Genomic DNA, 111,531 nt, shown 5'->3' with positions numbered 1-111,531 from the left:
GTGGACCCCGGCACAAGGCCGGGGTGACGGTTTGGGGGCGATGGTTGGAGACATGGCGACGGTTTGGGAGGGTGGTTTGAGTGGAGCCGCGTGCCGATTGCCGATCCTCCGAACCGCGGGTAGAGCGGCGGGGATGGAGCGAACGGGCAAGGGCATCGATCGGCGTACGCTGCTGATCGGCGGCGGTGCGGGGATTGGGCTGGTGCTCGCCTGGGCCGTGTGGCCGCGCGCCTATCTTCCCAATTTGTCGGTGCGCGACAAGGAGACCGCGTTCGGCGCGTGGCTCAAGATCGCCGAGAACGGTCAGGTCACCGTCGCGATTCCGCAATGCGAATATGGGCAGGGCGTGTTCACGACCCTGCCGCAGCTGGTGGCCGACGAACTCGGCGCCGACTGGCGGCTGGTGGGGGTGGAGCAGGCGCCGCTCAACCCGCTCTATGCCAATGCACTGGGGTTCGCCACGCTGTTCCCCGGCCTGCTGCCCGAGCGGCTCGAGCGGCTGTGGACCGAGCGCAATGCGGCAATGCTGACCGCGGGATCGACGTCGATGCGCAGCTTCGAAGCGCCGTTGCGCGCGGCGGGTGCCGGGGCACGCGCGCTGTTGTGCAAGGCGGCGGCGCGGCGCTGGGGTGTCGACTGGCAGGAATGCGATACCGCCAACGGCCATGTCGTGCACGACCAGAAGAGGCTGCGCTTCGGCGAACTGGCGTCCGAAGCGGCGGGCGAAGAGCTGCCGGGCGACCTCCCGATGCGCGAGGGCGAGACCGGGCGGCTGACGGGTGCGCCTGCGCCGCGGCTCGACGCGCCGGGCAAGGTCGATGGCAGCGCGAACTTTGCGGGCGATATCCGCCTGCCGGGCATGGTGTTCGCGGCGCTGCGGCAGGGGCCGATCGGGACGGTGAGGCTCGCCGCCATCGACGAAGCGGCGGCGAAGCAGGTGCCGGGCACGCTGCAGATCGTGAAGAACGAGATGTGGGTCGCGACGGTCGCCAACAACTGGTGGGCGGCGAGTCAGGCGCTCGATGCGATCAACCCGCGCTTCGAGGTGGCGGGGCGGATCGAGAACGAGACGATCCAGTCGGCGCTCGACGCCGCGCTGGACGGCGATGGCGAGCGGATGGTCTCCGCCGGCGATCTCGCGCCGATATTCAAGGGCGCGCGTGTTGTAGCTGCCGAATATCGCGTCGGGCTGGCGCTGCACGCTGCGATCGAGCCGATCTGCGCGACGGCGGTGTGGGAGGAGGACCGCGTGCGGCTGTGGCTGCCGACGCAGGCGCCGGGCTTTGCGCGCGACGCGGTGGCGGAGGTGCTGGGCATCGGTGCGTCGGATGTGGTGATCCATCCGATGCTGGCGGGCGGGTCGTTCGGGCAGAATCTGGAGCATCAGGTTGCGGCGCAGGCCGCGCTGATCGCGCGCGAGGTCAAGAAGCCGGTGCAGTTGATGTGGTCGCGCGGCGAGACGTGTGCGCACGACCGGTTCCGTCCGCCCGCGGCAGGGCGGATGACCGCGCGGCTGGGATCGAACGGGAGCGTTTCGGGCTGGCTGGCGAAGATTGCGGCACCCAATACCGGGCACGAACTGGCGCAGCGGCTGACCGGCGGGGGCGGGACGATCGGCGCGGCGCTGGCGACGACGGGGATTGGCGATCGCTCTGCGGTGGCGGGTGCGCGGCCGCCCTATCGCATCCCGGCGCTGGCGATCGATCATCATCCGGCGGAGATCGGCGTGCCGACCGGATACTGGCGGTCGGGCGCGCATAGCTACACCGCCTTCTTCACCGAGAGCTTCGTCGACGAGCTGGCGCATGTCGCGGACATCGAGGCCTTTTCGTTCCGCATCGCGATGCTGGGCGGGGAGCCGCGGCTGGCGCGATGCCTGTCGACCGTCACCTCGCTGGGCGGGTGGCAGGGCGGGCTGCCGGGAAGTGGGCAGGGGCTGGCGTGCCATGCGTTCGGCGGCAGCTATATCGCGGTGATGGCCGAGGCATCGGTCGGCGGCGATCAGCGGGTGCAGGTCGACCGGCTGATCGCGGCGGTCGATTGCGGGCGCGTGGTCAATCCGGGCGTGGTCGAGCAGCAGATCGAGGGCGGGCTGATCTTCGGCATGGCCGCGGCACTGGGCGCGACCACGGGGATCACCGCGAACCGGCCGGACGCGCGGACGTTTCGCGATCTCGAGCTGCCGCGGCTGGCCGATTGTCCGCAGATCATGGTCGAGCTGATCGCGAGCGACGCCGATCCGGGCGGGGTGAGCGAGCTGGCGGTACCGCCGGTCGCGCCGGCGATCGCCAACGCGCTCTATGCCGCGACCGGGGTGCGGCTGCGCCAGCTTCCGCTGATTCCGGGCGGGGAATGAGCATGGACGGGCATGTTGCGATCCCCGAGCGCAAAATCGGGGTGCTGCTGGTCAACCTCGGCACGCCCGATGCGCCGACCCCGGCGGCGGTGCGGCGCTATCTCGCCGAATTCCTGTCGGATCCCCGCGTGGTCGAGATCCCGCAGATCGTGTGGCAGCCGATCCTGCGCGGGGTGATCCTGCGCACGCGGCCGAAAAAGTCGGCGCACGCTTATTCGCTGGTGTGGACCGACGAAGGGTCACCACTCGCTGCGATCACCGCGCGGCAGGCGGGGGCGCTGCAGGCCGCGTGGCCGGAGCTGCAGGTCGACTGGGCGATGCGCTATGGCAATCCGGCGATCGGCGACAAGCTCAAGGCGATGAAGGATGCGGGGTGCGAGCGCATCCTGATCGCGCCGCTCTATCCGCAATATTGCGCGGCGACGACCGCGACCGCCAACGATGCGGCGTTCACGGCGCTGGCGACGATGCGGTGGCAGCCGGCGGTGCGGACGCTGCCGCCCTATCATGACGATGCTGCGTATATTGCTGCGCTCAAGGCGTCGGTCGAGACGCAGCTCGCCGCGCTCGATTTCGAGCCCGAGGCGATCGTCGCGAGCTTTCACGGGATGCCGCAGCGCACGCTCGAGCTGGGCGATCCCTATCACTGCCACTGCGTGAAGACCGCGCGATTGCTGGGCGAGGCGCTGGGGAAGGACCTGACGATTGCGTTCCAGTCGCGCTTCGGGCGGGCGAAGTGGCTTGAGCCGGCAACCGATACGATGCTGGCGGGACTGCCTGCAAAGGGCGTGAAGAAGGTCGCGGTGGTCGCGCCGGGATTCTCCGCCGACTGCCTCGAGACGCTCGAGGAACTCGCGATCCGCGGGCGCGCGACCTTCGAGGCGGCGGGGGGCGAGCGCTTCGCGTATCTCGATTGCCTCAACGACAGCGAGGCCGGGCTACTCATGTTGCGCAGCATTGTTGCAAGGGAGCTTGCGGGCTGGGCGGAGCTTGCCTAGCCTTTGTCTCACCATTTCTGGGAGAGATTCATGGCACGGGTAGCGATCGTAACGGGCGGCACACGCGGCATCGGCGAGGCGATCAGCGTCGCGCTCAAGGATCTGGGGGTGACGGTCGCCGCCAACTATGCCGGCAACGACCAGCGCGCGGCCGAATTCACCGAGCGGACAGGGATCAAGGCGTTCAAATGGGACGTCGCCGACTATGATGCGTGCCAGCAGGGCGTCGCCGATGTGGCGGCGGCGCTGGGGCCGGTCGATATCGTCGTCAACAATGCCGGCATCACCCGCGACGGCACGATCCTGAAGATGACCTACCAGATGTGGAAGGAGGTCATGGACACCAACCTTGGCGGTTGCTTCAACATGGCCAAGGCGACCTTCCCCGGCATGCGCGAGCGCAAATGGGGCCGCATCGTCAACATCGGGTCGATCAACGGGCAGGCCGGGCAATATGGTCAGGTCAATTATGCTGCGGCGAAGAGCGGTATCCACGGCTTCACCAAGGCGCTGGCGCAGGAAGGCGCACGCGCCGGGGTGACGGTGAACGCGATCGCGCCGGGCTATATCGACACCGACATGGTCGCCGCAGTACCGGCGGAAGTGCTCGAGAAGATCGTCGCCAAGATCCCGGTCGGGCGGTTGGGGCAAGCGAACGAGATTGCGCGCGGTGTGGCCTTCCTGTGCTCGGAAGAGGGTGGCTTCGTCACCGGATCGACGCTGTCGATCAATGGCGGGCAGCATATGTATTGATCGTGCGGGTGCGGGGTGCAGCCGCATCCCGCACGGGCCCGGCAATCCGCTTAAAGCGCAAGCTGCGGGGTGTTCGGGCGGGCTGCGCGCACTAGATGGGTGCGATGGCTGAACCCTCCATCCACCAACGCATGAACGCCGGCGACTGGGCGATCCTCGCAACATTGTCGGTGTTGTGGGGATGTTCGTTCTTCTTTCTGGCGATCGGCTTGCGCGAATTGCCGCCGTTCACGCTGGTGCTGACGCGCGTCGCATTCTCAGCGCTATTGTTGCTCGGCTGGGCCGCGATTGCAGGAATTCGGCTGCCGCCACGGAGCGCATGGGGCGCGTTCGTGGTGCTCGCCCTGCTCAACAACATCATCCCGTTCGCGCTCTATGCCTTTGCGCAGCAGCAGATTTCGAGCGGACTCACCTCGATCCTCAACGCCACGACACCCTTATGGGGCGTCATCGTCGCGCATCTGTTCACGGTGGACGAGCGCGCCAATGCCGGGAAGATCGCGGGCGTGCTGCTGGGCTTCGCGGGCGTCGCGACGATGGTCGGCGGCGATGCGCTGGCGGGGCTGGGCGCGAATGTCTTCGCGCAGGCCGCCTGTCTTGTCGCGACACTGAGCTACGCGCTTGCCGGCGTCTGGGCGCGGCGGTTCAAGGCGCAGGGCGTGACGCCGATGGGCGTGGCGACCGGACAACTGGTCGCGGCGACGGTGGTCATCCTGCCGATCGCGGGAATCGTCGACCGGCCATGGGAGCTGGCGATGCCGGGCGGGGTCGTGATCGCGTCGATCGCCGGCATGGTGCTGGTATCGACCGTGTTCGCCTACACGCTGTATTTCCGTCTGGTCGAGCGCGCTGGGGCGAGCAACGCGCTGCTCGTCACCTTCACCATCCCGATCGTTGCGATCCTGCTGGGCGTGCTGGTGCTGGGCGAGACGTTGCTGGCCAAGCATGTTGCAGGAATGGCGCTGATCGCGCTCGGCCTCGCGGCGATCGACGGACGGCTATGGGCGCGACTGACGCGATCGTCCTAGGGCGTCGCGCCTTCAGGATTCGAGCATGAAAAAGGCCGGCCTCCTTTCGGAAGCCGGCCTTTCGTGTCTCATGCCGCGATGGTGCTGTCCGAACGCGGCATCAGCACATCAGAAGCGCACGCCAAGGCCGGCGACAGCCTGGTGGCGCGTAACGTCGCCTTCGTAGTTCGAGTAGCGATACTCGACCTTGCCGAAGAGGTTCTTGCCGAACTTGTGCTCGACGCCGCCGCCGAGACGGACGCCGTCGCCGTTCTCGTTGCCGACGGTGCTCTCAACGCGAGCGTTGGTGTAGCCGACCTTGCCGTAGACTGCGGTGTTGCCGAAGACGTAGCCGAGACGGCCACCGGCATAGAGGTCACGACCCGCCGAAGCGACGACGGTGTTGCCAGCCTTGAGCTCGGCCGACGATTCGGTGATTTCACCTTCGATGCCGAACAGCACGTTGCCGCTCTGCACGTCGTAGCCGAGGTTCACGCCATAGGTGACGCCATCGGGGTTCTTGACGCCGGCGGTGTTGAGGTCGAGCTTGTCATAACCGACAACGGCCGAAACATGCGCGCCGTTGAAGGGGGCTGCTTCGTCCTGCGCGAAAGCCGGGGTTGCGGCGGCGGTCAGGGCGACGAGCGCCAGAGCAATCTTCTTCATGGTAATTTACATTCCTTGTTACAGCCCTGGGCGCGTGTTCTCCGTGCCTCGGGGAGGGCGCATCTGGGTGTCGAATGTGGCAGAAACAAGCGCCAGGCCGGGCGAAATCCGGGATTGGTCAAAGAGTGTTGCCTAAGTGATACACTTCGCTTGAGAATGCCCCTGACGGCGCATTGCGGCACCGGCCCGCTCCCCCACCCGGCCACCCATCAAGATACACTGAAGTGGGTGGCCGGGTGGGGGAGCGGGCCGGTGCCGCCTCGAAATGCGCTGGTCCGCGCATTTCAACAGACTCTATCCGATGCAAGTAAGGCCGACCTCTTTTCAGAAGTCGGCCCTCTTGTTTCAAGCCACCAATGGCTTAGCGGCGGCAATAGCCGGGACGGTCCGACCGGTCGATTTCGCGGCCGGCGATCGCGCCGACGGCGCCACCCAGGATCGTGCCGAGCGTACGGTCGCCGCGGCCGGCGAGGGCGTTGCCGGCGAGGCCGCCAGCGATCGCGCCGACGATCGTGCCGCCGTCGCCGTCGTTGCACTTATCGCGCGCCCGGTTGCGATAATAGCGGCGGTCGTCACGGTCATAGCGACGATAGTCGCGATAGCCGCGGTCGCGACCGTAGCCGCGGTCGTCACGGCGATAGTCGCGGTCATAGCCACGATAGTCGCGGTCGCCATAATAGCCGTAGCTCTGCGCAGCAGCAGGCGCGGCGGGGATCAGCGCGGTACCGGTCATCGCCAGCGCGGCGCCGATCAGGGAAAGCTTCTTGAACATCGGTTTTCTCCTTGTTCTGCCGTTTCGTGCGATGCGGCCCTGTGCCGCCATCGTTGAACAAGGGATTCGCACAACCGGGTTGAGTGTTATCTGAATGTGCCGGTTATCTGGCGTTCAGCGAAGGCTGGGGCTGTGGCGGCTTCCCGGCATGGGAATGGGGAAATGGCCGGTGCGGTAGAGGAACCCGAGGGGGGTAAGCGCCCGTCCCCGGTACGCAACACGGGGAAACTCGGGCAGGGTGCCATCAACGCGCACCGGCTGTTCGGCGGGGGCGCCGCACGCGGCGCGTCCCCGTTGAGGTTGCCTCTAGATGAACGGGCTTGAGCGCTGTCTGAACGTGGCTGTTATCTGAGGTTCAGCTTTGCCCCGCGAATCGGGCCGCTATGAGGGCGCGATGCGTATCCTGATTTCGGTCCTGCTGATCCTGTTATTCGTGCCCAGCTGGTCGGGAGATCAGCGGCTGGCGCTGTTGCCCGCGCGCGCGGAGATGGCGGCGCACCGCGTGCACCTCGATCCGCGCGATCCCGGCCGGGTGAAGCTGGGCGGGCTGACCTTTCTGGGCGGGGTCTATCTGACCGGGCCGGGGCCGGCGTTTGGCGGCTTTTCGGCGATGATCGTCGAGGGTGACCAGTTCACCCTGCTGAGCGATGGCGGCAACATCGTCCGCTTTCGCATGGGCGCGGACTGGCAGGTGCGCGAACCGCGTTTTTCCGAACTGCCGGATGGGCCGGGCACCGGGTGGAAGAAGGAGGACCGCGACAGCGAATCGCTGACGCGCGATCCTGCGACCGGGCAGCTCTGGATCGGATTCGAACGCGCGAACGAAATCTGGCGCTTTTCTCCGGGCCTGGCGCGGGCGGAGGCGCGTGCTGCACCGCGTGCGATGGCCGACTGGCCAATGAATGGCGGACCCGAATCGCTGGTGCGGCTGCGCGACGGCGGTTTCATTGTGCTGGCCGAGGATCAGGATGCGAAGCGCAGCGGCGTGGAGCAGCCCGACATCAAGGTCGGGCTTTGGTTCGCGGGCGATCCGACGCGGCCGAAGCAGCGCAGCTTCGCGTTCGGCTATCGTCCGCCCAGGGGGTTCCTGCCCACAGACATTGCCGAGCTGCCCGACGGGCGACTGGTGGTGCTCAACCGCAAGGCGTCGCTGCGCGAAGGCTTCACTGCGGTGGTGACGATGGTCGATCGCGACGCGATTCGGCCGGGACGAATCGCAACGGGGCGTGAAGTCGCGCGATTCGCGGCGCCGGTGGTGCACGACAATTTCGAGGCGCTGGCGGTGACGCGTGAGGGTGATTCGACGATCCTGTGGATCGCGTCGGACGACAATCAGCTGTTCCTGCAGCGCTCGCTGCTGCTCAAGTTCCGGCTGGACGTTTGAGGCCTAGTGGCCTCACACTCCCATATCATATTGCCGTTGGGTGGCCGGGTGGGAGAGCGGGCTGGCGCCGAAGCTGTAGAAACGCCGAACGGCCCGCGTCCCTTGCGGGAGCGGGCCGGTCAGAACGGCGAAACCCTTACGGGGTTCAGGCCGCGGCGGGGACCGCCTTCTTGGCGACTTCGCGCTTCAGGCGGCGTGCCTTGAGCGAGAGCTTCTCGTCGCTGGTCTTGAGCAGCCAGTTGTCGAGGCCGCCATTGTGCTCGACCGAGCGCAGGCCGTGCGTCGAGACGCGCAGGCGAACCGAGCGCTCCAGCGAATCGGACATCAGCGTCACGTTCTGCAGGTTGGGCAGAAACGTCCGCTTGGTCTTGTTGTTGGCGTGGGAAACATTGTGACCCACCTGCCGGCCCTTGCCGGTCAGCTCGCAAATGCGCGACATCGCTTGATCCTAGGTTATGCCTGTTCCGGGAGGCCCGGGAAGTGGCGCGCAGTACCGGGGGAGAGGCTTTTCGTCAACCTCGTTCCCGACCGCCGATGCAACTTCGATGATCGATGGCGCGTTATTTCGCAAACGATTCGATTGAGGAGACCGGAACGATGCGTGCAATTCTGGCGATACTGGGTCTGGCCGCGGTGGTGATCGTGGCGATGATTTCACTCGGCATGCTCAGCTTCAACATGCAATCGGGTTCGTTGCCAAGCCTGAAGCTGGAGGGCGGACAGGCGCCGGCGGTGAAGGCCGATGTCGGCGAAGTCGGTATGGGCTACACCAACAAGACGATTCAGGTGCCGACCGTGGTGATGGAGAATAAGGTGATCCAGGTGCCTACGGTCGAGGTCGAGAAGGCGCAGCCGGCCCAGCCCGCCGCCAAGGCGCAGTGATTCGCGCGGCATAGCCAAGCCTCTTCCGCGCGGGCATAGCGAGGCGATGTTCCCGCTGCCCGAACCGATGCGCGCCGCGCTTGATGCCGCCCGCGGCGCGGCGGAAGCAGGCGAAGTGCCGGTCGGTGCCGTGGTGATGCAAGGCGACACGGTCGTGGCGGTCGCTGCCAATGCGCCGCGCACGCTGCACGATCCCACTGCGCACGCCGAGATGCTGGCGATTCGCGCGGCGGCGAAGAAGCTTGGCCGTGATCGGCTCGAGGATTGCGATCTGTGGGTGACGCTGGAGCCGTGCGCGATGTGCGCAGGGGCGATCAGCCATGCCCGGATCGCACGCGTCTATTATGGCGCGAGCGACGCCAAGGGCGGGGCGGTCGAGCATGGGCCGCGCTTCTTCGCCCAGCCGACCTGCCATCACCGGCCCGAAGTCTATTCGGGGATCGGTGAGGGCGAGGCGGGGGCGCTGCTCAGGGATTTCTTCGCGGCGCGGAGATAGGTTGAGAGCGGCCGGCGCCGCTCTCACACCCTAGCGCATGTCGCTGTCGCGGACGGGGACGACCTTGATCTCGACGCGGCGGTTCTGGCCGCGGCCCTCGACGGTGTCGTTCGAGGCGATCGGCTGGGTTTCACCATAGCCAAGCGCTTCGAGCCGGGCCGATTCGACCCCGCGCGAGACCAGATAGCTGGCCACCGCATCGGCGCGGCGTTCGGACAGCGCCTGATTATAGGCGTCGCTGCCAGTCGAATCGGTGTGACCGTACACATCGACATAGGTCTGGTTGTAGCGGTCGAGCACGTCGGCGACCTTGTCGAGCGTCGGGCGGAAGTGCGGCTGGATCGACGAGCTGTCTGTGTCGAAGGTGATTCCCGAGGGCATCGACAGGATGAGATCGTCACCCTTGCGGATCACCTCGACATCGGTGCCCGCGGTGCGCTCGCGAATCTCGCGCTCCTGCTTGTCCATGTAGCTGCCGATCGCAGCGCCGCCGATCGCGCCGATGCCCGCGCCGAGGATCTTTTCTGTACGGTCGTGGCGGCCGCCGACGATGTCGCCGAGCAGATAGCCGCCCAGCGCGCCGCCGATCGCGCCGATGCCGGTCTTGGACATGCGCTGCTCGCCGGTCACGGGATCGGTGACGCAGGCGCTGGTCAGCGCCATCGCGGCGATTGCGGGGATAAGGGGCCAGTTACGCATGGGGTCCTCCAGGTCTGTTCTACGCCAACAAAATCATCCGAAAGCGGTGTTGTTCCGCCTTCGCATCGAGCCGCCAATGCGCGCGCCATTGTGAAACCCACCTGAATATGGCTATGAGGCCGCAGGCCAATGGACCCACTTCCCCCATTTCCCTGGATCGACGTCGCGATCATCCTGGCGCTGGTCGCGCTGAACGGTGTGTTCGCCATGTCCGAACTCGCCATCGTCTCCGCGCGCAAGGCGCGGCTCGAGGCGATGGTGCGTGCGGGCAAGCGCGGCGCGCGCACCGCGATCGACCTCGCCGCTGACCCCGGCAAGTTCCTGTCGACCGTCCAGATCGGCATCACGCTGATCGGCATCATCGCCGGTGCCTATTCGGGCGCCAGCCTCGGTACGCCCACCGGCGCGCGAATCGAGGCGTGGGGCGTCGATCATGAGACCGCCGAGACGATCGGTTTCGCGATCGTCATCGCCCTCACCACCTATGCTTCGCTGATCGTCGGCGAGCTGGTGCCCAAGCAGTTCGCATTGCGATCGCCTGAGCCGATCGCGGTGCTGGTGGCGACTCCGATGCTGTGGCTGTCGCGGATCACCGCGCCGGTGGTGTGGGTGCTCGACCAAAGCAGTGCCCTCGTCTTCCGCCTGCTGGGCATGAACCGCGAATCGGAGAATCGCGTCACCGCCGAGGAGCTGCACATGCTGGTCGCCGAGGCGACGCATTCGGGCGTGATCGAGGAGCATGAGCGCTCGATCATCTCGGGCGTGGTGCGGCTGGCGGACCGGCCGGTGCGCGAGGTGATGACGCCGCGGACCGAAGTCGACTGGATCGACGCCAATCTGGACGAGACCGCGATCCGCAAGCTGCTGGCCGAGACGCCGCATACAAGGCTGCCGGTCGCCGAGGGATCGGTCGATGCGGTGGTTGGCGTGGTGCAGGCGCGTGACGTCGTGACGGCGCTGATCCTTGGCCAGCCGCTCGACCTGCGCGCGCTGATGCATACGGCGCCGGTGCTGCCCGATCAGGTCGATGCGATGGACGCGCTCAGCGCGCTGCGGCGCGCCGCGGTGCCGATGGGCTTCGTCCATGATGAATATGGGCATTTCGAGGGGATTGTGACCCCGGCTGACCTGCTTGCGGCGATCGCGGGCGAGTTCGTGTCCGATACCGATGCGGGCGACAGCCCGTCGATCGTGGTGCGCGACGACGGGTCGCTGCTCGTCTCGGGCCAGCTTGCCGCCGATGCGCTGGCGGAGCGGATCGGGATCGATCTGCCCGAGGACCGTGACTATGCGACGGTCGCGGGACTTGCGCTCGCGGTGCTCAAGCGTCTGCCCAAGGAAGGCGAGAGCTTTCTCGAGCAGGGCTGGCGATTCGAGATCGTCGATATGGACGGACACAAGATCGACAAATTGCTGCTGAGCGAAGCGCCGCGCGACTAAGGCTCCGAGGGCGTTTCGCCCTCGACGTTCTCGTTATTCTCCTCGATCTCCCGCTCGGCTTCGAGCCGTTTGCGGCGCAGATGACGGCCCCAGATCAGGATCGTGACGGCGCCGACCGCGAACAGCGCGATCAGGACGAGATGCGTGGTCGTCACCCAGTCCAGCCCGGTATCGGTCAGGGAGAGGGACAGAGATTGCTCGTTGCTGTCCATCGGATAGGCCTCGACGCAGAAAGCCGAAGCCTATCCGATGGTTAAGCAAGGTGGAAGCAGCTTTGCGCCGACCTAGTCCTTCGTTGCGACCTGCGGGCCGGTCTGGACCGCGGCGAGTTGGGTGAGTTTCGCGAACTCGTTGCGCCAATAGCCCTGCGGGGTGCCCGCCAGTCTGCGGATGTCGGCGAAGCTGTAGCTGCCGAGATATTTGTCTCCGCGCAGCTTCTGTCCGAACGCGGCGACCGCGCAGGCAAAGGCCATGTCGCCGGTGGGGGCGGTGGCGGTGCGGAGGAGCGACGCGGGGATCGGCTTCTCGATCAGCTTCGAGATGGTCTCGCCCGGCAGCTTATAGCGCAGCCGGACATGGGCGAGCTCGCTGCCCTTGCCGGCGGCCGGGACGGCGGGGCGGTTGGCGTCGTAGCGGCGCTCGGGCAGCCAGCCCTTCGTGCCGGTGGGCACCACTTCATAGATCGCGGTCACCTGATGCCCGGCGCCGATATCCCCGGCATCGACCGCGTCGTTGGCGAAATCCTCTTCGGCCAGCGCGCGGTTCTCATAGCCGATCAGGCGGTACTCGCTGACCTGCGCCGGGTTGAACTCGACCTGGATCTTCACATCCTTCGCAATGGTGAAGAGGGTGGCCGACAGCTCGTCGTCGAGCACCTTCTGCGCCTCCATCGCGCTGTCGATATAGGCGTAGTTGCCGTTGCCGAGATCGGCGGCGCGCTCCATCAGCGCCTCGTTGTAATTGCCCTCGCCAAAGCCGAGCGTGGTGAGGGTGATGCCGGTGTCGCGCTGCTTGCGGATCAGTGCTTCCAACTGCTTGTTGTCGCTGACCCCGACGTTGAAATCGCCGTCGGTGGCAAGGATCACGCGGTTGATCCCGCCCTTCACGAAATTGGCGGCGGCGACGTTGTAGGCGAGCTGGATGCCGTCGGCGCCGGCGGTCGAGCCGCCCGCTTCGAGACAGTCGAGCGCGGCCTTGACGTGACGGGCGCTGGAGGTGGGTTCGAGCACCACGCCCGCAGCGCCGGCATAGACCACGATCGAAACCCGGTCGCGCGGGGTGAGCCGGTCGGCGAGCATGGTGAGCGCGCGCTTGACCAGCGGGAGCTTGTCGTCGCTGTTCATCGATCCTGAGACATCGACCAGGAAGACGAGATTGGCGGCTGGGCGACCCTGCGCGGTCACGTCATAGCCGCGCAGCCCAACGCGGACGAGGCGCGTGTCGGAGTTCCACGGGCTGGCGGCGACGTCGGTGGTGACGCTGAACGGCTGGTTGCGGTCATGCGGGAGCGGATAATCGTAGCGGAAATAGTTGATCATCTCCTCGGTGCGGACGGCTTCGGCGGGAGGCGCTTCGCCCTTCTGGAGGAAGCGGCGGACGTTGGAGTAGGCGCCGGTATCGACATCGACCGAGAAGGTGGAGACTGGCGCGGCGGCGACCGACTGGATCGCGGCGACATCCTTGCCCTCATAGCGTTCGGTATTGCCGGGCGCGCCATAGGGGGCGGAGGGGTGTGCGGCGATTCGGTTCTGTCGCATCGCATCGGCAGGGGCGACCATGGCGAGCGCGGGAGGCGATACCAGCATCTGCGGCGACGCCAGTACCGGCGGTGGCGGCGGCGCCATTGGACCCCGACTGCCGCCGAACCGCAGTGCGCGCTGGCTGCGCATTTCGTGCTGCCGGGCGCCGACCTTGCAGCGGACGGGCGAATCATTGTCCGCGCGCGGCGGGAGCGGGCGGCGCGCTTGCGGCGGTGGCGCAGCGGCGCCGAGCAGCAGCGAGAGCGAGACGAGAGCGGCGGTGCGTTTCATGGCAGAACCCCTTTGACGCCATTGGATGCGACAGGAAGTGCGCCCGGGCGGATGAGCGGAAGGTGAACGGGATATAACATAACATTGCGCGGGCGCGGGTGACGAAGTCGGCAGCGAGTGATATAGTGTGGCAACACGCTGGAGGATGTTCGCCATGCTGGAACGGATCGCCGCGGGCCGCACCGACCTGATCTTCGACTGGATTGCCGAGGGCGGCGATCCGGGCGCGAGCGTCGAGGGCGCCGACCTGATCGGCTGGTGCGCCTATTATGGCGATGTCAGCGCGATCCGGCGGCTGATCGAGGTGGGTGTGCCACTGGCACGACTGGGGCGTAATCTGGGCCTGGGAGGCGCGGCGTTTCACGGCCATTGGCAGCTATGTGCCTGGCTGATCGAGCAGGGCGCTGACCCGAACGATGCCGATCCGGAAAGTGGCGAAACCGCGCTCCACAATGCGGTGAGCCGACGCGACAGTCCGGCGATGGAAGCGGTGGTCACAGTGTTGCTGGCGGCGGGTGCCGACCCCAACCGGAAGACGGTCGCGGGAAGCGAGACCGGCGCTTTCATGCGCGACGTGCGCAACCGGGGCGAGGGTGTGCTCCATCGCGCGGCGGCCTATGCGCCGCAGGGGGTGATCGAGCGGCTGATCGCGGCCGGCGCGACGATCGACCAGCGCGACGCGCAGGGGGATTCGCCGCTGAGCTGGGCGAGCTGGGCATTGCGCGAGACGGCGGTGCTATGCCTGTTGACCTTCCCGCCACACCGGGTGAACCCCAAGCGGACGTCGATGGCGGCCTATCTGATCGGCGATGCCGACCGGACGATCGGGGACTAGTGCAATCAGGATGACCCGGGCGCGGGCTATGCGCCGAATTTCCAGACGAAGGGGAAGACGAGATGGACCTGACGTTGCTTGCCGGAATCGCCAGCCTGTTCATGAGCGCGTCGGCACCGCCCGTAGCGCAATCGGGCAATGCCTGCCTGATTGAGGGCACGATCATGTCGGAGATCGTCAAGGATTGCTCGCAGACCAGCCTGCCGGTTCCCGCAGCCGCCTATGCGGCGCAATGCCGCGAGAATGAAGGCGCGGGCCTGAAGGCGACGCCGATGAAAGCGTGCCCGGCGCAAGCGCAGGCATCGTGCGTCAACCCGTTCGGGCAGAAGGTGACCACCTTCTATTATGCGCGCAGCCCGCAGCAGCTGGCGACGACCAGGCAGAGCTGCATCGCGCAGCGTGGGCGCTGGGTCGAGAGGCCCTGATCGGGGTGCGGTGACGGCTGAAGATCAGCCGTTTTCGCGCGCGACCTCGCGCCAGCCGATGTCGCGGCGGGCGAAACCGGTGGGGAAGTCGATCGCGTCGACCGCGCGATAGGCGGCGGTCTGCGCTTCGGTCACCGTAGCGCCGGTGGCGGTGACGGTGAGCACGCGGCCGCCCGCAGCGACGAGCTGGCCGCCGTCCATCTTCGTGCCCGCCTGAAACACCTGCGCGCCGGTTTCTTCGGCGGCGTCGATACCGCGGATCGCGCCGCCGGTCTGCGGCGTGCCGGGATAGCCCTTTGCCGCCATGACGACGGTGAGCGCGGTCTCGGCGCCGAAACGCGGCGCGTCGCGGTTCGCCAGCTCCCCGGCTTCGGTCGCGAGCATCAGGTCGAGCAGGTCGTCCTCGAGCCGGAGCATCAGCACCTGGCATTCCGGGTCGCCGAAACGGGCATTGTACTCGATCAGCTTGGGGCCGGCGCGGGTGAGCATCAGGCCGGCATAGAGCACGCCCGAATAGGGGGTGCCTGCCCTGGCCATGCCGGCAATCGTCGGCTTGATGATCGTTTCGATCGCCTCGGCCTCGAGCGCCGGAGTCAGCACCGGGGCGGGGCTATAGGCGCCCATGCCGCCGGTATTGGGGCCGGTGTCGCCGTCGCCGACGCGCTTGTGATCCTGCGCGGAGCCGAAGGTCACGAAGTCCGTGCCGTCGGTGAGGACGAAGAAGCTGGCTTCCTCGCCCTCGAGAAACTCCTCGATCACCGCTTCGCCGCCGGGCTTTTCGAAGATCGCGGCGATGGCGGCGTCGGCCTCCTCATCGGTGAAGGCGACGGTGACGCCCTTGCCCGCAGCGAGACCGTCGGCCTTGATCACCACCGGCCGGGGGAAGTCGCGGGCCAGCGCAAGGCGTGCGGTTTCGAGGTCGGCGACGCGGACATAGCCCGCAGTCGGGATATTCTCGAGCGCGCAGAGGTCTTTGGTGAAGCCCTTCGACCCTTCAAGCTGGGCCGCGGCCTGGCTGGGACCGAATACGCCATAGCCGGCGGCGCGCAGGCTGTCGGAGAGACCGTCGACCAGCGGCGCTTCCGGGCCGACGACGATGAAGCCGATCGACTGCCTGACGCAGAAGTCGATCACCGCGGCATGATCGGTCAGCGTGACGTCATGGCAGGTCGCGTATTTGGCAATTCCGGGGTTGCCGGGGATGGCATGGAGGCTATCGAGCCGGGGCGATTGCGCGAGCTTCCAGGCGAGCGCATGTTCGCGGCCACCGGACCCAAGCAACAGGACGTTCATGTCAGATCCCTTCGACGATAGCATTCCGCCGCGGCTCGTAGCCGAGGGGCGGGAAGGGGACAACGCTGCTCCGCTATCGGTCGGTGAATTGTCGCTGAAGCTGAAGCGGATGGTGGAAGGCGAGTTCGGCCATGTCCGGCTGCGCGGCGAGATTTCGGGGTTCAAGCGCGCGGCGTCAGGGCATGTTTATCTGGCACTCAAGGATGCCGATGCGGTGATCGACGCGGTGATGTGGCGCGGTCAGGCCGATCGCGTGCCGTTCCGCCCGCAGGACGGGATCGAGGTGGTCGCGACCGGCAAGCTCACCACCTATCCCGGCCGATCCAAATACCAGATCGTGATCGAGCGGATGGAACTGGCGGGCGAAGGCGCGCTGATGGCGCTGCTCGAGAAATTGAAGGCGCAGCTGGCCGGGGAAGGGCTGTTCGACCCGGCGAGCAAGAAGCAATTGCCGTTCGCACCGCAAACGATCGGCGTCGTGACGTCGCCGACCGGGGCGGTGATCCGCGACATCCTGCATCGGCTGGAGGATCGGTTTCCGACGCATGTGCTGGTCTGGCCGGTCAAGGTTCAAGGTCAGGGCGCGGCGGAGGAAGTGGCGGCGGCGGTGCGCGGCTTCGACGCCATGCCGGCGGATGGGCCGGTGCGGCGGCCCGATCTGGTGATCGTCGCGCGCGGCGGCGGGTCGATCGAGGATCTGTGGGCGTTCAACGAGGAAGTGGTGGTGCGCGCGGTCGCGGCCTGTTCGATCCCGATCATCTCGGCAGTGGGGCATGAGACCGACACGACGTTATGCGACTATGCCGCCGACGTCCGTGCGCCGACACCGACTGCTGCGGCGGAGATCGCGGTGCCGGTGCGCGCCGAACTCGCCAATGCCGTCGCGACGATGGGGCTGCGCGCAGAACGCTATGCGCGCCGCTATCACGAACGTGCCGGCGAGCGGCTGGCGGCGCTGGTGCGGGTGCTGCCGCGGCGCGACGCGTTGCTCGGACCACAGCGGCAAAAGGCCGACGATTTGGGTGCAAAGCTCGACCGCGCGCTGGAGCGGCGGGTGACGGTGGCGCGCGGGGTACTCGACCGCGCGGCGGGCGCGTTGCGGCCGGCAGTGCTCGAGCGCAAGCTCGATACGCTGCGGCATCGGCTGGAAGGCGCGGGGAAGCTGCTCGACGCGGTCAATCCCGACAATCTGCTCCAGCGCGGCTATGTCCGCGTCGGCGCCAAGGCGAGCGGCAAGGTGGTGGCAAGCGCCGCCGACGCGCGTGCCGCGGGCGCAGTGACGCTGCATTTCCGTGATGGCGTCGTCGATGCGCGGGTTGAGCGGGCGGGCGGCAAACCTTATGCTGGGGACAAGCCCGAACAGCCTGACCTGTTCTGATCCTCAAGCCGAAGCGAGTGCCGCAATGCTGATGTCGTCCAACACCGCCCGCCCGGCGCGGCTCCACTATATGGCGAACGGCTTTCGCGTGCTGGTGCCGGGCGATCATGTCGTCTGCGCGGTGAGCGGCGAGAAGGTCCCGCTCGAGGCGTTGCGCTACTGGAGCGTCGAGCGCCAGGAAGCCTATGCCTCCGCCGAAATCGCGACGCGCGCGATGATGACGCCATGAAGGCGGCGGGGGGGCTCGTCATTGCAGTTGCTCTGATCGGCGCTGGCGTGGACATGCCGGTTCCGCCGGCAAACAGTCAGACGCGTCCGGCGCCAGCGCGCAACGACTTTATGTTCGACGGCGCGATGATTCAGGGCGGGACGGTGCTTGGAACTGCGCCCGCGCTGACCAGCCGGATCAGCTTTCAGGGACAGGATGTCCCGGTCGCGGCGGACGGCCGCTTCCTGATCGCGTTCGACCGTGACGCCGGGGCCAGCGCGGTGATCGTCGCGACCCGCGTCGATGGCAGCGTGGTTCGCCGAACGCTCACGGTGCAGCCGCGCGCATGGCGGATCGAGCGGCTCAACACCCTTCCGCGCATCTCGCAGCCGAGCGCGGAGTTCGAACGCCGTCGTCCCGGCGAGGTCGCGCAGATCACCGCAGCGCGCGCGCAGTCGAATGACATCCATGGCTGGCGGCAGCGTTTCATGTGGCCGGTGACAGGGCGCATCTCAGGCCTGTTCGGCTCGCAACGCGTCTATCGTGGCGAGCCGGGATCGTATCATTCGGGGGTCGATGTCGCGCGGCCGACCGGGACGGCCGTGCTTGCGCCTGCTGACGGCGTGGTGATCCTCGCCGCGCCCGCGTCCTTCACGCTCGAAGGCAGGCTGCTGATGCTGGACCACGGCATGGGCCTGAACAGCGCGTTCCTGCATCTGTCGCGGATCGATGTGAAGGTGGGCGATGTGGTGCGGCGTGGCCAGACGATCGGCGCGGTGGGCGCGACCGGGCGCGCCACCGGTCCGCACCTTCACTGGGGAATGCGCTGGCGTAACGCGAAGATCGATCCGCTGCTGATTGCCGGGACGATGCCGGTGACGGTGGACTGAAGGACCGGGCCGGCGGGTTAGTTGACCCGCTTGACCTTGCTCGAACGGCCGCCCTTGATCTTCGCCATATAGCTTCCGAGCGAGCCGGCGGTGATCGTGATCTCGTCACCGGATCGCGGGCTGAAGCCCATACGGGCCTCAGTCGATTGCCAGTGCGTGCCGTCCTTGAGCGCGAACGTCGTCATTCCGCCTGCACCGGCGCGGGCGGTGGTGACGACGCTGTCGATCTGTTTGACGTCGGTCTCCGAATCGCCGTCGCCGTCGCCGAACAGCTTGATCTTGGGAAGCGAGAAGCCGAACAGGCCGCGCTTGGCCGCGCGCACGCCCTCACGGTCCATCACAACGATATCCTTGCGCTGCTTCGCCTCGGCGAGCGCCTTCACATGCTGATCGAAACAGGTGAGCCGCGCTGCGGTGTCGGCAATCTCGCGACAGGCGACGACCGCGTCGACGGCGTCGCCGCCCTGCTTCTGCGCACCGCCGGCGGGCGCAATCGAGGCTGCGGATAACGCAAACAGAAGGGCCGGCATTCCAAGCATCTATTCCTCCGCAGGGCAGCACGAGACGCGGTGACCCTAGCCCAGCCTTGGGCACCCGCAAAGTCACTGAAAATTATAGAAATTACATAAACTTGGTTCCAAGTGTGACGATTTTATCACGATGGCTGGCAAAGTGTTTTGCACATGCACAACACCATTGTGGGCAACGGTGTGGGCGAATTAAGGGTGTGGCATGTTGCGTCGGGTCCCTCCCGCGCAGCGCCACGAAGGCGGAAAACCGCTGACACAAGGGGTGCTATTTGATGAAAACCAATTTTCGTGCGCGTCTTCTGTGCTCGACGTTGCTGATCGGTGCGGCTGCGCTGCCGACCGCAGCGTATGCACAGACGACTGCTGAGCCGGCTGCCGAGGAAGCGACCGAAGTCGTCGTTACCGGCACGCTGATTACCAATCCGAACCTGATTTCGTCGAGCCCGGTCAGCGTGATCGGCGAGAGCGAAATCCAGCTTCGCAACATGGGCAACGCTGAAGAACTGGTACGCGACCTTCCGGGCGCGGTTCCGGGTCTGGGCACCGCCACCAACAACGGCAACGGCGGCTTCGCCACCGTCGATCTTCGCGGCCTTGGCTCGCAGCGCAACCTCGTGCTGCTCGACGGCAACCGCCTGGTCGTCGCCAACCAGCTTGGCACGGTCGACCTCAACAACATCCCGGTCGCGCTGGTCCAGCGCACCGAAGTCCTCACCGGCGGCGCTTCGACGACCTATGGCGCGGACGCGGTTTCGGGCGTCGTCAACTTCATCACCCGCAAGGATTTCGCGGGTATGGAGCTTAGCGTCGGCAACTCGATCACCGAGCGCGGCGACGGCCACACCTTCCGTGCCGACCTGACCTTGGGCGTCAACTTCGACGACGGCCGCGGCAATGCGGTGCTGAGCCTGGGCTATCAGGAAGCCGACCCGGTCTATATGGGCCAGCGCGACATCTCGGTGTTCGAGATCAGCGGCACGGCCGGCCGCGCTGCCGGTTCGTCGGCGACCTCGGTTCCGACCACCATCTCGATCCGTCCGAATCCGGCTGGCACTGCCTCGCGCAACCAGCTGAACGCGGGCAGCACGCTGCTGGTCCCGGAATATGCGGGCTTCAACTTCAACCCGTACAACATCTTCTACACGCCGTATAAGCGCCACAACATCTATGCGGCGGCGAACTACGAAGTCTCGGATACGATCGAAGTCTATGCCCGCGGCATGTTCTCGCGGAACGCGGTTTCGACCATCATCGCACCGTCGGGCATCTTCGGCGAAGCGCTGACCATCCCGGGCAACAACCCGTTCCTGCCGGCTGGCGTTCGCGACCAGCTCTGCAACTCGGCGGGCATCGCGCTCGGCGCGACCTGCAACACGCACGCCGCCATCCCGATGCTTGAAGTGTATCGCCGCACGACCGAACTCGGTCCGCGCATTTCCGACTACACCACCACGATGTTCGACTATCGTGCGGGTGCGAAGGTCAAGTTCAGCGAGAACATCGGACTCGACGTTTCGGCCGGCTATGGTGAGAGCGATCTCGTCCAGATCCAGTCGGGCTATGTGCTTCGTTCGCGCGTGCAGCAGGCGCTCAACGCGTCGAGCACCACGGCTTGCACCGTCACCACCAACAACTGCGTGCCGCTGAACCTGTTCGGCCCGCAGGGCAGCATCACGCCTGAGCAGGCGGCGTTCCTGGCCGGATCGAGCACGATCACGATCAAGAACAAGCTGTCGCAGGCTCGCGCCGTGCTGTCCGGCGACTTCGGTACCAACCTCTGGGCCGATGAAGCGATCGGCTTCGCGATCGGTGCCGAGTACCGCAAGTATGAATATGCCCGTCTGCCTGACAATTTCGCGGCGGTTCCGGGTGAACTCGGCGGCGCCGGCGGCGCAGTGACTCCGTTCACGGGCGGCTACAACGTCAAGGAAGTCTATGGCGAGCTCATCGCGCCGATCGTGGCGGACAAGCCGTTCTTCCACAGCCTGACGGCGGAAGCGGGTGTCCGTTACTCGTCGTACAAGATCGAAGCAGCGGGCGACCCGTCGTTCAACACGACCACCTGGAAGGCCGGTCTGACCTGGGAGCCGGTTGAATCGATCAAGCTGCGCGGCAACTATCAGCGCGCAGTCCGCGCGCCGAACGTTGACGAGCTGTTCCGTCCGGTCTCGACCGCACTGACCAACCTGACGGTTGATCCCTGCCAGCTCGCGCTGCCGGTCGGCAACGCGAACCTGACCCAGGCTTGCCTCAATCAGGGTGCGACGTCGGTGGGCGGTATCCCGGTCCCGACTTCGGGCCAGATCAACTTCACGGGCGGCGGCAACACGAACATCAAGCCGGAAACCGCGGACACGTTCACGGTTGGTGCGATCTTCCGTCCGACCTTCGTGCCGGGCTTCACGCTGTCGGTCGATTACTACAACATCAAGATCAACGACGCGATTGCCCGTATGACCCCGGGTGACGCCCTGAACGCCTGCTTCGGCACGACCCCGGCGAACATCACGGCGGCACAGGCGGGTTCGGCGGCTTGCCGTGCGATCCGCCGTAATCCGGCCACCGGCAGCCTCTCGGGTTCGCCGGCGACCACGCCGGGTCTGGCGCTGCCGCTGACCAACGATGGTCGTCTGGCAACCGACGGTATCGACCTGACGCTGAACTATCAGCGTAAGTTCGGCGATGTCGGCCTGAACCTGAACTTCGTCGGCAACTGGACCAACCACCTGTACTTCCAGGCGTCGCCGTCCTCGATCAACCGCGAGTGCGTTGGCTATTTCAGCGCGAACTGCGGCCCGTCGAACGGCCAGATCCAGCCGAAGTTCTCGTTCCAGCAGCGCACCACGCTGTCGTTCGGCCCGGCGGATATCTCGCTCCTGTGGCGCTACATCCACTCGGTCGAGTACGAGAAGGGTCTGCCTCCGATCTTCTCGGGCACGATCACCGGTGCGCCCGGCGCAGCGGCGGGCAGCCCGATGGTCGGCCGTACCGAGAACTTCAACAAGATCGAAGCGTTCCACTATTTCGATCTGACGACCCGGTTCGAGGTCAACGAGCATCTCGATCTGGTGTTCGGTGTCACCAACCTGTTCGACCGTCAGCCTCCGCTGACCGGCCACAATGTCGGCACGACCGCAGCGAACGGTGGCAACACCTTCCCGGCGACGTACGACACGCTGGGCCGTCGCTTCAGCGCGCAGGCGAAGATCCGCTTCTAAGCGGTTCGTATCGACCAAAATTGAGGGGGTGGTCTTCGGACCGCCCCCTTTTTTGTGCGTGGCAATGTTGGCGGAACGCGCGCGCCTAGCGCGCGGAGTTCAGGCGTCGGGAAGCAGCGGCGCGGGCGCGCGCATATCGAGGCCAGCGGCCTCGGCCACGGCCTTTGCCCAGATCGTGACCTTTTCGATCTCATCGGCGTGCAGGCTCGCGTTGCTTTCACGCGCGGCGCTGCGATCGGCGCTGCCATAGCGCGCGCCATCCTTGGCGTTGCGAGTAAAGGCGTCGCTCGAAATCATCTGTGACACCGCCGCAGCGTCAAGCCCCAGGTCGAAGAGGTTGGCGATCGCCTGAACGGTCGCCTGCGGACGCGCCATCAGGACTTCACTGTCGAGAGTGCGAACCCTGTCAGGCCAGCGCGCGGCCAGGTCCGTGAACAATTTGTGCTGGGCCAGCCAACCCACCGCCGCGACCTGAAGGTCGGTATGCAGGAAATAGTCATCGGGCGCGAAGCCGAGATCGACGATCCCGTCCTTGAGCTGCTTCATCAACAGATCACGCACCCAGCGGCGTCCGAACAGTCCCTTGCCCGCAATCGAGGCAAGGAAATGGTCCAGGGGGGCGTATAACAGGATCGCGCAGGATTGGGGGCGGAGCGAAAGCATCGCGGGGGCGAGTGCGTTGACGACGTTGGAGGGTTTGACGACGACCGCTTCGCCTGTCTCGAACGGGTGTGCGAGCAGCCGCAGCGCATGATCGAGCATTTCGCCGACCTTCGCTGGCGGGCCGCCGCGATGGCGCCATCCGACCAGATCGTTGAGGATCACCGGCTCTTTGATCGCCGAAGCTGTTCCCGGCAGGTCAAGCACATTGGCGAGCAAGGTCGAGCAGCAATAGGCCGAGTGGAAGATGAAATGGACCGGCGTGCCCGCCGGGGTCGAAGCCAGCGCGTCGGTGCGTCGCACCACCTGGGGGTTCGATGCGTTCGGCAGATACTCGTCCGTGAAGAACGGCACCTTGCGCCGCAATGCACGATCGGCCCCGACGAAGTGGATCGCGTCGTGTTGCGGATCATAGCGATGGGGTAGCCATTCGGGGAGGCGCGTGCCCGCTGAAACCGGTCCAGAGTTCGTCATCCCGGGCATAGTGGGGCGTGCACGAAGCCGGTTCAAGCGCTGTTGCGGCGTGAGCCTTGCACGACGTGCGGCGCTATGGTTGATCGGCTGGATGAGCCAGAACGATCCGCGCCTCGACCCTGTTCTCGCCGCCGCCATGGCGGCCCGCCAGCGTGGGGACACCGCGGGCGAGCGAAGCCAGCTCGACGCGGCGCTGGAACTCGCGCCGGCGGATCCGCGTATCCTCAACGCACGCGGGATGCGCGCGCTGGGCGATGGCGATCCCGCGCTCGCGCTGCGCTGCTTCGAGGGGGCGGCTGCCGCCGATCCGCACGAGCCGGCGCTCTGGATGAATGTCGCCACCGCCGCGCGCGCGCTGGGGGATATCGAAGGGGAGCGGCGGGCGCTCGACCGCGTGCTCGGCATCGACCGGCTGCACTTCGCTGCCCAGCTGCGCGGCGCCGAACTGGAGGAACGCAGGGGACGGATGAGCGCTGCGGCTTCCGGGTGGAGCGCTGTCGCGCAGCTCGCGATGGCGTTTGAGAATCCCCCACCTGCCGTGCAGGAGGCGGAAGCGCGCGCGCGCGCGTTCCTGCTGGCGCACAAGGCCGGCCTGGCCGATGCGCTCGACGCCGAACTGGCGGGCGACGCGGCGATGGCGGGGGGCGAGAGCCGTCGCTTCCGCGCGTGCATCGATCATGTGCTCGGCCGCCGGGCGATCTATCATAATGAGTGCGCCGGGGTGCATTTCCCCTTCCTGCCCGCCGACGAATTCTTCGAGCGCACACATTTCCCCTGGCTGAAGGCGATCGAGGCGCGGACTGAGGCGATTCGCGCCGAGGCGTTGAACCTCCTGGCGAGCGGGAGCGAGGCGATCCGTCCCTATGTCCGGCAGGACAAGGGGACGCCGGAGAATAAATGGTCGCAGCTCGACCAGTCGCGCGACTGGAGCGCGTGCTTCCTGTGGGAATATGGCGCGCGCAATGATGCCGTGTGCGACCTGTGCCCCGAGACCGCGGCAGCGCTGGAGCTGGTTCCGCAGAACCATATTCCGGGCAAGGCACCCACCGCCTTCTTCTCGATCCTCGCACCCGGAGCGCATATTCCGGCGCACACCGGCGTCACCAACACCCGCGCGATCCTGCATTTGCCTTTGGTCGTGCCGAACGGCTGCCGGTTCCGCGTCGGCGGCGAGACGCGCGAATGGAAAGAGGGCGAGGCGTTTGCGTTCGACGACACGATCGAGCACGAGGCGTGGAATGACAGCGCCGAGCCGCGCATCGTGCTGATCTTCGACGTGTGGAACCCGCATCTGACCGCGGATGAGCAGCGGCTGCTGCAGACTTTCTTCGCAGTTTCGGGCCGGACCGAAAGCTAGAACGCTAGCTGCCGGTGTCGGCGGGGATCCCCTGATAGCGGTCGATCGCTTCGAAGATCCCGGTCAGCGCCTCGCGCTCCTCCGGGTGGAGTTCGGGGCGCCAGATCTCGAACAGCAAGACCACGCGGAGCGAGTCGCCGCGGTTCCATGCCTCATGCTCGAATGAATCGTCGAAGATCAGCGCCTCGCCGGTGCGCCATTCGCGGGTATGCGCGCCAACGCGCAGCGCGCAGCCGGGCGGCGCGATCAGCGGGATATGGCAGATCAGCCGGGTGTTGAGCAGGCCGTGGTGCGGCTGGATATGCGTGCCGGGTTTGAGCAGCGAAAAGAGCGCGGTCGGCGAGCGCCCGAGGATGTGCGGGATCGGCGCGGTTGCGAGCGCGGCCATCGTCACCGGGCAGCGCGAAGCAGCGGGTTCGGCCGGTGCGCCGTCCTTCCATAGATATTGCGCACCCCAGCTCGGATCGTCGAGCAGCGGGTTGGCGGGCGGGGGACGATCGGGGTCGCGCTGGACATAGGGCGAGAAGCAGCCGGGCTCGCCGAGCAGGCCCTCCAGTTCCTCGCGCATCGCTGCGGTCTGAGCTTCGATCGCGGGCAGCCAGTCAAACTCGTCGCGCTCGTAAAAGGCGCGCTGAGGCAGGCCGGGGAAGTAGAACATCGACGGCTGCTGCAGATAGAGTTCCTTGCGGCCCATCAGCAAGTCGACAGCCTCCTGCATGCGTCCGGCGCTGGTCGACCCGGTGCCTGCCACTGCCGCCTCGATATGCGCGGTGAAGCGCTGCGTGGCGGCCTCGACGAAGCGTTGCCCCTCCTGCAGCATCGGCACGAGCTGCACGGGGGCTCGAAATCCCGGCTGCGAAGCGACGTTGAGCGCCGCACGATAGAAGGCGTTGGCTGAGCGGTCATCGCCGGAGCGCGCCCGCAACGCGCCAAGCCGGAGCAGGGCGGTCAGGTCGCGCGGGGCGACGGCGAGATGGCGGACATAAGCCGCATCGGCTGCCGATTCTCGCCCCAGTCCCTCCTCAAGCTGCCCCACCATAAGCCAATGGATGTCGGGAGACGGGGCGATGGCATCGAGCAGCTTCCGCGCCGTAGCGGGCTCACCGCGTTGAAACGCGGCGAGAGCTTGCTGGGCGAGGCCGGGTGCCGACGCGTTTTCCATCCGTGCAACAATAAGAAGCAAAGGAGGAGAACGCGCAAGTCCCCGGCCAGAACAGGTATCAGGCGGGAGTCAGTATTAGTTCGCCATCGCCTTCGCCGACCTTGACGGTACTGCCGTCCTTTACGTCGCCACGCAGGATCGCGTCGGCGAGCGGGTCCTGCAAATAGCGCTGAACCGCGCGCTTCAGAGGCCGCGCGCCATAGACCGGATCGTAGCCGACACGGCCCAGCCAGTCGCGCGCCTCCGGCGTCAGGTCGAGCGTGATCTTGCGATCGGCGAGCAGCTTGCCGAGTCGCGCGACCTGAATGTCGACGATCGGCGCCATCTCGCTGCGGCCGAGGCGGTGGAACAATACGATCTCGTCGAGCCGGTTGAGGAATTCGGGCCGGAAATGCCCGCGGACCACCTCCATCACCTGCGGCTCGACCGAGGCGACGTCCTGCCCCTCGTCGAGCTGGGTCAGGAACTGGCTGCCGAGGTTCGAGGTCAGCACGATGATCGTGTTGGTGAAATCGACCGTGCGGCCCTGACCGTCGGTCAGCCGGCCGTCGTCGAGCACCTGAAGCAGGATGTTGAAGACATCGCCATGCGCCTTCTCGACCTCGTCGAACAAGACGACCTGATAGGGGCGGCGGCGGACGGCTTCGGTGAGCACGCCGCCTTCCTCATAGCCGACATAGCCGGGAGGGGCGCCGATCAGACGGGCGACCGAGTGCTTTTCCATGAACTCGCTCATGTCGATGCGCACCATCGCTGCGTCGTCGTCGAACAGGAATCCGGCGAGCGCCTTGGTCAGCTCGGTCTTGCCGACGCCGGTCGGGCCGAGGAACAGGAACGAGCCGAGCGGGCGGTTGGGGTCCTGAAGTCCCGCGCGGCTGCGGCGTACCGCGGTCGAGACCGCCTTCACCGCTGCCTGCTGACCGATCACGCGCTTGCCGAGCGTCGCTTCCATCGCGAGCAGCTTCTCGCGCTCGCCTTCCAGCATCCGGTCGACCGGGATGCCGGTCCAGCGGCTGACCACCGCGGCGATATCGTCGGAAGTGACCTCCTCGCGCAGCATCGCCGGGCCGGCTGAAGCCTGCGCTTCCTCCAGCTTCTTGGTCAGCTCGGGGAGCGTGCCGTAATTGAGCTCGGCCATCTTGGCCAAGTCGCCCGCGCGCTGCGCCTGCTCAAGCTCCAGCCTGGCATGTTCCAGCTGCTCCTTGATCTTCGCTTCGCCCGCGATCTTGTCCTTCTCAGCCTGCCAGCGTTGGGTCAGCTCGGCCGATTGCTGCTCGAGATTGGCGAGCTCGCCCTCAAGGGCCGCGAGCCGGTCCTGCGATGCGGCGTCGGTTTCCTTCTTCAGCGCCTCGCGCTCGATCTTGAGCTGGATGATACGGCGGTCGAGCGTTTCGATCTCTTCGGGCTTGCTCTCCACCTCCATGCGGATGCGCGAAGCGGCCTCGTCCATCAGGTCGATCGCCTTGTCGGGCAGGAAACGGTCGGAGATGTAGCGGTTGGACAGCGTTGCGGCGGAAACCAGCGCGCTGTCGGTGATGCGCACGCCATGGTGCAGCTCGTACTTCTCCTTGAGGCCGCGCAGGATCGAGATCGTGTCCTCGACCGTCGGCTCGCCGACGAATACCGGCTGGAAGCGCCGCTGGAGTGCGGGGTCCTTTTCGACATGCTTGCGATATTCGTCGAGCGTGGTCGCACCGATGCAGTGCAGCTCGCCGCGGGCGAGTGCGGGCTTGAGCAGGTTGCCGGCGTCCATCGCGCCCTCGCCCTTGCCCGCGCCGATCAGCGTATGCATCTCGTCGATGAACAGGATGATGTGGCCCTCGGCGCCCTTCACCTCGTCGAGCACGCCCTTGAGGCGCTCCTCGAACTCGCCACGATATTTGGCGCCCGCGATCAGGCTGCCCATGTCGAGCGACATCAGCGCGCGACCCTTGAGCGTATCGGGCACGTCGCCATTGGCGATGCGCAGCGCGAGGCCCTCGGCGATCGCGGTCTTGCCGACGCCGGGGTCGCCGATCAGCACCGGATTGTTCTTGGTGCGGCGCGCGAGGATCTGAATGGTGCGGCGGATCTCCTCGTCGCGGCCGATCACGGGATCAAGCTTACCGTCCCGCGCAGCTTGCGTCAGGTCGCGCGCGAACTTCTTGAGCGCGTCGTAGCGATCCTCGGCGCCCGCGGTGTCGGCGCTGCGGCCGCCGGTCAGCTGGTTGATCGCGGCGTTGAGCGTATCGGGCTTCACCCCCGCAGCAGCGAGCGCGCGGCCGGCATTGGTGGTGGTGGCGAGGAGCAATGCCTGCAGCATCCGCTGGACGCTGACGAAGCTGTCGCCCGCCTTTGTCGCGATCTGCTCGGCGGAATCGAGGAGGCGGACGGAATCATTGTCGAGGCCCGGCGCCTGCTGCGCACCGCCGCCGGTAACTGCCGGGATGCGCGAAAGCGCGGTGTCGACCTCGCTCGCCGCGCGCCGGGCGTCGCCGCCGGCAGCCTGAATCAGGCCCGCGGCCATGCCCTGCTCGTCCTCGAGCAGTGCCTTCAGGATATGTTCGGGGCTGATCCGCTGATGGTTGAGCCGGATCGCGACGGTCTGCGCCGACTGGAGGAAGCCCTTGGCGCGATCGGTGAATTTTTCGAGGTTCATGCGTGTCCCTGTCGTCTTTCATGGCGCGAGATGGTGTTGCATTTTCGCAACACAAGCCTCGCGCGCAGAAAACTGCATGGGACGATGCTGCCGCACCGCCGGGGCCGGAACAAGCCCACCCCGGCGGATAGGCTTATTTGGCCTTCGGCTTGGCGGGCGCGGGGGCCTTGGGCGTGCCCCTGGCGAAAGTGTCGCCGAAGAAGTCGCCGGCGTACCAGCGCGGCGCCTCGGCCCCGTCGGCGATTTCGCGTGCGATCAGATAGTTGATCTTGGCGAACTTGGCGCCGGCCTGCCAGTTAAAGGCCTGGCTCATATCATCGTTGGGGCGGTGATAGGTCTTGGTCAGGAAGCCCATGAACTTCTCACGCCCTTCGCCCGCGAAGCCGGTCGCGAGCATGATCGAAGGGACGCCCTCGACGACGAAGCTGTAATGATCGGAGCGGGTGAAGATGCCTTGCTCTGGCATCGGATCGGGCGAGACCCTGATCCCCGCCTTTGCCACCGCACGATCGGCGATCGGGCCAAGCGTCGAATGCTCGCCGCCGAACGCGATCACGTCGGTGAAGTCATAGGTCAGAACGGGCATGTCGAGATTGACCACGCCTGCGACGCGCCCGCCCGCGGGCACCAGCGGATGCTTGGCGAGGTATTGCGAGCCGAGCAGCCCGTCTTCCTCGGCGGTGACCGCGGCGAAGACCACGGTGCGCTTCGGCTTCTCCGTGCCCTCGGAAAAGGCGCGCGCGACCTCGAGCATCGTCGCGATGCCCGCAGCATTGTCCATTGCGCCGTTATAGATTTTGTCGCCTTCTAGCTTGGGATCGACGCCATCATGGTCGAGATGCGCGGTGATCATCACCACTTCCTTCGCCAGCGCCGGGTCCGAGCCGGGGATGACGCCGAGGACGTTGGAGCTGGTGATTTTCTCGACGTCGCTGTGGCGTTCGATGCGCACCGGCGCCTTGAGCGCGAAGCCGTGCGGCATCGCGCCCTTCTTCGCCGCAGCGTCGAGCACGCGGGTGAGGTTCATCGGTGCACTGGCGAACAGTGCTTCGGCCGCGGGGCCGTGCGCATAGGCGGTGGCGCGGATTGCGGGCGCCGAGGACCAGGGCTTGCCGTCGGTGCCGATCCACACGTAACGCGACGATGCGGCAAAGCCGGCCAGCCGCTTCCATGGGGTGCTGGCGAGTGAGGCGCGGGTCGGGACGGTGACGACGCCGATCGCGCCGCGGCGCTCAGCCATGCGCGTCTTTTCCGAGCTCAGATGCGCGGCGATCTCGCTCGATGTCCGCCCTTCGGGCACGCCCGCGAGCAGCACGACGATCTTGCCGCGGACGTCGATCCCCGAATAATCGTCAAAGCCGTGCGCGGGGGAGTCGAGGCCGTAGCCGACGAATGCGGCGGATGCCTCAAGCAACTGGTCGGGTTCGCGCGCATTCGCGGTCATCATCACGTCGACGCCATTCTGGAAGACGGTGCCGCCGATGGTGATGGTCGCGGGTGCGTCCTTCCTGAATTTCGCGCGGGCGAAGTCGATCGGCTGGTACCAGCCCTTATTCCCGCCCGGCTTGAGGCCGAGCGCGTCGAAGCGGCTGGCGACGTAGAGCGCGGCGATGTCATAGCCGCGGGTGCCCGCATCGCGACCCTCGAGCAGGTCGTCGGCCAGGAACTCGACATGAGCGCGGACCTGGTCGGGTGAGAAGGCGGGTTCGTCGGCGGTGGTCTGGGCGGCTGCGGTTTGGACAGCAAACGGAGAGGCGGCCGCGAGCAACGCGGCTGCAAAGAGTTTGTAGTGCATATATTCCCCTATGATCCGCCAAGCCTAGCCAAAGCGGGTCCGCTGACAAGCCCGTTGCGTGCCGAGGTTGGGGGACTATGCTGGTTTCCATCGAAACCAGTTTCCGGAAAGCCCCTTCCATGAAGCCAGCCTTTGCCACCCTGACCGCGCTTGCGGTTGTCCTCAGCGCGCCTGCCTATGCCCGGCAGACGCCCGCGCCGGTCGCCGTCGCCGACCTCGTGAAGCGCGTGGACATTCCGTACGAGGAGTTCCGGTTAGCCAACGGCCTGCGCGTGGTCGTGCATACCGACCGCAAGGCGCCGGTGGTGGGCGTTGCGGTGTGGTACAATGTCGGGTCGAAGCACGAGCCCAAGGGCAAGACCGGCTTTGCGCATCTGTTCGAGCATCTGATGTTCAACGGGTCGGAGAATTCGCCGGGTGAGTTCTTCGAGCCGCTCAAGGAAGTGGGTGCGACCGACTATAACGGTACGACCAATTCGGACCGGACCAACTACTTCCAGACCGTGCCGCGCGCGGCGCTGGATCGCGCGCTGTTCCTTGAGAGCGACCGGATGGGATATCTGCTCGGTGCGGTGACGCAGGGCAAGCTCGACGAGCAGCGCGGCGTCGTCCAGAATGAGAAGCGCCAGGGCGACACCCAGCCCTATGGCCTGATGCGCTACAAGATGATCGAAGGTCTGTTCCCGGTGGGGCATCCCTATCATCACTCGACCATCGGTTCGATGGCCGACCTCGACGCCGCCAGCCTCGACGACGTCAAGAACTGGTTCCGCCAATATTATGGCCCGAACAACGCGGTGCTGGTGCTGGCGGGCGATATCGACGCCGCAAGCGCCAAACCGCTGGTCGAGAAATATTTTGGTGCGATCCCCAAAGGCGCGCAGACCAGTGATCCGAAGGTCGATGTGCCGACGCTGGCCGCGGCCAAGGCGGAAGTGATGAAGGATCGCGTCGCGGTCACCCGCCTGTATCGCATGTGGGCGGTGCCGGGGATGCGCGACAAGGATTCGACCGTGCTCGATATCGCCACTGGCGTGCTTGGTGGGCTCGCCAGCTCGCGGCTCGACAATGCGCTGGTCAAGCAGGAGAAGCTTGCGGTCAATGTGGGTGCGGGCAACCAGAGCCTGGCGCAGGCGGGGATGGTGATCATCTCTTTGGATGTCCGTCCAGGGGTCGATCCCGCGGTGGCGGGCAAGCGACTCGACGAACTGATCGCCGACTACCTCAGGAACGGCCCGACCAACGAGGAGCTGGAGCGCTACAAGACACGCACCGCGTCCTCGCGGATCCGTGGCCTTGAGTCGGTGGGCGGCTTTGGCGGCAAGGCGGTGACGCTGGCGTCGGGCGCGCTCTACATGAACGATCCGGGCTTCTACAAAAAGCAGCTCGCCGATCTCGCCGCGGTGACGCCGGCGCAGGCACGCGACGTTGCGGCCAAATGGCTGTCGCGCCCCGCCTATTCGCTGACGGTCGAGCCGGGCGCGCGCGAGGCCTATGCCGAGGCCGGAGCGCCCGCGAAGAAGCCGGCGGTGGCCGAGACGCCGTTCAAGGGCACGCGCGGTGCGCTGCCTGCGGTGGCCGAGGTCAAGGACATCGACTTTCCGGCGGTGACGCGCACCCGGCTGTCGAACGGGATCGAGCTGGTCTATGCCCAGCGCGACGCGGTGCCGGTGACGCAGGCGGTGATGAGCTTCGACGCAGGCGTCGCGTCGGACGTGCCGACCGCGCTCGGCACCGAGAGCATGACGCTGGCACTGCTCGAAGAGGGGACCGCGACGCGCAACTCGATCGCCATCGCCGAGGCGCAGGAGCGGCTGGGCGCGGGGGTCAGCACGGGCAGTAGCGCCGATCGCGCCTATGTCTCGATGTTCACGCCAAGTCCGAACCTTGCCGGTTCGATCGAGCTGATGGCCGACATCACCCGCAAGCCGGCCTTCCCGGCCGCCGAGATCGAGCGGGTACGCGGCCAGATGCTGGCGGGAATCAAGCAGATCAAGTCGAACCCGTCGGGGCTTGCGCAGATGGCGATGCCGGCGCTGCTCTACGGCAAGGAGTCCCCCTATGCGAAGATGGCCGCGATCGGCGGTGACGAGGATGCCGTCAAGGCGCTGACCCGCGACGATCTGGTCGGCTATTACAAGGCTTGGATTCGTCCGGAAAAGGCGAAGATCTTCGTCGTCTCTGACCGTCCGCTCGCCGAGATCAAGGCGGCGTTCGAGAGCCGCTTCGGCGACTGGAAGGGCGAGGGCGCGCCGGGCACCAAGGTGTTCGCGGCGAAGGCGGTGCAGACCGCGCCGAAGATTCTGCTGATCGACCGGCCGGACTCGCCCCAGTCCCTGATCTATGCCGCGCAGATGACGCCGGTGGATCCGTTCGCCGATTCGATCGCGCTCGGCACCGCGAGCGAAGTGCTGGGTGGCGACTTTCTGTCGCGCATCAACATGAACCTGCGCGAGGATAAGAGCTGGTCCTATGGCGTGCGCGGCGCGGTCGCGCGGATGGAGCATGCGGTGCCCTTCACCATCTCCGCACCCGTCCAGGCCGACAAGACCGGTCCGGCGATCGTCGAGATCCAGAAGGAAGTCGGCGACTATCTGAGCAGCAAGGGCGTGACGCAGACCGAGTTCGACCGGTCGGTGATCAGCAGCGTGCGCAAGATGGCGGGGCAGTATGAGACTGCCGGCGCGGTGCTGGGGGCGATGCAGTCGAACGACTTCATGCGCCGTCCCGACGATTATCAGGACGGACTCGCGAAAAAATATCGTGCGCTCACCATTCCGCAGGTTGACGCTGCGGCACGCGGAGCAATCGACCCGAAACGCTTCATCTGGGTGGTTGTGGGCGACGCGTCCAAGGTCCGGGCACAGCTTGACAGCCTTGGCCTGCCTGTCGAGGTGGTGAAGCCCGAGTCCGTTGGTGTCGCTGCTAAGGCCGCCGCGAACTGAGGGCTGAATCGAATCACAGGAGAGACGAGCATGGCGAATGTTGATGGCACCTGGGATACCGTGACCCATTCCCCGATGGGCGACCAGAAGGCGACGCTGACCGTGAACAGCGACGGCGACAGCTTCACCGGCACCTATGCCGGCGCGATGGGCACCACCGATGTCAGCGGCAAGGTCGACGGCGACAAGCTGAGCTGGGCGGTCGATATCACCGTGCCGATGCCGATGACGCTGACCATCGAAGCGACGGTCGACGGCGACGCGATCAAGGGATCGGTCACCGCCGGCGCGTTCGGCAGCTTCCCGCTGGAAGGCAACCGCGTCTGAGGCGCGGATGATCCGTTGAGATGAAGAGGCTCGCTTCCCGTGAGGGAGGCGGGCCTTTTTCGTGCCTCACGCGGCCTGAGCAGTTGCTGATGCCTCCGTGGCGAGCCGATCTGCAAGAGTGGCGGTCCGGGCTTCCGCGCTGGCGATCGATGCGGCCAGTCGATCGTCGTTGAACTCGTCATATTCGATCGCGACAGCCTCATGCCGGTCGATCCCGATATAGCCGAGCGGGATGGTGAGGCTGGCCTCGACCAGATTGATGTCGGCGAGCCTTTCGCCGGGATCGTAGCCATAGTCGCCGCGTGCGCCGAGGATCACCAGCTGCTTGCCGCCGGTCAGCATCGGCCAATAGGGGATGTCGCCCCGCGCACGGTCGAAGCCGAAGGTCACGCCTACCCGCACGACATTGTCGATCCACGCCTTGAGCGGGGCGGGGATTCCGAAATTATACATCGGCGCGCCGATGACGATCAGGTCCGCGGCGATGAGCTCGGCGGTGAGTTCGTCGCTCTCGGCCAGGGTTGCGCGCTGGGCTGCGTCGCGGCGGTCAGGCTTGGTGAAGGCTGCGGCGACCCAGTCTCCGGTTACCGGCGCCGGCGGATTGGCGCCGACGTCGCGATAGGTGATCGCATCGTGCGGGCGTGCAGCTTGCCAGCTCTCGATGAAGCGCGCGGTTAGCCGGCGCGTATGCGAGCCGCGCGGTTCGCGACCGGAACGGCCCGGCCGGGCGCTGGAATCGATCCACAGAAGGTTGCGCACAGTGGAGTCGGTCGGGTGCATGATGCTATCCTGTTCATCTGGTGACCACGAATAACTGGGGCTTGATTAGTCTCAGGACCAATGCGAATTGCTCAACTTATGGATGAGGTCAGTTCACCCATAGTGCGCGCACGCCGCTTGCCACCGCTGGCCGCGCTTCGGGCATTCGAGGCGGCCGCGCGTCATTTGAGTTTTCGCGAGGCGGCGGTCGAGCTGGCAGTGACGCCGACTGCGATCAGCCACCAGATCCGCCTGCTCGAGCAGACGTTGGGGACAGCACTGTTCGTGCGACGTACGCGGCGGGTTGCGCTGACCGAGGCTGGCCAGCGGCTCTTCCCGACCCTGCGCGACGGATTCGACGCGTTTGCGCACACGATCGCGACTCTGGTGCCGAAACATGCCCGCCCGGCGGTGACGTTGAGCGCGACGACTCAGTTCACCTCGCGCCGCCTGCTGCCGGCGGTCCCGGCGTTCAACGTCCGGCATCCGGAGATCGACCTGCGGCTGCATGCGTCGGAGGAGCCGGTCGATATCGCGGCCGGAGCAGCGGACATCGCCATACGCTATGGCGGCGAGATCGGCGCCGGGCTGCAATCGGAACCGTTGCTCGCCGAGCGGTTCGGCCTGTTGTGCAGCCCGATGCTCGGTCTGACCGGTCCAGAGGACCTGCGCCGGGTTCCGTTGCTACATACCGACTGGCTGCGCGAGACCACGCCCGGCTGGGACCGTTGGGCGAAGATGGCCGGGATCACGGGACTGAAGCTCGATCAGGGCGCGCGCTTCACCAATGGCGATCACGCGATACAGGCGGCGATTGCCGGGCAGGGCGCGATCATTGCCAGTCTGGTTCTGGCGGAAGAGGAAGTACGCGCGGGTCTGCTCGTCCAGCCCTTCGGGCCGGTGATCGAGGGCATCTACTATCAGCTCGTCACGCGGGCGGAGCCGCTTCGCCCCGAGGTTGCGGTGGTGATCGACTGGCTGCGCGAGGAGGTCACGCGGCCACGGTAAATGGCGCTAGCGCCGTACGCGGGTGACGTGGCCCATCTTGCGGCCGGGGCGAGCCTCATGCTTGCCGTAGAGATGGAGGTGCGCGTTGCCCTCGGCGAGCAAGGCGGGCCAGCTATCGGCCTGATCGCCGATGAGGTTATCCATCTCGACCGAGGTTCCGGTGAGCGCCGTCGAGCCGAGCGGCAGGCCGCAGATGGCGCGGATATGATTCTCGAACTGCGAGGTGACCGCGCCTTCGATCGTCCAGTGGCCGCTATTATGGACGCGTGGAGCCATTTCGTTGAACACCGGGCCTTCGGTGGTCGCGAAGAATTCGCAGGTGAGCACACCGACATAGTCGAGTGCGTGAGCGAGCTTTTCAGCGAGCGCCACGGCCGCGCCGGTCTGCGCCTGCACGGAATCCGGGGCGGGGACGGTCGAGGTGGCGAGGATGCCGTCGCAGTGGACATTGTGTGGCGCAGGGTAATGGACGGTCGAGCCGTCGATCCCGCGGACCAGCATGATCGAGAATTCGTGCGTGAAGGTGACGAAGCCCTCGAGGATCGAGGGCTGGCCCGCCACCGTTTCCCATGCGCTCGCCACGTCGCCGGAGGCCATCAGGCGCGCCTGACCCTTGCCGTCATAGCCGAACATCGAGGTCTTGAGGATCGAGGGCACGCCGACTGCGGCGACGGCGGCTTCCAGTTCGGCGAGGCTGGTGGCTTCACGGAACGGCGCGGTGGTGCCGCCCTGCTCGCGAACGAAGTTCTTTTCGTTCGGGCGGGCACGCGAGATGTCGAGTGCGCGGCTTCCCGGACGGACCGGCGCGATCGGCGTCAGGTGCGCGATGCACTGCGGATCGACATTCTCGAACTCGTAGGTGATCACGTCGACGGCATTGGCAAAGGCGGTCAGCCGTTCGGCATCGTCATAGCTACCTTGCGTGAACGCCGACGCGACGTCGCAGGCAGGGCCGGTTTCAGGCGCGTAGACATGACAGCGATAGCCGAGTTGCGCCGCGGCGACGGAAAGCATCCGGCCGAGCTGACCGCTGCCGAGGATGCCGATGGTGCTGCCGGGGGGAATCGCGGTCATTGGGCTCCGGATATTCGAGGGTTATTCGGGGTCGTTGGCGACGCTGTCGGTCTGGCGCGCACGCCATGCCTTGAGGCGCTCGGCGAGCGCGGCGTCGGAGGTGGCGAGGATCGCGGCGGCGAGCAGACCGGCGTTGATCGCCCCCGCCTTGCCGATCGCGAGCGTGCCGACGGGGATGCCGCCGGGCATCTGGGCGATCGAGAGCAGGCTGTCCATGCCCTTCAGCGCCTTCGATTCGACCGGCACGCCGAGCACGGGAAGGTGCGTCATCGACGCCGCCATCCCGGGCAGATGCGCCGCGCCGCCTGCGCCTGCGATCACCACCTTCAGCCCGCGGCCATCCGCGCCGGTGGCATAGTCGTAGAGCCGTTGGGGGGTGCGGTGGGCCGAGACGACCTTGGTTTCATGTGGCACGCCAAGTTCGGCGAGCACGTCGGCGGCGTGGCGCATCGTCTCCCAATCGGAGGTGCTGCCCATGATGATGCCAACCAGAGGTGCGTCCGCCATTCCATGCCCCTGCATTGCGGGAAAGCGTCCCCCTAGAGAGACGCGCGCTTCGCATCAAGCTTTGCCAATCATGTTTGGACGCAAGTGCCGGGAAGCAGGGCTTGCGGCGCACACCTATATCGGCACCATGAGCAAGATGATCTCCGACGAAGAAGCCTGGGAAGCGTTCCAGCGCCGCGACCGCGCCTATGACGGGCGGGTGATCGCGGGCGTGTTGACCACCGGCATCTATTGCAAGCCGAGCTGTGCGGCGCGGCATCCCAAGCGGCAGAATGTGGTGTTCTTCCCCGATGTCGAGGCTGCGCGCGCCACCGGCCTGCGCGCCTGCCTGCGCTGCAAGCCCGATGAGATCGGGCGCGAGCGGATCGCGGTGGCTCAGGCGGTGGCGTTGCTGGAGGGCGCTGAGGATCCGGTGACGCTCGACGCGCTGGCGGGCCATGTCGGTTATGCCCCGCATCATTTCCAGCGACTGTTCAAGCGCGCGACCGGGGTGACCCCGGCGGCCTATGCTCGCTCTCTGCGTGCACGCCGTGCCGCCGAAGCGCTGACGGCCGAGGATAATGTCACCAGCGCGATCTATGAGGCGGGCTATTCGGCGCCCAGCCGTTTCTATGAAACGAGCAACGCGCGGCTGGGCATGACGCCGAGCGCCTGGCGCAATGGCGGGGCGGGGGTGACGATCCGCTGGACCGTCGCCGATACCAGTCTCGGGCCGCTGCTGGTCGCGGCGACCGACAAAGGATTGTGCCGGGTCGCGTTCGACGAGGACAGCCTGAGCCTCGCCACACGCTTTCCGCGTGCCGAGATCGTGCCGGGCGGCGCGGCGCTGGCCGAACTGGCGGTGCGGGTGGTGGCTGAAGTCGAGCAGCCGGGCCGCCATGCCGACCTGCCGATCGATGTGCGCGGGACCGCGTTTCAGGAAGCGGTGTGGCAGGCGTTACGCACGATCCCGAGCGGCGAAACGATGAGCTATGCCCAGCTTGCCATCGCCGCGGGCAGCCCGGGCGCAGTGCGCGCGGCCGGAACGGCGTGCGGGGCGAACAATGTCGCGGTCATCATCCCGTGCCACCGCGTGCAACGCGGCGACGGCAGCATCGGCGGCTATGCCTATGGCGTCGATCGCAAGAAGGTGTTGCGGCGGCGCGAAGGGGTGGCGGAATGAGCTATGTGATCTCGGGCATCGACCCCGCACCGTTCCGGCATCTCTATGGCCTGACGGACGCCGAGCTGGCCGCGCAGGGTGTCGTGCGGATGATCGCCGATGCCAAGCCCGGCTATCCGTGCCGAGTGACATTGGAGGATGCCGAGCCGGGCGACGCGGTGCTGCTGGTCAATCACGAGCATCTGCCTGTCGACACGCCTTACCGCTCGCGTCATGCGATCTTCGTGGCAGACGGTGCAGAGCAGGCGGCGCGCTGCGAAGGTGCGATCCCGGAGCAGTTGCGCATCCGCCTGTTGTCGGTTCGCGCCTTCGATGCAGACGGCATGATGATCGATGCCGAGGTGCTCGAAGGCTCCGGGCTGGAGGCCGAGATCGCACGGATGTTCGCCGATCCGCGCGCGGCCTATCTTCATGTGCACAATGCACGCCGCGGCTGTTTCGCCGCGCGGGTGGATCGCGCGTGAGGCGACAACTCGCCGGCTTGCAGCTATCGCCGAACTGGTGCTGCGGCGGCGCGAAGGGGTGAAGGACTAGGCTTCAGGTTCAATCAATGGGCCGGCGCATCACAAAGGTGTTCGGCCCATAGCCGTCGGCGCTTGCATCCACATAGCCAAAGCCTTGTGCCGCCCAGAAACGGTCGGCGCCGTTGACCGCGACCAGGGTGATGTCCGCCACGCGGGCCTGTCGTGCCAGATCGTCGACCAGCGCGACCGCCGCCCGCCCTGCGCCCAGTCCGCGCGTGTCCGGCAACAGCGCGATATCATGAAGATACCAGGTGTCCGCCGGATCCGGGATCGCATGGAGCATCGCTCCAAGCGCGGGCGGCGGCGCGGCGCGGGTCCAGGGGTGAGTCACCAGAAAGCCGCGCACCGTTCCATCGACCTCACAGACGAAGCATCCCGCCGGGCAGAGGTGCAGCCGTTCGGCATAGACTTCTAGGGGTTCGGCGTAGCGATCGTGCACTTCAGTGGAGATTTTCGTCACCGTCGGCAGGTCGGCCGCGGTCATGGCACGCCAGTGCATCATTGCCCCGCCGGCTTGCAGTTATAGACCAGCCGTTCGTTGAAGACCTGCGGCAGCGCGGTGCGGACCGCCTGCTGCCTGGCGGCGAGATCGGCGCGCGCGACAGGATCGGTCGAGCACGCCTTGATCTTGACGTCGCTGCGCAGCTTGCGCGCGTCCGCCATCTGACGTGACGAAAGCAGATAGCGGGTGGTGGAATAGGTCCGCGACGCCGGGGCGTATTCGAGCACCGAGACGGTCTGTTCCTCGTCGGGTACCAGTATGCGCTGCCAGTTGAGCTGCCCGGTCTCGGCATATTGGGTGCGGCCATTGACGCAGCCATCGGGGTTGATGTCGATATTGACGTCCTGCGTGCTCGACACGGTGACGCGCGAGCGGGCGGGGTCGATGGTGCAGAGCATCTTTCCGAGCCCGCCGGTCTGCACCTTTGGCGGCGGGACGGTGACGCGCGCTGCGCTCGCGATCGTCGAGGGATCGAACGCCGGGCGGACGAAGAACAGGATGAACGCCGCCAGCACCAGGATGCCGCCGCCGCTCATCGACCAGATCATCTCGCGCCGTTTCGCCTGTGTATGGAAGAAGGCCCCGGCACCGATGCCGGCAACGCCGAGCACCAGCAACAGCCCGGCGCCCGCAAGGAAATTCTCGCGCATCGCGAAATTGGCGACCAGCGCTTTGTCGAGCGCGTTCTCGCGGTCGGCGGCGGAGCGGGCGGCATCCTCGCGCGCTTTGGCATCGTCGGCGGCCTTTGCGCGTTCGGCCTCGCTGCGGTCCTGCGCCAACCGGTCGGCGATGCTGGTGCAGACGACGCCGTTGACCGGCATCGGCTGTCCCGCCTCGCGCAGGAAGGCGGCGACCTCGTCATTGGCGACCGCGAAGCCGAAGCTGGCGTCGCCCTCTTCGCCGCGCGTCACCGCCGAATTGACGCCGAGCACTCGCCCGCAGGGGTCGAGCAACGGCCCGCCCGAATTGCCGCGCGCGATTCCGGCGGTGTGGAGCAGGACGTTGACGCCCTGAAGATTGCGGCGGCCCGAAAACACACCCTGCGACCGGATCGGAGACAGCGGGGTGATGAAGTCGATCGCCGAGCGTGCGGTGGCCAGATCGACATTGCCCGGATAGCCGAGCGCAATCATCGCCTCGCCCTCGCTCACCGGGCCGTTGTAGAAAGTGAGCGTGGGCAGGCGGATACCGCCAAACTCGATCAGTGCGAGATCGCGGTCTGAATCGATCGCGATCAGCCGCCCCTGATAGGATTTGTCGCCCTCCGACGGGACGACGCCGATCATGACGTTGCCGGGGAAGCGTTCGGCGGCTTCGACCACATGGGCGTTGGTGAGCACGCGATTGGGTGCGACGGCAAAGCCACTGCCATGGCCGAAGCCGACCACTTCGCCTTCGGCGGTCGCGATGGTGACGATTCGCACCACGCCCCGACCGGCGGCGGAGATATCATCGGCGTGCGCTGGAGCGGTCAGGCCCAGAAGGGCCAGCAACCCGGTCAACAACAGCAGCAATCGGCCCGTGGTCACACAAACACTCCGTCGATCCCGATGGAAGCTGCGCTGTCGACCATAATCACGGTGGGTTCAAGGCTGGGCGCTACTTCTTGTCCCCGTCCTTGCCCTTGTCGCTTGCCTCCTCCTTGTCCGTGACGCCGCTCTCCAGCGCCTTGAGCGCCTCCGCGCCCTTGCCGGCATCGATCGCGGCGATCAGGTCTGCCGCCAATTTGGCCAGCCCCTGGCTATGCGGGTCGAAGGCCAGCGGTTTCAGGAGCTCGCGCGCCATCTTGGCGTTATTGTCCTGCAGATAGCTCGCTGCGGCGGTCATCCGCAGACCCTTGTCCTGTGGCCCGAGCTGGAAGGCGAGGTACAAGCCTTCCCTTGCATTTCTGGTCGGCGGCAGGTTCGCCTGGACGAAGCTGCGATAGAACAGGATCAGCGGTTCGGGATCGTCGGGGTCGAGGCGATTGGCGGTGCCGATGATCTTGCGGATCGCCGACTAGGTCTCCTTGCTCGTGTCGTCCGCTTTTGCTGCGAGCGCCATCCGCGTCATCGCCTTGTAGACAAAGGCATCGACCGCCTTGGGGTTGGCGGCGATCGCGCGGTCGGCGGCAGCCTCCGCTTCCTTGTAGTCGCCCGCATCATAGGCGGTCTCGGCAAGGACGATCTGCGCGCCGGGATCATTGGGGAAGGGGGCCGCCGCTTTCTTTGCCTGCGCATAGACGCGGGGGGCAGTCCGTTCATCCACACCGTTCTTTGAAACGATCCGCACATCCATCGTCGCAGCTTCCCCCGGGGTCAGCTTGCGGATCGTAACCGGTCCGAGCTTGAATAGCCTGGCGGGAACGGTGCGGCCCTGAAATTTGCCGACCTTGTAACGTTCGAGTTCGCGATCGAGCGTGCGGAGTTCGCCAAAGGCTTCGGTGGCCGCATCCAGCGGTGCCTTGCCGTTGCTGATCGCGAGCAGATAGGTTTGCAGCTGATTGGGCCGCTTCCCACCGATCGTCAGATAATGGGTAAGCAGCCAGCCGCGTCCATAGAGGCCGTCGCGCTGCATGTCGTTCAGCGCCCGGCCCTCAGCGGTCAGGAGCTTGTCGGCCGGAAGCGCGTTTCCGGCGAGCAGGCCGTAGCCGCGATATTGCGGCGGAAGGCCGAACGAGACGCCGCCGTCCTTTTCGAAACGTGCAGTGGCGTGGAACTCTGCATAGCCTTCGATGAACCAGCTTGGAAACGGCGTGTGCGGCCACAGGCTGAGCATCAGGTGGTGGGTATATTCGTGCAGCAGGATCGCCTGCGAACTGAGATCGAGTTCGTCATATCCTGCCTGGCGCGGCACGACCGCCATCGAGCCGCCGGCCCGCGGGCGATAAAAGCCCGCCGCCTGACGGTCCCGGGCAAGGCGTGATACGATGCTCGTTCCATCGACCACATAGACGACGACGCGATTGGCATCGCCGACCGGATGAGCGGCGAGCCCGCGCATCGTCCGAAGCGCCTTGTCGAACTGTTCGAGCTGAGTAGCGAATTTCTCCAGCCGCTGCGGATTGTCCTCCGAATAGACGACGAAGTGATCTGTACTGGCCTCATACCAGTCGGCCTGCGCGGCTGCGGGCAGGATCAGAAGCGCGGCTGCGAACAAACTGCGAATCATCGAATAGCCTCCCCCATGGCGGATGGATGCTATGTCAGCCGGGAGCGCTGGAACAGATCAGAATCGCCGGTTCACAGGAAGTTATACGGGTCGACATCGACCACCACGCGGACCTTGGCTGACCATTCGATCCCGCCGAGCCAGTCGCGGATTACGTCCTGAACGTCGAGCGCGCGGCGGGCATGGACGAGCAGGCGGAACCGGTGGCGGCCGCGCAGCATCGCGAGCGGGGCAGGGGCGGGGCCGAACACCTGCATTGCCTCGACCTGCGGCGCGGCCCGGCCGATCAGGCGTGCGATTTCGAGCGCAGCGTCCTTGTCCTCGCTCGACACGATGATCGCGGCGAAGCGGCCAAAGGGCGGCGCACCGGCTTCGCGCCGTGCCTGCGTTTCGGCAGCGTAGAAGCTTTCGGCGTCGCCGCTGACCAGTGCACGCATCACCGGCGCCTTGGGGCTGTGGGTCTGGATGAGCACGGTGCCGGGCTTCTCGCCGCGCCCAGCGCGTCCGGCGACCTGCATGATCTGCTGGAAGCTGCGCTCGGCGGCGCGAAGATCGCCGCCCTCGAGGCCGAGATCGGCATCGACGACGCCGACGAGGGTGAGGTTGGGAAAGTGATAGCCCTTGGTCACCAATTGGGTGCCGACGACGATGTCGATATCGCCCGCCTCCATCCGGTTGACGAACTCGGCGGCCTTGGCGGGGGACCAGATCGTGTCCGAGGTGACGATCGCGGTCTTTGCGTCGGGGAACAGCGCCGCGACCTCGTCCGCGATGCGCTCGACGCCGGGTCCGCAGGCGACGAGGCTGTCCTCAGTATCGCATTCGGGGCAGGCGCGCGGGGTCGGAAAGGCGTGCCCGCAATGATGGCAGGCGAGGCGGTTGATCAGCCGGTGCTCGACCATCCACGCGGTGCAATTGGGGCATTGGAAGCGATGCCCGCAGGTGCGGCACAGCGTCAGCGGGGCGTAACCGCGGCGGTTGAGGAACAGCAGCGCCTGTTCCTTGCGCTCCAGCGTCTCGTCGATCGCCTTGACGAGGCGCGGGGCGAGCCAGCGGCCGCGCGGCGGCTGTTCGGCGAGCAGGTCGATCGCCTCGATGGCGGGCATTTCGGCGGCACCATAGCGGCCGGGGAGCTTGACCTCTTCGTAGCGGCCCAACGCGACCTGCTGGCGTGTCTCGATCGCGGGGGTGGCGCTGGCGAGGACCACCGGGCAGCTTTCGAAATGCCCGCGCATCACCGCGACGTCGCGCGCGTGATAATGGACGCCCTCTTCCTGCTTGAAGCTGGTCTCGTGCGCCTCATCGACCACGATCAGGCCGAGATTGGGGTAGGGCAGGAACAGCGCCGAGCGCGCGCCGACCGTAACCAGCGCCTCGCCGCTGGCGACGGCGCGCCATGCGCGGCGGCGTTGCGACTGGCGCAGGCCCGAATGCCAGGCGACCGGCTCGACCCCGAACCGCGCGTGGAAGCGCTTGAGGAAGGGCTCGGTGAGCGCGATTTCGGGGAGCAGGACGATGCTCTGCCGGCCAGCCTCGATCGCGGCGGCGACGGCTTCGAAATAGACTTCGGTCTTGCCCGATCCGGTGACGCCGTCGAGCAGGAAGGTCTGGAACGCCTCTGCGGCGACGGCTCCGCGCAAGGTTGCTGCGGCGTCGGACTGCACATCGGATAGTGCGGGCGGGGCAAAACCGGGGTCGGGCGCGGGGTAGGGGGTGTCGAGATCGACCGCGACCCCCTCGATCGCACCGATCTTGACCAGCCCGCGGATCACGCCTTCGGACACGTCGGCGATCGTCGCGAGTTCCCGGATCAGGCCCTGCCGGTCGCCGATTCGCTCCAGCGCCTGCTCGCGCTGTGCGGTCATGCGTTCGGGGATCTCGCCGGTGGCACGATATTCGACGATCGTCCGCCCGCCTTCGAGCGCCGAGGTCGAGGAGAGCGCCATCCGCAAAACCGATGCGAGCGGGGCCAGATAATAGTTCGCGGTCCACTCGATCAGGCGGCGGAGCGGCGCCGGAACGGGCGGTGCATCGGCGACGGCGATCAGGTTGCGCAGGCGGTTATCGCCGATCTCCTCGACCGGGAGCCGCTCGGCTTCCCACACCACCCCGACCAGCTGGCGCGGTCCCAGTGGCGCGATAACGATCGACCCCGGCTCGACCGTCATGCCGTGCGGCACGCGATAGTCGAGCGGGCCGAGCGCGGAGTTGAGGACGATGACGCGGGCGCGGGACATTGCGCCCATATCGGCATTCCTGCCGATGCTGGAAAGCGCTATCGAACGACGCGAAGGAGACTCATCGATGCTGCTCGCCGCCTTGTTGCTTCAGGCCGCTGCGCCGCAATGCCCCGCCGCCGATGTGGTGATGCCCGCTAACCTTGCTGGTTGGGGGGTGCCCGGTGCCGAGTTCGGGGTGAACAAGGCGGTGACGGTGCAGGCGGGCGATCTCGCCAAGCTGACGGATGTTCCGGCGGGCACCCGGCCGGGCGGCGCGGTGATGATCGGGTTCAGGATCGACAAGGCGGGCCGCTATGGCATCGCACTCGACCAGCGCGGGTGGATCGACGTGGTGCCGGGCGCCGCGGGCGGCGAGGCGCTCAAATCCGTGGTCCATGGCCATGGCCCGCAATGTTCGACGATCCGCAAGATCGTTCGCTTCGACCTTCAGCCGGGGGTATATCGTGTCTATCTTACCGGCCTCGACAAGCCGGCCGCCAAGACGATGCTCGTCGCCGACTAGAGGCTGAGACCGACGGTCATCGCGAGCGCATGATCCATCGTGTCGCGGCTGTTGCCGCGTGCGAAGCGATACTGGTTGAGGTAGCCGCCCTCGATCGACAGCAGCTTGCTCGCCTTCCAGCTCACGCCGACCATGTTGCGCATCCGGTCATAGCCGGCCTTCTCGCCCCAGTCGGTGTCGTTGAGCACGATCAGGCTTTCGTGGCTGCCGACCAGGCTGAAATCGCTCTTCCCGAGCGGCAGCGAAGCCTTGATCTGCGGGCGCAGGCGATAGCCGGTATCGTCGCCGTCCGAACGCGAACGATGCTCCAGCCGCAGGCGGCCCGACAGCTTGAACGGACCGGCATTTCCCGCCAGCCCGAGCTGGACGCGGAACCGGTCTTCGGTCCGCGTCACTCGCCCGCGTGAATAGTTGACCACGCGGACATAAGCGCCGCCGATCGAGACGCCCTTGGCCACTTCCTGCGACAGGCCGCCCGCGAGTTCGATTTCGTACAGGCCACCCGAATCGTCGCTGAAGCGGTTGATCGATTCGAATTCGATATCGGTGGGATCGGCGACCGCGATCTTGGCGGACCCGGTGATCCACAATTCGCTGTCATGGTCCTGCGCCATCGCGGCGGCAGGCAGGAGCAATATCGGGAAAGCACAAATCAGCAGGCGTGACATCAGCGCATCCAGGCTATGCGTTGGCCGCCTTCCGGTGATAGAGGGCAGCGCGATCGGGCGCGCGACTAGCACGCCGCCTTCCGACTGTCACATATTTGAAAAGAAGGTGCCCCCATGAAGTTTTTTGCCGACACCGCCGATACCAACGACATTCGCGAGCTGGCGGAGGCGGGGCTGCTCGACGGCGTCACCACCAACCCGTCGCTGATCCACAAGGCCGGCCGCGACTTCCTCGAAGTGGTGGCAGAGATCTGCAAGATCGTCGACGGCCCGGTCTCGGCTGAGGTGGTCGCGCTCGACCATGAAGGCATGATGCGCGAAGCCGAAATCGTGCGGAAGATCGCCGACAATGTCGCGGTGAAGGTGCCGCTGACGATCGACGGCCTCAAGACCTGCAAGGCGCTGACCGACGATGGCACGATGGTCAATGTCACGCTGTGCTTCTCCGCGAATCAGGCGCTGCTCGCGGCCAAGGCCGGCGCGACCTTCGTCTCGCCCTTCGTTGGCCGTCACGACGATATCGGCTTCGACGGCATGGATCTGATCGGCGATATCCGCCTGATCTATGACAATTACGCGTTCGACACCGAGATCCTCGTCGCATCGGTGCGTCATCCTATCCACATTCTGGAAGCTGCGAAGCTTGGCGCCGATGTGATGACCGCGCCCCCCGCGGTGATCCGCCAGCTGGTCAAGCATCCGCTGACCGACAAGGGCATTGAGGGCTTCCTCGCCGACTGGGCGAAGACCGGTCAGACGATCGGCTGAGTCCTCACGAAAAAGAAGGCCATCCCGGCGTGTATCCGGGATGGCCTCTCCTTCCGATCCGGAGATCGGCACCGGCCAATAGGGGTTAGCCCGCGACGGAGGGGTTCTCGAAAATCTGCTCGATCGTCAGCTCGAACAGATCGGCGATTCGGAAAGCGAGTGGGAGCGAGGGGTCGTAGCGGCCGGTCTCGATCGCATTGACGCTCTGGCGCGAGACTTCCAGCCGCTCGGCCAGATCCTGCTGACTCCAGCCGCGCTCGGCGCGCAGCACCCGAAGGCGGTTCTTCACGCCGCGGCGTCCGCACGGCGACAGTCGCGGATCGCCATCCAGCACTGGGTGACGCTCCACAGGACGCACCAGGCGGGGAATGCCCAGAGCAGATCGACAGCGCTGATCAGGTTCCGCTGCTGAAGAAAGCCGAGACCGGTCGAAAGCGTGAGCAGAATGCCGATGCTGACGAGCATCGCGATCGCCTGACGCTTCCGCACATATTCGTCGGTCTCTTCGATCAGATACAGCCCGACGACGATCAAGGATGCTGCGATGCCGATCGCGGGCAGGATCGACAGGGCGATGAGCCCGATCGGGGACGGGTCGAGGCTCTTTGCCACCCAGGGGGCACAGGTGATCAGCAAGCCATAGACGATCGTCGCGCCGATGAAGCGCCACAGGAAACGCACCGAGGCACGGGAGACTTCCATGTCAAGCTTCCTTTCTAACTAGACAAGGAAACTTTACGTCAATGGTGCTTTACATGTCAAGTGCGCTTTACGTGACCTGCAATTGCTCGACCATCTCCCGCGCAAGCAGGCTGAGCGTATCGTCGCGCGCGCCCATGATGACGATACGGTCGCCGGGCCGCGCCTCGGCCACGAGGTGCGCGGCGGCGGCGGCGCGGTCGGGGATGTGGCGCGCGTCGCGGCCCGATGCGGCGATGTCGGCGATGATGTCCGCACTGGTCACCTCGCGGGAGACGGTGCCGCCCTGATAGACCGGGTCGGGCAGGACAAGCTGGTCGCCGGGTGCGAGCTTGTCGATGAACATCGCGACCAGCTCGCGGCGCATCACCTTGAGCGGCCCGTAGCCGTGTGGCTGGAACAGCGCGAGGACGCGGCCCGGAAAGGCGTGGAGCGTGTCGAGCGTGGCGGCGATCTTGTCGGGATTATGCCCAAAATCATCGATCACCGAGACGCCGTTCGCCTCGCCCACCAGCTCGAAGCGGCGGCGAAGGCCGGTGAAGCCTTGGATCGCTTGTACGGCGTCGGTCAACGCGATCCCCGCGGCTGTGGCGGCGCCGATCGCGGCGAGCGCATTGGCGACATTGTGGCGGCCTGGCACGGCAAGGCGGGCGGGAAGGGTGGCGTCCGGCGTCACCAGATCGAACTGCACCGCGAAGGCGTCGAGCTGAAGGTTGCGGGCAGAAAGGTCGGCGTCACCCTCGACCGCGAAGGTCACCGTGCGGTTGCGGTCGAGCGCCATCGCCAGCGCGGCGCTCTCGGCGTCACCGACGTTGACGATGGTCGTCCGTGCCTTGGCCGCGAAGTCGCCGAACAGCGCGCGCAGTTCCTCAAGCGACTTGTGGTCGAGGCTGACATTGTTGAGCACTGCGATATGCGGGCTGTAGAGCGCGATCGATCCGTCGCTCTCATCCACTTCGCTGACATAGAAGTCGTCACTGCCGACCAGTGCGCTGGCGAAGGGCGCATCGGGGCGGACGAAGTTCTTCATCACCGCGCCGTTCATCACCGTCGGATCGCGGCCCAAAGCGTGCAGGATCCACGCGATCATGCCGGTGACGGTCGATTTGCCGCTGGTACCTGCAACACCGATCGAGGTGCCGGCGGCGTTGAACAGCGCGGCGTTGAGTTCCGCGCGGGTCATGCGCGGGCAGCCAAGTTCGGTGGCGCGGACCATGTCGGGGACGCTGTCTTCGACCGCGGCCGAAGCGATCACCATCTGGTCGGACCAGACAATGCCGCTGCCGTCCTGCGGGAACAGGTCGATGCCAAGCGCGCGCAGGGCATCGAACTTGGCGGGCAGGCGCCCGGAATCGAGGCTGCGGTCCGAACCGGCGACCTTCGCGCCTTGCCCGGCCAGGATCATCGCGAGCGGCATCATGCCGCTGCCGCCGATCCCGACGAAAAAACAGGATTTGCCGTGTTGCATCGCCCCGCGCTATCGCCGGTTCGAACTCAAGGGGCAAGGCATGCGGATCGGCGTCGTCGCACCGGCACGGACAGTTAGCGAAGAATCGGCGGTGCGGATGAAGGCGTTCATGGCGCTGACCTACCCGCGGCACGAGATCGTGTTCCACCCGCAATGCTTCGTCACCGAAGGTCACTTCGCCGGACCGGACGATTATCGCGCCGCGGCGTTCCTGGAATTCGCCAACGATCCTGCGTTCGACGCGATCTGGTTCGCGCGCGGCGGCTATGGCTCGAACCGCATCCTCCACGGCGCTATGCCGCAGCTTGCCCCGGCGGCGCGCAACAAGACCTATATCGGCTATTCGGACATGGGGTTCATGCTCGGCGCGCTCTATGCCCGGCGGATCGGGCGGCAGGCGCACGGGTCGATGGCGAGCGCGATGGGCCGCGACGACAAGGGCGTGGATGCGGGTTGGGTGCTTGGCTGGCTGATCGACGGGGACCGCCGCGGACTGGAGCCGACCCTGGACGGCCGCCCGGCGGCGGCGTTCAATCTCGCGATCCTGACCGCGATGATCGGCACGCCCTGGCTGCCCGACCTTACCGACCATGTGCTGCATATCGAAGAGGTGGGCGAGCCGATGTACCGGATCGACCGGATGCTGTTCCAGATGGCGCATTCCACCCAGCTTCAGGGGATTGCGGGTGTGCGGCTTGGGGCGGTGACCGATGTCGTCGACAATGACGTGCCGTTCGGCGAATCGATCGAACAGATGATGATCCGCTGGTGCCGCGAGATGGGCGTGCCCTATCTTGGCCGCTCGGGAATCGGGCACATCGCGCTCAACCGGGTCGTGCCGTTCGGCGTGACTTAAAGCCCGATCGACGGTCGGCCTGCGCGGGTTGCCGTCATCCCCGCGCAGGCGGGGATCCATTGCGGCTGGCGTTCCGGCTCTATCCGTCAGGGTAGCCAGAATGGATTCCCGCCTGCGCGGGAATGACGGTCAAAGAAAGCGTATTCGGGTCAGAGGCCGATCAGCCCGGCTTCGCGCAGCTCCGTCTGCGCCTGGCGGTAGATGGCCGGGTCCGCGATTCCCAGCCGCTTGCGGGCGGCGTCGAGCGGCTCATACATCAGCGCCTCATAATCCTCGCCCGACAGCCATTTGGCGCGCTTGCCGTGACGGCGGCCCTCGAGCACGGCCTTGGCGAAGGTGCGCTTGCCGGTGATCTTGAGGCTCTTGAGCGCCGCGCCGGCACCGATAAAGGCCCAGCCGAGGCCGCCGGTCTGCGCGTAGGAGAAGGCGACGAGGCACGCCTCGCCCAGTGGCTCGTCGGCCTGATAGCCGGTCAGGATGTGCCAGATGTCGTGAATGTCGCGCTCGCGGCGGCCGAACCAGGCGTGCGGGTGCTGGACGTTGCGCTCAACCTCGGCATCCGCGTAGCTGACGTCCGCAAGGCCCTGCGCCGAATAGCCGGTGCGGTCGAGGAACGCGCGATACGCGCCGCCGACGCTGCCTTCGGGCAGCGTATCGATCCATGCACGATCCGAGAAGCGTTCCGACAGCTCGATGCGATGATAGGCGAGGCGGCCGCCCTGCTGTGTCGTGAGCAGCTTGCGATAGTTCTTCGCCGCCGTGTCGCCGTTGAGCGCGCGCATGATGCGGAACACCTGCACCGTATCATCGGCGTTGCCGAGCAGCTTGACCAATGCGCGCAACGCCGTGCCCCATTCGCGTCTGCGGGGCTGACTCCAGTCGATCGCCTGCGGCGCGGGCGGTTGCGCTGACATCTGGGCTTGCGTGGCCATCATCGCTTATCCTTACTGACAAGCGTGTTAATAAGCCATTATCGCCCGCTGTACAAGGGGCGGGTCAGACCCGCATCGGCATCAGGACGTACAATGCGGGCGACTTGTCGTTTTCGCGGATCAGTGTCGGCGCGGCAGCATCGGCCAGATGCACCTCGACGAGATCGCCCTCGACCTGCCCCAGGATGTCCATCAGGTAGCGCGAGTTGAAGCCGATCTCGAACGGTTGCGCGGCATATTCGCCGGGTACGTCCTCGGCTGCTGTGCCGTTGTCCGGGCTGGTGACCGACAGGGTGATGCGGTCGCGGTCGAGCGCCATCTTCACCGCCCGCGTCTTCTCCGTCGCGATGGTCGAGACGCGGTCGACGCCCTCCATGAAGCTCTTCGGATCAATCTTCAGGATCTTGTCGTTGCCCGTAGGAATCACGCGGCTGTAATCGGGGAAGGTGCCGTCGATCAGCTTCGAGGTGAGGATCGCGGCGCCAAGGTCGAAGCGAATCTTCGAACCCGACAGCGACACGCCGACCGAGCCGTCGACTTCGTCGAGCAGCTTGCGCAGCTCGGCGACGCACTTTCGGGGCACGATCACATCGGGCATCGCTTCGGCGCCGTCGGGGCGTGCCACGGTGACGCGGGCGAGACGGTGGCCGTCGGTCGCCGCGGCCTTCAGCGTGTCGTCGGCAACGTGCAGGAAGATGCCGTTGAGATAATAGCGCGTCTCTTCGGTCGAGATCGCGAATCGGGTCTTGTCGATGATCTGCTTGAGGATCTCGGCCGGCAGTTCGAACACCGTGGGAAGTTCACCCTCGGCGATCACCGGAAAATCGTCGCGCGGCAGCGTACCGAGTTCGAACTTTGCGCGGCCGGCGTTGATCTTGATCTTGCCCTCGGCGGCGGTCAGTTCGACCTGCGACCCCTCGGGAAGCTTGCGCGCGATGTCGAACAGCGTGTGGGCCGAGACGGTGATCGCGCCGGCCTGATCGACCGCCGCGGGCACGGTCTCGTCGATCTGCAGGTCGAGATCCGTCGCCATCAGCCGCAGCGAACCTTCGGCCGAAGCCTCGATCAGCACGTTGGACAGGATCGGAATCGTGTTGCGCCGCTCCACCACGGACTGAACGTGGCTCAGGCCCTTCAACAACGTTGCGCGTTCGATCGTCGCTTTCATGTGTATTCAAACCCCCGGGCGGGCGCCCATAATCTTGCAGGCTGTCCTGACGGCGAGAGATGCCGTCGGAAGGTCGCGATATCCTTAACGCGAAAAAGGGCCGGAGCAAGCGCCCCGGCCCTTCGTATCGCATCATTTTCGGCATCATCTGTGGACGATGCCGAGTCGCGCAGCCGCCTTAGAAGCGGATGCCGACGCCAGCGACCACCTGATGACGGTCGATGTCGATGTCGTAACCGTCGATCTTGCCGTAGTTCGAGTAGCGATACTCGCCCTTCAGATACATGTTCTGCGACAGCTTGAATTCGGCACCGGCGCCGACGCGGAAGCCTTCCATGTCCTCATGGATCTCGGTCTTGGTGTTGCCGGTCTCATAGGTCGTCTCGACGCGGGCGTTGGTGTAGCCGCCCTTCGCGTAGAGCAGCGTCGTCGGGGTGATCGCCACACCGGCGCGTGCGCCGACATAGATGTCGCGGCCCAGGTCGGCGCGGAAGCGGTCGCCTGCGACCAGCAGATTGTTGGTGCGCGTGCCGACGCCCGAACCGGTCAGCTCGGCCTCGGCGCCGATGACAGCGCCGCCGATCTGGACGTCATAGCCGATCGCACCGCCATAGGTGACGCCGTCCTTCGACGCGCCGTCGCCATCGGTGCCGTCCTTGGCGGCGTCATAGCCGACCAGTGCCTCAACGCGGGGACCGGTGAAGGTCGCGTCCTGCGCGAGAGCCGGGGCCGCCATTGCGCTCGTAGCCAGAATAGCCAGAACCAGTTTACGCATAAAAACTCCTGTACACATACACACCCGCTTGGGCGGGAACCGGCTCAATGCGCCAAAACATGTTGCGTTGCATGAACCCTGGATAAACGCGGAAAACCGTTGCTTTTTGGCCACAGCGCGCCCTAGATTCGGGAACGACTACGCGGCCGCAGCATGAGCGGCGAGGGGAGGGGGAGGTGATGGCAAGACTGGGCCGCGACTTCATCGCCCGGCATGGCGAGACGGTGTTCAACGCCGCGCGCCGCCTGCAGGGCGAACACCCTCATACGCCGCTCACCCGTGCCGGATTCGCTCAGGCGGACGAGATGGGGCGGGCATTGCGCGTTATCCTGGGCGTGGAGCCGAAACTCACCCTGTGGGCCTCGAACACCGGACGCGCGCTCCAGACGCTGGCGGTGATCGCCGAGCATCTGGAACTCGATTGGCATGGCGCGCGGCAGGATCCGCGGCTGACCGAGATCGGCATGGGTCTGTGGGGCGGGCGCTATTATACCGAGCTGACGTTTGAGTATGGCGAGATCGTCGCGCCGGGCGGACTGCTCCGCGTTGCGCCGGAAGGAGAACATTATCATCAGATCGCCGGGCGCGTCGGAGGCTGGCTGGCCGATACCGATGACGATCCCGGCGACCGGCTGGTGATCATGCACGGGATATCGAGCCGCGTGCTGCGCGGGATCATGACCGGGCAGGCGGTACATCCCGAATTCGAAGCGCCGGTCGCGCAAGTGCTGCCGCAGGGATCGGTGGTGATGATCGAAGGCGGCGTCGAAACCGTGATCCACACCGGTACCGGGCACGCGCCGGCATGATCGTCGCGGCGCTGATGCTGATCGCCACGCTGCAAGGGCAGGGACGCGAATCGCTGGGTGTGTTCGACAGCTGGGGCGCATTCCGCGATGCCACACCGCTGCGCTGCTACGCGATCAGCCAGCCGCCGCAGGGCGCGGGCAGGGGCGCGTTCGCGAGCATTGCCAACTGGCCGCGTGCGGGTGCCCGCAATCAGATCCATATCCGGCTGAGCCGACCGCGCGATCCCCGCGCCAAGGTTACGCTGGCGGTGGGCGAGCGCCGGTTCGAACTGATGGCCGGGCCAAGCGACGCCTGGGCGCCTGACCCGCGCACCGATGCGGCGATCGTGACGGCGATCCGGTCGAGCCGCAGCATGAGCGTCGAGAGTCTGGCGAGTGGCGGCGGCGCCTTCGCGGATGTCTACGCCCTGAAGGGTGCAGCCACCGCGATCGACGCCGCCGCCATGGGCTGCGCGCGGCGCTAGGCCTGTCCGCGCAACCCGGGGGGGCCGGTTATTGGGTTGGCGTCGCCTGCTGTTCGGCGACGATAGCTGCCTGAACCTTCTGCTGCAGCACCGGATCGGCCTGCGAAGCCTGCGCGATCTCGTTGAAGCGCGTCGGCGGCAGTCCGCTGCTCGACACAGCGTCAGCCATCTTCTTTTGTTTGTCGGCGGCCGGGACCGCGGTGTCCTTGCTCACCTTGTCGACCGCAAGCGCGGCCTTGGCGAACTGCTTGACCTCCGCGTCGGTCACCGTCGCCGGCGCGGCGGCCTGAGGTGCCGGTGCAGCGGGGGCTGCGGTGTCCTGGGCCAGCGCAGGCGTAGTGATGAGCGTGGCGCCGGCCAGCAACAGGGCATGACGGAACTTCATATCAAACTCTCCAAAGCAAACTCGGGGTTGCCCCGGTCGAATGCTTCCCGCGCCGAGCGGTTGCCGCAATCACGCTTCGACGCGGCGAGCCGTGAGCGGGATAAGGCGGGGAGTGGATTTTCGTCGTCATTTCTCCTATGTGCGCGGGATGCAGACAGCTTCGGCCGCCCCTATGCCCATCCCCGGGCACATCGACCCTGTGCCCGTCCCGCGCGCGCTCAAGCCCCGCGCGGATGGACGAATCGACTTGCTCGGTCTGTCGAAGCACGATTTGCGCATGGCGCTGGAGACCTCGCAGCTCGAGCCGAAACAGGCCAAATTGCGCGCCAAGCAGCTGTGGCACTGGATCTATAATCGCGGCGTCACCGACTTCAGCCTGATGACCGACATCTCGAAGACGATGCAGCCCTGGCTGGCGCAGCGCTTCGTGATTTCGCGGCCCGAAGTGGTCGAGGCGCAGGTGTCGACCGACGGCACGCGCAAGTGGCTGCTGCGGTCGGATGACGGGCAGGATTACGAGATGGTGTTCATCCCCGACGCCGATCGGGGAACATTGTGCGTCTCGTCGCAGGTCGGCTGCACGCTCAACTGCCGCTTTTGCCACACCGGTACGATGCGCCTTGTCCGCAACCTCGAGCCGGGCGAGATCGTCGGGCAGGTGATGCTTGCGCGCGATGCGCTGGGCGAATGGCCGAGCCAGCCCGAGGGGCGCATGCTCACCAACATCGTGATGATGGGCATGGGCGAACCGCTCTACAATTTCGACAATGTCCGCGATGGCCTCAAGATCGTGATGGACGGTGACGGCATTGCGCTCAGCAAGCGCCGCATCACGCTGTCGACCAGCGGCGTCGTGCCGATGATGGAGCGCGCAGGCGAGGAGATCGGGGTCAACCTCGCTGTCTCGCTTCATGCGGTGACCAAGGAAGTGCGCGACGAGATCGTTCCGCTCAACCGCAAGTTCGGCATCGAGGAATTGCTGCAAGCCTGCGCGGACTATCCCGGCGCCAACAACGCCCGCCGCATCACCTTCGAATATGTGATGCTCAAGGACAAGAACGACAGCGACGCCGACGCGCGTGAGCTTGTTCGCCTGATCAAGCACTACAAACTCCCCGCCAAGGTGAACCTCATTCCGTTCAACCCCTGGCCGGGCGCGCCGTATGAATGCTCGACGCCCGAGCGGATTCGGGCGTTTCAGGAGATCGTGTTCGGCGCGGGCATCTCGGCGCCGGCCCGGACCCCACGCGGCCGCGATATCGACGCCGCATGCGGCCAGCTCAAGACGGCGAGCGAGAAGAAGTCGCGGGCCGAGCTCGACCGGCTGGCCGAAGAGAAGCAGGCCGCGCTGGGCTGACTAGTCTGCCGTTCTGGTGAAGGCGAGCCACGTCCAGTGGACGCCGGCCGCGCGGCTCAGCGGATGCACCGCCGGTGCCTCCGCCTGACGGATCAGATCGAAACCCGCCGCGCGGGCCAGATCGATCGCCTCGTCCGGCGGCGTGGGATAACTGTGCGGGCCGAGTTCGCCCGGTTCGTGGCGCAGCGACAGGATCAGCGTTGCGCCGGGCGCCGCGAGCCGCGCGAGGCTCTGGACGGCCCGCGCGCGATCTGCGGAGTCGAGATGATGCCAGACGGCGCACAGCACGATCAGGTCGAACGGGCCGCGCCGCTGTAGTTCGGCAAGATCGGGAAGCCGGTCGTCGAGCCACTCGATGCTATCGCCATGCAGCGCGGCGCCGGCCTCGCGAAATTCGTGCACCGGCTCGACCGCCAGCACGCGATGACCTTGTCCAGCGAACCACGCCGCGTCCCGGCCGGTGCCCGCCGCGACGTCCGCGACCCGGACCGGTGTATCGGGCAGGAGGTCGAGCACCGTCGCATAGATCTGTTCCGGAGAAAGTGCATCATAACCTGCGATCAACTCGGGAGTCGCCCGCGCGGCATAGTCGGTGATCGCGTCGCCCATCCGGCTTCTCCCTAGACTGTCAGTTCGGCGCCTGCTGCGATCGTATCGGTGCGGCCCGCGATCCAGACGTGACCATCGCCGTCGATGCTGCAATGGACACGGCCGTCGGCGCCGGTGCAGCGGCCTTGCGCCGCGACATAGCTGCCGGTGGCGAGGCCGTCCGCGAACAGATGCTGCGCTACCGCGGCGTTAAGACTGCCGGTCACGGGATCCTCGACCAGCTTGCTATTGGGGTCGGCGAAGAAGGCGCGCACTTCCCAGTCTGCACCGCTGCCCGCCGCCGCCGGCGCGACCAGCCCGATATCGGTGCCGACGGGCGCGCGAGGCAGCGGGTCGGCGCCTAGCACATCATCGGCTGAGCGTAGCCGCAACAGCCGCCAGTGCGGACCGTTGGCGGCATGGCGGGAATCGACGATCGCCTCGGCGGGTACATTGGCGAAGGCGGCGGTCTCGGCACGTTCGGCATCGGTGAGCGGGGCGCCGTTGATCAGCGGCGGCGCGCGGAACGCCAGCCGCTCGCCGTCGCGCCGCACCTCGACCAGCCCGACGCCGCATTCCTGCACGATGCGGTCCGGGTTCTTCGGCACGCCGCCCGCCGCGAGCCATGCATGGCAGGTGCCGAGCGTGGGATGTCCGGCAAAGGGCAGCTCGCCCGCCGGATAGAAGATGCGCACGCGATAGTCGGCGGCGGGATCGGTCGGCGGGAGCAGGAAGGTGGTCTCGGAGAAGCCGAGCCAGCGGGTGAGCGCCTGCATCGCGTCCGCGGTCATGCCCTCCGCGCCATGCACCACTGCCAGCGGATTGCCGCGCAGCGCCTGCGCCCCGAACACGTCGACCAGATCCAGCTTCATCGATTCCACCTGCTCATTTGTCTGCGCCGGACTTGTGGTGTGCAGCCCCGTGACGCAAGAGCCGGTGCGAAAGGCGGGCATGGGCAGCATGGACTTGTGGGCGAATCTGGCGCTTGCCGCCGTGGCCGGGGTCGTCGGCGGGGCGATGAACGGGCTGGCGGGCGGAGGATCGTTCGCGACCTTGCCCGCGCTGATCGCGCTGGGCCTGCCCGCCAACATCGCCAACGCCACCTCGAATGTCGCCCTGCTGCCGGGTGCGGCGGCGAGTGCCTGGGGGTTTCGTGACGAGCTGGGGCCGGTCGCTGGGCTTTCGGTAGTGCTGCTCGCCACGATTACCTTCATCGGCGGGATCGCGGGCAGCCTGTTGCTGGTGCTGACGCCGAGCGACATGTTCGACATCATCGTCCCCTGGCTGCTGCTGTTCGCCTTCGTCGTGATGCTGTTCGGGCGGAGCGCGGCAGACTGGCTGCACGCGCGGGTGACGATCGGAAAGCGGACGCTGGTCGGCGCGCAGTCGGTGCTCGGCATCTATGGCGGCTATTTCGGCGGCGGAGTCGGGCTGATCACCACCGCGGTCTATGGCCTGCTCGCCAATATCCAGCCGCGTGAGCTGTTCGCGATCCGCACGTTGATGCTGTCGGTCGCCAACCTCGCCGCAGCGATCATCTTCACCACCTTTGCGATGGTGTGGTGGTGGGCCTGCCTGCCGATGCTGGCGGGATCGGTGATCGGAGGCTGGGCGGGCGCGGCGATCGGCAAGAAGCTGTCGGCGCGCGCGGTGCGGGTGTGGACGCTGCTGGTGACGGCAACGACGACGGTGATCTTCTTTGTCCGCGCCTATGGCCAGGGCGTGGCCTGGTAAGCCAGCGGTTGAGGATCCGTCATCGGGGTGACGCGGCCACCTGGGGCAGATGCTGACGCCTCTGCATCTTGTTATTGCGTGTTATTGAGGCAATACACTCCTCAGCTAGTGCTGAGGAACTGCCTTGCCCGAATTCCGCAATTTCGTTTTCGCCGCCGTGTATCTCACAATTGCGGTGCCAGCCGCTGGAGCCGCATTTGGTGAGAGGGCGGTAAAACCCGCCTATGAAGAGGCGGCGTGCCCGGTGAAGGTGGCGCCCGGCGAGGGGATCGAATGCGGCGTACTCACCGTGCCCGAGAATCGTAAGAAGGTTCGCAGCCGAGCCATAAGATTGCCGGTGATGATCTTTCGCAGCACCGCTGCTGCTCCCGCAATCGATCCGATCGTCTATCTTCCCGGCGGCCCGGGGCTCAGCAGTATCGAGGGGCGCACGACAGGAAAGGGCAATCCGTTCCTTGCGGAGCGCGATCATATCCTTCTGGAAGGCCGGGGCAACCTGTTCGCTCAGCCCTCGCTCGCATGCCCTGACGTGAATGCGCTGCGAGCAGGGAACGCGACACCGGCTGCACAAACGGCCGCGGTTGCGCGCTGCAGGGCTGTCCTGCTCGCTTCGGGTGTCGATCTCGACGGTTATACCTCAGAGGAAGCTGCGGATGACCTTGATGATCTGCGGCGGTTGCTCGGCATCCGGCAGTGGAATCTCATCGGTTTTTCATACGGGACGCGGCTTGCCCAAACGGTGCTTCAACGTCATCCGGAAGGGGTGCGCAGCGTCGTGCTCGATTCGGTTCTGCCGATCGACGTCAACTTTGATGAATTGGCTGCGGCCCCCTTACGGCGTGCGATCGATCTCCTGCTGGACAGCTGCGCCAGCGATCCGGTTTGTGCCCTGCGCCACCCGGATATTCGTGGTCGCTTTGCCGCCCTGATTGACCGTGCGGATCGCGAGGGCATCCCGGTTTCTGATCGCGTGTTGCGCGGTCGCGATATTGCCGATGCGATTGGTGCGGGCCTCCAGCAGCCAAAACTCATCCCGACACTGCCGCGCATCATCACCGAGGTTTCGGAGGGGCGTTTCGACGGATTGCTGCCGCTCATCCAACGATCCCCATCGCGCTTCAACTGGGGTTTGCGCCTTTCGATCTGGTGTGCAGAGGAAATGCCGTTCGAAAGTCCCGGCCGCATGGCCTCACAAATATCGCCGGCATTGGGTCTCGGCGGTGCGGATAACCGCACGGCGACGCCCGAGATGTGCGCAGCCTGGCGGGTCTCCGCCGCCGACGCGCGGGCCAATGAACCTGTGAAGAGCGATGTGCCGATCCTGATCCTGGCCGGCGAATTTGATCCGGTCACACCGCCTGCCTGGGGACAGCGCCTTCTCCGCACGATGCCAAACGCCCGGTTCGTGCAGGTGCCCGGTCAGGCGCATGGCGCGATGTTCAACCGTTGCGGAGGACAATTGACGTTGGCGTTCCTTCGTGACCCTCGCGCGCCGTTGGACGGGGACTGTATCGCGAAGATGCCAGGGTTCGCCCTCGGCCCCGAATAGAAGCTGTTGTCGCGAACCGATCCACGGGGACTGCAGGGATCTGTTGCAATATCCGAAACCTGCCGGGTGGTTTCCCAACCCCTGGCGGCTGTTCGCAACCTACGCCGCGTCGCGGCACGCGCGGCGGCGGGGGAAGGAGGTCGCCCACCAGTCGCCGATCGCATCGATCATCGGCATCAACTCGGCGCCCGGCGCGCTCAGCGCATATTCGACGCGGAGGGGGAAGCCCTGGAAGGCCGTGCGTGTGACCAGCCCGGCCTCTTCGAGTTTGCGCAGCTCTAGCGTCAGGATGCGGTGCGAGATGCTGGGATTGTCGCGCTGCAGCTCGCTGAAGCGTTTGGAGCCGTCCTTGAGGTAGTAGAGCAGCAGCGTCGCCCAGCGGCCGCTCAGCACACGCATCGCATCCTCGATCGGGCAGTTCGATATGACGTCCTGCATTTTCTTCGCTCGATCCCTGAAGTGACATTTTTGTGCGTAATTTACTTGGGCGCACGGCTTCCTAAATGCCAGTCACACCGCGCGGTGATCCCCAAAGATCACGGAGACTATCATGGAACCGACCCTGCTTTATGGCTTCCCGCTGGGGAGCTCGATGGGGCTTGTCGCATCGCTTGAATGGCTGGGCCAGCCCTATCGCCTGTCGCGCGTCGACATGCTGAGCGAGATGAAGACACCCGAATTTCTGCGCCTCAATCCGCGCGGCGAGACCCCGGCGTTCATCACCGGGGATGGCCGCGTGCTGACCGAGACGATGGCGATCGCTCATTGGATCGAGGCGCGCGACCATGAGCGGCGCGTGAGCTTTGATCCCGGCACGGCGGAGGCCGACCGGATGCATCAGCTGATGGCGTTCATCAACACCGGCTTCACCGGCGCCTTCACCCCCTATTGGGCCGCGCTGGAGATGGCGGAACCCGATCCGGACTATCAGGCGACTCTGCGCCAGTTCGGGCACGGCATGGTCAAAGACCGGCATGCGCGGCTGGAAGAGATGATCGGCGATACGCCCTATCTGCTCGGCGATCGTCCGACTCTGGCCGATGGCGTGTTCATCGGTGTGGCGCGGTGGGGCGAGTTCCATCAGGCGATCGAGCCCGGCGCCTATCCCAGGATTGAGGCGCTGATCGAGCGGCTGATGGCGGACCCGGCGGTTGCCTTTGCTCAGGCGCGCGAGCTCGGCGAGACTCCGCCGGGCAGCGGCGCGTTGCTGGGCGAGATCCCGCTGGCGCAGATCCTGCGCAAGCACGCCTGAGTCCCTTGCCGCTGGCGCTTCCCCGGCGCCGGCGGCATAAGGCGTGAGTGGCCAGCGAACCCACCGTCTATCGCCATCGCCTGCCGACCCGGCTCTGGCATTGGGTGACTGCGGTCAGCGTGATCGTGCTGCTGGGCAGTGGCCTGATGATCCTCAACGCGCATGGCCAGCTCTACTGGGGCCAGTATGGCGCGAACTACGACCAGCCCTGGTTCCGCGTCGCGTGGGTGTTCGAGGGCGGGCGGGTACCGGGCTGGCTGACCATTCCATCGAGCTATAATCTTGCGCTGGCGCGGCGCTGGCATCTGTTTTTTGCGCTGGTGCTGGCGTTCGCGCTGCTGGCGTTCATGGTGACGAGCCTGCTCAACCGCCATTTCCAGCGCGATCTGCGCGTTCGGGCGAAGGATCTGGCGCCTGTGCATCTCGCCGCCGAGGTGAAGGCGCATGCCGCGTTGCGCTTCCACGATCCCGAGCACCCGCGCGCCTATAACGGGTTGCAGAAGCTGTCGTACGTCGCGGTGATCTTCGTGCTGCTGCCGCTGGTGATCTTCACCGGGCTCGCCATGTCGCCCGGGATGAACGCGGCCTGGCCGTGGCTGATCGACGTTTTCGGCGGGCGGCAGAGCGCGCGGTCGATCCACTTCATCGTCGCGATGCTGCTGGCGCTGTTCATCGTCGTTCATCTCGCGCTTGTCATCCTTGCCGGGGCGTTGAACGAGGTGCGCTCGATGATCACCGGCTGGTGGAAGGTGCCGCGATGAACCTGATCTCCCGCCGCTCGCTGCTGATTGCCGGTGCGGGAGGGCTGGTCGCCGGGTGCGACAGGATCGGCAACAGCGAAGCTGGCCGCGATCTGCTGTTCAAGGCGGAGGCGGTGCACAGGAGCCTGCAGCGCGCGATCACCGACCGCAACGCGCTCGCGAGGCAATTTTCCGAAGCTGAGATGTCGCCGCGCTTCCGTGCCAACGGTTCGCTGTTCCCGGCCGATCCCGCGTATCGCGCGCTGATGCGCGGCAACTTCGCCGATTGGCGATTGCGGGTGGATGGGCTGGTGGCGCGGCCGCTCAGCCTGTCGCTCGCTGATATCCGCTCGCTGCCGCAGCGGGTGCAGATCACACGGCATGATTGCGTCGAAGGATGGAGCGCGATTGGTAAGTGGCATGGTCCGACGCTGTCGACGTTGCTCGACCTTGCGGGCCTCAGGGATAGCGCACGCTTTCTCGTCTTCCACTGCGCCGACACACTGTACGGGCGGCCCTATTATGAATCGATCGACCTGATCGATGCCTTCCACCCGCAGACAATCCTCGCCTGGGCGATGAACAACCGCACGCTGCCGGTCGAGCATGGCGCGCCGCTGCGGCTGCGGGTCGAGCGGCAGCTTGGTTACAAGCACGCCAAATACGTCATGCGGATCGAGGCAGTCGCGTCGATTGAGGGGATCCACGGCGGTCGGGGCGGGCTGTGGGAGGATATCGCCGGTTATGAATGGTATGCGGGAATCTGAAGGTAATTATTTCCGCGGCCTGTCTTTTCCGCACTTGCGAACAGGGTTCCCGCCGTTAGCCTAGCGCGCATGGCCCTCATCGATCATTTCTTCGCCCGCGCCATCAAGCGCGGAGAATTCACCGTGATCCATGCCGACGGGACCGCGCGCAGCTTCGGCGCGCCCGACCCCGAGATCGCACCAATCACCATCCGGTTCACAAGTCCTTCCGCAACGCGGCGTATCCTGACCGATCCCTCGCTCGGTGCGGCCGAGGCGTTCATGGACGGATCGCTGGTGATCGAACAGGGCGACATCCTCGCGCTGCTCAACCTGTTCACCGCCAACAACAAATGGGAAGCGGGGGTCAGCAACCTCAACCCGGGGCTGCTCAAGCGCAGCTTCGACAATGTCCGCTTCCGGCTCGACCGGATCAACATGGCGCGCCGATCGAAGCGCAACGTCGCGCATCACTACGATCTGTCGGCGACGCTCTACGACCACTTTCTCGACGCCGACCGCCAATATTCGATGGCCTATTATACCGATCCGGCGAACAGCCTCGAGCAGGCGCAGGCGGACAAGAAGGCGCATATCGCCGCCAAGCTCGCGATCGGGCCTGGCATGAGGGTGCTCGATATCGGCTGCGGCTGGGGCGGGATGGCGCTCTATCTGCATGCCAAGACCGGCGCCGAGGTGCTGGGCGTCACCCTGTCCGAAGAGCAGCTCAAGATCGCGCGCGAGCGGGCGGAAAAGGCCGGCGTCGCGGACAAGGTCAAGTTCGAGCTGATCGACTATCGCCATGTGACCCCTGAGAAATTTGGGGGTCAGTTCGACCGCATCGTCTCGGTCGGCATGTTCGAGCATGTCGGCACGGCGCACTACCGCACCTTCTTCCGCAAGTGCCGCGAGCTGCTGAACGAAGAGGGGGTGATGCTGCTCCACACGATCGGCCGCGCCGGTGAACCGGGCGTGACCGACGCCTTCACCGCCAAGTACATCTTCCCCGGCGGCTATATCCCGGCGCTGTCGGAGATCGTGCGCGGGCATGAGGGGATGCGGCTGTTCCTCACCGACGTCGAAGTGCTGCGGCTCCACTACGCCTATACGCTGCAGGCCTGGTACGACCGCGCCACAGCGGCGAAGGCGGAGATCGTCGCACTGTACGACGAGAGCTTCTTCCGCATGTGGACCTTCTACCTCGCCGGATCGCTGTGCGCGTTCCGCAATGGCGGATTGGTCAATTACCAGCTGCAATATTCGCGCTCGCGTACGGCGCTGCCGATCACGCGGGACTATATGGCGGAGGCGGAGAAGGGATTGAACGCCGGCTGACGCCGTTCAATCGAAGATCTGCCAACGGAATCGCAGAAATGAAACGGAAGCCACTTTGGCGCCATCCGCCATCTGCGCCGGCGCGTAACGTGCGCGCTTGCGGATCAGGGCACAGGTTTGCTGGTCGAGCGTTGGGAATTTGCTGGAGGTTACGATCTTGCACTCGGTCAGATTTCCATCCGTGCCGATGCTCAGACGCACACCGACCACGCCGCTTTCCCCGGCGATCAGGGAGCCGGCGGGGTAGTCGTCATTCGTGATCCAATTATCCGGTGTCTGGTTGGCCTTGGGGCGAACCGCGATGCTGCGGAACGTAACCGGGTCGGCGCCCCAGGCACGGATGAGATCGTCTTCGCAGGCCAGTGCCGCCGCAAGGGGCTTCTTCATGCCGTTGGTGGCAAGATGGATAACCTGGTCGCGATATCTGAGAATCAGCGACCTGGCGCCTTCGATCTGTAACAGGTCTTCGGCCGAGATGTTGGCGTGCAGCAGGCGCGAGCCGGGTGTTACCGACCCGCTGATCGCACGCGTCGTAATCGGCGGAGCGCCGGGGGCTGTGGTGATGACAAGATCTGCCGCGCGGATTCTCTCCTTCCCGTCATAGGGACGGTTGAGGACGATCTGGCTGGTTTCGCGTCCGGGCATCAGGACCAGCGCGAAGGTGACCCGTTGAGTGTCCTTTCCGAAGGCGCGTGCGACGTTGCAGGCCTCATCGGCATAGTCGACTACCCAAGCGCCATCGGGTGCCAGTGGCGCGGGGGTGGTTGCCTCCTGTGCCGGGGGTGAAGCCGCTGCGGCCAGAGCGAGCAGGTTCAGCAGGATCATTGCGTAACGATACGCAGAATCCGCCGCCAGTCCAGCCGATGACAGAGGTGTCTATTTCACCCCGAGTTGTTCGACATCGGCGCCCAGATAGCGGGTCAGTTCGTCACGAGTGATCTTGCCGTCCTTGTCGGTATCGACCGCAGCGAACCAGGCATCGGCCTTGGCAAAGGGTTGCTGGCGCGCGTCGATGGCGGCTCGCGGATCGCCCGCCTTCTTCGCCTTCTGCGCGGCGGCATAGGTGGCGTTGGTGGTTGCCTCGAAATCGAAGCGGGCGCGGACCTCGTCGCGTTCGACCACACCGTCCTCGTTGAGGTCGAGATCGGCGAAGCGTTCGGCGACGCGGCGTTCGGCCTCGGCCCTGGGAAGCGGGCCGGGGGCGACACCGGCAGGCGGAGTCTGGGCGGCGGCAAGCGCGAAGAGAATCAGCATGGGTCCAGCCATAGCATGATCGGGGCGACTCGCGCTTGAACTGTCAGACCGGGTATCTGGCGTTCATGTAAGCGAGCGCGTCACGGGTCATGTCCTCAAGCACCGTCATATCCACATCGGCGAGCTTGTTGATGTAAAGGCACGACTTGCCGGTCTTGTGCTTGCCGAGTTTCTCCAGCTGCTCTCCCTCGCCTGCTGCGCCGGTAAGGATATAGAGCACAAGCTGCGCTTTGCGCGGCGAGAAGCCGAGGCGGCACATCGTGCCTTCATGACCGCTGTCATATTTATAGTGATAGCTGCCAAAGCCGATGATCGACGGACCCCACATCTGTGGCGGTTCGCCGGTGACGCGTTCCATCATCGCGCAGACGGTTTTCGCTTCCTCGCGCCGGGCGGCGTTTTCGACCGCCGCGATGAAATCATCGACGGTTACCTGTGTCGGCCTGGTCTTGATTTCGGCCATCGCGCGGCTCCGCTGGATTTTGGGCAAGCATATGCGCATGGGGACGCCATGCAAGCGGCCCAGCCCCTTCTCCTAACCCGTCGGTCGATCTTTGCGCAGGCATGGCCGATCATGCTCGGCCAGACCACGGTGCCGCTGGTCGGACTGGTGGATACCGCGGTAATCGGCTGGACCGGGGACGCGGCGGCGCTTGCCGGCGTGGCGCTGGGCGTCGCGATCATCAATTTCATTTTCTGGGCGTTCGGCTTCCTGCGCATGGGGATGACCGGAATGACCGCGCAGGCCCATGGTCGCGGCGACACGGGCGAGGTCAATGCGCTGCTGGCCCGGGGCGTCGCCGCCGGTCTTGCGATCGGCGCGGTGCTGGTCGCATTGCAGTTGCTGATCGTTCCGCTGGCGTTGTCGCTGCTGGCGGGTGGCGAGACGCTGACCGCCGCCGCGCATGAGTTCGTGACGGCGCGGTTTCTGGGGGCGCCCGCAGCGCTGGGTTTCTACGCGATCAACGGCTGGCTCTACGGGCTTGGCCGCACGCGAGACACGCTGCTGCTCCAGATCGCGATGAACGCGGTGAATGTGGTGCTGGACGTGCTGTTCGTGTGGCATTTCGGGATGGGCGCGCGCGGTGTCGGCCTTGGCACCGCGCTGGCCGAATGGGTCGCACTGGCGCTTGGCATCGTCATGGTGCTGCGGATCGTTGGGCCGGCGGCATTGCTGCGCCAGCGCGCCGGGTTCTTCGATCCCACCGCGTGGAAGCGGCTGTTCGCAGTGAATGGCGACATCATGATCCGCACCATCGCGCTGCTGATCATGTTCCTGTGGCTCGCCAATGCCGGCGCGCGGCTGGGCACGGTGCAGCTTGCGGCCAACCATGTGCTGCTCCAGCTGGTCGGCATCTTTGCCTTCGTACTCGATGGCTTTGCATTCACCGCCGAATCGCGCGTCGGGATCGCGATCGGCGCGGGGGCGAAGGCGGAGCTCAAACGCGCGATCCGACTGACGGGGGAGTTCTCGCTCGGCTTCGGGCTGATCGCGAGCGGGGTTGCTGCCGCCTTCGGCTGGCTGCTGATTGATCTGCTGACCACCAATATCGAGGTGCGCGCCGCCGCCTATGCGATGCTGCCCTTCGCCGCGCTGACCGCGACGCTCGGGGTTCCGGCATGGCTGCTCGACGGCGTCTTCATCGGCGCGACGCAGGGGCGGGCGCTGCGCAACGCGGCGATTTTGGCGACAATTCTGTATATCGGCACAGACCTGTTGCTGCGGCCATTGGGCGCGACCGGCGTATGGTTCGCCTTCCTCGCCAGCTATTTCTACCGGGCGGGGGCGCTGGCCGTCTATCTGCCGCGGCTGTTCACTGGTGTTGCGGAAGCGCCCCCACGGGCCTAGAGGCGCACGCGACCTTTTTCCTCTGGAGCGACGACAAGATGGCCGACAAGATCAACCGCGTGGTGCTCGCCTATTCGGGCGGCCTCGACACCAGCGTGATCCTGAAATGGCTCCAGCAGGAATATCAGTGCGAGGTGGTGACCTTCACCGCCGATCTCGGCCAGGGTGAGGAGCTCGAACCCGCGCGCGAGAAGGCACTCAACGCTGGCGTCAAGCCCGAGCACATCTTCATCGACGATCTCAAGGAAGAGTTCGTCCGCGATTTCGTGTTCCCGATGATGCGCGCCAATGCGCTGTACGAGGGGCTGTACCTGCTCGGCACCTCGATCGCGCGCCCGCTGATTTCCAAGCGGCTGATCGAAATCGCCAAGGAAGTGAATGCCGATGCGGTCAGCCATGGCGCGACCGGCAAGGGCAACGACCAGGTCCGTTTCGAGCTGTCGGCCTATGCACTGAACCCGGACATCAAGGTGATCGCGCCGTGGCGCGAATGGGACCTGACCAGCCGCACCAAGCTGATCGAATTCGCCGAAAAGCACCAGATTCAGGTCGCCAAGGACAAGCGTGGCGAGGCGCCGTTCTCGACCGACGCGAACCTTCTTCACACCAGCTCCGAGGGCAAGGTGCTCGAGGATCCGTGGGAAGAGGTGCCCGACTATGTCTTCTCGCGCACGGTGAACCCGGAGGACGCGCCCGACACGCCTGAATATATCACGATCGACTTCGAAAAGGGCGATGGCGTCGCCGTGAACGGCGAGGCGATGTCGCCCGCGACGCTGCTCGCCGCGCTCAACGAGCTGGGCCGCAAGCATGGCATCGGTCGGCTCGATCTGGTAGAGAACCGCTTCGTCGGCATGAAGTCGCGCGGGATGTACGAGACGCCGGGCGGTACCATCTATCACCTCGCGCATCGCGGGATCGAATCGATCACCCTCGATCGCGGCGCCGCACATCTCAAGGACGAGCTGGCGCCGCGCTATGCCGAGCTGATCTATAACGGCTTCTGGTTCGCGCCCGAGCGCGAGATGCTGCAGGCGGCGATCGACCACAGCCAGCAGAATGTCAGCGGCACCGTGCGCCTCAAGCTCTACAAGGGCAGCGTCAACGTCGTCGGCCGCAAGTCGCCGGGTTCGCTGTACAGCGAGAAGGTCGTGACCTTCGAGGACGATCAGGGCGCATATGACCAGCGCGACGCGGCGGGCTTCATCAAGCTGAACGCGCTGCGCCTGCGGCTGCTGGGACGGCGGGAGCTTTGATGGCGGGCGCACCTGCGACCAGCCGGTCATAGCCGCACCAGCGGAGATAATGGTCCACCGCAAGCCAGATCAGCGCCACCGCGCCGAACGAGACGATCCCGTCGAGCATATAGTGCCAGGCAAGGTGGACTGAGCCCAGAAAGATGATCGCGGCATAGGCGGCCGCGGCGGCGCCCCACCATTTCCCCAGCCGGAATGCGGCGAACACGTAGAGCGCGGTGATCGCATTGTGCATCGAAGGCATGGCCGAGATGCCCATGCCGAACGACAGATCGCGATCGACATAGGCTTGCCATAGCACCGCGCGCCAGCGCAGCGCGGTGAGGCCGTTGGGACCCGCCTGTGAGTCTGCTGCGCGCAGATGATCCATCAGACCAGCGAACCGTCCGGCTTCGGGGTGCGCGAGCAGGTCGAGGAAGATCGGGCCTGCCGATGACCCGGCCCAGGCGCCTGCCACGCCAAGTAAAGCCCAGGTGAGGACCATCGCCAGGATGAAGCGCGCCCGGTCTTTCCGCCGCGCGACGAGCGCGAAACCGACGGTCGTAAGCGGCACAAGGGCAAGCCAGCCCGTATAGATGCGGTCGAGCAGGATCGTCGCCGTCGGGCTCCCGAACAGCGCGTGGGAAACGCGCCATGGATCGACGCCGAAGAACAGCGCTCGGTCGATCCGGGCGAAGAGCGTGTCATACATAAAGGGGACGTGGAGGGGCAGCAGCACCTTTAGTGTGCCGAATGCGCCCAGCAGCAGGGGAAAGAGCACCAGTGGCCCGATTGCGCCAGCAAACAGCCATGGCGTGCGCAGGTTCCGTATGGCAGCGCCGAGAAGCCGCTGGGCCGGCCTCGGGTCACGCCGCCAGATGGCGCGCACGCACGCATAGCCAAGCAGAGCGGCAATCGTCATCAATATCCCGCGCAGCGCGTCGAGCGTGTAGCCGAGCGCGAGCGGCAGCGCGCTGATTCCATCGCGTTGGGCTCCGATCGCGGCGGCGATCCAGAGCAGCAGCACGATCGCCGTGGCCGGAATCAGCCACAACGCCTCCGCCTGCGGATTGGCACCGCCACTTTGCTTCATTTGTTGCCCCCAACCCCCCGGTCAGTTTCGTCGTGTCTGGTCCATCAGTCCGATAAAGAAGGCTGTCACCACCACCTGCAGCCCGATGCAGCCCAGCAGCATCGAGGGGATAGTGAGGCGCATCAGCGCTGCCGGGTCCATCCCACCAAAGCCGGTGGAGGCCCATAAGGCGGTCGCGGTCGTGGCACCGGCGATACCGGCGGTCAGCATCAGCCCGCCGATGATACAGGCCCGCTCGACGGTGAACCAGTTGCGCACGCGGCGCATCAGCCCGCTTTCGGGCCACATGCCTGCGATTACGCCATAGCGCCGCGCCATGACCGACAGGCCGATGAGCTGCGACCCCATCAGCACGGCCATCGCCGCGAAGATCATTGTGTGGATGCCGAGCTCGACGCCGCCGAGATGGGCGTCTCCCGGGATCAGGCCGAGAATCCCGAGCAGGCCAGCGGCTGCCAGTGCGAGACCTGGGTAGAGGAACAACCACTTGGGCGCATAGATCAGCAGGAAGCGCAGGTGCCGCCAGCCGTCACGCCAGGTGCGCAGGTGAGGCGGGCGGCTGCGGCCGTCGGGGCGCAGCGTTGTCGGAACCTCGCGAATGTCGAGGCGCTCGATGGACGCCTTCACCACCATTTCGCTGGCGAATTCCATGCCGGGGGTGGCGAGGCCGAGCTTGCGAATGGAGTCGCGGCGGAACGCGCGCAACCCGCAATGGAAATCACCGACCGGGATTTTGAAGAAGATCCGGCCGAGGAAACTGAGGACCGGGTTGCCCAGATAGCGGTGCAGCCGCGGCATCGCACCGGCGGCGATTCCGCCCTTGAAGCGGTTGCCCATGACGAGGTCAGCGCCTTCGCGCAGTGTCTTAACGAATGGCATGAGGCCACCGAAATCATAGCTGTCATCGGCATCGCCCATCGCGACATATTCACCGCGCGCGGCCTCAATCCCGCCGATCAGTGCAGCGCCATAGCCGCGTTCGGGGACATGGACGATCCGCGCACCGAGCGCGTTGGCGATTTGCTGCGAGCCGTCGGTCGAACCGTTATCGGCGATGATCACCTCTCCGGCGATCCCTTCGGCGGCGAGGAAGGCCATCGCTTTCTTGACGCACACCGCGATCGTCTCCGCCTCGTTGAGGCAGGGCATCACGATGGAAAGCTCGAGCGCAGGCTTCGTCGGCGCCGATGGCGTCTGATCGGCAATGATAGAACTGCGAAAGGCGAGCGCGCCGGACATCTGGATCTCCTAGAACCATCCTGCTTGTCGCGGTTCAGTCCGAAATTTTTGGTTAATGACGGGCGTGGAACGACCATTTGTTTGGGGTAGCGGAGTGAGTGCGTTAACCATTTCTCATCGCTCTTTCCCGTAGCGAAGTTCGCAAGACGTCGTGCGCCGCGATCGGGGCATTGGAGGAGTGTTGCTGATGTTGGGTGCCATTCATGGGAAGCTCGTGTTCGACCGTCGCATCCAGCGGCTCGCGGCGGCGATCGCCGAGCGGCTTCCGCGCGATGCACGGGTGCTCGATGTTGGTTGCGGCAGCGGCGATCTCGCACTTCTGGTGATGCAAATCCGTCCCGACGTGCGGATTGAGGGCATCGACGTGCTGGTCCGCCCCGATACGGCAATCCCGGTCCATGCCTATGACGGCAGCCATATCCCCTTTCCCGACAATGTGTTCGACGCGGCGATGGTGATCGACGTGCTGCACCACACCGATGATCCGGGGGCTGTTCTGGCGGAGATCGCTCGGGTCGCACCCAAGGTAATCATCAAGGATCATTTCCGTGACGGCGTGGCCGCCGGCCTGACGCTGCGTTTCATGGATTGGGTGGGCAACGCCGCGCACGGCGTGCGGTTGCCCTATAACTATCTTTCGCAGCGTGAGTGGCGGAGCGTCTGGAGCCGGCTCCAGCTCGGTGCCAGTGCGGTGACGACACGGCTCGCGCTCTATCCGCGGCCGTTCAGCTGGTTCTTCGACCGCGGATTGCATTTCGTGGCCGTGCTGTCGCGCTGATCCGCCCAGCGCCATGCACACTTCCGTTACCGATGCACATTTGGCGCGCCGCCGGGCGATCTGTACCGACTTGCTGGTCGCGTTTGCGCTCGCGCTGATCCTGACGGTCGGCTGGACGCTGACCGACTGGCCGCGGCTCAGTCACATGCTGTTGCCTGACCCCGACGATATGATGCGGCTCGCGCAGGTGCGGGACTGGATCGCGGGACAAGGGATCAATGACTGGACCCAATATCGCATGGCGCCGCCTGACGGATCGCCGATGCACTGGTCGCGGATCAACGATGTCGGCATCGCGGGGCTGATCCTTGCTGCTGCGCCACTGGTCGGCATGGCCAAGGCAGAGATGTTCGCGGTGCTGGTCTATCCCGGCCTGCTCTTTGCTGGCGCGATGTTCCTGTCGGCGCGTATCGGGCGCCGGCTATGGGGCGCCGGCGGCGGATCTGTCGCAGCCGTGCTCACCGCGCTCGCCTATCCGGGCACGACCGTGTTCATTCCCGGTCGCATCGATCACCACGCGCTGCAGGTCGTGCTGATCCAGTTGCTCGTACTGCTGCTGATGCGTTCCCCAACTCTACGCGGCGGCATGGTTGCCGGCGCATTGGCTGGCATAAGCCTGATCGTCGGTCTCGAAACCGCGCCACAGGTTGCCGCGCTGATCGCGGTGCTCGCGCTGCTTTGGGTGGTGCACGGAGCGGTCGAGCGCACGCGCCTTGGCGGCTTCGCAATCGGCCTGGCCGGCTCGACCTTGTTTTTCCTTATCTTATTGCGGCCGACTTTCTGGACCTCGCAGCTCTGCGATGCATTTACACCGGCTTCTGCAACCGCAGCGCTGGCAACGGGCGCGGGTCTTGCGATCCTTGCCCTCGCCACATCTTCGCTTCGGACGTGGCGGCTACGCATCGGCGCCGGCCTCATCATCGGCGGCGTTGCGCTGGGCGGCACCTTGCTGGCCTTTCCGAGCTGCATCAACGGCCCCTATGGCGAGATGGACCCGTTTCTGCTCCACGCCTTCTTGCCCTATATCGACGAAGCGAACAGCGTACTCGACCAGCCACGGCTGTCGCGGCTGATCGCGATCGGCGGCATGATGGCGACGGCAAGCATCGTTGCGATCTGGATGCTGGTGCGTGCGCGTGCGCGGTGGGCGAACCTGTTGCCGCTCGCGTCGGTCGTGCTGATGTCTGCGCTGGTGCTGCTGTTTCAGGTCCGCGGCGCCTATATCGGCGCGCCACTTGCCGCGCCCATGCTCGCTGGCCTCGTCATACTGGCGCGCCGGCGCCTGAGTTGGCGCACGCCCGCGGTGATCGGTGCGTGGCTGGCCGGAGCCGGAATGGTCTATGCCACGATCCCCGAGCAGATAGAGCTGCGCACGGCCCGTGAGACGAGCGGGATCAACCGTCCCAGACTGCAGGTCGTGTGCAGTGCGGGCGGCGCCTGGCAACAGATCGACCGGCTCCCGCCCGGCGTAATGATGGCGGGCACCAGCGTCGCTGCCTATGTGATCGGCGCGACGCATCATTCGACGATCGGCGCAGGGTATCATCGCAACAATCGCGGCAACATGGCGATGTACCGCTTCTTCCTTGGCCCGCCCTCTGACTCGCGTGCAATCGCGCGCGCATGGGGAGCGGATTACGTCCTGCTATGCCCCGGCGATTTCAGTGAGATCGACGCCGCGCGCAATTTCCCCGACAGTCTGGTCGCGCAGCTGGAGGCAGATCGCGTTCCGGACTGGCTCGAACCGCTACCGCTCAAAGGGACGCCGCTTCGCGTGTACGCCGTGCGCTGAGCCGATCCGATCGGTGCTTGCGGGAATATACCCCGTTCACCTAGAAGCGCCGGATGCAAGGGGGTTCGCAAGCGCCGCGCTGGTGGCAGACGCGCTGGTTTGTGCTGTTCGCGGCGATCGCGGCGGCAGTGCCTTTGTTATGGCCGGATGTTCCGCCGATGGTGGACCTGCCCGGTCACATGGCACGGTTCCGTGTCCAGCTGTCGCACAACGAAGTGCCGTGGCTCAACGACTGGTACAAGTTCGAGTGGAGCCTGATCGGCAATCTCGGGCTCGACCTGCTGATCATCCCGCTCGAGCCGATCTTCGGGCTCGAACTGGCGGTCAAGCTGATCGTTATCGCGACCCCGGTGCTGACCGTCACCGGTTTGCTCTGGATCGCGCGCGAGGTGCACGGGCGCATCCCAGCTACCGCGCTGTTCGCGCTTCCGCTCGCCTATAACTACGCTTTCCATTTCGGCTTCGCGAACTTTGCGCTGTCGATGGCGCTGGCGCTCAACGCTTTTGCCCTGTGGCTGCGATTGGCACGGCTCGGCCATATTCGGCTGCGTGCAGTGTTGTTCGTCCCGATCGGCCTCATCATCTGGATCACGCACACGTTTGGCTGGGGTACGCTGGGCGTGCTCTGCTTTGCCGCGGAACTGATCCGTCAGCACGACAAGCGCGGCCCGCGGACCGGCCCATGGCATGCCGATTTCGTGCAGAGTTGGGTGGTGCCCTGGATCTGGGCGGGCATCCATTGCCTTGTCCTCGTGCCGCCGGCGCTGCTGATGCTGGCGTGGCGCAGCGGCGGGCATGTCAGCGGGCAGACCGGCGACTGGTTCAACTGGCGCGCCAAGACCTGGTGGGTGCTGATGGTGCTGCGCGATCGCTGGCAGCTCTTCGATATCGCCTGCCTCGGCGTGCTCTATCTGGTTCTGCTCAAGGGCGTGCGCGACCCCAATATCGAATATTCACGACATCTCGGTATTTCGGCGCTGTTCCTGATTGCGGTGTTCATCGTGCTCCCGCGCGTGGTGTTCGGATCGGCCTATGCCGACATGCGTCTCGCCCCCTATATGCTGGCGATCGCGCTGATTTCGCTGCGGCCCAAGCCTGGCATGACGATGCGGGGCGCGAATGCACTGGCGATGGCAGGCCTCGCTTTCTTCCTCGTCCGCATGGGCGCGACGACGTGGAGCTATGTCATCTATGACAAGTCCTATGACCGCGAGCTGGCGGCACTCGATCATGTGCCCGAAGGCGCCCGTCTGCTGAGCTTCGTCGGTGAGACCTGTTATAACGAATGGACGATGACGCGGCTTCAGCACCTGCCTGGAATGGCGATGGTGCGGAAGCTCGCCTACACCAATGATCAATGGTCGATGGCAGGCGGGCAGTTGCTCACGGTGCGCTACAAGCAGGCGCGCGGGTTCAGCCATGATCCCTCGCAGATCGTCACAGATACCAAATGCCCGCGCGAGTGGTGGCGCCCGGTTGCGGTCAGCCTCGCGCGCTTCCCGCGGCATGCTTACGATTATCTCTGGGTTATCAGCCCGCCGCCCTATGACAAGCGGCTTGAGGCGGGGCTGATTCCGATTTGGCGCGACGGCAGCAGCGTGCTGTTCAAGATCGACCATGGCACCCCTGCGGCCGTGCTCAATCCGGTCGATCTTGGCCCTTATCGTAACCAGATCGAGAAGATCCGCGACTTTCTGAAGCGCGACAAGGAAAAGCAGCTGCAAGCTTGGAGCGCAGCGCAGAAGAAGGCCTAGCCGCCGCGTCGGAACGGCGTCAGTTCGCCCAGAAATTCCTGCTCATGCGCCACCGCGGCGCGCTCGCGCGCCAGATATTCGGCGACGGCGCGGCGGAAACCGGGATCGGGCAGATAATGCGCTGACCAGGTCGTGACCGGTACGTAACCACGCGCGAGCTTATGCTCCCCCTGCGCCCCTGCCTCGACACGCGCAAGACCGCGGTCGATCGCCGCTTCGATTGCCTGATAATAGCAGAGCTCGAAATGGAGGAAGGGAACCTCCTCAGTGCAACCCCAGTAGCGCCCGTAAAGCGCATCCGCGCCGATCAGGTTGAGCGCTCCGGCGATCGGTCGTCCGTCGCGTTCCGCGAGCATCAGCAACACCTTGTCGTCCATCGTTTCTCCCAGCATCGAGAAGAACGGACGAGTGAGGTAGGGCTGGCCCCATTTGCGGCTGCCGGTGTCCTGATAGAAGGCCCAGAATGCGTCCCAATGCGCTTCGGTGATCTCGGAGCCGGTGAGGTGACGGATCGTCAACCCCTCCAGCGCGCGTTCGCGTTCCTTGCGGATCGCCTTGCGCTTGCGTGAAGACAGCGCGGCCAGGAAGTCGTCGAAACTGGCATAGCCGTCATTCTGCCAGTGGAACTGTGTGCCCGCGCGGATCAGCCAGCCGGCTTGCTCGAACAGCGGCAGCTGGGTTTCCTCGACAAAGGTAACGTGCGCAGAGGACAAGCGGTTCTGATCTGTCACGGCTTCGAGCCCTGCGATCAGCCCCGGCGCCAGTGCGGCGTCGCGCAACAACAGGCGCGGGCCGGGAACCGGGGTGAAGGGTATCGCCGCCTGCAGCTTGGGATAGTAGCGCCCGCCGGCGCGCTCCCACGCATCGGCCCAGGCATGGTCGAAGACATATTCACCCTGACTGTGGCTCTTGACGTAGCCAGGGACGATCGCAGCAGGCGTGCCGCACGGCCCGTCGATGATGACAGGCAGCGGCTGCCAGCCGGTCTCCGAAGATACCGAGCCGGAGCGTTCGAGTGCCGATAGAAATGCGTGGGAGACAAAGGGATTGGTGTCGCCCGCACACGCGTCCCATTGCGCCGCCGGGATCGACGCGACTCCATTGGCGATGCGGGCGGTAACGGAGAGAGGCACGCGCTCTATTTAGGCGTGCCGGGCGCAAGTTGAACCGCCGGACCACCGTCTTCTGGCCAGCTTTTCACCATGATCTCGCGTCGCGGCACCGGGATCGCGATCCCATTCTCCTTAAACAGCACCCACAGGCGATTGAGGACATCGCTCTTCACATTGCCGACGCCACCCTCGGGATCGCTGATCCAGGCGAGAATCTCATGTTCCACCGCATAGTCGCCGAAGCTGGTGAGCCAGACATTGGGCGGTGGACTTTTGAGCACGCGCGGGCTTTCGGCCGCAGCCTTGAGCATCAGTTCCTGCGCAAGCTTGAGGTCGGTCTCATAGCCGACACCAACGGGAATCCGGACGCGGACGTTGCGGTCGGAGAAGGACCAGTTCTCCACCTCCTGCGTCATCAGGATCTCGTTGGGGATCAGATGCTCCTTGCCGTCGCGGGTGATGACGCTGACCGCGCGCACGCCGATCTTGTTCACCCAGCCGAAGCTGTCGCCGACGACGATGACGTCGCCCGGCTTGATCGAACGATCCATTAGCAGGATGATTCCGGCGATGAGATTGCCGATCGTCTTTTGCAGGCCGAAACCGATCGCAAGGCCGAACGCGCCGGAGAAGATTGCGAAGCTGGTGAGGTCGATCCCGAGCAGATCGATGCCGAAGAAGAAGGCGACGACGACGACGAAGATGCTCGCAAGCTTCTGGACCAGCAGCTTCTGCGTCGGATCGAAGCCGCGCGCCTGCCCGATCGAATGGGCGATCACGCGGTTGGCGAGGCGGACTCCTGCGTAGAGCGCGACCGCGGTAACTAGCAATGTGACGAGCGCGAGCAGCGACAGGCGGCGGCGGCCGATATTGACGCCGATCTTGTCGAGCGTATCGGTGATGACGTTGAACCCGCCGATCGCGTGACTGAGGATCGCGACGAACACGATCGCCGCGGTGATCCAGGCGATCCAGCGCGGGGTGTGGAGACCGCGCAGGAAGGCGAGCGTGAAGGCGGCGGTGGCGGCGCCGAGCGCGATGCCGAGCAGCATCGCTGCGAAGCCGCCCCATGGCGCGGCGTTGGCGAGGATCGCGAGCAATAGCGCGGCGCTGCCATGCTGCACGATCGTGTGCATCCGGCGCGCCAGTCCTTCGACATGCGATCCGACACGTTGTTGCCAGAGCTGCGCAAGCGCCGGTCCCAGCCTTTTCCCCGCGAACCAGCCTGCGGTGAGCGCCAGGATGGCGAGGCCACCCGCGATTGCGCCCTCGATCAGTTCAGCATTGGTCGGCAGATGCACCCCGTTCGCGACGAGCCAATTGGCCAGTGCGGGCGGGATGATCGGGGTCATTGCGCCATCCGGAACCGGTCGAGACCGGCGGCGAGGTCGGCGATCAGGTCGGCCGGATCCTCGAGGCCGATCTGGAGCCGGACCGCAACCCCCTCGGCCTCCCACGGCACCGCGGTGCGATAGCGATCCGGATCGACCGGGATCGCAAGGCTTTCGAACCCGCCCCAGCTATAGCCGATCCCGAACAGCTCCAGCCCGTCGATCAGGGCCGCGCGTGCCGCCTCGTTCCCGCCGCGCAGAATGAAGGTGAAGAGACCGGCCGGGCCCTTGAAGTCGCGCAGGAAGATGTCGTGGCCGGGGCAGGAGGGGAGCGCCGGATGGAGCACGCGCGCGACTTCGGGCCGGGTTTCGAGCCAGCGGGCGATTTCCAGCGCCGCCTCGCCATGATGCCTGAGGCGCAGCGCCATCGTGCGCAGGCCACGCGAGCCGAGCCAGGCGTCGTCGGGGCTGGCGGTCTGGCCGAGCTGGAAGCTGGTGGCGCGGAGTTGCTGCCAATGCTGGGCGGTGGTGGTGACGCTGCCCAGCATCACGTCCGAATGGCCGACAACATATTTGGTGCAGGCGAGGATGGTGAGATCGATGCCTTTTTCGATCGCCGGGAACAGCAATGGCGTCGCCCAGGTGTTGTCGAGCAGCGTGACGACGCCATGTGCTTTGGCGGCGGCAACGATCGCGGGCACGTCCTGCACTTCGAAGGTGAGGCTGCCCGGTGTTTCCATGAAGATCGCGCGGGTCTTGTCGGTGATGAGGTCAGCAATGCCGCCGCCGATCATCGGATCATAGTAGCGCGTGGTGACGCCGAAGCGCTTGAGGAAGGTCTCGGCGAAGCTGCGCGTCGGATCATAGACGCTGTCGGCGAGCAGCAGTTCGTCGCCTGGCGACAGTACCGAGAGCAGGGCGGCGGATACGGCAGCGACGCCGGAAGGGTAGAGGAAGGTCGCTTCGGCACCCGGCTCCAACTCGGTCAGCGCCTCCGCGAGGCTCCACTGGGTGGGCGTGCCGCGGCGACCGTAGAACAGGCGATGATGCGTGTCGCGGCCGGCACCGGCGCGCAGTTCGGCGACAGTGTCGTAGAGGATCGTCGATGCGCGCCATACCGGCGGGTTGACGATGCCCTGAGTCCATTCGGGCCGACGGCCGGCGCCGACGACGCGGGTGCTGTCACCCTTTTTGCTGTCCGAACCGTTCACGCCGCACCCGTCACTTTTGGGGTGGAGGGATCGGCACCCCATTCGGTCCAGCTGCCATCATAGAGCGCGGCGGGGTGGCCGAGCAGGTGGAGCGCAAACACCACCACGGCAGCGCTGATCCCCGACCCGCAGGTCGCGATCACCGGACGTTCGACCTCAATCCCCTCATCCTCGAACAACAGACGCAATGTTGGAACGTGCTTCCACGTGCCGTCGGGATTGAAGAAGGACGAATAAGGGATGTTGGCGCTGCCCGGGATATGGCCGCTGGCGAGGCCGGGACGGGTCTCTGCCTCCTGCCCGGTGAAGCGGACCGCCGAACGCGCATCGACGAGCTGCTCGGTGTGACTGGAGAGGTTGGCCTTCACCTGATCGAGCGTCCGGATTAGCGCAGTGTTGGGACGGGCGGTGATGGTGGCGGGCGACGGAGTCGGCTTTCCGCTGAGAAGCGGGCGGCGCTCCGCCTTCCATTTGGCAAGCCCGCCATCGAGAATCGCAGCATCGATCCCGAAGCTGTGCAGCATCCACCAAGCGCGTGTCGCTGTGTGATGCGGCGCATTATCGTAAAGGACGACCCGATTCCCGGTCCCGATACCGAGCGCGCCGATTTGTGCTGCGAACTGCTCCGCCGGCGGCAGCATCGTCGGAAGCGAACTCGACTGGTCAGCGATCGCGTTGATGTCGAAGAACACCGCGCCCGGGATATGTCCGGCCGCAAACTCAGCCGCTGCATCCCGCCCCTCGGCGGGCAGGAACCAAGTTGCGTCGAGAATGCGGAGATCGGGGGCGGAGAGCTCGCCTGCGAGCCATTGGGTAGTGACCAGAGCGTCCATTTTCCCTTGGTAATCCGCACTCCGTGCCGCGTCGAGTTTCCAGATGCGGAATCAGCGCCTAAATGGCGGGTATGACCCCAAAGCATCTCGGCCAGCAGAGCGCACTTCCCGCATCCCCCGAAGAAGCGGTGCTCGATTATGTCCCCAACCCGCGCACGGGTACCGATTATCTGGTGCGCTTCGCCGTGCCCGAATTCACCTCGCTCTGCCCGATCACCGGGGCGCCCGATTTCGCACATCTGGTGATCGACTATGTCCCCGGCGAGACGATCGTCGAATCCAAGTCGCTAAAACTGTTCCTGAGCAGCTTCCGCAATCACGGCGCGTTCCACGAGGATTGTACCGTCGGCATCGGTCAGCGGCTGTTCGACGAGATGAAACCCAAATGGCTGCGCATCGGTGGGTATTGGTATCCGCGCGGCGGCATCCCGATCGACGTGTTCTGGCAATCGGGCCCGGTGCCCGAGAGCGTGTGGATCCCGGCGCAGGACGTTCCCGGATACCGCGGACGCGGCTGATCGCCGGATCGGTTCGGTTTATCCCGGACTCGGCTCGTTGCATTGCAACATGACTGCAACCATATTGAAATCCTGACGTTGGGGAGAACATACAGGCGCCATCCGCGCCTATCCAATGTTGCTCATGCGAAGGATTTTGGGATGGCATCAGGCGCAGACCTGCCGGCTCAGATCGCTCACGTCGTGTTGCTCGGCAACTTCCTTCCGCGCAAATGCGGGATCGCCACTTATACCACGCACACCTATGCCGCACTCAAGGCACGCTTTCCGGACATGCGGGTCGATGTGTGGGCGATGGACGATCATCCGGGCCGTTATGCCTATCCGCCCGAGGTTACGGGATCGATTCCCCAGCATGAGCGCTCGGCCTATCTCGAGGTCGCCGGCAAGATTGAGGATTCGGGCGCGCAGGCGATCTGGGTCCAGCATGAATATGGCATTTTCGGCGGAGCGGCGGGCGGGCATCTGATCACCTTGCTGGAGCGGACGACGCTGCCGGTGATCGTCACGCTGCACACCGTCCTCGAAAGTCCCAGCGACGATCAGCGCCGGGTGATGGATGCGCTGCTGCGCCGCGCCGCGCGCGTGATCGTAATGGCCGAAAAGGGATGCGAGATCCTTTGCCGCGTGCATGACGTGGACGCGCGCAAGCTGGCGATGATCCCGCACGGCGTGCCCGACCGGCCGTTTGCAGACCCTGCCACGTTCAAGGCGCGCTTTGGTCTGGAGGGGCGGGAGGTGATCCTGACCTTCGGCCTGCTGGCACCTAGCAAGGGGATCGAAACGGTGATCGCTGCGATGCCTGTGATCGCTGCGCAGCATCCGGAAGCGCTCTATGTCGTGCTGGGCGCAACGCATCCGGGTCTGGTGGAGCGCGAGGGCGAGGCGTATCGCGACCGGCTTCAGGCGCTTGCCGTAGAGCTCGGCGTCGAACGCAATGTCGCGTTCATCGACGGCTTTGTCGAGCAGGAGGAATTGCTCGACTATCTGCAGGCGGCCGACATCTACGCGACACCCTATCCCAATCTGGCGCAGATCACCTCGGGCACGCTCTCCTATGCGGTCGCGGTGGGCAAACCGGTGGTCTCGACCCCCTATATCCATGCGAGCGAGATTCTTGCCGACGATTACGGCATTCTGGTCGCGCCGGGCGACAGCGCGGGCTTCGCAAAGGCGATTACCGGGTTGCTCGACGACGACCGGCGGCGCGAAGCGCTTGCGCAGCGCGCCTATGCGCGCGGGCGGACGATGATCTGGCCGCGGCTGGCCGAAGCAGCGATGGAGCAGATCGCGGGTGCAGTGCGCGCGCGGCCGCAGCGGATCGCGCCGACGCCCTCCACGCCCGCCTTCGCGCCGCTGGCGCCCGATTTCCGCGCGGTCGAGCGGATGAGCGACGGGACCGGCATGTTTCAGCATTCGATCCTGTCGGTGCCCGACCGGCGCCACGGCTATTGCATCGATGATAATGCCCGCGCGCTGATCCTGATGCACCGTATCGATCCGCTTGCGGCTGCCGCGCGCGACAAATGGACCAGCGTTTACGCGGCGTTCGTTCAATATGCCTGGAACCCGGACAAAAGGCGTTTTCGCAACTTCATGACCTTTGACCGTACATGGTGCGAGGAGACGGGGTCGGAGGATTCGAACGGACGCACCCTGTGGGCGCTCGGCGTGACCGCAGCGGAGGCGCGCGACGCCAAGTATCGCGACTGGGCGCGGATGCTGTTCGACGAGACTGCCGAAATGAGCTTCGACTTCAGCAGCCCGCGTGCCCTGGCATTCTCGATGCTGGGTGCCGCGGCGATGCTGGACGTACATCCGGGCCATAAGCTGGCGTGCGCGATGCTCGACCGTTTCGGAGGCGAGCTGCTCGAACTGCTCGCCGAATCGCGCCGACCGGAATGGGAATGGTTCGAGACCGTTCTGGCCTATGACAATGCCCGGCTGCCCGAGGCCCTGATCCGCGCGGGATCGGCGATGGAGCGCAAGGACCTGCTGGCGTGCGGCCTCAGGACACTGGACTGGATCAACGCCCGCCAGACCGCCCCCGACGGCGGCTTTCGCGCGGTCGGCACCGATAGTTTCGGCCGCGCCTATGCCGACCCGCTGCCGTTCGACCAGCAGCCGCTGGAAGCACAGGCGACGATCGACGCGTGTCTTGCCGCCTGGGAGGCGACCGGGGCGCAGCGATGGGCCGATTCAGCCACGCGCGCCTATCGCTGGTATCTGGGGCAGAACGATCTGGGCCTGCCGCTGGCGAGCGTGCGCGACGGCGGCTGCTTCGACGGACTGACACCGAGCGGTGTCAACCGCAACCAGGGTGCCGAGTCGATCCTCGCACTCCAGCTGGCGAGCTGTGCCATTTCAGCTCTTCCAAAGCGCGTGGAAATCGTGGCAGGACCGCAACGGGCCGTCGCATAGCGCTATCGGGCGATCGCGGGTTCGTGTCTCGGGAGCTTGAATGCTCGACCTGTTCCAACACCCGTTACGGCTTCGCGCGGACCCATCGCGCGTCGTGGTACGCCCGTTTCATATCGCTTGGGCTGCGTCCAACGGCGGCGCGCCGAGCCGCACCGAGCGGCTGGTGCGCGCGGTGCTCGACATGTCGCCAAGCGAGGCGCGCGGGCAGCTGGAGGCTGTCCTCAAGGATTTCGAAGCGCGCCACTGGCAGACTCGGCGTGTGTTCATGACCCGTTATGACGAGGTCGAGGCGCAACTAGGGCTCGACGGCAGTACGATCGGGGATGAGAAGCGCCAGCTGATCGGTGCCTATTTTTGCCACGAATACAGCTATGCGGCTGCGGCGCTGATGAACCCCAGTGCGGTGCCGCATCACGATCAGACCGGTATGCCCAAGGGCGCGCTGCGCATCCTGATGTCGCTGCGCGCGGTGGGGGAGGGACATATCTCTTCGGTCGCGTTTCGCGAAGGCATCATCACCGACCAGAATGAGCTGACGCTGGCGCCTGAACCGCCCTTTGCCACCGCGGCCGATGCGATCGGCGACGAGCTCGAGGCGCCCGAGGGGCCGGTGACGGTCTATCGGCATCGCGATTCGACGCTGTCGGGCACCTTGCTGTTCCCGATCACCAAGGCGCAGTCTAACGGGCTGGAGGATATGCGGCTGGTACGGTTCCGGCACGACGATGGCAGCCACGAATGGCTGGGCACCTATACCGCGTACAATGGCTCGCAGATCCAGTCAGAGATGCTGCGCACGCGCGACTGGCGCGAGTTCGATCTGGTGCCGATGACCGGGAGCGCCTCTCGCAACAAGGGGATGGGGCTGTTCCCGCGCAAGGTTGGCGACAAATACATGATGATCGGTCGGCAGGACGGCGAGAACATCTATCTGATCGCCTCCGACACGTTGACCCATTGGGACGAGGGCGAGAAGCTGATCCAGCCCAAATACCCTTGGGAGCTGGTGCAGATGGGTAATTGCGGCCCGCCGATTGAGCTGGACGAGGGCTGGCTGATGCTGACCCATGGCGTTGGGGCGATGCGCAAATATTCGATCGGCGCGGCGTTGCTCGACAAGGACGATCCGTCGAAGGTGCTCGGCCGGACCAAGGAGCCGATCTTGGCCGCAGCGGACCAGGACCGTGAAGGCTATGTTCCCAATGTCGTCTATTCGTGCGGCGCGGTCCGCCACGGCGACCGGATTTTCATTCCCTACGGTGTGGCGGACAGCTCGGTTGCGTTTGCGTTCGTATCGATCAGGTCGCTGCTCGGGGTGATGTAGCGTAAGGCGACGGGGCGATATCCGGGGCTGGCGCCTAGCCCTTGAACAGTCCGCCGAGGATGCCCCGGACGATGCCGCCGACGATGCCCGCGCCGGCACCCGACTTCTTACCGAAGATCGCCTTTGACACTTCGCCCGCGACGGCACGGCCGGCGGCGGTGGAAGCGGACTGGGTGGCGGACTTGATCGCGCGGTTCCACGGGTTGTTCGCCGCCTCACGCTCGGCCGCGCGCTGTGCCTGCGCGTCGAGCCGCGCCTGACGGTCGGCGTCGCGCTGCTCGGCGAGGCGCTGACGCTCCGCCTCCTTGGCGAGACGGGCGTCTTCCTTGGCCTGCGCGGCGGCAGCCTTTTCGGCCTCGGTCGTCGCCTTGGCTTCGGCAGCGGCGGCTGCAGCCTCACCGGCCTTGGCGTTGAGCAGTTCGTAAGCGGATTCGCGGTTGAGCGCGGTGTCGTATTTGTCGCCGACGATGTCGGTGTCGATCAGCACCTTGCGTTCCTCCGGCGTCACCGGGCCGACGCGCGAGCAGGGCGGCTTGATGAGGGTGCGTTCGACGGGGGAGGGCGCGCCATCGGCCATCAGCAGCGAGACCAGCGCCTCGCCGACCTTGAGCTCGGTGATCGCGGTCGCGACATCGACGCCGGGATTGGCGCGGAAGGTTTCGGCGGCGGATTTGATCGCCTTCTGCTCGCGCGGGGTGAAGGCGCGCAGCGCATGCTGGACGCGGTTACCGAGCTGGCCGGCGACATCCTCGGGAATGTCGATCGGGTTTTGGGTGACGAAATAGACGCCGACGCCCTTGGAGCGGATCAGGCGGACAACCTGCTCGACCTTGTCGAGCAGCGCTTTGGGCGCCTCCTCGAACAGCAGATGCGCCTCGTCGAAGAAGAAGACGAGCTTGGGCTTGTCGGGATCGCCGACCTCGGGAAGCGTCTCGAACAGCTCCGACAGCAGCCACAGCAGGAAGGTGGCGTAGAGCCGCGGCGAGGCCATCAGCTTGTCGGCGGCGAGGACGTTGACCACGCCGTGCCCGTTGTCGTCGAGCTTGATGAAGTCGTTGATGTCGAGCGCGGGCTCACCGAAGAAATGCGCACCGCCCTCGCTGCGTAGCTGGAGCAGCTGACGCTGGATCGCGCCGACGCTGGTCTTGGCGACGTTGCCGTACTTCGCAGTCAGCTCGTCCGCGCGCTCGGCGCAATGGACGAGCATCGACTGGAGATCGTCGAGGTCGAGCAGGAGCAGGCCGTCGTCATCGGCGACTTGGAAGGCGATGGCGAGCACGCCTTCCTGCACGTCGTTGAGGCCCATCAGCCGCGACAGCAGCAGCGGGCCCATCTCGGAAACGGTGGTACGGACGGGGTGACCCTGCTCGCCGAACAGGTCCCAGAACTGGACCGGGGCGGCGGCGTATTTCCACTCGGTATCGCCGATCTCGGCGGCGCGCGCGGCGAATGCCTCATGCGGCTTGGCAGTGGCGGAGCCAGCCATGCCGAGGCCGGAGAGGTCGCCCTTCACATCGGCGGCGAAGACCGGCACGCCGGCGCGGCTGAAGCTTTCAGCCAACCCCTGAAGCGTCACGGTCTTCCCGGTGCCGGTCGCGCCGGCGATCAGGCCGTGGCGATTGGCGCGCTTGAGGACGAGCGCCTGGCGCTGGCCACCGCCCGCACCGGCTCCGATGAAAAGCTCTGTCTCACCCGTCATGCCGAACTCCTGAATCACAGGAGATCAGCATAACGGGGAAAACGGTCAGGTCAGTCGAAAATTACTTGGCGAGTTCGACGACGACATAGCCGCCGACACCACCGCGGCGCATGACATAGAGCACGACCTGGTTGGCGCCGCTGGTCTTCGCACGGGCGACCGCAGCGTTGTACTCGGCCGGAGTCGTCACCGGTGCGCGGTTGACCGAAGCGATCACGAAGCCGCGCGTGATCGCCTTCTGCGCGGCGTCGCTCGCCGGGTCGACGCCGACCACGACAACGCCCTTGGTCTCGGGATCGACACCGACGCTGCGCGCGATCTGCGGCGTCAGCGCGGTGACGCTGATACCGAGCGAGGCGGCCGCGGCCTGCGTCCCCTGTTCGCTGTCGCCGGGCGTGCCTTCCTCGGCATCGGGATCGAAGCCGGCGAGCTGGTCAGCCGGCGGGCGGGTGCCGGCGGTGAGCTGGAGCGTCAGAGTCTTGCCGTCGCGGACCAGCTCAATCGGCACGCGCGCGCCGGGACGGACGCTTGCGGTGAGGAACGAGAGCGTCTGATCGGGGGTGACGTCCTTGCCGTCGACCTTGGTGATGATGTCGCCCTGCTTGATGCCGGCCTTGGCCGCGGCTTCGCCCGGTTCGACGCGCGAGACCAGTTCGCCCTTGCCCTTGGGCACGCCGAACGACTTGGCGAGATCCTCGCTGAGTGGCTGGATGCCGACGCCAAGATAGCCGCGCTGGACGCTGGCGCCCTTCATCAGCGTATCGAGGATCGGCTTCGCCTCGGTCGCAGGAATTGCGAAGCCGATGCCGACATTGCCGCCGGTGGGCGAGTAGATCTGCGAGTTGATGCCGATGACATTGCCGTTGAGGTCGAACAGCGGACCACCCGAGTTGCCGCGGTTGATCGAGGCGTCGGTCTGGATGAAGCGGTCGAACGGGCCAGCCTGGCCGGTCGGGCGATGCACCGCAGAGATGATGCCTGCGGTCACCGAGCCACCGAGGCCGAACGGGTTGCCGATCGCGACCACCCAGTCGCCAACGCGCGACTGATCCGAATTGCCGAGCCGGACGAAGGGCAGGTTCGCGCCCTCGATCTTGAGTACCGCGAGGTCGGATTCGACGTCGCGGCCGATCAGCTTGGCGGTGTATTCCTTGCGATCGGCGAGGATGACCTTGATCGATTCGACCACCGCGCCGCGCTGGCCCGCCGAGATCACATGGTTGTTGGTGACGATATAGCCATCGGCCGAGATGATGAAGCCCGAGCCGAGCGATTCGGCCTGACGCGTCACCGGACGGCCACCGCCGCCCTGCTGCCCGCCGAACAGGTCGCCGAACGGCGTGCCCGCGAACGGGTTAGTCTGCACCTGAACGCGCTGGGTGGTCGAGATGTTGACGACCGCTGGCTGGAGCTTGGACACCATGTCCGCAAAGCTCATCGGCGCGCCGGCGCGCGGGGCACCGGCCTGGATCGCGCCGGGCTCATTCTGCGCGGTCTGTGCGCCCGCGGGAGTCTGGAGGACGAGTGCCGCACTCGCGCCGCCGATCAGCAGCGCGGAGGTGATCGCATATGCATAACGCACGGGGGCGGTTCCTTTGAGTTTGCTCTTGGTCATCGGGCCTTTGCCGGGCTGGAGATCAGTCATGCGTGTGTTACTCACCTAGGATAGCTGAACGGCGATTGAATATGAACGAACCGAAAGTTCTTCGGTTCAGTTCGACTCACCGGCTCTTTCCCCTGAACTCGCGCAGGTAATCATTGTCGGGCGACAGGATGATTGACGTCTCGCCCTGCTTCTGGCGCGGATCGCCGATGAAGGTGGTGCGGTACGACTGCATCGCGCGCCAGAAATCGTAGAATTGCGGATCCTTGTTGAAGCTCTCTGCATAGATTTGCGCTGCGCGGGCATCACCATTTGCACGGATGATCTGTGCGTCCTTCTGGCCGTTGGCGCGGATCGTCGTCGCCTCCTGTTCGCGTGCGGTGCGCATCCGGGCAAGCGCCGATTCGAGCGGGCTGCCGTCGGGCAGGTCGGCATGCTTGATGCGCACATCGACGATCTGGACGCCATATTGGCTGGCGTAGCGCTGCAGGCCGGCCTGGATGTTGTCCATTACCGCGGTCCGCTCTGGGCTGAGCAGTGACGCGAAGGGGCGCTTGCCGAGCTCGGCGCGCAGTGCGGAACCGAACAGCGGCTTGAGCTGGTCGGCGACGCGGGTCTCGGACCCTGCGGTAACGACCATGCGCAACGGATCGGTGACGCGGAAGCGCGCAAAGGCGTCCACTTCGAGCCGAAGCTGGTCGGTCGAAAGCACCGGCTGATTCTCGAGCTCGATATCGAGCACGCGCTTGTCGACCCAGACGATGCGCTGGATGAACGGCACCTTGGCGATCAGGCCGGCGCCCGTGGTACGGCCGAACTGCTCGCCCGGCTGATACTGGTTGATCGTCCGGACCGGCTGCTCGAGCTGGAGGATCACTGCCTGCTTGGTTTCGGGCACGATCGAGACCGTGCTGAACAGCAGGAAGAGGATGACGAGGGCGAGGCCGCCGAGCAGGACCGGCCGGTTGATGACGCCGTTCATTGAGCGCCTCCCTGCTGCTGGCCTTGCTGGACCGAGGGCTGCGTCGAACTGCCGCGTGCCGCTGGGAGCGGGAGGTAGGGGGTCACGCCGTTGGTCTCGACGATGGTCTTGTTCGACTTCGCCAGCACGGCCTCCATGGTTTCATAATATAGGCGGCGGCGGGTGACTTCGGGGGCCAGCTTATACTGTTCGTAGATCTTGTCGAACTGTGCTGCCTGACCCTGCGCCACAGCGGTCACCTGTTGCTCATAGGCGCGCGCCTGGTTGCGGGCGCCTTCCGATTCCTGTTGCGCGGCGGTGACTTGCTTGAATGCCTCGTCCACAGCGCCCGGTGCCGCGGCGCCGCGGATCGCGACGCTCTGAACCCGGATGCCCGAATTATATTCGTCGAGGATCGCCTGAGTCGCCTGCTGTACGCGCGCCTCGATCACGGTACGGCCGGGACCGATCGCCTCGTTGAGCGTCACGCCGGCCACCGCGGCGCGCATTGCGCTTTCGGCAGTCGCGCGCACGGTCTGCTGCGGATTGGCGATCTGGAACACGAAATCTTCCGGATTCTGGATGTCCCAGCGAACCGAATAGGCAAGATCGACGATATTCTGATCCTGAGTCAGCATCAGATTCTCGCCGCTGGTCGCGGGGAAATCCTCGGTACGGATCGCCTGCACGTCGATCTTCTTCACGCCTTCGATTGGCGCGGGCAGCGTCCAGTTGATGCCCGGTTCCATCGTCCGCGAATATTTTCCGAAGAGTGCAACGACTGCACGCTGCTCCGGCGCGATGACATGGATGCTGGTGAAGCCGACCCACAGCAGGAGCAGGAGTGCGATTCCGCCGAAGATCACCGGACGGCCCGGCATCCCGCCGGGAAGCCCGCCGCCACCGCCACCGCCACCGCGGCGAGCGCGCTTGAGGAAATCGTCGAGGCTGGTGACGCTGCCGCGCGCGCTGCGCTTGCCCTCGGGCGGGAACGCCCAGGGGTTGCGTGGGCCGCCGCTGTCGCCGCCGTCGCCGCCTTTGCCGGCGTCTCCGCCGTCATTGCCGCCCTTGCCGCCGCCCCAAGGGCCCTTGTTCTCATTTTGCAGCACGCCCCACAGTCCGGGGGCGCGTGCGATCCAACCGCTCAGTTTCGCCATAGTCAGTCTTTATAGGGGGCGATCCGCGGATTTACAGTGGGCAGCTGTGTTGTTTGCGTTGGAATCGTGCGGCTTCCGCTTGGTGCAAACTCCCCCTATCTGCGCGGCTATGACCGAAAAAGCTGAACTCGAAGCCGTTCTTGCCCCCGTTGCCGCGGGGCGCGCTACCGTGCGGGTGGAGGGCATGCGAGCGAGCATCGTCCTCGACGTGACCGGCCTGCCCGAGGCGGCGCAGGACGCGCTGGAGGCCGATATCCGGGCTGCGGCAGCGCTGCCGGGGATCGAGGAAGTACGGATCGCGCGGACGGCGCAGCGCGTGAATCGCAAGCTGATCGCGGTGGCGAGCGGCAAGGGCGGGGTGGGCAAGTCGACCGTTTCGGCCAACCTTGCGATCGGGCTCGCGCGACTAGGACGGCGCGTGGGGCTGGTCGATGCCGATATCTATGGCCCGTCGCAGCCCAAAATCATGGGGATTGAAGGCTGCAAGCCCGAGGCGCACGACAAGAAGCTGGTACCGCTGACGACCCCTTGGGGCGTGCCGATGCTGTCGATGGGCGGGCTGGTGGCCGAGGGGCAGGCGATCGCGTGGCGTGGGCCGATGATCGCAGGCGCGTTGACCCAGCTGGTCGATGCCAATTGGGGAGCGGCGGAGGCGCTGGTCGTCGATCTCCCGCCCGGCACCGGTGACGTGCAACTGACGATGATCCAGAAGCATCGCCCGGCGGGTGCCGTGATCGTCTCGACCCCTCAGGATCTGGCGCTGATCGACGCGACGCGCGCGATCGACCTGTTCGCCAAGGCTGGCGTGCCGGTGATCGGGCTGATCGAGAATATGGCCGGCTATGCCTGTCCGCATTGCGGCGAGGTCTCCGACCCGTTCGGGCACGGCGGGGCGGAGGCTGCGGCGGCAAAGCTGGGGGTGCCGTTCCTTGGCCGGATTCCGCTCGACATCGCGATCCGCACCGCGTCCGATGCCGGAATGCCGCCAGCCGCCGGGAACGGGCCGGAGGCAGCCGCGTTCACCGCGATAGCTGCCCAGATTCACGACTGGATCAATGCCAACGGAGGCTGAACATGCCACTGACCCGCGACGAGGATATCAAGGCGCTGCTCGAAGGCGCGCGGACGATCGCGATGGTCGGCGCGTCCGACCGGCCCGACCGGCCGAGCTATGGCGTGATGAAGTTCCTGCAGGGGCGCGGCTACCGCGTCATCCCGGTCAACCCGCAGATTGTGGGCGAACATATCCATGGCGAATATGTGTTCGGCACGCTCGCCGATATCGGCGAGCCGATCGACATCGTCGACATCTTTCGCCGGCCGCTGGCTGCGGGGGAGGCGGTGGACGAAGCGATTGCGGCGGGCGCCAGGGCGGTGTGGATGCAGCTTCAGGTGATCAACCACGATGCCGCAGAACGCGCAGAGGCGGCGGGGCTGAAGGTGGTGATGGATCGCTGCCCTGCGATCGAGATCCCGAGGTTGGGCATCGCCAGGATCGGTTAGCGGCGAGAGCGCCGTCAGCGCCCCGCGTAGCGATCGGCGATGGGAGCGAGCAGCACGTCGAGCGCGGCGCGGTCGCGCCAGACGCCGTGTGCCATCACGCCGAGCGGCTGGCGCAGCGTCGACAGGTCGTCGAGCGGGTTCGCGCGGGTGAGGACGAGGTCGGCGCGTGCGCCGGGCACGATCGTGCCGAACGGCGTCTCGCCGGGACGGGCGCGGGCGATGAAGGCGCCGGCGTTGCGGGTGAGCGTAGCGAGCGCCTGATAGCGGGTGAGGCCTGCAGCTTCGAGCAGCGCGAGATTCTGGTGAAGCGAATCGCCGATGAACAGGCCGGGAATGGTCGGCGTATCGGTGCCCGCGACCAACGGGATGTCCGCATCCGCGAACGCCTTGACGAGGCGGCCGAGAAAGGCGGCGCGCGGCATCAGATCGCCGCTGCGCCGGTCATAGCCGGCATTGGGCCAGTCGAGCCGGTATCGCGGAGAGAGCAGGCGCGCCTCAGGACTGGCGAGCCAGGCCCGGACGGCGGCAGCCTTGCCCCATTGCTGCGCGATGATGGTGTAGGTGACGAGATCGGCGGTGACGAAGGCGTTGTGACGCTTCACCAGTTCGATCGCGCCGGGGATGGCGCTGTCGGGCGGGACGCTCTGGCCCGAATCGAAATCGGGCGCGAAGAAATGGCTGTAGATGAACTCTTCGGCATGCGCGACGAGGAGCTGGCCGGCGGCGAGCTGGCGGCCGAGCCCGCCCATCGCGGTGACAGTGTGGCCGGTGATCGGGATGCCGAACTCGCGCCCCGCCGCGGCGAGCGCGGCAAACGCCTCAGCCGAGAGGTTGTTATAGACTTTGATGAAGGCATAGCCGTTGGCGCGGGCGAGCAGGACGGCGGCGCGCGCCTCCACCGCATTGGTGACGACGAGATGGCCGTAGCGCGGCGAGCCGTCGACCGCGAGCGCGGTGTAGATATGCGGCGCCGGGATCGTCCCCTCGTTGGCGGCGAGGCGGGTGCGGCCGGCAAAGGCATTCGATGCCTCGCCCATGTGCAGCACGGTGGTGACGCCGTAGGAGAGGTAGATAGCGAGATCGTCGCGCGTGTGGACATGGGTGTGCAGGTCGGCGAGGCCGGGGCTGAGCCACAGATTGCGGGCGTCGACGCGTTGCGCATCGGACGGGATGGCAAGATTGCGACCGATCGCGGCGATGCGGCCGTTCTCGATCAGAACAATCTGATCGCGTAGCACCCGCTCGCGATCCATCGGTACGATGTTGACGTCGATGAACGCCACGCGCGCAGGGGACTGCGCAAGGGCTGGGCCGACGTAGAGAAAGCCTGCCAGCAGGAAGGCAAGTGCAAGGCGGGCAAAGTGTCTCATCCGCCGATGCTAACCCAGCCTGCCGGCCGACGGAACGGGGCTGTCGTCAGTCGCGCAGCAGCTCGTTGATGCCGGTCTTGCTGCGCGTCTGGGCGTCGACGGTCTTGACGATCACCGCGCAGTAAAGGCCGGGGCCGCCATCCTTGCCGGGCAGGGTGCCGGGGACCACGACGGAGTAGGGCGGGACGTGGCCGCGATAGACTTCGCCGGTCGCGCGGTCGACGATCTTGGTCGAGGCGCCAAGATAGACGCCCATCGAGAGCACCGCGCCCTCGCCAATGCGGACGCCCTCGGCCACTTCGGCGCGCGCGCCGATAAAGGCGCCGTCGCCGATGATGACGGGATCCGCCTGAAGCGGTTCGAGCACGCCGCCGATGCCGACGCCGCCCGAGAGGTGGACGTTCTTGCCGATCTGCGCGCAGCTGCCGACCGTCGCCCAGCCGTCGACCATCGAGCCCTCACCGACATAGGCGCCGATGTTCACGAAGCTGGGCATCAGCACGACATTCTTGGAGATGTGCGCGCCGTGGCGGACGACGCTGCCCGGGACCTGACGGAAGCCGGCGGCGCGGAAGCGCGCCTCGTCCCAGCCGGCGGTCTTGAGCGGGACCTTGTCGAAGCCCCAGTCGCCATTTTCAGTGCCGATCACGGCGTTGTCGTTGAGGCGGAAGGAGAGGAGCACGGCCTTTTTCAGCCACTGGTTGACCTGCCAGCCGTCACCCAAAGGTTCCGCCACACGCGCCGCGCCGCTGTCGAGCAGGTTGAGCGCCTCGACCACGGCTTCGCGCACCGCGCCGGTGGTGGCGAGGGAGATGTTCGCGCGGTCTTCCCAGGCGGCGTCGATCGTGGCGGCGAGGTCGGTCATGCGTGCTCCAGGATGGTTTCGAGCCAGTGGCTGATGTCGTGGGTAATGTGGTCGATATAGCTGCGGTCGCTGTCGGGCGCCTGTTCGGAGCCGTTGTCGACCCAGATGGTGGTCATGCCGATCGCCTTGGCCGGGGCGAGGTTGCGCGCCATGTCCTCGACGAAGGCGGCGGTCTTGGGATCGATGTTCCACGCGTCGCACACGCTGCGATAGGCATCGGGATGCGGCTTGGGCGCATAGTTACTGGCGTGGACGTCGTGGATCGCCTCGAAGCTCTCGGCGAGGCCGAGGCGGCCGAGCACCTTTTGCGCATAGGGCGCGTCGGCGTTGGTGAAGACGATTTTCCGCCCGGGGAGCCTCGCGATCGCAGCGGCGAGCGGTGCGTTATGCTCGAGCACGTCCATCTCGATGTCGTGGACGTCGGCGAGATAGTCGTGCGGGTCGATGCCATGCTTGGCCATCAGGCCCGCGAGTGTGGTGCCGTGCGAGATGAACCACTCTTTCTGCACGCGGCGTGCCGCGACCGGATCGAGGTTGAGCAGGCGGGCGACATAAGCGCCGATGCGCTCGTCGATCTGGGCGAACAGGTCCGCGCTCTTGGGGTAGAGCGTGTTGTCGAGATCGAACAGCCAGGCGTCGATATGGGCGAGATCGGGGCGCATCGTGTCGTGGCGTTTAGGAGGGATGCGCGCGGAGGGGAAGGATAGGAATGCTTTGCCGGCGATCATTCCTCCCGGGCACCGGGGAGGATTTGGTTTTCTGAACTCAAGCCATCCTTGCCTAGCGGCAGGGCGGATGGCTTCCCATCTGGCCGGGCATGACAGCCTATTCCCTGCTCGATCTGGTCCCGATCCTCGAGGGCGGCAACGCCGGCCGGTCCTTCGCCAACGCCGCCGATCTGGCGAAGCACGCCGAGGTGGAGGGGTTTCGCCGATACTGGGTCGCCGAGCACCACGGCATGCCGGGGATCGCGAGCGCGGCGACGGCAGTGGTGATCGCGCATGTGGGTGCGGCGACGTCGACGATCCGCGTCGGCGCGGGCGGGATCATGCTGCCCAACCATGCGCCTTTGGTAATCGCCGAGCAGTTCGGCACGCTTGACGCGCTGTTTCCGGGGCGGATCGACCTGGGCCTTGGTCGCGCGCCGGGCAGCGACCAGCGCGTGGCGCGGGCGATGCGGCGCAATCTTGAGACCAGCTCCGACGCCTTCCCGCAGGATATCGTCGAGCTGCAGAGCTATTTCGCCGACGATGGCCAGACCGGTATTCATGCGGTGCCGGGCGGCGGGGCGCAGCCCGAGCTGTGGATCCTGGGGTCGAGCCTGTATGGTGCGCAGCTCGCCGCGGCGCTGGGGTTGCCCTATGCCTTTGCCTCGCACTTCGCGCCGGGATCGCTCGAAGAGGCGCTCGACGTCTATCGACGGCAGTTCCGGCCTTCTGCGGTACTCGACAAGCCGCACGCGATGGCCGGGTTCAACGTGTTCGCGGCGGACACCGACGCGGAGGCGGAGCTACTAGCGACATCGATGCAGCAGGCGTTCGTCGCGCTGCGCACCACCGGCACCGGGATCAAGCTGCCGCCGCCGATACCCGGCTATCTCGACACGATTCCGGGGCAGGCGCGGGCGATGCTTGACCATGTGCTGTCGTGCACCGCGATCGGTGGGCTGGAGAAGGTGCGCGAGGGGCTGGCGAAGTTCATCGCGCGGACGGGCGTGGACGAGGTGATGCTGGTCAGTTCGATCTACGATCATGACGAGCGCAAGAAGAGCCTTTCGATCGCGGCAGAGGCAATGCGCGGGCTTTAAGTTCACCATTTCGGGTCGGCGCCGCAATCTACCCAATGCTTGCCCGAAAGCTGCCTTGATCGCCGGGCACCAACCCCGGTGACAGGGACACGTTCAGGGGGCTGAACGAGGAGCAGACAGCGATGTCAGCGCCAATGGCTGCCACGAAGAAGGTCGGGATCCGGTGTCATATCGGCATCCACCGACCGCGCCGCCGCGACCGCCCCGGCCGCGGTGAGTTCGAGACGACCTGCCGCGATTGCGGCTGCGATCTGGTGCTGAGCCCGGTGACGGGGCGGTGGCGCTTCGTTGGAGTGATGGGGTAGAGGGTCAGCCCGCCGCCGGCAGTCTGAGTCGCACCAGCAATCCACCGAGATCCTCGCTCTCTTCGAGCGTGACCGTGCCGTCATAGATCTCGGCCACGTCGCGAACGATGGCGAGGCCGAGCCCGGTGCCGGGCTTGCCGGTGTCGAGCCGGACGCCGCGGTCGAAGATACGGATACGGTCCGCTTCCGGAATGCCCCGGCCGTCGTCCTCGATCATGATCTCGACGAACCCGGCCTGCACGCTGACGGTGATGAACACGCTGCCGCCGCCATATTTGGCGGCATTCTCGACCAGATTGCCCATGATCTCGTCGAGGTCCTGCCGTTCGATATGCGCGACAAGATCCTTGGGACCGTCGGTGTCGATGCGGACGTGCGGATAGAGGCGCGCGACCGCGCGCTCGACCGATTCGACGCTGGGCCAGACCGGCGCGCGGCTGTGCGCGGAGCCGCGGCGGCCGACTGCGCGGGCACGGGCAAGGTGATGATCGACCTGACGGCGCATCGTGCGCGCCTCGCGCACCACGGTGGTGGGCAGATCGTCCGACTGGGCGGTCGCGGCGTTCATGATGACGGTCAGCGGGGTCTTGAGCGCGTGCGCGAGGTTTCCGGCGTGGCGGCGGGCCTCCTCGGCCTGCTTGTCGTTGTGCGCGACGAGCGCGTTGAGTTCCTCGACCATCGGCGCGACTTCGGCGGGCATTGCACCCTCGATTCGCGGCGCTTCGCCGGTGCGCAATTGCTGGATGCCGCGGCGCAGCTTGCGCAGCGGGAGCAGACCGTACCAGGTCTGGAGCGCGGCCATGCCGATCAGACCGGCGGCGAGCAGCAGGAAGCTGCGCACCAGTGTCTTGCGCAGCGCCTCGATCTGCGCGTCGAGCATGTCGCGACTCTGCGCGACCTGAAAACGCCAGCGGACCTGTGAGCCGGGGAGGAGGATGTCACGCTCGGCGATGCGCAGGCGGTGGTCGGTGAACTGGTTCGAATCGTAGGTGTGGACTTCCTGGTCGCTATGCGCTTCGTCGGTGCGCAGCAGCCGATCCCAAAGCGAGCGCGAAGGGAAGGGTTCGAAGCCCTTGCCGCTGACCTGCCAATAGAGACCTGAGCCCGGTTCGAGGAAGCGCTGGTCGGAGAGCTGGCGGTTGAACGCGATCTCGCCCTCCGGCCCGATCTCGGCCGAGACGACGAGCGAGGTGAGGAGGTATTCGAGACCGTCGTCGAAATTGCGCGTGATCGCGCCGGTGAGCACGCGATCGAGCGCGAAGCCGCCGCCGCTGAGCAGCAATGTGATCCATGCCGCCGCGATCAGGATCATGCGGCGGCTGAGCGAACCGGTCGTGCGGACATAGGGCCGCGGCGCAGGATCGCCGGGCTGAAGCACGAGTTCCGGTGCCGCCCGGCTCTCCGCGCGGCGGACGAACGGAAAGCGGCGGCCGAGAACTAAACCGAAGGGAAGATCAGGCACCGGCCTCCGCCGGTTCTTCGAGGCTATAGCCGAGGCCGCGGATCGTGGTGATCACGTCGGGGCCGAGCTTCTTGCGGATGCGCGTCACGAAGACTTCGATCGTGTTCGAATCGCGGTCGAAATCCTGATCGTAGATATGCTCGATCAGCTCGGTGCGGCTGACCACCTTGCCCTTGTGATGGAGCAAATAGGAGAGGAGCTTATACTCCTGCGCGGTGAGCTTGACCGGGTCACCGGCCTTGGTGACCTTGCCCGATCGGGTGTCGAGGCGGATGTCGCCCGCGATCAGCTCGGCCGAGGCATTGCCCGAGGCACGGCGGATCAGCGCGCGCAGGCGGGCGATCAGTTCCTCCGACTGGAAGGGCTTGGCGACATAGTCGTCCGCGCCTGCGTCGAGCCCGGCGACCTTGTCCGACCAGCTGTCACGCGCCGTCAGCACCAGCACGGGCGTGGTCTTGCCCTCTTTCCGCCAGCGGTCGAGCACGGTCAGGCCGTCGACCTCGGGCAGACCGAGGTCGAGCACGATCGCGTCGTAATTCTCGGTCGAGCCGAGATAATGGCCTTCCTCGCCATCGCCCGCGGTGTCGACGGCATAGCCCGCGCCCTCAAGCGTCGCCTGAAGCTGGTTGCGGAGATTGGGTTCGTCCTCGACGATCAGAACGCGCATCTTATTCCCTTCTGGTTCCGCTCAACGGCCCGACTGGCCGACGATCTGGCCCGAACGGCCATCGACGTCGACCCAGATGACCGATCCATTGCGCAGGAACTTTAGCGTGTAAATCATCGTCCCCGAATCGAAATCGAAGCCGAGATACTGCGCACCCTTGCGGGACATCCCAGGAACGACACGCGATTCGATCTCGCGCAGCGGCAGCAGACGGCCCTGCGCGCGGCCTTCGCGCGCAGCTTCCTGATCCGCGCGCACCTGCGGCGAAGCATGCGCAGGGAGCGCAGCGGTGGCAAGAAATGCGCCGAGACAGAGAAACCCGAACATCTTCATGGCGCTTGGCATAGGTGTGAACCGTTGAACAGCCGGTGAATGTGCCGGTAAGCCTCTCGAAAGCTGTCGGCGTGCGCCGGGGTTGCTCCGCGGGGCCGCTCCGCCTACCTGCGCGGCGCTATGGCTGCTCCTGTTCTCTCCTATGAAAAACTCGGTCTGGTCCAGGGATCTGGCTGGCTGTTCCGCGACCTCGACATTTATGTGGGCGCGCGCGACCGGCTGGCGCTGATCGGGCGTAATGGTGCGGGCAAGACCACGTTGCTCAAGCTGCTGGCGGGGCAGGTCGACGCGGACGAGGGGCGGCGGACGATCCAGCCGGGCACCCGCGTCGTGATGCTCGAGCAGGAACCGCGCATGACGGGTTGCACGACGCTGATGGACTATGTCCTGTCGGGTGACGATGCGCCGCAGCGGCACGAGGCCGAGGCGATCGCTGACCAGCTGGGTATCGATCTGATGCACGAGGCGGCGACGGCGAGCGGCGGCGAGCGGCGGCGTGCGGGCATCGCACGTGCGCTGGCGATGAATCCCGATGTTCTGCTGCTCGACGAGCCGACCAACCATCTCGACATCCACGCGATCGAATGGCTGGAAGAATGGCTCAACCGCTATCGCGGCGCGTTCGTCGTGATCAGCCACGACCGTACCTTCCTGACTCGCCTGACGCGGCAGACCCTGTGGCTCGACCGCGGATCGATGCGGCGCGCGGAGATCGGTTTTGGCGGATTCGATGCATGGACCGAGCAGGTCTATGCTGATGAGCAGCGCGCGGCCGAAAAGCTCGATGCGCGGCTGAAGCTCGAGGAGCATTGGCTTCAGCGCGGCGTGACCGGGCGACGGCGGCGCAATCAGGGGCGGCTGACCAAGCTTTACGAGATGCGGGCCGAACGTGCGGCGATGACCGGCCCGGCGGGTGCTGCGAATCTGGCGACGGCGGCGGACGATTCGAAAACCAAGGTGGTGATCGATGCCAAGCACGCGTCGAAGAGCTACGGCGATCGCACGATCATCAGCGATCTGACGCTGCGGGTCACGCGCGGCGACCGTATCGGCATCGTCGGCAAGAACGGTGCGGGCAAGTCGACATTGCTCAAGCTGCTGACCGGCGAGATCGAGCCGGATACGGGGAGCATCAAGCTCGCCAGGACACTCGATCCTGTGATCATCGACCAGCAGCGCAGCCGGATGCAGCCCGAGAAGACCGTGCGCGACGTGGTTGCGGACGGCGGCGAGTGGATCGACGTGCTGGGGGTGCGGAAGCACATTCACGGCTATCTCAAGGAGTTCCTGTTCGAGCCGAACATGGTCGATGCCAAGGTCGGCACGCTGTCGGGCGGCGAGCGTTCGCGGTTGCTGCTGGCGCGCGAGTTTGCCCGGCCGTCGAACCTGATGGTGCTCGACGAGCCGACCAACGACCTCGACCTCGAGACGCTCGACCTGCTGCAGGAAGTGATCGCGGACTATGACGGCACGGTGCTGATCGTCAGCCATGACCGCGACTTTCTCGACCGTACGGTGACGATGACGATCGGGCTCGACGGGTCGGGCACGGTCGACATGGTGGTCGGCGGCTATGCCGACTGGGAAGCCAAAAGGAAGGTGCGGACCGAGACGAAGAAGGCCGCGCTGAAGACGGCGCCGTTGGCCGAAGCGCCGAAGCCCAAGACCAAGCTCAGCTACAAGGACCAGCGCGACTACGACCTGCTGCCCAAACGGATCGAAGAGCTGGACGCGGGAATCGCCAAGGACGAGGCGGCGCTGGCCGATCCGGACCTGTATGCGAAGAACCCGGGCAAGTTCGACACGCTGATGGCGGGGATCGCCAAGGCGCGCGACGAGAAGGACGCGGCGGAGCTGCGCTGGCTGGAGCTGGCGGAGATGGTCGAGGGGCTGGGGTGAGACGGGGCGCGGGAGTATCTCCGCGGAGGTGAGCCGGGTGACCAAGTTGGCAGGAATGATGGGTTTTCCGGCTGACGCGACTACGACGCGACAGGTTCGCGCCTGCGACGCGACAGGTTGACGACAGCGACGCGCCATTTGCGCGTCGATCACGCTACACCTGCGCGACGGTGACGCGCCGGTCGCGCGCCACTTCCGCCGCGGGTTTGCACCGGGAACGCGCCATCGATGCGCGGTCAGGCTATGATCGGGTTGGAATCGCTGCTCCATCGATCAGGGTCGACCAGAAGAAATCCAACATTTGAAGAGGCTTCGCGGCTGCGAGTCAGTTGCCTTGTGCGGTCGCGCTGTCCGGTACCACCACGTCGATCGCGCGCTCCGCCACCCGCACCGTCACCGGGGTCCGCGCCAGCACTTCGCCGTCGATCGAGATGCGATGATGGGGGCGGGTATCGAGCTTCAGTTCGGCGCCGCGGAACTCGCTGACCGTCTGGTCGCGCGAGCGCAGGCGGAAGAAGCGGGCGTACCAGTCCCAGGCAAGGCGCCAGCGGTTGCGGCCGGTGACGACCTGAATCACCATCTCGCCGCTCTCGACACAAGCCTCGTCGCTCATCACCACGCCGCCGTGGAACCTGCCGTTGAGAATGCGGACCTCGCTGGCCCACATACGGTGTGTCTTGTCGCCATCGCCGATGAAGACGCGGAAGGGGCGGAAGCGCGCGAAGCACCAGACGGCCCAAGTGAGATAGCCGATGCGGCCGAGATATTTCTTGAGACTGTGGGGCACGCTCTCGCCGATCATCGGAGAGAGGCCCATCGCGGCGGCATTGGCGAAATAGTCATGGTCGATCATGCCGAGATCGACGCGGCGGCGCTTGCCGGTGGCGATTGCCTTGATCGCACCGTCGAGGTCGAGCGGCAGGCCCAATGTTCGCGCGAAGCTGTTGGCGGTGCCGAGCGGCAGAACCGCGAACACCACGTCTTTGCCGACGACATCGTCGACCACGCCCGACAGCGATCCGTCGCCGCCGCCGACGATCACCATTTTTGCGCCGGATCGTACTGCGCCGCGCACCGCGTCGTTGAGCCGCGAGGGATCGCGGATCGGCCAGGCGGCGGTAAGATGGATACCCGCCGCCTCGAACTTTGCGCGCGCCTGTTCGAACAGCGCCGCGCCGCGGCGCGAACGGGCGTTGACGATCAGGACGGCTTCGCGCGGGACGGGAAGGTTGGTTGTCACAGCGCTACAACGGCCAGGCGCACGGACGGTTCAGAGCCGCTTTCCGTTCCGGCCGGCGAGGTCGACGACATATTGCCAGGCGACGCGGCCCGAGCGGCTGCCGCGGCGGGTCGCCCAGTTGACCGCCTCGGCAGCGTCGAAGGGCAGGCCGTGGTCCTGTGCATAGGTGCGCACGATCTCGACATAGGTGTCCTGATCGATCGCATGGAAGCCGAGCGAAAGGCCGAAGCGGTCGGCGAGCGCGAGATTGTCGTCGATGCTGTCGCGCGGATTGATCGCGCTCGATTGCTCGGCGATGTCGCGCGGGATCAGGTGGCGGCGATTGGAGGTGACGAAGAGGCGGGCATTGGCCGGGCGTGCCTCGGCTCCGCCCTCGAGCAGCGAGCGCAGCGCGCGGCCGTCTGAAGCGGCGTCGAAGCCGAGATCGTCGAGGAAGATCACGAAGGCGCGCGAACTGGCGGCGATCAGCGCGAACAATTGGGGCAGCGTGTCGAGTGCGTCGGCCTGCGCCTCGATCAGCGCGACTTCACCGCCTTCGGCCTGCACTGCGGCGACGGCGGCTTTGCTCAGCGCCGATTTGCCCGTGCCGCGCGCGCCCCAGAGGAGGACGTCGTGCGCGGGGAGGCGGTCCGCGAGGCGGCGGACATTCGCGAGCAGCGTTTCCTTCTGCCGATCGATCCCGACCAGTTCGGCGAGCGGAAGCGGCGCGAAGGCGCGGGCGGGTTGGAGGAAACCACGATGCCAGACATAGGCTGGATGCGCGGTCAGATCCGGCACCGGCGGTGGTGGCGGGGCCAGCCGCTCGAGCGCGGCAGCGATACGGTCCAGCGGGTCGCTCATGCCAAGCGCGCTATGGCGCGCCGCGCGGATTGGCAATGCCTGTGTGCCTGCTGGTTCTATGCCAGCTTCGCGATCAGCGCTTCTGCGGCGGTGCGGTCGGTGAATCCGGGGATGGCGATCGCGGCCTGTGCTTCGGCCCTGGCTTCGGCGTTGCGGCCGGCTTCGGCATAGGCCTGCGCCAGCTGCCAGCGCAGCACCGGGTGGCGCGGCGCGAGCGTCACCGCCTTTTGCAGAAGCTCGATCCCGCCCGCGACATCGCCGCTTTCGGCGAGCGTCCAGCCCATCGCGCCCGCAACGGCAGGGTTGGACGGGGCGAGGTGATAGGCGGCCTCGGCATAGCGCGCGGCACGGTCGGGCTCGCCGGCGCCGGCATAGGCGAGGGCGAGCTCGGCGAGCAGACCGGCGTCGCGGTTGCCGGTGCGCAGGCGGACGGCTTCGAGTGAGTCGATTGCGGCGTCATAGTCGCCCGCCGCGGCCTGCCAGTTCGCGGACAGGCGCAGTGCGGCGAGGTTGAGCGGGTTTTGCGACAGGAACAACGCGAGCGTGGTCGACGCTTCCTGCCGCTGGCCCGAGCGGTCGAGCGCCTCGACGAGGCGGAGCATTGCGGCTTCGTCGAAACGGATGCTCGCGGCGTCCTTATAGGCGCGCACTGCGTCGGCGGGGCGCTTGAGTAGCATCAGCGTGTCGCCCACCAGCGTATGCGCGGCGGGGGCGCCGGGATTGCGCTGGGCGATCTCCTGTGCGCGGGCGAGCGCGGCGCCAGTATCGCCGCTGTCGATCAGCCCGCGGATCAGCGGGATCGCGGCGCGGGGATCGTCGGTCGGCGCCTTTTGCGCGGCCGCGGTGAGCATGGGCAGCGCATCGTCCGCGCTGAACCAGGCGGCGCCGTCGCGGGCGGGCGAGGCGGCACGGTCAAAATAGCGAGCGGCGATGTCGCGCTGGCCGATGCGTTCATAGCCGCGCGCGACGAGGCTGAGCGCATAGGCATCGGCATCGCCGCGGGCGACGACGGGGAGCAGCAGCTCGATCGCGTTCTTTGATGCGTCCGAGCGCAGCAGCGCGGTGGCGAGCAGCTTGCGCGCGGCGATGTTCATCGGCTGCTGATTGACGAGGTTGCGCAGCTTTTCGACCGCGCGTTCGTAGCTGCCCTCTTCCAGATCGAGCGTTCCGCCGAGCAGCAGACCGCCGGGAAGCGCAGCGATGCCGCTGCCGGCGCGCTGGAGTAGCTGACGCGCAAGGTCGAACTGCTCGGCGCGGGCGGCCAGCACGGCCTGGAGATAGAGCGCTTGGGGGCTGCGTGGGCGGACCTCCATCGCCTTGCGGGAAATCGCGAGCATTTCTTGCGTGCGGCCGACGTCACCGAGAGTCGAGGCGTATTGGATCAGCGCGGCGTGGCGATAGGGATCGCGCTTGAGCGCAGCCTCGAACCACGGGAGTGCGGCAACAAGGCCGTACTGGGTGCGGACCAGCTCGCCGCGCAGGATGAGCGCGTCGGTATTGCCCTTGTCGAGCTGGGTCGCCTTGCCCGCCGCTTCGATCGCGCCGACCACATCGCCCGCATTGACGCGGAAGCGGCCTAGGTCGGTCCAGGCATTGGCGTCATCGGGTGCGAGGCGGATGGCGGCGAGCGCGGATTCCTGCGCAGCGGCGAGGTTGCCGCCGGCGAGATAGGCACGGGTGCGGACGCGTTGCGCGGCGAGACGGTCGGCTTCGGGCGCCTTGTTCGCCTCGACCAGCGCGCGGCGCGGATCGCCCTGAAGCAGGATCGCGTGCGCCATCAGCGCATGGGTGCGGTTCGGATTGATGCCATTGTCGATCGCGCGGCGGAGCGACGCTTCGGCTGCGACGCCTTCGTCGAGTGCCAGCGTCGCGCGGGCGAGCGCCAGATGCGCTTCGCCCCATTTCGGATCGGCGCGGACGGCGTTGAATGCCTGCGACCGTGCGGCCGACGCGTTGCTCGCCTTGAGATATTGTTCGCTGCGCGCGACGGCGGTGCGCGCCGCTTCGGGATCGACGCGATTGGCGATGACCGAGCGGAAAGCGAGCAGCGCGACGCCGAACGCGGCGATGCACAGCGCGAACACGACGATCCGGCGCAGATTGACGCGGCCCTTGCCCGACAGGCGAGTGCTACCGCTGCGCCATTTGCGCCGCTGACCAATGGAGGGAGCTGTCTCAGGGCTGGAGGTCATAGGCCTTCATCAGATCATAGAGGGTGGGGCGGCTGATCCCGAGCAGGCGCGCGGTGCCGGAGATGTTGCCGTCGGTACGGGACAGGGCCTGAACGATCGCGCGGCGGTCCGCAGCCTCGCGCACCGCCTTGAGGTTGATCGGGCCGACGTCTTCGGCGGGCGCAAGGTCGAGATCGGCGGCGGTAACGAGCTTGCCGTCGGCCATGATTGCGGCGCGCTTCACGCGATTCTCAAGCTCGCGGACATTGCCCGGCCAGTGCCAGGCATCGATCGCGTCGAGCGCGTCGGGGGCAAAGCTCTTGCCGCCGAGCTTCATTGCGGTGGCGTGTTTGTGGAGCAGGTGGCGTGCGAGCAGACCGGCGTCGCCGGGACGTTCGGCGAGGCTGGGGATGCGCACGACGATCTCGGCGAGGCGGTAATAGAGATCCTCGCGAAAGGTGCTGGCGGCGACCATCGCATCGATGTCCTGATGCGTCGCACAGACCACGCGGGTATCGACCGCGATTGGCTTGCGCCCGCCAATCCGCTCGATCACCCGTTCCTGAAGGAAGCGCAGCAATTTGACCTGGAGCGGCAGGGGCACGTCGCCGATCTCGTCGAGGAACAGCGTGCCACCCTGTGCCTGCTCGATCTTGCCTTCGGTCGTCTTGACCGCGCCGGTAAAGGCGCCCTTTTCATGTCCGAACAATTCGGATTCGAGTAGCGTCTCCGGGATCGCGGCGCAGTTGATCGCGACGAATTCGCCCTTGCGGCGGCTGGCGTCGTGCAGGCCGCGGGCGAGCAGTTCCTTGCCGGTGCCGCTGGCGCCGAGCAGCATCACCGAGACATCAGCGGGGGCGACGCGCTCGATCGTGCGCGTGACCTTGAGCATTTCGGCCGAGCCAGTGACGATGCCGCCGAGCGCGGTGCCGCTTTCGGCACGCGCGGCGAGGCGGCGATTCTCGGCCTCAAGTGCATGGACGTGGAAAGCGCGTGCGACGATCAGGCCGAGCGCGTCGATATCGATCGGCTTCTGGTAGAAGTCCCACGCCCCCATCGAGATGGCGCGCAGCATCGATTCACGCTCGCCATGGCCTGAGGCGACGATGACGCGTGTATCGGGCTTGAGTGCGAGAATGGTTTCGAGGGCGGCGAAGCCTTCGGTCGTGCCGTCGGGATCGGGCGGCAGGCCAAGGTCGAGCGTGACCACGGCGGGTTCCTCCGCGCGGAGGATCGCAATCGCGCCCTCGCGGTCGCCCGCGGTGAGAATCTCATAGCCCTCATAGGCCCAGCGCAACTGGCGCTGGAGCCCGGCGTCGTCCTCAACGATGAGGAGTTTGGGTTTGTCGCTCATGCCGCTCGTCCAACTTCACCATTCGCTGCGCCCGTCGCGCGCAACACCACGCGGAAACGCGATCCCTTGCCTTCACTGCTTTCGACCTCGATCCGTCCGCCCATTTCGGCGGCGAGCTTCTGTGCCTCGAACGCACCGATGCCGAAGCCACCGGGTTTGGACGAGACGAAGGGCTTGAACAATTTGTCGCGGATGAACGCCGGGGACATGCCCGTGCCGCGGTCGACCACGTCGAGCCGCGCCTCCCTTGCGTCGGCGCCTACCTCGATCGTGATGGGTGCGCCTGGCGGGCTTGCCTCGATCGCGTTCTGGATGAGGTGGCCGAGCAGGGTTTCGAGCATCGCTGGATCGGCGATGGCGAGCGGATCGCCGGAGCTCGATACCTCGACCGGGTGCTGCGCGCGGCGCGCCTTCGCCACCCGGCGTGCGAGGGGCGCGAGCGGGACCGCGACCGGGGCTTCGGTACGCGCGCGGTGATGCTGCGAGAGGCGCGCGAGCATATCGTTCATCCGTCCCGCAGAATCCTGAAGCGTCGCGACCATATCAGCGCGGAAGGCGGGATTGTCGGCGTGGCGCTCGGCGTTGCGCGCGACGAGCGTGAGCTGGCTCACCAGATTCTTGATATCGTGCATGATGAAGGCGAAGCGGCGGTTGAACTCTTCGAAGCGTTCGGCCTCGGCCAGCGCTTCGAGCGCGCGTTCCTCGGCCAGATAGCTGGCAAGCTGACGGCCTGCGGCCTTGAGCAGGTCGAAGTCCTCCCAGTCAAGCGCGCGCGGCACCGGCGGGTGGGCGAGTACGATCGCCCCGGCAAGGCGGCTGTGATGGGGAAGGGGCACGACGACCCATGCCTGATCCCAGCCGCGGATCGAAGCAGGGATCGCGGCGGCGGGGTCGGCGGTATCGAGTTCAAGGATCAGCGCCGGATCGAGCGTGGCGTATGGCCAGTCTTCGCCATAGGCTGCAGGCAAGCTGCCGCGCGCGACATTCCACGCCGCGCTGACGCCGAGCGTATCGCCCTGCGGCACCAGCAACACCCCCGCGGGAGAGTCGGTCAGATCGGCCAGCGCCTTGACGATGCGCTCGTCGAGCGGGGCGCTGCCCTCAGGCTCGCCCAGCGTCTCGGTGAAGCGCAGCCACTCGGCGCGATAGTCGTAGCGGTGGGCGAAGAAATGCTTCGCGAGCTTCACCTTGGTCCAGGCGCGTAGCCAGGGGCTGGAGACGACGGTCAGGATCGCGGCGGTCGAGCCGAATACGAAGGCGGTCTGGAGCAGGCGTGCATTGTCGCCGCCGATCGCGGCGAGCGCCGAGGTGGCGAGCGCGAGCAACGCGAAATAGAGTCCGATCGCGACCAGCGAGAGCGACTGATAGGCGACGGTGCGCGACAGCTGCATCGGCCATTCGCCGCGCCGTTGCAGCCCCATTGCGATTGCGGCGGCGATCAACGCCATCGCCCCGCCGCGCACGGCGACCAGCTGATGCGGCCAGCCCATGGTGAGCCACGCGACGCTCAACACGTTGGTGTCGACCAGCCACATTGCGCCGATTGCGAGTACTACGGGGCGCATCCCCGCGGTGCCGGGCGCCGTGATCGCGCCATGCAGGCTCTGGACGAGGACAAGAGCGGCGACCGCGGCCATCATCCGCAGCAGCAGTGCGGCCTCGGTGACCTGGGGTGCGATATCCTGCGTGGTCGCTGCGACGACATGCAATGCGGCTGCAATCAGGATCACCACCGCGACGACGCCATAGACGGTGCCGATCGCTGCCGGCGGGCGTTCGGACCCGTGGCGGCGGTGGAGCGCGATCATGAAGCCGAGCCACGCAAGATTGCGCGCGCTCTCGGCAATGCGTGTGGTGAGATCGGCCTCGCCGATCCCGGCCACGGCCAGCGCCCACAGCGCGGTCATCATCAGCGCGATGCCGAGGGGTTTGCGCGGCACGCCGGCCTCTGCGCCGCGGAAGGTCCACAGGCCCAGCGCGCCGAACAGCAGCGCCGCCAGGGCATGGCCCCAGAGGATCAGCGCCGGAACCACGGATTTAGCGCGCGCCGTCCGGGAAGATCACGACCCGGATCGTCTGGAGGAGGATCAAAACGTCGAGGAAGGGCGAATAATTCTTCGCGTAATAGAGGTCATATTCGAGCTTCTGGCGGCTATCCTCGATCGACGCGCCATAAGGATAGTTGATTTGAGCCCAGCCGGTAATGCCCGGCTTCACCATGTGGCGTTCGGCATAATAGGGTAGCTTGGCCTCGAGATCCTCGACGAACTGGGGGCGTTCGGGGCGTGGGCCGACGAAGCTCATCTCGCCCTTGAGCACGCTCCAGCATTGCGGCAGCTCGTCGATTCGCACCTTGCGGATGAACCAGCCGACACGGGTGATGCGCGGATCGTCCTTCTCAGCCCAGACGGCCTTTCCGGCGACTTCGGCATCCTGGCGCATCGAGCGCAATTTGATGATGTCGAACCCCTGGCCGTAAAGGCCGACACGGCGCTGACGGTAGAAGGCCGGGCCGCGGCTTTCCAGCTTCACTGCGATTGCGCCAAGCAGAATCAGCGGCAGCGTGAAGGCGAGCAGGATCAGGCTGGCGACGATATCGAAGAAGCGCTTGAACATGCTCGACAGCATGCGGCCCGAGGAGAAACCGTCGGAAAAGATCAGCCAGCTGGGATTGACCGACTGGAGGTCGACACGGCCAGTCTCGCGCTCGAGGAAGGTCGAGGTGTCGTTGACATGGACGCCGGTGGTCTTGATCCGCAGCAGATCCTTGAGCGGGAGCGCGTTGCGTCGTTCTTCGAGCGCGAGCACGACCTCACTCGCGTTGAGCAGCACGACATGGTCGGCGAGGCTGTAGATCGCGTCGCGTGCGATGGCCTCCGGGATCACGCGGTTTGCCTCGCTCATCGCGACATAACCGACCACGACGAAACCAGCGCCGGGCTTCTTTGAGAGCACCTTGAGCCGCTCCGCGCGTGCGCCGGCACCGAGCACGACGACGCGGCGCTTGAAGACCTGGCTGCCGAGCGTCTTGCCCAGCAGCAGGCGCAGCATGAACAGCGCTACGACGGCCGTGAGCATCGCGTAGAGCAGGTTCGAGCGCCAGAAGGTAAGCGCCGGGACCACGAAGAAGACAACCGACAGGAAAATCGTGGCGAGCGACACTGCAACCAGCAGCCGCGCGGCGGCGACGCGGATCGACTGAAGCGCATCCGCGCCATAGACGCCGACCGCGATCATCGCGAGCTCAAGGCAGATCGCGAAGCTCGTCATCTGGAGGATGCGGGTGTGGATCGGCTCCACCTTCATCCCGATCTGCCAGGCGCGGTAGATCCAGCCGAATTCGGCTGCCGCAAACAGCAGCATGACGTCGAACAGCGCGAGCAGCAGCACGGCGTTCGGTATATAATGTTTGAACAGGCGGATCATGGCGGCCTATCCTTACACCAGAAACTGTAAACAAAACCGACACCGGATGGTCGGTGTCGGTGAAACTGACGAAAAGATGCCGGGCAGCTGGAAATCCGTGCCGTGATACGTGTTTGGCGGCGCCAATGAGCTGGCGCCCCAACCTTAATTCGATGGTTCGAACAGGATCGTGACCCCGTCGAGCAGGCGAACCCGCGTCATCATCGGGGGTGGGATCGGTTCGCCGTCGATCAGGATATAGAGACGGCCGGGTACCACTTCGCCCCTGCGAAAGGCATCGGTTTCCGTGTTCTGCCGCGCGTTGCTGGCGAGCGAGGGGCGGGCGGCATAGACAGCACGGACCGGGACCCTCGCCTTTGCCGCACGCCACGCGACTTCCTGAAACAGACCGAGTCCCTTGGTGACGTCACCAGGAACGAAGGCGATGTCCTTCGCTTGCGCGACCAGTTGATCCCATTCGGGCGAGGCGGTGCGGACGTAGAGCGGGGCGCCGCGCGCTTCGGAAGTCTGAGCGCGAATTGACCCGGCCATCGGCACGAGGTCGGCGATTTGCACGACCGCAAGGGCAACAAGAACCAGACCCGCGCGGCGCGGTTCGAGCCGGTAGAGGATACGGATGCCCGCGAAGACCAGCACATAGGCGACCGGCCAGAACAGCCGTCCTGAAGCGCGCACCGCGTCGAGCGCGACGGCAACGCTGCCGGGCAATTGATAACGCGGCAGCCGCTGGCCGGCAAAGTCGGGATAGGTACTGATCGCAAGTAGCGTGAGCGCGATCAGCGCCGGGACCAGCCATGTGAGCCGCGCGAGGCTGTCAGGCGAATCCGACGCGGGGCGCGGCAGGCGGTGGGCGAGGACCGCGGCGAGCGGCAGGAGGATCAGCAGCCCAAGGCCGAGATACTGGAACCCCTCGAACCCGCGACCGGGGCGTTGTTCGATTGCAGGGAGAAAAGTCGAATACGTCCCCACGCCGGGATTCCAGAGCGCGTCCAATGGCATCGCGAACGCGCCGTAATTGCCCGAAGGCCAGTGCGGTTCGAACACACCTAGGCTCCACGCGATACCGCCGACCATCAGCAGGATCGCGGCGCATTCCGCGAAGAGGCTGGGCGCGCCCTTCTGGTTCTTCCAGAGCCGTTCGAGCATGGCGCTCGCCCAGATCGCGCCGACCATCACCAGCAGATAGGAGTGGATGAAGGCGGTGAGCGCGATCAGCACCGCCCAGCCCTTGTTCGACGCTGAACGCTCCGGATCTGTGAAGCGCCACAGCGCCCACAGGATCAGCCAATGCGCCATCAGGTTCACATGGACGATGCGGTTGAACAGCGTCGGCAGCGCCGCGAGCAGGATGACGCCGCACCACAAGGCCAGCTCGTTGGGCGCGTGACGGCAGAGCAGCTTCCACGCGAAGAAGAGCTGGAGGAACAGGCAGGCGAGCAGCCACCAGCCGATGACTTGCGTGTCGGCTGGCAGAAGGCCGCGAAAGGGAAAGGCGAGCGCCGAGAGCAGCGGGTTGCTGTCGGTGAACAGCAGACCGGTCCCTTCGGGCGCGTTGAGCAGGGTGGTGCGGAGGAAGGCGGGGGCGGGATCGTGTAGCCAAGCGTGAAGCCCGAGCGCGTTTTCGCCATTGTCGGTGCCGCGCAACAGCCAGGCAACATTGGAGATATCGAGGATCTGCCAGTGGAAGAAGGCGGAGAATAGCGCGAGCGTCAGCGCGGCGAGCACGACGAACGGCGCGGCCTGATCGCGCTTCATGGCAAAATTCCCCCGCATGGCTCCCCTCACAGCACCTTGAGGCCCAGTTCGTCCAGTAGCAGCGCCGCCTGATCGCGCGAGATCACCGCGCCCCGAAAGCGGCCGGCATCGGCGATCCGCATCCCGCCAAGATCGGCGCCGCGCAGATCGGCGCCCTCGAACCGCGCGCCGTCGAGCAGGGCTTCGCGCAGGCTCGACTCCTCAAATGCGGCGAGGCGGAAGTCGCACTCGCGCAGATCGGCTTGCGAGAGATCGATCCGCTTCAGCGCCACCTTACGGAAATCATGCTTCCGCAGCCGCGCCCCGATGAGCAGGCTTTCCTCGAACTTCACCTCGACCGCCTTGAGATCGGTCAGGTCCGCGCCGGTGAGCTTGCAGCCAGAGAAGCGCGCGCCCTCGACCTCGCAGCGCTTGAAGGAGGCGTTATTGAAGTCGCTGGCGGCGAAGACCGCTTCGCTAAGATCGCTGCGGGCGAAATTGGCGAAGGCGCCGCGGCACGATTGCCAGCGCGTGCGCGCGAGCGTCGCCCCGCTGAGGTCTGCGCGGCGCAGATTGCAGCGCTCGAACGACCAGCCCGAGAGGTCGAGGCGCGCAAGATCGGCTTCCTCGAGATCGCAATCGACCAGCGCGCTGCCGGCGGGCAGCGCCTCGATATCGGTGCGGGTGAGCGCGCGATCACGAACCGGCGGGGCATCGGAAGGCGCGGGCATCGCCCGTTGTTAGCGGCGGTCGGGCGATTGGACCAGCGCCGTCACAAACTTCAACAACGCTATTGCGTGATGATACATCATCACCTAATCGGCGCGCGTCAGTTAAGCGTGAAGGGGTAAAAGCGTGCGTCATCATCTTCTTTGTGCCGTGTCGGCGGCGGCGATCCTGCCGGGTGCGGCCTATGCCAACAGTTCTGCCAACGCGGCGGGACAGGCGGGCAGCCATGCCGAGGGCGAGATCGTTATCACCGCGAGTCCATTGCAGCAGACCGCCGATCAGACCGCGACTCCTGTCATCACGCTGAGCGGCGACGAGCTGGTGCATCGCCGCGCGGCGACGCTGGGCGAGACGCTGGCCGGGCAGCCCGGCATCAATTTCGAGAGCTTTGGCGGCGGTGCGAGCCGTCCGGTGATCCGCGGCCAGACCGCGCCGCGCGTGCAGGCGCTGACCGACGGCGTCGGTATTCAGGATGCCTCGGCAATCTCGCCCGACCATAATATCGCCGCGGAACCGCTGCTGCTGCGCGGGATCGAGGTGCTGCGCGGCCCGGCGACCCTGCTTTATGGCAGCGGTGCAAGCGGCGGCGCGATCAACCTGCTCGACGACAAGGTGCCAACGTCGATTCCCGAGGGCGGGATCGGCGGCGCGATCGAGGGCCGGCTGGGCACGGGCGACGATGAACGTGCGATCGTCGGCGGGGTGACCGCTGGCGTCGGTCCGTTCGCGCTTCGCATCGAAGGCGTGAAGCGCAAGTCGAACGACTATCGCGTGCCCGGCAAGTTCGGCGAGGATCATGTCGCCGGATCGTACAACGACACCAACACGCTGAGCGCTGGCGCGTCGTGGATCGGCGACAAGGGCTATCTGGGCGTCGCCTATACCCGCCAGCGCAGCACCTATGGCCTGCCCGGCCATAGCCACGAATATGAGGATTGCCATCCGCACGGCACCAAGCTGCACTGCGGCGGGCACAGCCATGACGACGGCGATCACGACCATGACCATGGGCATGGGCATGAGGATCCGCCGCAGGTGAAGATGCGCAGCGACCGGTTCGACATCCGCAGCGACTGGCGCGATCCGCTGCCCGGATTTGAGCGGGTGCGTTTTCGCATGTCGTTCACCGACTATGAACACGACGAGCTGGACGAGGGCGTGGTCGCCACGACCTTCAAGAACAAGGCGACCGACCTGCGGCTGGAGCTGGCGCACAAGCCGATCGGCGGGCTGCGCGGCGTGTTCGGCGTGCAGCATATGGAGAGCGATTTCTCAGCCACCGGTGCCGAGGCGTTCCTGATCAACACCAAGACCAAAAACACC

104 protein-coding genes (1 of these 104 cut by a window edge) are annotated in these 111,531 nt (G+C 66.0%); 46 read left to right on the top strand and 58 right to left on the bottom strand.

The window, feature by feature from the left end; translation table 11 throughout:
- The first annotated feature begins 133 nt into the window (after positions 1–133).
- From AC07NK_RS18815 to AC07NK_RS18800, 4 genes are all read left to right on the top strand, one after another.
- Positions 134–2,356, top strand: a complete 2,223-nt coding sequence (locus tag AC07NK_RS18815) for a xanthine dehydrogenase family protein molybdopterin-binding subunit (protein WP_495172153.1) — start codon at positions 134–136, stop codon at positions 2,354–2,356.
- Between the two features lie 2 nt (positions 2,357–2,358).
- Positions 2,359–3,354, top strand: coding sequence for a ferrochelatase (gene hemH / locus AC07NK_RS18810; RefSeq protein WP_495172152.1), 996 nt, complete (start codon positions 2,359–2,361; stop codon positions 3,352–3,354).
- Positions 3,355–3,384: 30 nt separating this feature from the next.
- Positions 3,385–4,107 (top strand): acetoacetyl-CoA reductase, encoded by a 723-nt coding sequence (gene phbB / locus AC07NK_RS18805; RefSeq protein WP_495172151.1) that lies wholly within the window; start codon positions 3,385–3,387, stop codon positions 4,105–4,107.
- Between the two features lie 104 nt (positions 4,108–4,211).
- Positions 4,212–5,135, top strand: coding sequence for a DMT family transporter (locus AC07NK_RS18800; protein WP_495172150.1), 924 nt, complete (start codon positions 4,212–4,214; stop codon positions 5,133–5,135).
- A gap of 108 nt (positions 5,136–5,243) precedes the next feature.
- On the opposite strand, the gene AC07NK_RS18795 is transcribed toward AC07NK_RS18800, so the two are convergent.
- Both AC07NK_RS18795 and AC07NK_RS18790 read right to left on the bottom strand, forming a co-directional pair.
- Positions 5,244–5,780, bottom strand: coding sequence for an outer membrane protein (locus tag AC07NK_RS18795; RefSeq protein ID WP_495172149.1), 537 nt, complete (start codon positions 5,778–5,780; stop codon positions 5,244–5,246).
- Positions 5,781–6,141: 361 nt separating this feature from the next.
- Positions 6,142–6,552 carry a glycine zipper 2TM domain-containing protein gene (locus AC07NK_RS18790; protein WP_495172148.1) on the bottom strand — a complete coding sequence of 137 codons (411 nt, stop codon included), beginning with the start codon at positions 6,550–6,552 and terminating at the stop codon, positions 6,142–6,144.
- A 394-nt stretch (positions 6,553–6,946) separates the two neighbouring features.
- Here AC07NK_RS18790 and AC07NK_RS18785 point away from each other — a divergent pair, with 394 nt between their 5' ends.
- Positions 6,947–7,936 carry an esterase-like activity of phytase family protein gene (locus AC07NK_RS18785; protein ID WP_495172147.1) on the top strand — a complete coding sequence of 330 codons (990 nt, stop codon included), beginning with the start codon at positions 6,947–6,949 and terminating at the stop codon, positions 7,934–7,936.
- A gap of 145 nt (positions 7,937–8,081) precedes the next feature.
- On the opposite strand, the gene rpmB is transcribed toward AC07NK_RS18785, so the two are convergent.
- On the bottom strand, positions 8,082–8,375 hold the full coding sequence (gene rpmB / locus AC07NK_RS18780) for a 50S ribosomal protein L28 (RefSeq protein WP_495172146.1): 294 nt from the start codon (positions 8,373–8,375) through the stop codon (positions 8,082–8,084).
- A 158-nt stretch (positions 8,376–8,533) separates the two neighbouring features.
- Between rpmB and AC07NK_RS18775 the strand changes: the two genes are divergently transcribed.
- Positions 8,534–8,818, top strand: coding sequence for a hypothetical protein (locus AC07NK_RS18775; protein ID WP_495172145.1), 285 nt, complete (start codon positions 8,534–8,536; stop codon positions 8,816–8,818).
- Between the two features lie 46 nt (positions 8,819–8,864).
- Entirely contained in the window at positions 8,865–9,314 is a 450-nt protein-coding gene (locus AC07NK_RS18770) for a nucleoside deaminase (RefSeq protein ID WP_495172144.1), read from the top strand.
- A 30-nt stretch (positions 9,315–9,344) separates the two neighbouring features.
- Here the strand turns inward: AC07NK_RS18770 and AC07NK_RS18765 are convergent, their stop codons facing one another.
- The gene (locus AC07NK_RS18765) at positions 9,345–10,013 is read right to left on the bottom strand and encodes a YiaD family glycine zipper/OmpA-like lipoprotein (RefSeq protein WP_495172143.1); all 669 of its coding nucleotides are present in this window, start codon (positions 10,011–10,013) and stop codon (positions 9,345–9,347) included.
- Between the two features lie 129 nt (positions 10,014–10,142).
- Between AC07NK_RS18765 and AC07NK_RS18760 the strand changes: the two genes are divergently transcribed.
- Positions 10,143–11,453 (top strand): hemolysin family protein, encoded by a 1,311-nt coding sequence (locus tag AC07NK_RS18760; protein ID WP_495172142.1) that lies wholly within the window; start codon positions 10,143–10,145, stop codon positions 11,451–11,453.
- Here the strand turns inward: AC07NK_RS18760 and AC07NK_RS18755 are convergent.
- Both AC07NK_RS18755 and AC07NK_RS18750 read right to left on the bottom strand, forming a co-directional pair.
- Positions 11,450–11,665, bottom strand: coding sequence for a hypothetical protein (locus AC07NK_RS18755; protein WP_495172141.1), 216 nt, complete (start codon positions 11,663–11,665; stop codon positions 11,450–11,452). The genes AC07NK_RS18760 and AC07NK_RS18755 overlap by 4 nt on opposite strands.
- Before the next feature lie 72 nt (positions 11,666–11,737).
- The gene (locus AC07NK_RS18750) at positions 11,738–13,483 is read right to left on the bottom strand and encodes a vWA domain-containing protein (RefSeq protein WP_495172140.1); all 1,746 of its coding nucleotides are present in this window, start codon (positions 13,481–13,483) and stop codon (positions 11,738–11,740) included.
- Between the two features lie 154 nt (positions 13,484–13,637).
- Here AC07NK_RS18750 and AC07NK_RS18745 point away from each other — a divergent pair, with 154 nt between their 5' ends.
- The gene (locus AC07NK_RS18745; RefSeq protein WP_495172139.1) at positions 13,638–14,318 is read left to right on the top strand and encodes an ankyrin repeat domain-containing protein; all 681 of its coding nucleotides are present in this window, start codon (positions 13,638–13,640) and stop codon (positions 14,316–14,318) included.
- 62 nt (positions 14,319–14,380) lie between these two features.
- The gene (locus AC07NK_RS18740) at positions 14,381–14,743 is read left to right on the top strand and encodes a hypothetical protein (protein WP_495172138.1); all 363 of its coding nucleotides are present in this window, start codon (positions 14,381–14,383) and stop codon (positions 14,741–14,743) included.
- 24 nt (positions 14,744–14,767) lie between these two features.
- Here AC07NK_RS18740 and purD read toward each other — a convergent pair whose 3' ends face one another.
- The gene (purD, locus tag AC07NK_RS18735) at positions 14,768–16,036 is read right to left on the bottom strand and encodes a phosphoribosylamine--glycine ligase (RefSeq protein ID WP_495172137.1); all 1,269 of its coding nucleotides are present in this window, start codon (positions 16,034–16,036) and stop codon (positions 14,768–14,770) included.
- Between purD and xseA the strand changes: the two genes are divergently transcribed.
- From xseA to AC07NK_RS18720, 3 genes are read left to right on the top strand one after another with little or no spacing between them, the layout of a single operon-like run.
- Positions 16,035–17,414, top strand: coding sequence for an exodeoxyribonuclease VII large subunit (xseA, locus tag AC07NK_RS18730; protein ID WP_495172136.1), 1,380 nt, complete (start codon positions 16,035–16,037; stop codon positions 17,412–17,414). The genes purD and xseA overlap by 2 nt on opposite strands.
- A 31-nt stretch (positions 17,415–17,445) precedes the next feature.
- Positions 17,446–17,643: a DUF2093 domain-containing protein gene (locus AC07NK_RS18725; protein WP_495172135.1), complete on the top strand. Its 198-nt coding sequence runs from the start codon at positions 17,446–17,448 to the stop codon at positions 17,641–17,643.
- On the top strand, positions 17,640–18,512 hold the full coding sequence (locus AC07NK_RS18720; RefSeq protein WP_495172134.1) for a M23 family metallopeptidase: 873 nt from the start codon (positions 17,640–17,642) through the stop codon (positions 18,510–18,512). The genes AC07NK_RS18725 and AC07NK_RS18720 overlap by 4 nt, the downstream gene beginning before the upstream one ends.
- 17 nt (positions 18,513–18,529) lie before the next feature.
- Here the strand turns inward: AC07NK_RS18720 and AC07NK_RS18715 are convergent, their stop codons facing one another.
- Positions 18,530–19,042, bottom strand: a complete 513-nt coding sequence (locus AC07NK_RS18715) for a hypothetical protein (RefSeq protein WP_495172133.1) — start codon at positions 19,040–19,042, stop codon at positions 18,530–18,532.
- Between the two features lie 272 nt (positions 19,043–19,314).
- On the opposite strand from AC07NK_RS18715, the gene AC07NK_RS18710 reads away from it, so the two are divergent.
- A complete protein-coding gene (locus tag AC07NK_RS18710) occupies positions 19,315–22,260 on the top strand; it encodes a TonB-dependent receptor domain-containing protein (RefSeq protein ID WP_495172132.1) in 2,946 nt (981 codons plus the stop codon).
- A 99-nt stretch (positions 22,261–22,359) separates the two neighbouring features.
- On the opposite strand, the gene AC07NK_RS18705 is transcribed toward AC07NK_RS18710, so the two are convergent.
- Complete coding sequence (locus AC07NK_RS18705) at positions 22,360–23,394, bottom strand: hypothetical protein (RefSeq protein ID WP_495172131.1); 1,035 nt, start codon at positions 23,392–23,394, stop codon at positions 22,360–22,362.
- Between the two features lie 91 nt (positions 23,395–23,485).
- Here AC07NK_RS18705 and AC07NK_RS18700 point away from each other — a divergent pair, with 91 nt between their 5' ends.
- Positions 23,486–24,751, top strand: coding sequence for an aspartyl/asparaginyl beta-hydroxylase domain-containing protein (locus AC07NK_RS18700; protein WP_495172130.1), 1,266 nt, complete (start codon positions 23,486–23,488; stop codon positions 24,749–24,751).
- A 4-nt stretch (positions 24,752–24,755) separates the two neighbouring features.
- On the opposite strand, the gene AC07NK_RS18695 is transcribed toward AC07NK_RS18700, so the two are convergent.
- The 3 genes from AC07NK_RS18695 to AC07NK_RS18685 all read right to left on the bottom strand — a co-directional run bounded on the left by AC07NK_RS18695 (position 24,756) and on the right by AC07NK_RS18685 (position 30,346).
- The gene (locus AC07NK_RS18695) at positions 24,756–25,913 is read right to left on the bottom strand and encodes an aspartyl/asparaginyl beta-hydroxylase domain-containing protein (protein WP_495172129.1); all 1,158 of its coding nucleotides are present in this window, start codon (positions 25,911–25,913) and stop codon (positions 24,756–24,758) included.
- A gap of 58 nt (positions 25,914–25,971) precedes the next feature.
- Positions 25,972–28,551 (bottom strand): ATP-dependent chaperone ClpB, encoded by a 2,580-nt coding sequence (clpB, locus tag AC07NK_RS18690; RefSeq protein ID WP_495172128.1) that lies wholly within the window; start codon positions 28,549–28,551, stop codon positions 25,972–25,974.
- 133 nt (positions 28,552–28,684) lie between these two features.
- The gene (locus tag AC07NK_RS18685; protein ID WP_495172127.1) at positions 28,685–30,346 is read right to left on the bottom strand and encodes a M28 family metallopeptidase; all 1,662 of its coding nucleotides are present in this window, start codon (positions 30,344–30,346) and stop codon (positions 28,685–28,687) included.
- Positions 30,347–30,465: 119 nt separating this feature from the next.
- Between AC07NK_RS18685 and AC07NK_RS18680 the strand changes: the two genes are divergently transcribed.
- Together AC07NK_RS18680 and AC07NK_RS18675 are read left to right on the top strand one after the other, a co-directional pair.
- Positions 30,466–33,291 (top strand): M16 family metallopeptidase, encoded by a 2,826-nt coding sequence (locus AC07NK_RS18680; RefSeq protein WP_495172126.1) that lies wholly within the window; start codon positions 30,466–30,468, stop codon positions 33,289–33,291.
- A gap of 30 nt (positions 33,292–33,321) precedes the next feature.
- Positions 33,322–33,618, top strand: a complete 297-nt coding sequence (locus AC07NK_RS18675; RefSeq protein WP_495172125.1) for a hypothetical protein — start codon at positions 33,322–33,324, stop codon at positions 33,616–33,618.
- Positions 33,619–33,684: 66 nt separating this feature from the next.
- On the opposite strand, the gene AC07NK_RS18670 is transcribed toward AC07NK_RS18675, so the two are convergent.
- Complete coding sequence (locus tag AC07NK_RS18670) at positions 33,685–34,398, bottom strand: FMN-dependent NADH-azoreductase (RefSeq protein ID WP_495172124.1); 714 nt, start codon at positions 34,396–34,398, stop codon at positions 33,685–33,687.
- Between the two features lie 102 nt (positions 34,399–34,500).
- Between AC07NK_RS18670 and AC07NK_RS18665 the strand changes: the two genes are divergently transcribed.
- Positions 34,501–35,385 carry a LysR substrate-binding domain-containing protein gene (locus tag AC07NK_RS18665; protein WP_495172123.1) on the top strand — a complete coding sequence of 295 codons (885 nt, stop codon included), beginning with the start codon at positions 34,501–34,503 and terminating at the stop codon, positions 35,383–35,385.
- 6 nt (positions 35,386–35,391) lie between these two features.
- Here AC07NK_RS18665 and AC07NK_RS18660 read toward each other — a convergent pair whose 3' ends face one another.
- Both AC07NK_RS18660 and purE read right to left on the bottom strand, forming a co-directional pair.
- Positions 35,392–36,459, bottom strand: coding sequence for a 5-(carboxyamino)imidazole ribonucleotide synthase (locus AC07NK_RS18660; RefSeq protein ID WP_495172122.1), 1,068 nt, complete (start codon positions 36,457–36,459; stop codon positions 35,392–35,394).
- A 21-nt stretch (positions 36,460–36,480) separates the two neighbouring features.
- Positions 36,481–36,966 carry a 5-(carboxyamino)imidazole ribonucleotide mutase gene (gene purE / locus AC07NK_RS18655; protein ID WP_495172121.1) on the bottom strand — a complete coding sequence of 162 codons (486 nt, stop codon included), beginning with the start codon at positions 36,964–36,966 and terminating at the stop codon, positions 36,481–36,483.
- Positions 36,967–37,093: 127 nt separating this feature from the next.
- Here purE and ada point away from each other — a divergent pair, with 127 nt between their 5' ends.
- Together ada and AC07NK_RS18645 are read left to right on the top strand one after the other, a co-directional pair.
- Positions 37,094–38,128: a bifunctional DNA-binding transcriptional regulator/O6-methylguanine-DNA methyltransferase Ada gene (gene ada, locus AC07NK_RS18650; RefSeq protein ID WP_495172120.1), complete on the top strand. Its 1,035-nt coding sequence runs from the start codon at positions 37,094–37,096 to the stop codon at positions 38,126–38,128.
- Positions 38,125–38,592, top strand: a complete 468-nt coding sequence (locus AC07NK_RS18645) for a DUF1203 domain-containing protein (RefSeq protein WP_495172119.1) — start codon at positions 38,125–38,127, stop codon at positions 38,590–38,592. The genes ada and AC07NK_RS18645 overlap by 4 nt, the downstream gene beginning before the upstream one ends.
- Positions 38,593–38,671: 79 nt before the next feature.
- On the opposite strand, the gene AC07NK_RS18640 is transcribed toward AC07NK_RS18645, so the two are convergent.
- From AC07NK_RS18640 to AC07NK_RS18620, 5 genes are all read right to left on the bottom strand, one after another.
- Positions 38,672–39,151, bottom strand: coding sequence for a GNAT family N-acetyltransferase (locus tag AC07NK_RS18640; RefSeq protein WP_495172118.1), 480 nt, complete (start codon positions 39,149–39,151; stop codon positions 38,672–38,674).
- A complete protein-coding gene (locus AC07NK_RS18635; RefSeq protein WP_495172117.1) occupies positions 39,151–40,683 on the bottom strand; it encodes a trypsin-like peptidase domain-containing protein in 1,533 nt (510 codons plus the stop codon). The genes AC07NK_RS18640 and AC07NK_RS18635 overlap by 1 nt, the downstream gene beginning before the upstream one ends.
- 70 nt (positions 40,684–40,753) lie before the next feature.
- A complete protein-coding gene (locus AC07NK_RS18630) occupies positions 40,754–41,026 on the bottom strand; it encodes a hypothetical protein (protein WP_495172116.1) in 273 nt (90 codons plus the stop codon).
- Positions 41,027–41,152: 126 nt separating this feature from the next.
- Positions 41,153–42,304 carry a hypothetical protein gene (locus tag AC07NK_RS18625; RefSeq protein WP_495172115.1) on the bottom strand — a complete coding sequence of 384 codons (1,152 nt, stop codon included), beginning with the start codon at positions 42,302–42,304 and terminating at the stop codon, positions 41,153–41,155.
- A 71-nt stretch (positions 42,305–42,375) separates the two neighbouring features.
- Positions 42,376–44,541, bottom strand: a complete 2,166-nt coding sequence (locus tag AC07NK_RS18620; protein ID WP_495172114.1) for a primosomal protein N' — start codon at positions 44,539–44,541, stop codon at positions 42,376–42,378.
- Between the two features lie 67 nt (positions 44,542–44,608).
- On the opposite strand from AC07NK_RS18620, the gene AC07NK_RS18615 reads away from it, so the two are divergent.
- Entirely contained in the window at positions 44,609–45,046 is a 438-nt protein-coding gene (locus tag AC07NK_RS18615) for a hypothetical protein (protein ID WP_495172113.1), read from the top strand.
- Here the strand turns inward: AC07NK_RS18615 and AC07NK_RS18610 are convergent.
- A complete protein-coding gene (locus AC07NK_RS18610) occupies positions 45,043–45,714 on the bottom strand; it encodes a DUF2490 domain-containing protein (protein WP_495172112.1) in 672 nt (223 codons plus the stop codon). The two genes, AC07NK_RS18615 and AC07NK_RS18610, sit on opposite strands and share 4 nt — an antisense overlap.
- A 114-nt stretch (positions 45,715–45,828) precedes the next feature.
- Between AC07NK_RS18610 and fsa the strand changes: the two genes are divergently transcribed.
- Positions 45,829–46,482 (top strand): fructose-6-phosphate aldolase, encoded by a 654-nt coding sequence (fsa, locus tag AC07NK_RS18605; protein ID WP_495172111.1) that lies wholly within the window; start codon positions 45,829–45,831, stop codon positions 46,480–46,482.
- Positions 46,483–46,567: 85 nt separating this feature from the next.
- On the opposite strand, the gene AC07NK_RS18600 is transcribed toward fsa, so the two are convergent.
- The 3 genes from AC07NK_RS18600 to AC07NK_RS18590 form a co-directional block, all read right to left on the bottom strand.
- Entirely contained in the window at positions 46,568–46,771 is a 204-nt protein-coding gene (locus tag AC07NK_RS18600) for a helix-turn-helix transcriptional regulator (RefSeq protein WP_495172110.1), read from the bottom strand.
- Positions 46,768–47,184, bottom strand: a complete 417-nt coding sequence (locus AC07NK_RS18595) for a hypothetical protein (protein ID WP_495172109.1) — start codon at positions 47,182–47,184, stop codon at positions 46,768–46,770. The genes AC07NK_RS18600 and AC07NK_RS18595 overlap by 4 nt, the downstream gene beginning before the upstream one ends.
- Before the next feature lie 67 nt (positions 47,185–47,251).
- Positions 47,252–48,649: a glutamate ligase domain-containing protein gene (locus tag AC07NK_RS18590; RefSeq protein ID WP_495172108.1), complete on the bottom strand. Its 1,398-nt coding sequence runs from the start codon at positions 48,647–48,649 to the stop codon at positions 47,252–47,254.
- A 40-nt stretch (positions 48,650–48,689) separates the two neighbouring features.
- On the opposite strand from AC07NK_RS18590, the gene AC07NK_RS18585 reads away from it, so the two are divergent.
- Positions 48,690–49,505 carry an LD-carboxypeptidase gene (locus AC07NK_RS18585; RefSeq protein WP_495172107.1) on the top strand — a complete coding sequence of 272 codons (816 nt, stop codon included), beginning with the start codon at positions 48,690–48,692 and terminating at the stop codon, positions 49,503–49,505.
- Positions 49,506–49,654: 149 nt separating this feature from the next.
- On the opposite strand, the gene AC07NK_RS18580 is transcribed toward AC07NK_RS18585, so the two are convergent.
- The 3 genes from AC07NK_RS18580 to AC07NK_RS18570 all read right to left on the bottom strand — a co-directional run bounded on the left by AC07NK_RS18580 (position 49,655) and on the right by AC07NK_RS18570 (position 52,380).
- The gene (locus AC07NK_RS18580; RefSeq protein WP_495172106.1) at positions 49,655–50,437 is read right to left on the bottom strand and encodes a Coq4 family protein; all 783 of its coding nucleotides are present in this window, start codon (positions 50,435–50,437) and stop codon (positions 49,655–49,657) included.
- Positions 50,438–50,501: 64 nt separating this feature from the next.
- Positions 50,502–51,605: a DNA polymerase III subunit beta gene (dnaN, locus tag AC07NK_RS18575; RefSeq protein ID WP_495172105.1), complete on the bottom strand. Its 1,104-nt coding sequence runs from the start codon at positions 51,603–51,605 to the stop codon at positions 50,502–50,504.
- 178 nt (positions 51,606–51,783) lie between these two features.
- Positions 51,784–52,380 (bottom strand): outer membrane beta-barrel protein, encoded by a 597-nt coding sequence (locus tag AC07NK_RS18570; RefSeq protein WP_495172104.1) that lies wholly within the window; start codon positions 52,378–52,380, stop codon positions 51,784–51,786.
- A 179-nt stretch (positions 52,381–52,559) separates the two neighbouring features.
- Between AC07NK_RS18570 and AC07NK_RS18565 the strand changes: the two genes are divergently transcribed.
- Both AC07NK_RS18565 and AC07NK_RS18560 read left to right on the top strand, forming a co-directional pair.
- Positions 52,560–53,189, top strand: a complete 630-nt coding sequence (locus tag AC07NK_RS18565; protein ID WP_495172103.1) for a histidine phosphatase family protein — start codon at positions 52,560–52,562, stop codon at positions 53,187–53,189.
- Entirely contained in the window at positions 53,186–53,653 is a 468-nt protein-coding gene (locus AC07NK_RS18560) for a hypothetical protein (RefSeq protein ID WP_495172102.1), read from the top strand. Before AC07NK_RS18565 ends, AC07NK_RS18560 begins: the two co-directional genes overlap by 4 nt.
- Positions 53,654–53,681: 28 nt before the next feature.
- Here AC07NK_RS18560 and AC07NK_RS18555 read toward each other — a convergent pair whose 3' ends face one another.
- On the bottom strand, positions 53,682–54,038 hold the full coding sequence (locus AC07NK_RS18555) for a DUF4168 domain-containing protein (protein WP_495172101.1): 357 nt from the start codon (positions 54,036–54,038) through the stop codon (positions 53,682–53,684).
- A gap of 172 nt (positions 54,039–54,210) precedes the next feature.
- Between AC07NK_RS18555 and rlmN the strand changes: the two genes are divergently transcribed.
- Positions 54,211–55,395, top strand: a complete 1,185-nt coding sequence (rlmN, locus tag AC07NK_RS18550) for a dual-specificity RNA methyltransferase RlmN (protein WP_495172249.1) — start codon at positions 54,211–54,213, stop codon at positions 55,393–55,395.
- Here the strand turns inward: rlmN and AC07NK_RS18545 are convergent, their stop codons facing one another.
- Positions 55,396–56,004, bottom strand: a complete 609-nt coding sequence (locus AC07NK_RS18545; RefSeq protein ID WP_495172100.1) for a class I SAM-dependent methyltransferase — start codon at positions 56,002–56,004, stop codon at positions 55,396–55,398.
- A gap of 11 nt (positions 56,005–56,015) precedes the next feature.
- Positions 56,016–56,855: a PhzF family phenazine biosynthesis protein gene (locus AC07NK_RS18540; RefSeq protein ID WP_495172099.1), complete on the bottom strand. Its 840-nt coding sequence runs from the start codon at positions 56,853–56,855 to the stop codon at positions 56,016–56,018.
- Positions 56,856–56,943: 88 nt separating this feature from the next.
- Between AC07NK_RS18540 and AC07NK_RS18535 the strand changes: the two genes are divergently transcribed.
- Together AC07NK_RS18535 and AC07NK_RS18530 are read left to right on the top strand one after the other, a co-directional pair.
- A complete protein-coding gene (locus AC07NK_RS18535) occupies positions 56,944–57,717 on the top strand; it encodes a sulfite exporter TauE/SafE family protein (protein ID WP_495172098.1) in 774 nt (257 codons plus the stop codon).
- A 124-nt stretch (positions 57,718–57,841) separates the two neighbouring features.
- Complete coding sequence (locus AC07NK_RS18530) at positions 57,842–59,266, top strand: alpha/beta hydrolase (RefSeq protein WP_495172097.1); 1,425 nt, start codon at positions 57,842–57,844, stop codon at positions 59,264–59,266.
- 99 nt (positions 59,267–59,365) lie between these two features.
- On the opposite strand, the gene AC07NK_RS18525 is transcribed toward AC07NK_RS18530, so the two are convergent.
- Positions 59,366–59,704 (bottom strand): winged helix-turn-helix transcriptional regulator, encoded by a 339-nt coding sequence (locus AC07NK_RS18525; RefSeq protein ID WP_495172096.1) that lies wholly within the window; start codon positions 59,702–59,704, stop codon positions 59,366–59,368.
- A gap of 112 nt (positions 59,705–59,816) precedes the next feature.
- On the opposite strand from AC07NK_RS18525, the gene AC07NK_RS18520 reads away from it, so the two are divergent.
- The 4 genes from AC07NK_RS18520 (at position 59,817) to AC07NK_RS18505 (ending at position 63,339) form a co-directional block, all read left to right on the top strand.
- Complete coding sequence (locus tag AC07NK_RS18520) at positions 59,817–60,518, top strand: glutathione S-transferase family protein (RefSeq protein WP_495172095.1); 702 nt, start codon at positions 59,817–59,819, stop codon at positions 60,516–60,518.
- Between the two features lie 47 nt (positions 60,519–60,565).
- On the top strand, positions 60,566–61,279 hold the full coding sequence (locus tag AC07NK_RS18515) for a cytochrome b/b6 domain-containing protein (protein WP_495172094.1): 714 nt from the start codon (positions 60,566–60,568) through the stop codon (positions 61,277–61,279).
- A complete protein-coding gene (locus tag AC07NK_RS18510) occupies positions 61,276–62,025 on the top strand; it encodes a molybdopterin-dependent oxidoreductase (protein ID WP_495172093.1) in 750 nt (249 codons plus the stop codon). Before AC07NK_RS18515 ends, AC07NK_RS18510 begins: the two co-directional genes overlap by 4 nt.
- Positions 62,026–62,094: 69 nt before the next feature.
- Positions 62,095–63,339 (top strand): class I SAM-dependent methyltransferase, encoded by a 1,245-nt coding sequence (locus tag AC07NK_RS18505; protein WP_495172092.1) that lies wholly within the window; start codon positions 62,095–62,097, stop codon positions 63,337–63,339.
- Positions 63,340–63,345: 6 nt separating this feature from the next.
- Here AC07NK_RS18505 and AC07NK_RS18500 read toward each other — a convergent pair whose 3' ends face one another.
- From AC07NK_RS18500 to AC07NK_RS18490, 3 genes are read right to left on the bottom strand one after another with little or no spacing between them, the layout of a single operon-like run.
- Positions 63,346–64,164 (bottom strand): energy transducer TonB, encoded by an 819-nt coding sequence (locus AC07NK_RS18500; RefSeq protein WP_495172091.1) that lies wholly within the window; start codon positions 64,162–64,164, stop codon positions 63,346–63,348.
- A gap of 51 nt (positions 64,165–64,215) precedes the next feature.
- Positions 64,216–64,593 (bottom strand): EF-hand domain-containing protein, encoded by a 378-nt coding sequence (locus AC07NK_RS18495; RefSeq protein ID WP_495172090.1) that lies wholly within the window; start codon positions 64,591–64,593, stop codon positions 64,216–64,218.
- Between the two features lie 43 nt (positions 64,594–64,636).
- A complete protein-coding gene (locus AC07NK_RS18490; RefSeq protein ID WP_495172089.1) occupies positions 64,637–65,056 on the bottom strand; it encodes a DUF1801 domain-containing protein in 420 nt (139 codons plus the stop codon).
- Positions 65,057–65,167: 111 nt separating this feature from the next.
- On the opposite strand from AC07NK_RS18490, the gene AC07NK_RS18485 reads away from it, so the two are divergent.
- Together AC07NK_RS18485 and AC07NK_RS18480 are read left to right on the top strand one after the other, a co-directional pair.
- A complete protein-coding gene (locus tag AC07NK_RS18485) occupies positions 65,168–66,442 on the top strand; it encodes an MATE family efflux transporter (RefSeq protein WP_495172088.1) in 1,275 nt (424 codons plus the stop codon).
- A 38-nt stretch (positions 66,443–66,480) separates the two neighbouring features.
- The gene (locus tag AC07NK_RS18480) at positions 66,481–67,698 is read left to right on the top strand and encodes an argininosuccinate synthase (RefSeq protein WP_495172087.1); all 1,218 of its coding nucleotides are present in this window, start codon (positions 66,481–66,483) and stop codon (positions 67,696–67,698) included.
- Here the strand turns inward: AC07NK_RS18480 and AC07NK_RS18475 are convergent.
- Both AC07NK_RS18475 and AC07NK_RS18470 read right to left on the bottom strand, forming a co-directional pair.
- Entirely contained in the window at positions 67,649–68,770 is a 1,122-nt protein-coding gene (locus tag AC07NK_RS18475) for a phosphatase PAP2 family protein (protein ID WP_495172086.1), read from the bottom strand. The genes AC07NK_RS18480 and AC07NK_RS18475 overlap by 50 nt on opposite strands.
- 21 nt (positions 68,771–68,791) lie before the next feature.
- Positions 68,792–70,009 (bottom strand): glycosyltransferase family 2 protein, encoded by a 1,218-nt coding sequence (locus AC07NK_RS18470; RefSeq protein ID WP_495172085.1) that lies wholly within the window; start codon positions 70,007–70,009, stop codon positions 68,792–68,794.
- Between the two features lie 187 nt (positions 70,010–70,196).
- Here AC07NK_RS18470 and AC07NK_RS18465 point away from each other — a divergent pair, with 187 nt between their 5' ends.
- The 3 genes from AC07NK_RS18465 to AC07NK_RS18455 are packed head-to-tail and all read left to right on the top strand — an operon-like array spanning position 70,197 to position 74,333.
- Positions 70,197–70,787 carry a class I SAM-dependent methyltransferase gene (locus AC07NK_RS18465; protein ID WP_495172084.1) on the top strand — a complete coding sequence of 197 codons (591 nt, stop codon included), beginning with the start codon at positions 70,197–70,199 and terminating at the stop codon, positions 70,785–70,787.
- Positions 70,788–70,800: 13 nt separating this feature from the next.
- Complete coding sequence (locus AC07NK_RS18460; protein ID WP_495172083.1) at positions 70,801–72,579, top strand: hypothetical protein; 1,779 nt, start codon at positions 70,801–70,803, stop codon at positions 72,577–72,579.
- Between the two features lie 53 nt (positions 72,580–72,632).
- Complete coding sequence (locus AC07NK_RS18455) at positions 72,633–74,333, top strand: hypothetical protein (protein ID WP_495172082.1); 1,701 nt, start codon at positions 72,633–72,635, stop codon at positions 74,331–74,333.
- On the opposite strand, the gene AC07NK_RS18450 is transcribed toward AC07NK_RS18455, so the two are convergent.
- The 4 genes from AC07NK_RS18450 to sseA are packed head-to-tail and all read right to left on the bottom strand — an operon-like array spanning position 74,330 to position 78,820.
- The gene (locus AC07NK_RS18450; protein ID WP_495172081.1) at positions 74,330–75,466 is read right to left on the bottom strand and encodes a GNAT family N-acetyltransferase; all 1,137 of its coding nucleotides are present in this window, start codon (positions 75,464–75,466) and stop codon (positions 74,330–74,332) included. The genes AC07NK_RS18455 and AC07NK_RS18450 overlap by 4 nt on opposite strands.
- Positions 75,467–75,471: 5 nt before the next feature.
- Positions 75,472–76,797: a mechanosensitive ion channel family protein gene (locus AC07NK_RS18445; protein WP_495172080.1), complete on the bottom strand. Its 1,326-nt coding sequence runs from the start codon at positions 76,795–76,797 to the stop codon at positions 75,472–75,474.
- On the bottom strand, positions 76,794–78,029 hold the full coding sequence (metC, locus tag AC07NK_RS18440; RefSeq protein WP_495172079.1) for a cystathionine beta-lyase: 1,236 nt from the start codon (positions 78,027–78,029) through the stop codon (positions 76,794–76,796). The genes AC07NK_RS18445 and metC overlap by 4 nt, the downstream gene beginning before the upstream one ends.
- Positions 77,984–78,820: a 3-mercaptopyruvate sulfurtransferase gene (gene sseA / locus AC07NK_RS18435; protein ID WP_495172078.1), complete on the bottom strand. Its 837-nt coding sequence runs from the start codon at positions 78,818–78,820 to the stop codon at positions 77,984–77,986. Before sseA ends, metC begins: the two co-directional genes overlap by 46 nt.
- Positions 78,821–78,891: 71 nt before the next feature.
- Between sseA and queF the strand changes: the two genes are divergently transcribed.
- From queF to AC07NK_RS18420, 3 genes are all read left to right on the top strand, one after another.
- Positions 78,892–79,338 carry a preQ(1) synthase gene (gene queF, locus AC07NK_RS18430; RefSeq protein WP_495172077.1) on the top strand — a complete coding sequence of 149 codons (447 nt, stop codon included), beginning with the start codon at positions 78,892–78,894 and terminating at the stop codon, positions 79,336–79,338.
- Between the two features lie 141 nt (positions 79,339–79,479).
- A complete protein-coding gene (locus AC07NK_RS18425; protein WP_495172076.1) occupies positions 79,480–81,759 on the top strand; it encodes a glycosyltransferase family 4 protein in 2,280 nt (759 codons plus the stop codon).
- A gap of 40 nt (positions 81,760–81,799) precedes the next feature.
- Positions 81,800–83,083, top strand: coding sequence for a glycoside hydrolase family 130 protein (locus AC07NK_RS18420; RefSeq protein WP_495172075.1), 1,284 nt, complete (start codon positions 81,800–81,802; stop codon positions 83,081–83,083).
- 34 nt (positions 83,084–83,117) lie between these two features.
- Here the strand turns inward: AC07NK_RS18420 and AC07NK_RS18415 are convergent, their stop codons facing one another.
- The 4 genes from AC07NK_RS18415 to hflK form a co-directional block, all read right to left on the bottom strand.
- Complete coding sequence (locus AC07NK_RS18415) at positions 83,118–84,782, bottom strand: helicase HerA-like domain-containing protein (protein WP_495172074.1); 1,665 nt, start codon at positions 84,780–84,782, stop codon at positions 83,118–83,120.
- A gap of 61 nt (positions 84,783–84,843) precedes the next feature.
- Positions 84,844–86,364 carry a Do family serine endopeptidase gene (locus AC07NK_RS18410; RefSeq protein WP_495172073.1) on the bottom strand — a complete coding sequence of 507 codons (1,521 nt, stop codon included), beginning with the start codon at positions 86,362–86,364 and terminating at the stop codon, positions 84,844–84,846.
- 139 nt (positions 86,365–86,503) lie between these two features.
- Positions 86,504–87,367, bottom strand: coding sequence for a protease modulator HflC (gene hflC, locus AC07NK_RS18405; protein WP_495172072.1), 864 nt, complete (start codon positions 87,365–87,367; stop codon positions 86,504–86,506).
- Positions 87,364–88,503 carry an FtsH protease activity modulator HflK gene (gene hflK / locus AC07NK_RS18400; protein ID WP_495172071.1) on the bottom strand — a complete coding sequence of 380 codons (1,140 nt, stop codon included), beginning with the start codon at positions 88,501–88,503 and terminating at the stop codon, positions 87,364–87,366. The genes hflC and hflK overlap by 4 nt, the downstream gene beginning before the upstream one ends.
- Positions 88,504–88,612: 109 nt before the next feature.
- Here hflK and AC07NK_RS18395 point away from each other — a divergent pair, with 109 nt between their 5' ends.
- Both AC07NK_RS18395 and AC07NK_RS18390 read left to right on the top strand, forming a co-directional pair.
- Entirely contained in the window at positions 88,613–89,575 is a 963-nt protein-coding gene (locus AC07NK_RS18395) for an Mrp/NBP35 family ATP-binding protein (RefSeq protein ID WP_495172070.1), read from the top strand.
- Between the two features lie 2 nt (positions 89,576–89,577).
- Positions 89,578–90,006 (top strand): CoA-binding protein, encoded by a 429-nt coding sequence (locus tag AC07NK_RS18390; protein WP_495172069.1) that lies wholly within the window; start codon positions 89,578–89,580, stop codon positions 90,004–90,006.
- Positions 90,007–90,020: 14 nt separating this feature from the next.
- Here the strand turns inward: AC07NK_RS18390 and AC07NK_RS18385 are convergent, their stop codons facing one another.
- From AC07NK_RS18385 to AC07NK_RS18375, 3 genes are read right to left on the bottom strand one after another with little or no spacing between them, the layout of a single operon-like run.
- On the bottom strand, positions 90,021–91,376 hold the full coding sequence (locus tag AC07NK_RS18385; RefSeq protein WP_495172068.1) for an amidohydrolase family protein: 1,356 nt from the start codon (positions 91,374–91,376) through the stop codon (positions 90,021–90,023).
- Positions 91,377–91,422: 46 nt separating this feature from the next.
- Positions 91,423–92,241 carry a 2,3,4,5-tetrahydropyridine-2,6-dicarboxylate N-succinyltransferase gene (gene dapD / locus AC07NK_RS18380; protein WP_495172067.1) on the bottom strand — a complete coding sequence of 273 codons (819 nt, stop codon included), beginning with the start codon at positions 92,239–92,241 and terminating at the stop codon, positions 91,423–91,425.
- Entirely contained in the window at positions 92,238–92,903 is a 666-nt protein-coding gene (locus tag AC07NK_RS18375; RefSeq protein WP_495172248.1) for a pyrimidine 5'-nucleotidase, read from the bottom strand. Before AC07NK_RS18375 ends, dapD begins: the two co-directional genes overlap by 4 nt.
- Positions 92,904–93,058: 155 nt before the next feature.
- Between AC07NK_RS18375 and AC07NK_RS18370 the strand changes: the two genes are divergently transcribed.
- Together AC07NK_RS18370 and AC07NK_RS18365 are read left to right on the top strand one after the other, a co-directional pair.
- Positions 93,059–94,048, top strand: a complete 990-nt coding sequence (locus AC07NK_RS18370; RefSeq protein ID WP_495172066.1) for an LLM class flavin-dependent oxidoreductase — start codon at positions 93,059–93,061, stop codon at positions 94,046–94,048.
- Between the two features lie 122 nt (positions 94,049–94,170).
- Positions 94,171–94,353 (top strand): hypothetical protein, encoded by a 183-nt coding sequence (locus tag AC07NK_RS18365; protein ID WP_495172065.1) that lies wholly within the window; start codon positions 94,171–94,173, stop codon positions 94,351–94,353.
- 4 nt (positions 94,354–94,357) lie between these two features.
- Here AC07NK_RS18365 and AC07NK_RS18360 read toward each other — a convergent pair whose 3' ends face one another.
- The 3 genes from AC07NK_RS18360 to AC07NK_RS18350 form a co-directional block, all read right to left on the bottom strand.
- Complete coding sequence (locus tag AC07NK_RS18360) at positions 94,358–95,665, bottom strand: sensor histidine kinase (RefSeq protein WP_495172247.1); 1,308 nt, start codon at positions 95,663–95,665, stop codon at positions 94,358–94,360.
- A 142-nt stretch (positions 95,666–95,807) separates the two neighbouring features.
- Positions 95,808–96,482 carry a response regulator transcription factor gene (locus AC07NK_RS18355; RefSeq protein ID WP_495172064.1) on the bottom strand — a complete coding sequence of 225 codons (675 nt, stop codon included), beginning with the start codon at positions 96,480–96,482 and terminating at the stop codon, positions 95,808–95,810.
- Positions 96,483–96,503: 21 nt separating this feature from the next.
- Complete coding sequence (locus AC07NK_RS18350) at positions 96,504–96,809, bottom strand: hypothetical protein (RefSeq protein WP_495172063.1); 306 nt, start codon at positions 96,807–96,809, stop codon at positions 96,504–96,506.
- Between the two features lie 126 nt (positions 96,810–96,935).
- Between AC07NK_RS18350 and AC07NK_RS18345 the strand changes: the two genes are divergently transcribed.
- Complete coding sequence (locus tag AC07NK_RS18345) at positions 96,936–98,714, top strand: ABC-F family ATP-binding cassette domain-containing protein (RefSeq protein ID WP_495172062.1); 1,779 nt, start codon at positions 96,936–96,938, stop codon at positions 98,712–98,714.
- A 325-nt stretch (positions 98,715–99,039) separates the two neighbouring features.
- Here AC07NK_RS18345 and AC07NK_RS18340 read toward each other — a convergent pair whose 3' ends face one another.
- The 8 genes from AC07NK_RS18340 to AC07NK_RS18305 all read right to left on the bottom strand — a co-directional run bounded on the left by AC07NK_RS18340 (position 99,040) and on the right by AC07NK_RS18305 (position 110,210).
- Positions 99,040–99,954, bottom strand: a complete 915-nt coding sequence (locus AC07NK_RS18340) for a diacylglycerol/lipid kinase family protein (protein ID WP_495172061.1) — start codon at positions 99,952–99,954, stop codon at positions 99,040–99,042.
- A 30-nt stretch (positions 99,955–99,984) separates the two neighbouring features.
- Positions 99,985–100,794, bottom strand: a complete 810-nt coding sequence (locus AC07NK_RS18335; protein ID WP_495172060.1) for an ATP-binding protein — start codon at positions 100,792–100,794, stop codon at positions 99,985–99,987.
- A 56-nt stretch (positions 100,795–100,850) separates the two neighbouring features.
- Entirely contained in the window at positions 100,851–102,986 is a 2,136-nt protein-coding gene (locus tag AC07NK_RS18330) for a tetratricopeptide repeat protein (protein ID WP_495172059.1), read from the bottom strand.
- On the bottom strand, positions 102,970–104,319 hold the full coding sequence (gene prsR / locus AC07NK_RS18325; RefSeq protein ID WP_495172058.1) for a PEP-CTERM-box response regulator transcription factor: 1,350 nt from the start codon (positions 104,317–104,319) through the stop codon (positions 102,970–102,972). Before prsR ends, AC07NK_RS18330 begins: the two co-directional genes overlap by 17 nt.
- Entirely contained in the window at positions 104,316–106,352 is a 2,037-nt protein-coding gene (gene prsK / locus AC07NK_RS18320; RefSeq protein WP_495172057.1) for an XrtA/PEP-CTERM system histidine kinase PrsK, read from the bottom strand. The genes prsR and prsK overlap by 4 nt, the downstream gene beginning before the upstream one ends.
- Before the next feature lie 4 nt (positions 106,353–106,356).
- Positions 106,357–107,745 carry a TIGR03013 family XrtA/PEP-CTERM system glycosyltransferase gene (locus AC07NK_RS18315; protein ID WP_495172056.1) on the bottom strand — a complete coding sequence of 463 codons (1,389 nt, stop codon included), beginning with the start codon at positions 107,743–107,745 and terminating at the stop codon, positions 106,357–106,359.
- A gap of 144 nt (positions 107,746–107,889) precedes the next feature.
- Positions 107,890–109,500: a DUF6311 domain-containing protein gene (locus AC07NK_RS18310; RefSeq protein WP_495172055.1), complete on the bottom strand. Its 1,611-nt coding sequence runs from the start codon at positions 109,498–109,500 to the stop codon at positions 107,890–107,892.
- Positions 109,501–109,526: 26 nt separating this feature from the next.
- Entirely contained in the window at positions 109,527–110,210 is a 684-nt protein-coding gene (locus tag AC07NK_RS18305; RefSeq protein ID WP_495172054.1) for a pentapeptide repeat-containing protein, read from the bottom strand.
- A gap of 124 nt (positions 110,211–110,334) precedes the next feature.
- Here AC07NK_RS18305 and AC07NK_RS18300 point away from each other — a divergent pair, with 124 nt between their 5' ends.
- Positions 110,335–111,531, top strand: the 5' portion of a protein-coding gene (locus tag AC07NK_RS18300) for a TonB-dependent receptor domain-containing protein (protein WP_495172053.1). The gene runs 894 nt beyond the window's last position; 1,197 of the gene's 2,091 nt are visible here — the first part of the coding sequence; it begins with the start codon at positions 110,335–110,337; its stop codon lies off the right edge, out of view.

This window comes from Sphingomonas sp. GW821-FHT09B04 (assembly GCF_059418285.1).
Note: the sequence above shows the minus strand (reverse complement) of the source record. Positions and strands in the feature narration are given on the sequence as shown.

What these genes read in the sequence shown, in the direction of transcription:
- AC07NK_RS18725 (WP_495172135.1), top strand. Translation starts at nt 17,446, where the DNA reads ATGTCGTCCAACACCGCCCGCCCGGCGCGGCTCCACTATATGGCGAAC.
- AC07NK_RS18370 (WP_495172066.1), top strand. Translation starts at nt 93,059, where the DNA reads ATGACAGCCTATTCCCTGCTCGATCTGGTCCCGATCCTCGAGGGCGGC.
- AC07NK_RS18595 (WP_495172109.1), bottom strand. Translation starts at nt 47,184, where the DNA reads ATGGAAGTCTCCCGTGCCTCGGTGCGTTTCCTGTGGCGCTTCATCGGC.
- AC07NK_RS18700 (WP_495172130.1), top strand. Translation starts at nt 23,486, where the DNA reads ATGAGCCAGAACGATCCGCGCCTCGACCCTGTTCTCGCCGCCGCCATG.
- purD (WP_495172137.1), bottom strand. Translation starts at nt 16,036, where the DNA reads ATGAACGTCCTGTTGCTTGGGTCCGGTGGCCGCGAACATGCGCTCGCC.
- AC07NK_RS18570 (WP_495172104.1), bottom strand. Translation starts at nt 52,380, where the DNA reads ATGCGTAAACTGGTTCTGGCTATTCTGGCTACGAGCGCAATGGCGGCC.
- AC07NK_RS18420 (WP_495172075.1), top strand. Translation starts at nt 81,800, where the DNA reads ATGCTCGACCTGTTCCAACACCCGTTACGGCTTCGCGCGGACCCATCG.
- AC07NK_RS18565 (WP_495172103.1), top strand. Translation starts at nt 52,560, where the DNA reads ATGGCAAGACTGGGCCGCGACTTCATCGCCCGGCATGGCGAGACGGTG.
- AC07NK_RS18525 (WP_495172096.1), bottom strand. Translation starts at nt 59,704, where the DNA reads ATGCAGGACGTCATATCGAACTGCCCGATCGAGGATGCGATGCGTGTG.
- AC07NK_RS18345 (WP_495172062.1), top strand. Translation starts at nt 96,936, where the DNA reads ATGGCTGCTCCTGTTCTCTCCTATGAAAAACTCGGTCTGGTCCAGGGA.
- AC07NK_RS18645 (WP_495172119.1), top strand. Translation starts at nt 38,125, where the DNA reads ATGAGCTATGTGATCTCGGGCATCGACCCCGCACCGTTCCGGCATCTC.
- AC07NK_RS18790 (WP_495172148.1), bottom strand. Translation starts at nt 6,552, where the DNA reads ATGTTCAAGAAGCTTTCCCTGATCGGCGCCGCGCTGGCGATGACCGGT.
- AC07NK_RS18460 (WP_495172083.1), top strand. Translation starts at nt 70,801, where the DNA reads ATGCACACTTCCGTTACCGATGCACATTTGGCGCGCCGCCGGGCGATC.
- AC07NK_RS18520 (WP_495172095.1), top strand. Translation starts at nt 59,817, where the DNA reads ATGGAACCGACCCTGCTTTATGGCTTCCCGCTGGGGAGCTCGATGGGG.
- AC07NK_RS18475 (WP_495172086.1), bottom strand. Translation starts at nt 68,770, where the DNA reads ATGAAGCAAAGTGGCGGTGCCAATCCGCAGGCGGAGGCGTTGTGGCTG.
- AC07NK_RS18480 (WP_495172087.1), top strand. Translation starts at nt 66,481, where the DNA reads ATGGCCGACAAGATCAACCGCGTGGTGCTCGCCTATTCGGGCGGCCTC.
- AC07NK_RS18795 (WP_495172149.1), bottom strand. Translation starts at nt 5,780, where the DNA reads ATGAAGAAGATTGCTCTGGCGCTCGTCGCCCTGACCGCCGCCGCAACC.
- AC07NK_RS18640 (WP_495172118.1), bottom strand. Translation starts at nt 39,151, where the DNA reads ATGCACTGGCGTGCCATGACCGCGGCCGACCTGCCGACGGTGACGAAA.
- AC07NK_RS18455 (WP_495172082.1), top strand. Translation starts at nt 72,633, where the DNA reads ATGCAAGGGGGTTCGCAAGCGCCGCGCTGGTGGCAGACGCGCTGGTTT.
- AC07NK_RS18685 (WP_495172127.1), bottom strand. Translation starts at nt 30,346, where the DNA reads ATGCACTACAAACTCTTTGCAGCCGCGTTGCTCGCGGCCGCCTCTCCG.
- AC07NK_RS18425 (WP_495172076.1), top strand. Translation starts at nt 79,480, where the DNA reads ATGGCATCAGGCGCAGACCTGCCGGCTCAGATCGCTCACGTCGTGTTG.
- AC07NK_RS18395 (WP_495172070.1), top strand. Translation starts at nt 88,613, where the DNA reads ATGACCGAAAAAGCTGAACTCGAAGCCGTTCTTGCCCCCGTTGCCGCG.
- purE (WP_495172121.1), bottom strand. Translation starts at nt 36,966, where the DNA reads ATGGCGGACGCACCTCTGGTTGGCATCATCATGGGCAGCACCTCCGAT.
- AC07NK_RS18660 (WP_495172122.1), bottom strand. Translation starts at nt 36,459, where the DNA reads ATGACCGCGATTCCCCCCGGCAGCACCATCGGCATCCTCGGCAGCGGT.
- AC07NK_RS18585 (WP_495172107.1), top strand. Translation starts at nt 48,690, where the DNA reads ATGCGGATCGGCGTCGTCGCACCGGCACGGACAGTTAGCGAAGAATCG.
- AC07NK_RS18385 (WP_495172068.1), bottom strand. Translation starts at nt 91,376, where the DNA reads ATGAGACACTTTGCCCGCCTTGCACTTGCCTTCCTGCTGGCAGGCTTT.
- AC07NK_RS18705 (WP_495172131.1), bottom strand. Translation starts at nt 23,394, where the DNA reads ATGACGAACTCTGGACCGGTTTCAGCGGGCACGCGCCTCCCCGAATGG.
- AC07NK_RS18580 (WP_495172106.1), bottom strand. Translation starts at nt 50,437, where the DNA reads ATGGCCACGCAAGCCCAGATGTCAGCGCAACCGCCCGCGCCGCAGGCG.
- AC07NK_RS18445 (WP_495172080.1), bottom strand. Translation starts at nt 76,797, where the DNA reads ATGACCCCGATCATCCCGCCCGCACTGGCCAATTGGCTCGTCGCGAAC.
- AC07NK_RS18755 (WP_495172141.1), bottom strand. Translation starts at nt 11,665, where the DNA reads ATGGACAGCAACGAGCAATCTCTGTCCCTCTCCCTGACCGATACCGGG.
- AC07NK_RS18740 (WP_495172138.1), top strand. Translation starts at nt 14,381, where the DNA reads ATGGACCTGACGTTGCTTGCCGGAATCGCCAGCCTGTTCATGAGCGCG.
- phbB (WP_495172151.1), top strand. Translation starts at nt 3,385, where the DNA reads ATGGCACGGGTAGCGATCGTAACGGGCGGCACACGCGGCATCGGCGAG.
- AC07NK_RS18545 (WP_495172100.1), bottom strand. Translation starts at nt 56,004, where the DNA reads ATGGGCGACGCGATCACCGACTATGCCGCGCGGGCGACTCCCGAGTTG.
- rlmN (WP_495172249.1), top strand. Translation starts at nt 54,211, where the DNA reads ATGCCCATCCCCGGGCACATCGACCCTGTGCCCGTCCCGCGCGCGCTC.
- AC07NK_RS18505 (WP_495172092.1), top strand. Translation starts at nt 62,095, where the DNA reads ATGGCCCTCATCGATCATTTCTTCGCCCGCGCCATCAAGCGCGGAGAA.
- dapD (WP_495172067.1), bottom strand. Translation starts at nt 92,241, where the DNA reads ATGACCGACCTCGCCGCCACGATCGACGCCGCCTGGGAAGACCGCGCG.
- AC07NK_RS18315 (WP_495172056.1), bottom strand. Translation starts at nt 107,745, where the DNA reads ATGATCCGCCTGTTCAAACATTATATACCGAACGCCGTGCTGCTGCTC.
- hemH (WP_495172152.1), top strand. Translation starts at nt 2,359, where the DNA reads ATGGACGGGCATGTTGCGATCCCCGAGCGCAAAATCGGGGTGCTGCTG.
- fsa (WP_495172111.1), top strand. Translation starts at nt 45,829, where the DNA reads ATGAAGTTTTTTGCCGACACCGCCGATACCAACGACATTCGCGAGCTG.
- AC07NK_RS18540 (WP_495172099.1), bottom strand. Translation starts at nt 56,855, where the DNA reads ATGAAGCTGGATCTGGTCGACGTGTTCGGGGCGCAGGCGCTGCGCGGC.
- AC07NK_RS18715 (WP_495172133.1), bottom strand. Translation starts at nt 19,042, where the DNA reads ATGCCGGCCCTTCTGTTTGCGTTATCCGCAGCCTCGATTGCGCCCGCC.
- AC07NK_RS18470 (WP_495172085.1), bottom strand. Translation starts at nt 70,009, where the DNA reads ATGTCCGGCGCGCTCGCCTTTCGCAGTTCTATCATTGCCGATCAGACG.
- AC07NK_RS18465 (WP_495172084.1), top strand. Translation starts at nt 70,197, where the DNA reads ATGTTGGGTGCCATTCATGGGAAGCTCGTGTTCGACCGTCGCATCCAG.
- AC07NK_RS18745 (WP_495172139.1), top strand. Translation starts at nt 13,638, where the DNA reads ATGCTGGAACGGATCGCCGCGGGCCGCACCGACCTGATCTTCGACTGG.
- AC07NK_RS18615 (WP_495172113.1), top strand. Translation starts at nt 44,609, where the DNA reads ATGCTGCTCGCCGCCTTGTTGCTTCAGGCCGCTGCGCCGCAATGCCCC.
- AC07NK_RS18675 (WP_495172125.1), top strand. Translation starts at nt 33,322, where the DNA reads ATGGCGAATGTTGATGGCACCTGGGATACCGTGACCCATTCCCCGATG.
- xseA (WP_495172136.1), top strand. Translation starts at nt 16,035, where the DNA reads ATGTCAGATCCCTTCGACGATAGCATTCCGCCGCGGCTCGTAGCCGAG.
- AC07NK_RS18355 (WP_495172064.1), bottom strand. Translation starts at nt 96,482, where the DNA reads ATGCGCGTTCTGATCGTCGAGGACGAACCCAATCTCCGCAACCAGCTT.
- rpmB (WP_495172146.1), bottom strand. Translation starts at nt 8,375, where the DNA reads ATGTCGCGCATTTGCGAGCTGACCGGCAAGGGCCGGCAGGTGGGTCAC.
- AC07NK_RS18625 (WP_495172115.1), bottom strand. Translation starts at nt 42,304, where the DNA reads ATGATTCGCAGTTTGTTCGCAGCCGCGCTTCTGATCCTGCCCGCAGCC.
- AC07NK_RS18710 (WP_495172132.1), top strand. Translation starts at nt 19,315, where the DNA reads ATGAAAACCAATTTTCGTGCGCGTCTTCTGTGCTCGACGTTGCTGATC.
- AC07NK_RS18500 (WP_495172091.1), bottom strand. Translation starts at nt 64,164, where the DNA reads ATGATCCTGCTGAACCTGCTCGCTCTGGCCGCAGCGGCTTCACCCCCG.
- AC07NK_RS18335 (WP_495172060.1), bottom strand. Translation starts at nt 100,794, where the DNA reads ATGAGCGACCCGCTGGACCGTATCGCTGCCGCGCTCGAGCGGCTGGCC.
- AC07NK_RS18785 (WP_495172147.1), top strand. Translation starts at nt 6,947, where the DNA reads ATGCGTATCCTGATTTCGGTCCTGCTGATCCTGTTATTCGTGCCCAGC.
- AC07NK_RS18670 (WP_495172124.1), bottom strand. Translation starts at nt 34,398, where the DNA reads ATGCACCCGACCGACTCCACTGTGCGCAACCTTCTGTGGATCGATTCC.
- AC07NK_RS18765 (WP_495172143.1), bottom strand. Translation starts at nt 10,013, where the DNA reads ATGCGTAACTGGCCCCTTATCCCCGCAATCGCCGCGATGGCGCTGACC.
- hflK (WP_495172071.1), bottom strand. Translation starts at nt 88,503, where the DNA reads ATGGCGAAACTGAGCGGTTGGATCGCACGCGCCCCCGGACTGTGGGGC.
- AC07NK_RS18620 (WP_495172114.1), bottom strand. Translation starts at nt 44,541, where the DNA reads ATGTCCCGCGCCCGCGTCATCGTCCTCAACTCCGCGCTCGGCCCGCTC.
- AC07NK_RS18720 (WP_495172134.1), top strand. Translation starts at nt 17,640, where the DNA reads ATGAAGGCGGCGGGGGGGCTCGTCATTGCAGTTGCTCTGATCGGCGCT.
- hflC (WP_495172072.1), bottom strand. Translation starts at nt 87,367, where the DNA reads ATGAACGGCGTCATCAACCGGCCGGTCCTGCTCGGCGGCCTCGCCCTC.
- AC07NK_RS18695 (WP_495172129.1), bottom strand. Translation starts at nt 25,913, where the DNA reads ATGGAAAACGCGTCGGCACCCGGCCTCGCCCAGCAAGCTCTCGCCGCG.
- AC07NK_RS18590 (WP_495172108.1), bottom strand. Translation starts at nt 48,649, where the DNA reads ATGCAACACGGCAAATCCTGTTTTTTCGTCGGGATCGGCGGCAGCGGC.
- AC07NK_RS18775 (WP_495172145.1), top strand. Translation starts at nt 8,534, where the DNA reads ATGCGTGCAATTCTGGCGATACTGGGTCTGGCCGCGGTGGTGATCGTG.
- AC07NK_RS18485 (WP_495172088.1), top strand. Translation starts at nt 65,168, where the DNA reads ATGCTCGGCCAGACCACGGTGCCGCTGGTCGGACTGGTGGATACCGCG.
- sseA (WP_495172078.1), bottom strand. Translation starts at nt 78,820, where the DNA reads ATGGACGCTCTGGTCACTACCCAATGGCTCGCAGGCGAGCTCTCCGCC.
- AC07NK_RS18305 (WP_495172054.1), bottom strand. Translation starts at nt 110,210, where the DNA reads ATGCCCGCGCCTTCCGATGCCCCGCCGGTTCGTGATCGCGCGCTCACC.
- AC07NK_RS18490 (WP_495172089.1), bottom strand. Translation starts at nt 65,056, where the DNA reads ATGGCCGAAATCAAGACCAGGCCGACACAGGTAACCGTCGATGATTTC.
- AC07NK_RS18560 (WP_495172102.1), top strand. Translation starts at nt 53,186, where the DNA reads ATGATCGTCGCGGCGCTGATGCTGATCGCCACGCTGCAAGGGCAGGGA.
- prsR (WP_495172058.1), bottom strand. Translation starts at nt 104,319, where the DNA reads ATGAGCGACAAACCCAAACTCCTCATCGTTGAGGACGACGCCGGGCTC.
- AC07NK_RS18365 (WP_495172065.1), top strand. Translation starts at nt 94,171, where the DNA reads ATGTCAGCGCCAATGGCTGCCACGAAGAAGGTCGGGATCCGGTGTCAT.
- AC07NK_RS18815 (WP_495172153.1), top strand. Translation starts at nt 134, where the DNA reads ATGGAGCGAACGGGCAAGGGCATCGATCGGCGTACGCTGCTGATCGGC.
- AC07NK_RS18760 (WP_495172142.1), top strand. Translation starts at nt 10,143, where the DNA reads ATGGACCCACTTCCCCCATTTCCCTGGATCGACGTCGCGATCATCCTG.
- queF (WP_495172077.1), top strand. Translation starts at nt 78,892, where the DNA reads ATGACCCCAAAGCATCTCGGCCAGCAGAGCGCACTTCCCGCATCCCCC.
- AC07NK_RS18750 (WP_495172140.1), bottom strand. Translation starts at nt 13,483, where the DNA reads ATGAAACGCACCGCCGCTCTCGTCTCGCTCTCGCTGCTGCTCGGCGCC.
- AC07NK_RS18415 (WP_495172074.1), bottom strand. Translation starts at nt 84,782, where the DNA reads ATGACGGGTGAGACAGAGCTTTTCATCGGAGCCGGTGCGGGCGGTGGC.
- AC07NK_RS18680 (WP_495172126.1), top strand. Translation starts at nt 30,466, where the DNA reads ATGAAGCCAGCCTTTGCCACCCTGACCGCGCTTGCGGTTGTCCTCAGC.
- AC07NK_RS18360 (WP_495172247.1), bottom strand. Translation starts at nt 95,665, where the DNA reads ATGATCCTGATCGCGGCGGCATGGATCACATTGCTGCTCAGCGGCGGC.
- AC07NK_RS18495 (WP_495172090.1), bottom strand. Translation starts at nt 64,593, where the DNA reads ATGCTGATTCTCTTCGCGCTTGCCGCCGCCCAGACTCCGCCTGCCGGT.
- AC07NK_RS18510 (WP_495172093.1), top strand. Translation starts at nt 61,276, where the DNA reads ATGAACCTGATCTCCCGCCGCTCGCTGCTGATTGCCGGTGCGGGAGGG.
- AC07NK_RS18310 (WP_495172055.1), bottom strand. Translation starts at nt 109,500, where the DNA reads ATGAAGCGCGATCAGGCCGCGCCGTTCGTCGTGCTCGCCGCGCTGACG.
- AC07NK_RS18390 (WP_495172069.1), top strand. Translation starts at nt 89,578, where the DNA reads ATGCCACTGACCCGCGACGAGGATATCAAGGCGCTGCTCGAAGGCGCG.
- AC07NK_RS18555 (WP_495172101.1), bottom strand. Translation starts at nt 54,038, where the DNA reads ATGAAGTTCCGTCATGCCCTGTTGCTGGCCGGCGCCACGCTCATCACT.
- dnaN (WP_495172105.1), bottom strand. Translation starts at nt 51,605, where the DNA reads ATGAAAGCGACGATCGAACGCGCAACGTTGTTGAAGGGCCTGAGCCAC.
- AC07NK_RS18800 (WP_495172150.1), top strand. Translation starts at nt 4,212, where the DNA reads ATGGCTGAACCCTCCATCCACCAACGCATGAACGCCGGCGACTGGGCG.
- AC07NK_RS18610 (WP_495172112.1), bottom strand. Translation starts at nt 45,714, where the DNA reads ATGTCACGCCTGCTGATTTGTGCTTTCCCGATATTGCTCCTGCCTGCC.
- AC07NK_RS18535 (WP_495172098.1), top strand. Translation starts at nt 56,944, where the DNA reads ATGGACTTGTGGGCGAATCTGGCGCTTGCCGCCGTGGCCGGGGTCGTC.
- AC07NK_RS18375 (WP_495172248.1), bottom strand. Translation starts at nt 92,903, where the DNA reads ATGCGCCCCGATCTCGCCCATATCGACGCCTGGCTGTTCGATCTCGAC.
- metC (WP_495172079.1), bottom strand. Translation starts at nt 78,029, where the DNA reads ATGGGGTGCCGATCCCTCCACCCCAAAAGTGACGGGTGCGGCGTGAAC.
- clpB (WP_495172128.1), bottom strand. Translation starts at nt 28,551, where the DNA reads ATGAACCTCGAAAAATTCACCGATCGCGCCAAGGGCTTCCTCCAGTCG.
- AC07NK_RS18330 (WP_495172059.1), bottom strand. Translation starts at nt 102,986, where the DNA reads ATGACCTCCAGCCCTGAGACAGCTCCCTCCATTGGTCAGCGGCGCAAA.
- ada (WP_495172120.1), top strand. Translation starts at nt 37,094, where the DNA reads ATGAGCAAGATGATCTCCGACGAAGAAGCCTGGGAAGCGTTCCAGCGC.
- AC07NK_RS18770 (WP_495172144.1), top strand. Translation starts at nt 8,865, where the DNA reads ATGTTCCCGCTGCCCGAACCGATGCGCGCCGCGCTTGATGCCGCCCGC.
- AC07NK_RS18350 (WP_495172063.1), bottom strand. Translation starts at nt 96,809, where the DNA reads ATGTTCGGGTTTCTCTGTCTCGGCGCATTTCTTGCCACCGCTGCGCTC.